Source organism: Nocardiopsis quinghaiensis (assembly GCF_008638365.1).
GTDB classification, from domain to species: domain Bacteria; phylum Actinomycetota; class Actinomycetes; order Streptosporangiales; family Streptosporangiaceae; genus Nocardiopsis; species Nocardiopsis quinghaiensis.
This window is the reverse complement of the sequence record NZ_VWVU01000015.1, coordinates 1-115343: the sequence shown is the minus strand read 5'-3', so window position 1 is coordinate 115343 and position 115343 is coordinate 1. Positions and strand designations below refer to the sequence as shown.

The 115343-nt window shown below is 71.3% G+C and carries 97 protein-coding genes, 3 tRNA genes and 2 pseudogenes (1 of these 102 running past the window's edge); 55 read left to right on the top strand and 47 right to left on the bottom strand.

Annotation, left to right across the window (positions count from 1 at the left end):
• From FYX01_RS18120 to FYX01_RS18105, 4 genes are all read left to right on the top strand, one after another.
• Positions 1 to 436, top strand: partial view of a type II toxin-antitoxin system PemK/MazF family toxin gene (locus FYX01_RS18120; RefSeq protein WP_150242933.1) — the 3' portion only. The gene continues 8 nt to the left of window position 1, outside the view; 436 of the gene's 444 nt are visible here — the last part of the coding sequence; its start codon lies off the left edge, out of view; it ends in the stop codon at positions 434 to 436.
• A gap of 256 nt (positions 437 to 692) precedes the next feature.
• The gene (locus tag FYX01_RS18115) at positions 693 to 1967 is read left to right on the top strand and encodes a glutamate-5-semialdehyde dehydrogenase (protein WP_150242931.1); all 1275 of its coding nucleotides are present in this window, start codon (positions 693 to 695) and stop codon (positions 1965 to 1967) included.
• Between the two features lie 258 nt (positions 1968 to 2225).
• Positions 2226 to 3197 (top strand): hypothetical protein, encoded by a 972-nt coding sequence (locus tag FYX01_RS18110; RefSeq protein WP_150242929.1) that lies wholly within the window; start codon positions 2226 to 2228, stop codon positions 3195 to 3197.
• Positions 3198 to 3283: 86 nt separating this feature from the next.
• Positions 3284 to 4021, top strand: coding sequence for an alpha/beta hydrolase family protein (locus tag FYX01_RS18105; protein ID WP_150242927.1), 738 nt, complete (start codon positions 3284 to 3286; stop codon positions 4019 to 4021).
• 95 nt (positions 4022 to 4116) lie between these two features.
• Here FYX01_RS18105 and FYX01_RS18100 read toward each other — a convergent pair whose 3' ends face one another.
• Complete coding sequence (locus FYX01_RS18100; RefSeq protein WP_150242925.1) at positions 4117 to 5172, bottom strand: M48 family metallopeptidase; 1056 nt, start codon at positions 5170 to 5172, stop codon at positions 4117 to 4119.
• A 228-nt stretch (positions 5173 to 5400) separates the two neighbouring features.
• Between FYX01_RS18100 and nadD the strand changes: the two genes are divergently transcribed.
• From nadD to FYX01_RS18080, 4 genes are all read left to right on the top strand, one after another.
• Positions 5401 to 6051, top strand: coding sequence for a nicotinate-nucleotide adenylyltransferase (gene nadD, locus FYX01_RS18095; protein ID WP_263363765.1), 651 nt, complete (start codon positions 5401 to 5403; stop codon positions 6049 to 6051).
• A gap of 17 nt (positions 6052 to 6068) precedes the next feature.
• Positions 6069 to 6467, top strand: a complete 399-nt coding sequence (rsfS, locus tag FYX01_RS18090) for a ribosome silencing factor (RefSeq protein WP_150242921.1) — start codon at positions 6069 to 6071, stop codon at positions 6465 to 6467.
• Positions 6468 to 6513: 46 nt separating this feature from the next.
• On the top strand, positions 6514 to 7137 hold the full coding sequence (locus tag FYX01_RS18085) for a histidine phosphatase family protein (protein WP_190394379.1): 624 nt from the start codon (positions 6514 to 6516) through the stop codon (positions 7135 to 7137).
• Positions 7138 to 7215: 78 nt separating this feature from the next.
• A tRNA-Ala gene (locus FYX01_RS18080) sits at positions 7216 to 7288 on the top strand.
• 168 nt (positions 7289 to 7456) lie between these two features.
• Here the strand turns inward: FYX01_RS18080 and FYX01_RS18075 are convergent.
• From FYX01_RS18075 to FYX01_RS18060, 4 genes and pseudogenes are all read right to left on the bottom strand, one after another.
• A complete protein-coding gene (locus tag FYX01_RS18075) occupies positions 7457 to 8107 on the bottom strand; it encodes an ArsR/SmtB family transcription factor (RefSeq protein WP_150242918.1) in 651 nt (216 codons plus the stop codon).
• On the bottom strand, positions 8100 to 8948 hold the full coding sequence (locus FYX01_RS18070) for an MBL fold metallo-hydrolase (protein WP_150242916.1): 849 nt from the start codon (positions 8946 to 8948) through the stop codon (positions 8100 to 8102). The genes FYX01_RS18075 and FYX01_RS18070 overlap by 8 nt, the downstream gene beginning before the upstream one ends.
• Positions 8949 to 9048: 100 nt before the next feature.
• Positions 9049 to 10695, bottom strand: a pseudogene (locus tag FYX01_RS18065) (glycoside hydrolase family 13 protein); the annotation flags it as partial.
• A 92-nt stretch (positions 10696 to 10787) separates the two neighbouring features.
• Entirely contained in the window at positions 10788 to 11810 is a 1023-nt protein-coding gene (locus FYX01_RS18060; protein ID WP_150242914.1) for a LacI family DNA-binding transcriptional regulator, read from the bottom strand.
• A gap of 218 nt (positions 11811 to 12028) precedes the next feature.
• On the opposite strand from FYX01_RS18060, the gene FYX01_RS18055 reads away from it, so the two are divergent.
• The 3 genes from FYX01_RS18055 to FYX01_RS18045 are packed head-to-tail and all read left to right on the top strand — an operon-like array spanning position 12029 to position 15140.
• The gene (locus FYX01_RS18055; protein WP_190394377.1) at positions 12029 to 13339 is read left to right on the top strand and encodes an ABC transporter substrate-binding protein; all 1311 of its coding nucleotides are present in this window, start codon (positions 12029 to 12031) and stop codon (positions 13337 to 13339) included.
• Between the two features lie 56 nt (positions 13340 to 13395).
• Positions 13396 to 14241 carry a carbohydrate ABC transporter permease gene (locus tag FYX01_RS18050; RefSeq protein ID WP_150242983.1) on the top strand — a complete coding sequence of 282 codons (846 nt, stop codon included), beginning with the start codon at positions 13396 to 13398 and terminating at the stop codon, positions 14239 to 14241.
• Positions 14241 to 15140, top strand: coding sequence for a carbohydrate ABC transporter permease (locus tag FYX01_RS18045; protein ID WP_150242912.1), 900 nt, complete (start codon positions 14241 to 14243; stop codon positions 15138 to 15140). Before FYX01_RS18050 ends, FYX01_RS18045 begins: the two co-directional genes overlap by 1 nt.
• Before the next feature lie 72 nt (positions 15141 to 15212).
• Here the strand turns inward: FYX01_RS18045 and FYX01_RS18040 are convergent, their stop codons facing one another.
• Positions 15213 to 15761: a TetR/AcrR family transcriptional regulator gene (locus FYX01_RS18040; protein WP_150242910.1), complete on the bottom strand. Its 549-nt coding sequence runs from the start codon at positions 15759 to 15761 to the stop codon at positions 15213 to 15215.
• Positions 15762 to 15815: 54 nt separating this feature from the next.
• On the opposite strand from FYX01_RS18040, the gene FYX01_RS18035 reads away from it, so the two are divergent.
• A complete protein-coding gene (locus FYX01_RS18035; RefSeq protein WP_150242908.1) occupies positions 15816 to 16856 on the top strand; it encodes an FAD-dependent monooxygenase in 1041 nt (346 codons plus the stop codon).
• 19 nt (positions 16857 to 16875) lie between these two features.
• Here the strand turns inward: FYX01_RS18035 and FYX01_RS18030 are convergent, their stop codons facing one another.
• Together FYX01_RS18030 and FYX01_RS18025 are read right to left on the bottom strand one after the other, a co-directional pair.
• Complete coding sequence (locus FYX01_RS18030; RefSeq protein ID WP_150242906.1) at positions 16876 to 17712, bottom strand: alpha/beta fold hydrolase; 837 nt, start codon at positions 17710 to 17712, stop codon at positions 16876 to 16878.
• Positions 17713 to 17764: 52 nt separating this feature from the next.
• On the bottom strand, positions 17765 to 18928 hold the full coding sequence (locus tag FYX01_RS18025; protein WP_150242904.1) for an alpha-hydroxy-acid oxidizing protein: 1164 nt from the start codon (positions 18926 to 18928) through the stop codon (positions 17765 to 17767).
• Between the two features lie 564 nt (positions 18929 to 19492).
• On the opposite strand from FYX01_RS18025, the gene FYX01_RS27060 reads away from it, so the two are divergent.
• Entirely contained in the window at positions 19493 to 19627 is a 135-nt protein-coding gene (locus FYX01_RS27060) for a hypothetical protein (protein ID WP_263363764.1), read from the top strand.
• A gap of 58 nt (positions 19628 to 19685) precedes the next feature.
• Here FYX01_RS27060 and FYX01_RS18010 read toward each other — a convergent pair whose 3' ends face one another.
• Complete coding sequence (locus FYX01_RS18010) at positions 19686 to 19985, bottom strand: GroES family chaperonin (RefSeq protein WP_150242982.1); 300 nt, start codon at positions 19983 to 19985, stop codon at positions 19686 to 19688.
• A 153-nt stretch (positions 19986 to 20138) separates the two neighbouring features.
• On the opposite strand from FYX01_RS18010, the gene FYX01_RS18005 reads away from it, so the two are divergent.
• The 3 genes from FYX01_RS18005 to FYX01_RS17995 all read left to right on the top strand — a co-directional run bounded on the left by FYX01_RS18005 (position 20139) and on the right by FYX01_RS17995 (position 23422).
• Positions 20139 to 20211: transfer RNA gene (locus FYX01_RS18005), tRNA-Ala, on the top strand.
• Between the two features lie 679 nt (positions 20212 to 20890).
• On the top strand, positions 20891 to 22474 hold the full coding sequence (locus FYX01_RS18000) for a pectate lyase family protein (protein ID WP_150242902.1): 1584 nt from the start codon (positions 20891 to 20893) through the stop codon (positions 22472 to 22474).
• Positions 22475 to 22987: 513 nt separating this feature from the next.
• The gene (locus tag FYX01_RS17995) at positions 22988 to 23422 is read left to right on the top strand and encodes an SRPBCC domain-containing protein (protein ID WP_150242900.1); all 435 of its coding nucleotides are present in this window, start codon (positions 22988 to 22990) and stop codon (positions 23420 to 23422) included.
• 20 nt (positions 23423 to 23442) lie between these two features.
• On the opposite strand, the gene FYX01_RS17990 is transcribed toward FYX01_RS17995, so the two are convergent.
• Positions 23443 to 23649, bottom strand: coding sequence for a hypothetical protein (locus tag FYX01_RS17990; RefSeq protein WP_150242898.1), 207 nt, complete (start codon positions 23647 to 23649; stop codon positions 23443 to 23445).
• 138 nt (positions 23650 to 23787) lie between these two features.
• On the opposite strand from FYX01_RS17990, the gene FYX01_RS17985 reads away from it, so the two are divergent.
• The 4 genes from FYX01_RS17985 (at position 23788) to FYX01_RS17970 (ending at position 27126) form a co-directional block, all read left to right on the top strand.
• Positions 23788 to 23860: transfer RNA gene (locus FYX01_RS17985), tRNA-Ala, on the top strand.
• 209 nt (positions 23861 to 24069) lie between these two features.
• Positions 24070 to 24429, top strand: coding sequence for an ArsR/SmtB family transcription factor (locus FYX01_RS17980; RefSeq protein ID WP_150242896.1), 360 nt, complete (start codon positions 24070 to 24072; stop codon positions 24427 to 24429).
• Positions 24422 to 24895: an SRPBCC family protein gene (locus FYX01_RS17975; RefSeq protein ID WP_150242894.1), complete on the top strand. Its 474-nt coding sequence runs from the start codon at positions 24422 to 24424 to the stop codon at positions 24893 to 24895. The genes FYX01_RS17980 and FYX01_RS17975 overlap by 8 nt, the downstream gene beginning before the upstream one ends.
• Positions 24896 to 24990: 95 nt before the next feature.
• The gene (locus FYX01_RS17970; RefSeq protein ID WP_150242892.1) at positions 24991 to 27126 is read left to right on the top strand and encodes an ATP-dependent DNA helicase; all 2136 of its coding nucleotides are present in this window, start codon (positions 24991 to 24993) and stop codon (positions 27124 to 27126) included.
• Between the two features lie 168 nt (positions 27127 to 27294).
• Here FYX01_RS17970 and FYX01_RS17965 read toward each other — a convergent pair whose 3' ends face one another.
• A complete protein-coding gene (locus FYX01_RS17965; RefSeq protein WP_150242890.1) occupies positions 27295 to 27822 on the bottom strand; it encodes a DUF6315 family protein in 528 nt (175 codons plus the stop codon).
• Positions 27823 to 28033: 211 nt separating this feature from the next.
• On the bottom strand, positions 28034 to 28381 hold the full coding sequence (locus FYX01_RS17960) for a hypothetical protein (protein ID WP_150242888.1): 348 nt from the start codon (positions 28379 to 28381) through the stop codon (positions 28034 to 28036).
• Positions 28382 to 28621: 240 nt separating this feature from the next.
• Between FYX01_RS17960 and FYX01_RS17955 the strand changes: the two genes are divergently transcribed.
• Positions 28622 to 30157 (top strand): hypothetical protein, encoded by a 1536-nt coding sequence (locus FYX01_RS17955; RefSeq protein ID WP_223830525.1) that lies wholly within the window; start codon positions 28622 to 28624, stop codon positions 30155 to 30157.
• Positions 30158 to 30324: 167 nt separating this feature from the next.
• Here FYX01_RS17955 and FYX01_RS26250 read toward each other — a convergent pair whose 3' ends face one another.
• Positions 30325 to 31389, bottom strand: coding sequence for a nuclear transport factor 2 family protein (locus tag FYX01_RS26250; protein WP_190394376.1), 1065 nt, complete (start codon positions 31387 to 31389; stop codon positions 30325 to 30327).
• Between the two features lie 111 nt (positions 31390 to 31500).
• Here FYX01_RS26250 and FYX01_RS17945 point away from each other — a divergent pair, with 111 nt between their 5' ends.
• From FYX01_RS17945 to FYX01_RS17935, 3 genes are all read left to right on the top strand, one after another.
• Positions 31501 to 32463 (top strand): GlxA family transcriptional regulator, encoded by a 963-nt coding sequence (locus FYX01_RS17945; protein ID WP_150242886.1) that lies wholly within the window; start codon positions 31501 to 31503, stop codon positions 32461 to 32463.
• A 58-nt stretch (positions 32464 to 32521) separates the two neighbouring features.
• Positions 32522 to 33445, top strand: a complete 924-nt coding sequence (locus FYX01_RS17940; RefSeq protein WP_150242884.1) for an AraC-like ligand-binding domain-containing protein — start codon at positions 32522 to 32524, stop codon at positions 33443 to 33445.
• Between the two features lie 175 nt (positions 33446 to 33620).
• Positions 33621 to 34616, top strand: a complete 996-nt coding sequence (locus tag FYX01_RS17935; protein ID WP_150242882.1) for a carbon-nitrogen hydrolase family protein — start codon at positions 33621 to 33623, stop codon at positions 34614 to 34616.
• A 108-nt stretch (positions 34617 to 34724) separates the two neighbouring features.
• Here FYX01_RS17935 and FYX01_RS17930 read toward each other — a convergent pair whose 3' ends face one another.
• Entirely contained in the window at positions 34725 to 35519 is a 795-nt protein-coding gene (locus tag FYX01_RS17930) for a glutamate racemase (RefSeq protein ID WP_223830524.1), read from the bottom strand.
• Positions 35520 to 35758: 239 nt separating this feature from the next.
• On the opposite strand from FYX01_RS17930, the gene FYX01_RS17925 reads away from it, so the two are divergent.
• From FYX01_RS17925 to FYX01_RS17905, 5 genes are all read left to right on the top strand, one after another.
• On the top strand, positions 35759 to 37210 hold the full coding sequence (locus FYX01_RS17925; protein WP_150242880.1) for an FAD-binding oxidoreductase: 1452 nt from the start codon (positions 35759 to 35761) through the stop codon (positions 37208 to 37210).
• Between the two features lie 64 nt (positions 37211 to 37274).
• Positions 37275 to 38561: an SAM-dependent methyltransferase gene (locus FYX01_RS17920; protein ID WP_150242878.1), complete on the top strand. Its 1287-nt coding sequence runs from the start codon at positions 37275 to 37277 to the stop codon at positions 38559 to 38561.
• Positions 38562 to 38786: 225 nt separating this feature from the next.
• On the top strand, positions 38787 to 39272 hold the full coding sequence (locus tag FYX01_RS17915; protein ID WP_150242876.1) for a hypothetical protein: 486 nt from the start codon (positions 38787 to 38789) through the stop codon (positions 39270 to 39272).
• A gap of 156 nt (positions 39273 to 39428) precedes the next feature.
• Positions 39429 to 40721 (top strand): sugar ABC transporter substrate-binding protein, encoded by a 1293-nt coding sequence (locus tag FYX01_RS17910; RefSeq protein ID WP_150242873.1) that lies wholly within the window; start codon positions 39429 to 39431, stop codon positions 40719 to 40721.
• A 118-nt stretch (positions 40722 to 40839) separates the two neighbouring features.
• Positions 40840 to 41739, top strand: a complete 900-nt coding sequence (locus FYX01_RS17905; RefSeq protein ID WP_150242871.1) for a carbohydrate ABC transporter permease — start codon at positions 40840 to 40842, stop codon at positions 41737 to 41739.
• A gap of 26 nt (positions 41740 to 41765) precedes the next feature.
• On the opposite strand, the gene FYX01_RS17900 is transcribed toward FYX01_RS17905, so the two are convergent.
• Positions 41766 to 42065, bottom strand: coding sequence for a hypothetical protein (locus tag FYX01_RS17900; protein WP_150242869.1), 300 nt, complete (start codon positions 42063 to 42065; stop codon positions 41766 to 41768).
• A gap of 336 nt (positions 42066 to 42401) precedes the next feature.
• Here FYX01_RS17900 and FYX01_RS17895 point away from each other — a divergent pair, with 336 nt between their 5' ends.
• A complete protein-coding gene (locus FYX01_RS17895) occupies positions 42402 to 43142 on the top strand; it encodes a carbohydrate ABC transporter permease (RefSeq protein ID WP_394350484.1) in 741 nt (246 codons plus the stop codon).
• Between the two features lie 65 nt (positions 43143 to 43207).
• Here the strand turns inward: FYX01_RS17895 and FYX01_RS17890 are convergent, their stop codons facing one another.
• Positions 43208 to 44767, bottom strand: a complete 1560-nt coding sequence (locus tag FYX01_RS17890) for a long-chain-fatty-acid--CoA ligase (RefSeq protein ID WP_150242865.1) — start codon at positions 44765 to 44767, stop codon at positions 43208 to 43210.
• A gap of 300 nt (positions 44768 to 45067) precedes the next feature.
• Here FYX01_RS17890 and leuS point away from each other — a divergent pair, with 300 nt between their 5' ends.
• The 3 genes from leuS to FYX01_RS17875 all read left to right on the top strand — a co-directional run bounded on the left by leuS (position 45068) and on the right by FYX01_RS17875 (position 49157).
• On the top strand, positions 45068 to 47563 hold the full coding sequence (gene leuS / locus FYX01_RS17885; protein WP_150242863.1) for a leucine--tRNA ligase: 2496 nt from the start codon (positions 45068 to 45070) through the stop codon (positions 47561 to 47563).
• 83 nt (positions 47564 to 47646) lie between these two features.
• Positions 47647 to 48237 (top strand): hypothetical protein, encoded by a 591-nt coding sequence (locus FYX01_RS17880; protein ID WP_150242861.1) that lies wholly within the window; start codon positions 47647 to 47649, stop codon positions 48235 to 48237.
• Positions 48238 to 48533: 296 nt separating this feature from the next.
• Positions 48534 to 49157: a hypothetical protein gene (locus FYX01_RS17875; protein ID WP_150242859.1), complete on the top strand. Its 624-nt coding sequence runs from the start codon at positions 48534 to 48536 to the stop codon at positions 49155 to 49157.
• Positions 49158 to 49203: 46 nt separating this feature from the next.
• Here FYX01_RS17875 and FYX01_RS17870 read toward each other — a convergent pair whose 3' ends face one another.
• Positions 49204 to 50301 (bottom strand): alpha/beta hydrolase family protein, encoded by a 1098-nt coding sequence (locus tag FYX01_RS17870; RefSeq protein WP_150242857.1) that lies wholly within the window; start codon positions 50299 to 50301, stop codon positions 49204 to 49206.
• A gap of 148 nt (positions 50302 to 50449) precedes the next feature.
• Positions 50450 to 51169, bottom strand: a complete 720-nt coding sequence (lexA, locus tag FYX01_RS17865) for a transcriptional repressor LexA (protein ID WP_150242855.1) — start codon at positions 51167 to 51169, stop codon at positions 50450 to 50452.
• A 653-nt stretch (positions 51170 to 51822) separates the two neighbouring features.
• Between lexA and nrdR the strand changes: the two genes are divergently transcribed.
• Positions 51823 to 52305: a transcriptional regulator NrdR gene (nrdR, locus tag FYX01_RS17860; protein ID WP_150242853.1), complete on the top strand. Its 483-nt coding sequence runs from the start codon at positions 51823 to 51825 to the stop codon at positions 52303 to 52305.
• Positions 52306 to 52458: 153 nt separating this feature from the next.
• Positions 52459 to 56376, top strand: a complete 3918-nt coding sequence (locus FYX01_RS17855) for a vitamin B12-dependent ribonucleotide reductase (protein WP_150242851.1) — start codon at positions 52459 to 52461, stop codon at positions 56374 to 56376.
• A gap of 142 nt (positions 56377 to 56518) precedes the next feature.
• Here the strand turns inward: FYX01_RS17855 and FYX01_RS17850 are convergent, their stop codons facing one another.
• The gene (locus FYX01_RS17850; RefSeq protein WP_150242849.1) at positions 56519 to 56824 is read right to left on the bottom strand and encodes a hypothetical protein; all 306 of its coding nucleotides are present in this window, start codon (positions 56822 to 56824) and stop codon (positions 56519 to 56521) included.
• Between the two features lie 340 nt (positions 56825 to 57164).
• Here FYX01_RS17850 and FYX01_RS17845 point away from each other — a divergent pair, with 340 nt between their 5' ends.
• Both FYX01_RS17845 and FYX01_RS17840 read left to right on the top strand, forming a co-directional pair.
• The gene (locus FYX01_RS17845; protein ID WP_150242847.1) at positions 57165 to 58991 is read left to right on the top strand and encodes an SPFH domain-containing protein; all 1827 of its coding nucleotides are present in this window, start codon (positions 57165 to 57167) and stop codon (positions 58989 to 58991) included.
• Positions 58992 to 60455: an SPFH domain-containing protein gene (locus tag FYX01_RS17840; protein WP_150242845.1), complete on the top strand. Its 1464-nt coding sequence runs from the start codon at positions 58992 to 58994 to the stop codon at positions 60453 to 60455.
• Between the two features lie 136 nt (positions 60456 to 60591).
• On the opposite strand, the gene FYX01_RS17835 is transcribed toward FYX01_RS17840, so the two are convergent.
• Both FYX01_RS17835 and FYX01_RS17830 read right to left on the bottom strand, forming a co-directional pair.
• Entirely contained in the window at positions 60592 to 60783 is a 192-nt protein-coding gene (locus tag FYX01_RS17835; RefSeq protein ID WP_077691377.1) for a hypothetical protein, read from the bottom strand.
• Positions 60784 to 60975: 192 nt separating this feature from the next.
• On the bottom strand, positions 60976 to 61632 hold the full coding sequence (locus FYX01_RS17830) for a hypothetical protein (RefSeq protein WP_150242843.1): 657 nt from the start codon (positions 61630 to 61632) through the stop codon (positions 60976 to 60978).
• Positions 61633 to 62183: 551 nt separating this feature from the next.
• Between FYX01_RS17830 and FYX01_RS17825 the strand changes: the two genes are divergently transcribed.
• The 4 genes from FYX01_RS17825 to FYX01_RS17810 all read left to right on the top strand — a co-directional run bounded on the left by FYX01_RS17825 (position 62184) and on the right by FYX01_RS17810 (position 67289).
• Positions 62184 to 62882, top strand: a complete 699-nt coding sequence (locus FYX01_RS17825; RefSeq protein WP_150242841.1) for a ribonuclease HII — start codon at positions 62184 to 62186, stop codon at positions 62880 to 62882.
• Positions 62883 to 63144: 262 nt separating this feature from the next.
• Positions 63145 to 65619 carry an AAA family ATPase gene (locus FYX01_RS17820; protein ID WP_150242839.1) on the top strand — a complete coding sequence of 825 codons (2475 nt, stop codon included), beginning with the start codon at positions 63145 to 63147 and terminating at the stop codon, positions 65617 to 65619.
• Between the two features lie 60 nt (positions 65620 to 65679).
• On the top strand, positions 65680 to 66414 hold the full coding sequence (locus FYX01_RS17815; protein ID WP_150242837.1) for a nucleotidyltransferase family protein: 735 nt from the start codon (positions 65680 to 65682) through the stop codon (positions 66412 to 66414).
• 77 nt (positions 66415 to 66491) lie between these two features.
• Positions 66492 to 67289, top strand: coding sequence for a tyrosine-protein phosphatase (locus FYX01_RS17810; RefSeq protein WP_150242835.1), 798 nt, complete (start codon positions 66492 to 66494; stop codon positions 67287 to 67289).
• Between the two features lie 70 nt (positions 67290 to 67359).
• On the opposite strand, the gene FYX01_RS17805 is transcribed toward FYX01_RS17810, so the two are convergent.
• Together FYX01_RS17805 and FYX01_RS17800 are read right to left on the bottom strand one after the other, a co-directional pair.
• Entirely contained in the window at positions 67360 to 68973 is a 1614-nt protein-coding gene (locus FYX01_RS17805) for a hypothetical protein (protein ID WP_150242978.1), read from the bottom strand.
• A 196-nt stretch (positions 68974 to 69169) separates the two neighbouring features.
• Positions 69170 to 69457, bottom strand: coding sequence for a hypothetical protein (locus tag FYX01_RS17800; RefSeq protein ID WP_150242832.1), 288 nt, complete (start codon positions 69455 to 69457; stop codon positions 69170 to 69172).
• A 596-nt stretch (positions 69458 to 70053) separates the two neighbouring features.
• Here FYX01_RS17800 and FYX01_RS17795 point away from each other — a divergent pair.
• Together FYX01_RS17795 and FYX01_RS17790 are read left to right on the top strand one after the other, a co-directional pair.
• Positions 70054 to 72129 carry a SpoIIE family protein phosphatase gene (locus tag FYX01_RS17795; RefSeq protein ID WP_150242830.1) on the top strand — a complete coding sequence of 692 codons (2076 nt, stop codon included), beginning with the start codon at positions 70054 to 70056 and terminating at the stop codon, positions 72127 to 72129.
• A 307-nt stretch (positions 72130 to 72436) separates the two neighbouring features.
• A complete protein-coding gene (locus tag FYX01_RS17790) occupies positions 72437 to 74122 on the top strand; it encodes an RNA polymerase sigma factor (RefSeq protein WP_150242828.1) in 1686 nt (561 codons plus the stop codon).
• 359 nt (positions 74123 to 74481) lie between these two features.
• Here the strand turns inward: FYX01_RS17790 and yaaA are convergent, their stop codons facing one another.
• Entirely contained in the window at positions 74482 to 75228 is a 747-nt protein-coding gene (gene yaaA, locus FYX01_RS17785; RefSeq protein WP_150242826.1) for a peroxide stress protein YaaA, read from the bottom strand.
• A gap of 132 nt (positions 75229 to 75360) precedes the next feature.
• Here yaaA and FYX01_RS17780 point away from each other — a divergent pair, with 132 nt between their 5' ends.
• Complete coding sequence (locus FYX01_RS17780) at positions 75361 to 76008, top strand: GNAT family N-acetyltransferase (RefSeq protein ID WP_190394375.1); 648 nt, start codon at positions 75361 to 75363, stop codon at positions 76006 to 76008.
• 54 nt (positions 76009 to 76062) lie between these two features.
• Here FYX01_RS17780 and FYX01_RS17775 read toward each other — a convergent pair whose 3' ends face one another.
• A complete protein-coding gene (locus FYX01_RS17775) occupies positions 76063 to 76281 on the bottom strand; it encodes a DUF7455 domain-containing protein (protein ID WP_150242824.1) in 219 nt (72 codons plus the stop codon).
• 374 nt (positions 76282 to 76655) lie between these two features.
• Between FYX01_RS17775 and FYX01_RS17770 the strand changes: the two genes are divergently transcribed.
• Complete coding sequence (locus tag FYX01_RS17770) at positions 76656 to 78761, top strand: DNA gyrase/topoisomerase IV subunit B (RefSeq protein WP_150242822.1); 2106 nt, start codon at positions 76656 to 76658, stop codon at positions 78759 to 78761.
• A 4-nt stretch (positions 78762 to 78765) separates the two neighbouring features.
• Here FYX01_RS17770 and FYX01_RS17765 read toward each other — a convergent pair whose 3' ends face one another.
• The 5 genes from FYX01_RS17765 to FYX01_RS17745 all read right to left on the bottom strand — a co-directional run bounded on the left by FYX01_RS17765 (position 78766) and on the right by FYX01_RS17745 (position 86731).
• Entirely contained in the window at positions 78766 to 79902 is a 1137-nt protein-coding gene (locus FYX01_RS17765) for an L-cysteine desulfhydrase Cds1 (RefSeq protein WP_150242820.1), read from the bottom strand.
• 114 nt (positions 79903 to 80016) lie between these two features.
• Positions 80017 to 80343: a tetratricopeptide repeat protein gene (locus FYX01_RS17760; RefSeq protein WP_150242818.1), complete on the bottom strand. Its 327-nt coding sequence runs from the start codon at positions 80341 to 80343 to the stop codon at positions 80017 to 80019.
• Between the two features lie 201 nt (positions 80344 to 80544).
• Positions 80545 to 81075 carry a beta-class carbonic anhydrase gene (locus tag FYX01_RS17755; protein ID WP_150242816.1) on the bottom strand — a complete coding sequence of 177 codons (531 nt, stop codon included), beginning with the start codon at positions 81073 to 81075 and terminating at the stop codon, positions 80545 to 80547.
• A gap of 83 nt (positions 81076 to 81158) precedes the next feature.
• The gene (locus FYX01_RS17750) at positions 81159 to 83645 is read right to left on the bottom strand and encodes a DNA gyrase/topoisomerase IV subunit A (protein WP_150242814.1); all 2487 of its coding nucleotides are present in this window, start codon (positions 83643 to 83645) and stop codon (positions 81159 to 81161) included.
• Between the two features lie 251 nt (positions 83646 to 83896).
• Positions 83897 to 86731, bottom strand: coding sequence for a glycosyl hydrolase (locus tag FYX01_RS17745; RefSeq protein ID WP_223830523.1), 2835 nt, complete (start codon positions 86729 to 86731; stop codon positions 83897 to 83899).
• A gap of 335 nt (positions 86732 to 87066) precedes the next feature.
• Between FYX01_RS17745 and FYX01_RS17740 the strand changes: the two genes are divergently transcribed.
• Complete coding sequence (locus FYX01_RS17740) at positions 87067 to 89247, top strand: RecQ family ATP-dependent DNA helicase (RefSeq protein ID WP_150242810.1); 2181 nt, start codon at positions 87067 to 87069, stop codon at positions 89245 to 89247.
• Between the two features lie 48 nt (positions 89248 to 89295).
• Here FYX01_RS17740 and FYX01_RS17735 read toward each other — a convergent pair whose 3' ends face one another.
• Positions 89296 to 90231 carry a carbohydrate kinase family protein gene (locus FYX01_RS17735; protein ID WP_150242975.1) on the bottom strand — a complete coding sequence of 312 codons (936 nt, stop codon included), beginning with the start codon at positions 90229 to 90231 and terminating at the stop codon, positions 89296 to 89298.
• A gap of 299 nt (positions 90232 to 90530) precedes the next feature.
• Between FYX01_RS17735 and FYX01_RS17730 the strand changes: the two genes are divergently transcribed.
• The 4 genes from FYX01_RS17730 to FYX01_RS17715 all read left to right on the top strand — a co-directional run bounded on the left by FYX01_RS17730 (position 90531) and on the right by FYX01_RS17715 (position 95816).
• A complete protein-coding gene (locus FYX01_RS17730) occupies positions 90531 to 93251 on the top strand; it encodes a bifunctional acetate--CoA ligase family protein/GNAT family N-acetyltransferase (protein ID WP_150242808.1) in 2721 nt (906 codons plus the stop codon).
• An 86-nt stretch (positions 93252 to 93337) separates the two neighbouring features.
• The gene (locus tag FYX01_RS17725; protein WP_150242973.1) at positions 93338 to 93916 is read left to right on the top strand and encodes a DUF5998 family protein; all 579 of its coding nucleotides are present in this window, start codon (positions 93338 to 93340) and stop codon (positions 93914 to 93916) included.
• Positions 93917 to 94228: 312 nt separating this feature from the next.
• Positions 94229 to 95050, top strand: coding sequence for an enoyl-CoA hydratase-related protein (locus tag FYX01_RS17720; protein ID WP_150242806.1), 822 nt, complete (start codon positions 94229 to 94231; stop codon positions 95048 to 95050).
• A 112-nt stretch (positions 95051 to 95162) separates the two neighbouring features.
• Positions 95163 to 95816: an MBL fold metallo-hydrolase gene (locus FYX01_RS17715; RefSeq protein ID WP_150242803.1), complete on the top strand. Its 654-nt coding sequence runs from the start codon at positions 95163 to 95165 to the stop codon at positions 95814 to 95816.
• 6 nt (positions 95817 to 95822) lie between these two features.
• On the opposite strand, the gene FYX01_RS17710 is transcribed toward FYX01_RS17715, so the two are convergent.
• The 3 genes from FYX01_RS17710 to FYX01_RS17700 form a co-directional block, all read right to left on the bottom strand.
• Positions 95823 to 97979 carry a CHAT domain-containing protein gene (locus FYX01_RS17710; RefSeq protein ID WP_150242801.1) on the bottom strand — a complete coding sequence of 719 codons (2157 nt, stop codon included), beginning with the start codon at positions 97977 to 97979 and terminating at the stop codon, positions 95823 to 95825.
• A 264-nt stretch (positions 97980 to 98243) separates the two neighbouring features.
• Positions 98244 to 98684 (bottom strand): hypothetical protein, encoded by a 441-nt coding sequence (locus FYX01_RS17705; protein ID WP_150242799.1) that lies wholly within the window; start codon positions 98682 to 98684, stop codon positions 98244 to 98246.
• A complete protein-coding gene (locus FYX01_RS17700) occupies positions 98681 to 99220 on the bottom strand; it encodes an RNA polymerase sigma factor (protein WP_223830522.1) in 540 nt (179 codons plus the stop codon). Before FYX01_RS17700 ends, FYX01_RS17705 begins: the two co-directional genes overlap by 4 nt.
• Before the next feature lie 455 nt (positions 99221 to 99675).
• On the opposite strand from FYX01_RS17700, the gene FYX01_RS17695 reads away from it, so the two are divergent.
• Positions 99676 to 100170 (top strand): DUF3145 domain-containing protein, encoded by a 495-nt coding sequence (locus FYX01_RS17695; protein ID WP_150242796.1) that lies wholly within the window; start codon positions 99676 to 99678, stop codon positions 100168 to 100170.
• 36 nt (positions 100171 to 100206) lie between these two features.
• Here FYX01_RS17695 and FYX01_RS17690 read toward each other — a convergent pair whose 3' ends face one another.
• The 4 genes from FYX01_RS17690 to FYX01_RS17675 form a co-directional block, all read right to left on the bottom strand.
• Entirely contained in the window at positions 100207 to 100755 is a 549-nt protein-coding gene (locus FYX01_RS17690; RefSeq protein WP_150242794.1) for a DUF1707 SHOCT-like domain-containing protein, read from the bottom strand.
• A 182-nt stretch (positions 100756 to 100937) separates the two neighbouring features.
• On the bottom strand, positions 100938 to 101744 hold the full coding sequence (locus tag FYX01_RS17685) for a 3'(2'),5'-bisphosphate nucleotidase CysQ family protein (protein ID WP_150242792.1): 807 nt from the start codon (positions 101742 to 101744) through the stop codon (positions 100938 to 100940).
• On the bottom strand, positions 101741 to 102787 hold the full coding sequence (locus FYX01_RS17680; RefSeq protein ID WP_150242790.1) for an ATP-grasp domain-containing protein: 1047 nt from the start codon (positions 102785 to 102787) through the stop codon (positions 101741 to 101743). Before FYX01_RS17680 ends, FYX01_RS17685 begins: the two co-directional genes overlap by 4 nt.
• 280 nt (positions 102788 to 103067) lie before the next feature.
• Positions 103068 to 103598 (bottom strand): YbhB/YbcL family Raf kinase inhibitor-like protein, encoded by a 531-nt coding sequence (locus FYX01_RS17675; protein ID WP_150242788.1) that lies wholly within the window; start codon positions 103596 to 103598, stop codon positions 103068 to 103070.
• 263 nt (positions 103599 to 103861) lie between these two features.
• Between FYX01_RS17675 and FYX01_RS17670 the strand changes: the two genes are divergently transcribed.
• A complete protein-coding gene (locus tag FYX01_RS17670) occupies positions 103862 to 104827 on the top strand; it encodes an LLM class F420-dependent oxidoreductase (RefSeq protein WP_150242786.1) in 966 nt (321 codons plus the stop codon).
• 72 nt (positions 104828 to 104899) lie between these two features.
• Here the strand turns inward: FYX01_RS17670 and FYX01_RS17665 are convergent, their stop codons facing one another.
• Positions 104900 to 106210, bottom strand: coding sequence for a PucR family transcriptional regulator (locus FYX01_RS17665; RefSeq protein WP_150242784.1), 1311 nt, complete (start codon positions 106208 to 106210; stop codon positions 104900 to 104902).
• Positions 106211 to 106466: 256 nt separating this feature from the next.
• Between FYX01_RS17665 and FYX01_RS17660 the strand changes: the two genes are divergently transcribed.
• Entirely contained in the window at positions 106467 to 106940 is a 474-nt protein-coding gene (locus FYX01_RS17660; protein WP_150242782.1) for a hypothetical protein, read from the top strand.
• A 58-nt stretch (positions 106941 to 106998) separates the two neighbouring features.
• On the opposite strand, the gene FYX01_RS26245 is transcribed toward FYX01_RS17660, so the two are convergent.
• The 3 genes from FYX01_RS26245 to FYX01_RS17650 all read right to left on the bottom strand — a co-directional run bounded on the left by FYX01_RS26245 (position 106999) and on the right by FYX01_RS17650 (position 109269).
• The gene (locus FYX01_RS26245; RefSeq protein WP_190394374.1) at positions 106999 to 107154 is read right to left on the bottom strand and encodes a hypothetical protein; all 156 of its coding nucleotides are present in this window, start codon (positions 107152 to 107154) and stop codon (positions 106999 to 107001) included.
• An 85-nt stretch (positions 107155 to 107239) separates the two neighbouring features.
• Positions 107240 to 107806: a TetR/AcrR family transcriptional regulator gene (locus FYX01_RS17655; protein ID WP_150242780.1), complete on the bottom strand. Its 567-nt coding sequence runs from the start codon at positions 107804 to 107806 to the stop codon at positions 107240 to 107242.
• Positions 107803 to 109269, bottom strand: a complete 1467-nt coding sequence (locus FYX01_RS17650; protein WP_150242778.1) for an MFS transporter — start codon at positions 109267 to 109269, stop codon at positions 107803 to 107805. The genes FYX01_RS17655 and FYX01_RS17650 overlap by 4 nt, the downstream gene beginning before the upstream one ends.
• Positions 109270 to 109661: 392 nt before the next feature.
• Between FYX01_RS17650 and FYX01_RS17645 the strand changes: the two genes are divergently transcribed.
• Complete coding sequence (locus FYX01_RS17645; RefSeq protein WP_150242776.1) at positions 109662 to 110810, top strand: DUF2267 domain-containing protein; 1149 nt, start codon at positions 109662 to 109664, stop codon at positions 110808 to 110810.
• 86 nt (positions 110811 to 110896) lie between these two features.
• Here the strand turns inward: FYX01_RS17645 and FYX01_RS17640 are convergent, their stop codons facing one another.
• The gene (locus FYX01_RS17640) at positions 110897 to 111283 is read right to left on the bottom strand and encodes an Hsp20/alpha crystallin family protein (protein ID WP_223830526.1); all 387 of its coding nucleotides are present in this window, start codon (positions 111281 to 111283) and stop codon (positions 110897 to 110899) included.
• Between FYX01_RS17640 and FYX01_RS26240 the strand changes: the two genes are divergently transcribed.
• Positions 111251 to 111388: a hypothetical protein gene (locus tag FYX01_RS26240; RefSeq protein ID WP_190394373.1), complete on the top strand. Its 138-nt coding sequence runs from the start codon at positions 111251 to 111253 to the stop codon at positions 111386 to 111388. The genes FYX01_RS17640 and FYX01_RS26240 overlap by 33 nt on opposite strands.
• Before the next feature lie 88 nt (positions 111389 to 111476).
• On the opposite strand, the gene FYX01_RS17635 is transcribed toward FYX01_RS26240, so the two are convergent.
• The 4 genes and pseudogenes from FYX01_RS17635 to FYX01_RS17620 form a co-directional block, all read right to left on the bottom strand.
• Complete coding sequence (locus tag FYX01_RS17635; RefSeq protein ID WP_150242772.1) at positions 111477 to 111665, bottom strand: DUF2795 domain-containing protein; 189 nt, start codon at positions 111663 to 111665, stop codon at positions 111477 to 111479.
• Positions 111666 to 111836: 171 nt separating this feature from the next.
• Complete coding sequence (locus FYX01_RS17630; protein ID WP_150242770.1) at positions 111837 to 112385, bottom strand: nitroreductase/quinone reductase family protein; 549 nt, start codon at positions 112383 to 112385, stop codon at positions 111837 to 111839.
• 359 nt (positions 112386 to 112744) lie between these two features.
• The gene (locus FYX01_RS17625; protein ID WP_150242768.1) at positions 112745 to 113944 is read right to left on the bottom strand and encodes a PP2C family protein-serine/threonine phosphatase; all 1200 of its coding nucleotides are present in this window, start codon (positions 113942 to 113944) and stop codon (positions 112745 to 112747) included.
• 345 nt (positions 113945 to 114289) lie between these two features.
• A pseudogene (locus tag FYX01_RS17620) lies at positions 114290 to 115182 on the bottom strand (hypothetical protein); the annotation flags it as partial.
• Positions 115183 to 115343 lie beyond the last annotated feature (161 nt).

Genomic DNA, 115343 nt, shown 5'->3' with positions numbered 1-115343 from the left:
AACGATGAGCCGAAGCGACGACCATCCCCAGCACGGCGAGGTCCGCGAGATCCCCACCGTCCGAAACGCGACCACGCTCGTCTACGCGCCCGAGCGCGACGGCCTCGCCGACGCGGGCGAGATCGTGTGGACGTGGGTGCCCTACGAGGAGGATCCGGGCCGGGGCAAGGACCGCCCGCTGCTGGTGGTCGGCCGCCGCGACGGGCTCCTGCACGGCCTGATGCTGTCCTCGCGGCGCCCCGACGGCTGGGAGGTCCAGGACTGGCTGCCGATCGGCTCGGGCCCCTGGGACCGTGAGCAGCGCGACTCCTACGTACGGGTGGACCGGCTCTTCGAGTTCGACGAGGACGGCATCCGCCGCGAGGCCGCGGTCATGGACGAGGACCTGTTCTGGAGGGTCGCGGCGGTCCTGCGCTCCCGTTACGGCTGGCGCTGACCCGGAGAGGGCTCCCGGGCCGCGCCGGCGGCCGGGGCCGGCGCGGCCCGGGAGCCCTCTCGGCCGGGGCCCGGTCCCGGTGGCGCGGACGAACACGGGCGGATACGCGAAGCGGTCGTCGCGGCCTGTGGACGACCGTGTTCCCGGACGCACGGCGCTATACGCTGGAGGTGTTCACCCCGGTGCGTATCCCTGACGTCCTCCGACGCCGCAGGGCGGGTACTCCGGGATGGCCTCCCAACAAAGAGAGAGCACCATGAGCGACATCGAGCGCGAGGTCCACGCCGTGGCGGAGCGCGCCAGGGACGCCGCGGCCGACCTCGCCCCGCTCAGCCGGGCGGTGAAGGACACGGCGCTGCTGGCGATCGCCGACGCCCTGGTCAAGCGAGCCGAGGAGATCACCGCGGCCAACGCCGAGGACGTGGAGCGGGCACGCCAGGACGGCACCGACCCGGCCATGATCGACCGGCTCACCCTCACCCCGCAGCGGATCGAGGCCATCGCCGACGCCGTACGCGAAATCGTCGAACTGCCCGACCCGGTGGGCGAGTCCGTGCGCGGCTCCGTGCTGCCCAACGGCCTGGACCTGCGCCAGATCCGGGTGCCGCTCGGTGTCATCGGCATCATCTACGAGGGCCGTCCCAACGTCACCGTGGACGCCGCCGCCCTGTGCCTCAAGAGCGGCAACGCCGCCCTGCTGCGCGGCTCCTCCTCGGCCTACGCCTCCAATACCGCCATCGTCGAGGTCCTCCGGGACGCCCTGGCGGGCACCGGCGTCCCCGTGGACGCCATCCAGATGGTGCCCGGGCGCACCCGCGAGTCCTCCACCGCGCTCATGCGTGCGCGCGGTCTGGTGGACGTGCTCATCCCGCGCGGCGGCGGCTCCCTCATCCAGGCCGTGGTCCGCGACTCCACCGTTCCGGTCATCGAGACCGGCGAGGGCCTGTGCCACGTCTACGTGGACGCCGAGGCCGACCTCGACAAGGCCGTGGCCATCGCCACCAACGCCAAGGCGCAGCGCTGCTCGGTGTGCAACTCCGCCGAGACCCTGCTGGTGCACGAGGCGGTGGCCGGGGTGTTCCTGCCGCGCGTCCTGGAGTCGCTGGCCGAGCACGGAGTGACCGTGCACGGCGACCCGCGGGTGCTGGAGGTCGCCGCCGCGCACCGGACCGGGGCCACCGTGGTGGAGGCCACCGAGGAGGACTGGGCGACCGAGTACCTGGCCATGGACCTGTCCGTGCGCGTGGTGTCCACCATCGACGAGGCACTCGCGCACATCCGCAGGTACTCCACCCAGCACACCGAGGCGATCGTCACCGACTCGCTGAAGGCCTCCCGGTACTTCGTCTCCCGGGTCGACTCCGCCGCGGTCATGGTCAACGCCTCCACGAGATTCACCGACGGCGGCGAATTCGGCTTCGGTGCCGAAATTGGTATTTCCACTCAGAAACTGCACGCCAGAGGGCCTATGGGCCTCACCGAGATGACCTCCACCAAGTACGTGGTCACCGGTGACGGCCATCTCCGGTAACGGGGTCGGAAGGGCCGTCCGCACCGACGGGCGGCCCGCGTACGCGAGGACCGGTACGAGGAAGCGGTGAGGAGGATTCGTGTTCCGGTTGGCGCCTGGAACGTTTTCCTTCCGGCAACCTGGACAAAAGCGAATCTTCGTCCCGGGAGTATTCACAAAGCGAAGTTCGGGCGATACTTTCACTGTGGTGTCTCACGGCGCTCCTGAGCCCACTCGGAGCGCCAGTCCCCACGGTCACGACGAAAGGAAATCCCCCATATGAAGCTCCGGAGCAAGGTCGCGGCCATCGCCACGACCGCCCTGGCCATCGGCGGTGCCACGATGGCGGCCTCTCCCGCCCAGGCGGACCTCGTCACCCTCTGCTCGGGCCACGGCGGTGCGATCACCCTGCCCACGGACCTCGCGGTCCCCGCCGGCGAGAGCTGCTTCCTGGACGGCACCGTCGTCCAGGGCGACGTCACCGTCCGCACGGGCGCCAACCTGCACATCGTCGGCGGCGAGGTCGAGGGCAGGGTGACCGTCCAGAAGGACGGCTACTTCGACGCCGAGGAGAGCTCCATCAGTGACCGCGTGGTCAACCGCGGTTCCTACGGCACCTACATGGAGGGCAGTTCGGCCGGTGCCGCCCTGCGCACCGTCCCGGTGGAGGGCGGCAACACCGACGGCTTCGCCTACGTGGTCGACTCCTCCGTCCGCAGCGTCAACGCCGAGGTCGGCTCCGTCTACGTCTCCGGCTCCCGCGTCAACGGCGTGTTCAAGGCCGACGGCGTCGAGTACGCCGACATCTACGACTCCGTGGTGCGCGGCGACCTGTCCGTCACCGACCCGGCCAGCGGCGGCATCCTCTGCGACAGCGAGGTCATCGGCGCGGCGGCCTACACCGGTGGTTCCGGACCGGTCGCGGTCGGCGCCGGTGAGGAGGAGGGCTTCTGCTCCTCCGTCAACTACGTCGACGGCGACCTGAGCGTCACCGGTGTCAACGGCGGCGTCTACGTCGACAACAACATCGTCGGCGGTGACCTGGTCACCTCCGGCAACACCCCGACCGCCCAGGTCGGCGACCACAACCGCGTCCGCGGCGACATTCTCACCGAGGAGATCGCCCTGCGCAGCTTCTCCGCCACCGTGGTCGAAGAGTTCGAGGCCCACGAGGACGGTCTCGTGAAGGAGGTCGAGGAGGCCCGCGCCGAGACCATCGACGACGCCATGGCCGCCGGTCCCGCCTTCTAGACCCGGTCAAGCCCGTCACCGAGGGCCGGAAGCGGGGCGACCTGTTACGGTCCGCGGACAGCGAGCCCGAGGACGAGGAGAGACACGTGCCGACCACCGTGGCCTACGGCGACCACCCCAGCCAGAACGTGCACCTGTGGGACCCGGTGGGCGGCACGGGCGGGCCCGCGCCCGTCGCGGTGCTGTTGCACGGCGGCTGGTGGCGCGACCGGTTCGACGCCGGCCTCATGGATCCGCTGGCCCGTGACCTGGCCGCCACCGGATGGGCGGTGTGGAACGTGGAGTACCGACGCACCGGCGGCGACGGCGGGGGCTGGCCACAGACCCTGGACGACGTCGGACGGGCCCTGGAGTTCCTCACCGTGGCGGCCGCTCGCGGGTCCGGGCGCTACGACCTGTCCCGTGTGGTGTCCGTCGGGCACTCCGCGGGCGGGCACCTGGCCCTGCTCAACGCGCTCGACGAGAGAACGCCCGTGACCGCCGTGGTGGCCCTCGCACCCGTCACCGACCTGGAGCGCTGTGCCGGGGCGGGCCTCGGCGAGGGCGCGGTCGGGCCGTTCCTCGGCCAGGATCCCTCCGCGGCGCTGTACTCCGACAGTTCACCGGTGCGGCGCGTGCCGCTCGGCGTGCCCCAGTTGGTCGTGCACGGCGACGCCGACCAGCGCGTCCCCGTCGAGCACAGCCGCGACTATGTGGCCGCCGCACGCGCGGCCGGGGAAGACGTGGACTACCGCGAGGTGGCCGGGGCCGACCACTTCGCGGTCATCGACCCGGCCCACGCCGCCTGGCAACGGGTTCGCGGGTACCTGTCCGAACCGCGCTGATCCCGGAGTCCGCGCACACGGCGGAAGGGGGAGGCGCTCCGCCGGTGCGGACCGCCTCCCTCGGTACCGGGCCACCGCACCGCCGCGGCGCGATGTCAGGAGGAACCGTTGGACCCCTGGCCGCCGCGGGAGGAGCCGTTGCGCCACCGGTCGGCGACGGTGTCGAAGATCCTGCCGCCCGCGTTGGCCGCGCTGCCCGCGACGTCGCGCAGGGTGCCCAGCAGCGGGTCGCCCGAGCGCTCCCACGCCTCCTTGTAGGAGTCGGCGGCCCTGCGCGCCTCCTCACCGACCTTCGCGTCGCGGTCGGAGGAACGGCGCGGGTAGTCGCCGTTGACGATGCGCTGGTAGGAGCCGTTCTCGACCCACCGGTGCAGCTCGGCCAGGCGCACCACCGCGAACGGGTGGGTCTGACCCATCAGGCTGACCATCTTGAGCAGGCTGTCGCGGGCGTCGCCCCCGGACTCGTAGTCACGGGCCTGCTCCAGGAACGCGTCGGGGTTCATCTCCACGAGTCTGGAGCCGCCCGCCAGCTTCATCAGGGCGCGCTTGCCCGCCTCGGGGTTCTGGCTGGCGAGGACTCCGGCGCGGTCGCAGGACAGCTCGGACTTGCGGTACCACTCCTCCAGCGCGGCGACGATGGCCTGGATGCCGATGAAGCCCAGCGGCACCCACGCCACGCGGGCGGCCAGGCGGATCAGGGCCAGCAGCATGGTGCGGTACACGGCGTGGCCGCTGAGGATGTGGCCGACCTCGTGACCGACGACGAAGCGCTGCTCCTCGGCGTCCAGCAGGTCGAACAGGCCCGTGGTCATCACGATGAACGGCCGCTGGCTGCCGATCGCCATGGCGTTCGGCTTGGGGTTCATCTGGATGTACAGCTCGGGCACCTCGTCCAGGTCCAGGACGTAGGCGGCGTCGCGCACGTAGTCATACACGTGCGGGAACTGGGTGGGGCCGACCCGGACGGCACTGGAGAGGAACATCAGTCGCAGGGCTCGTTCGTTGAACAGTCCCGACAGGCGCTTGAACACCTCGTCGAACCCGCGCAGCGAGCGCAGCGCCACCAGGGCACCGCGGTCGGCGGGATGCTCGTAGGCGCGGGGTGAGATCTCGGGGAGCCGGACGCGAACGCGGTCTGGTGTGTTGGCCATATCGGCATGCTATGTGCCGGGGTGGTGCTTGGCCACGGTTTCCCGAACGAGATATGACGCGATTTCCAGGCGTCGGGGACACGCCCGGGAAAGCACCTTTCGTGGTGCCCGTCGCCCCAGCGCAAGGGGCGAACGGGGAGGAAGGGGACAGTGTCGGTGTCCAGTGTCGGCTACTCTCGGTTGGCCGGTCCCGGCAACGGCAACGTCCAAGGCGAAACGGAGCGCACAGTGGCGCACGAAGCTTCCGACGCCCCCCGGAGCGGAGGGTCCCCCACGCGGGGAGGAACCGTCCCGACCAAGGTCGGCATCATGGGTGGCACCTTCGACCCCATCCACCACGGGCACCTCGTGGCGGCCAGCGAGGTCGCGCACTTCTTCGAGCTCGACGAGGTGGTGTTCGTCCCCACCGGCCAGCCCTGGCAGAAGGACCTGGCCAAGGTCACCCCCTCCGAGGACCGCTACCTGATGACGGTCATCGCGACCGCCGAGAACCCCCAGTTCCGGGTGGACCGCGTGGAGATCGACCGCTCCGGGCCCACCTACACCCTCGACACACTGCGCGAGATGCGCTCCAAGTACGGACCCGGGGTCGAGCTGTACTTCATCACCGGGGCCGACGCGCTGGGTGCCATCCTGAGCTGGCACAACGTCGACGAACTGTTCGAGCTCGCGCATTTCGTAGGCTGTAACCGTCCCGGTCACCATCTCAGTGATCCCGGGCTGCCCGAGGGCAAGGTCTCCCTGATGGAGGTCCCCGCGCTGGCCATCTCCTCGACCGAGTGCCGGGAGCGGGTCCGCAAGGGCGAGCCCATCTGGTACCTGGTGCCCGACGGCATCGTCCGCTACATCAACAAAACCGGGCTCTACCGAGAGAGCTGAAAGGCAGCAAGCACAACGTGACAGCCACCGACAGGGCGCTGGAGCTGGTCAAGGTCGCGGCAGAGGCCGCCTCCGACAAGCTCGCCCAGGAGATCATCGCCTACGACGTCAGCGAGCAGCTGGTCATCACCGAGGCCTTCGTGCTGTGTTCGGCGCCCAGCGACCGGCAGATCCGCTCGATCGTCGACGAGGTCGAGGACCAGCTCCGCATCCAGACCGGTGCCAAGCCGGTCCGCCGCGAGGGCGAGCGCGACGGGCGCTGGGTGCTGCTGGACTACGCCGACATCGTCGTGCACATCCAGCATGAGGAGGAGCGCGGGTACTACGGCCTCGAACGGCTGTGGAAGGACTGCCCCGAGATCGACCTCCCCGAGAACGCACGCGGCGCCGAGCGTACTCCTCTGGACGAGCAGTAACACCGGCACCATCTCGACGAAACTCCGAGCGGAGAGACACAACCACGTGAGTGACGCGCCTCGTGTGCTGTTCTGGCGGCACGGACGTACGGCCTGGAACGTGGAGAACCGCTTCCAGGGGCAGACCGACATCGAACTCGACCCGATCGGCCACGCCCAGGCCAGACGGGCGGGAGAGCTGCTCGCCTCCATGAACCCGGACGTCATCGTCGCCTCCGACCTGAGAAGGGCCGCCGACACGGCCGGATACCTGTCCCGCGCCTCGGGCGTGCGGGTGGAGTTCGACAAGGGGCTGCGCGAGCGCTTCGGCGGGTCCTGGCAGGGGCTGACCGGGGCGGAGCTGTCCGAGCGCTGGCCGGTCGAGCACGCCCGGATGGACATTCCCGACGGTGAGGACATCGCCGAGGTCGGTGACCGGATGCACGCCGCCATCGAGCGCGGACTGGGTAAGACCCCGTCCGGGGGACTGCTCGTGGTGGTCAGCCACGGTGCCGCCCTGCGGGTGGGGATCGCCCGGATGCTCGGGATCCCCGACGAACAGCGCGAGGTCCTGGGACCGATCAGCAACTGCTGCTGGTCGGTGGTCCAGCGGCGTCGGGACCACTGGCGGCTGATGGAGCACAACGCGGCCAGCCTGCCCGAGCCGGTGGTGCTCAGCGACGACGCGTAACCGTTTCGACGTTCGCGCCGGATTCCGCTAGGGTGCAGGGAGTCGGCAGGACCGCACAGGTCCGATCGGCTCCCTTACGGGGCTATGGCGCAGCTGGTAGCGCGCCTCCATGGCATGGAGGAGGTCTGGGGTTCGAATCCCCATAGCTCCACGTTGAGGCCCGTGTGGTCGGTGGACTTGGTCCGCCTTCCCCGCGGGCCTGTTTCTTTGGGGGGCGGCCCCCAGGCCCCCCGGTGCGCCGCTCGGCCTTCGGCCGTCGCGTCTCGCGGCGCGCTCGCGGCCGGGGTGGTCCTTCTTCCCGGCTGTGGCCGGGCGGGGGTCAGGCGGTGTCCCGCCGACGCTTCCAGTGGACGTAGCCACCCCTGAGACTGCGCGCCTGGCGTCCCGTGCCGTTGAGCATGCGGACGGCGCGGGGCGAGACCACGCAGTACGGTCCCTGGCAGTAGGCCACGATCGTCACGTCCCACGGCAGCTCGTCCAGGCGCTCCTCCAGCTGGCGCGAGGGGATCGACACAGCGCCGGGCACGTGGTCCTCCTCGTACTCCTCCGGTGAGCGCAGGTCCACCAGCACGACCTCCCCGTCGCGGAGCAGCTCCTCCAGTTCGGGCCCGGTGACCGCGCCGACCGCCTCGTCCCTGCCCAGGTGCTCCTCGATCTCCGCGCGCAGGTCGCTCGTGCGCTCCTCGGCGAACTCCTGGAACCCTCCCAGGAACCGGGAGACCTCCCGGTCGCGCAGGGAGTAGTGGATCCGGGTGCCCTCCCTCCGGGTGGCCACCAGCCCCGCCGCGCGCAGCTGCTGCAGGTGTGAGGAGGTGTTCTTCAGCGGCATCCCGCCCCGCTGGGCCAGTTCCTCGACGGTGCACTCGCCCTGGTCGAGAAGGTCGAGCAGTCGAAGCCGCACCGGGGCGGACAGCACCTTGCCCAGGCGGGCCAGGTGCTCGTAGATCGGTGCCTCGGGAAAGTCAGTCATAGTCGGGGAGGTCTCCGTTGAGGAAGCGGATGTAGCGCTCGGCGTCGCGTGCGAGGAGTTCCTTGGCCCCGGCCCCGATGCTGGGCTCCCACCACCCACCGTGGATCCGGTCGAAGTCCAGGTGGTCCACGGAGGCGACCACGCGGCGCACCAGGCGCTCGGGCAGCGGGAGGCGGTTCGGCGCGCTGTAGAGGAAGGTGAGGTGGTCCCCGCCGGGGGTGACCATGACCGTGTCGCCGGTGAACAGCACGCCGGCCCCCTCGTCCAGGTGCAGGACCGCGCTGCCGGGGAAGTGGCCGCCGGTCTGGACGATCACCGTCCCCGGCAGGGGCCGGTGCTCCCCGCTCCAGGTGCGCACCCGCCCGCTCGGCCGCTGCAGCCAGTGCGCGTCCGCCTCGGGCAGGAGGACCTCGGCTCCGAACAGGTCGGCCCACTCCACGGCGGAGCCGTACATGTGCGGATGGCTCGACGCGACGACGGCGACACCGCCGAGCCGTTCGACCTCGGCCACGGCGTCCTGGTCGAGGAAGCCGGGCGGATCCCACAGCAGGTTGCCCGCCTCGGTCCGCACCAGGACGCCCCGGTGGCCCACACCGATCCCGGGTTCGACGCCGATGCCCACGACGGACTTCTCCACCGGCCGGAGCACGGTCCGGTGGCCCTCCGCGGCCAACTCCTCGCGGGTGGCCCAGTGGTGCCCGTCCCGGGGCACCCACTGGCGGTCGTCCTCGCAGATCGGGCAGTCGGCGGGAGCGGTGCCGGAGGGCGCCCGGTTGGCGCCGCAGGTGCGGCAGACCCAGTAGTCGGTGATCCCGCCGGACGCGGTGGGTGTGGCGGCCATGGGGTTCCTCGCCTCTTCGGTGCCCTGGTTGTCCAGTATTCTAGTGATGAATAGAATAAGGGTGTGCCCGAACCCGCACAACCCCGGCGGGACGGTCTCACCGGCGCAGCCACACCGCCGCGTTCCCCGGCAGGCCGCCGCCGTCCGGCTCCGCGCTGGCCACCAGTACCTCTCCCGAGGGCAGTTCCACGGCCTCCTCTCCCGTGTTGACCAGTACCAGCACGTCCGCGCCCCGCCAGAACGCGAGCACCGGCCCCCGGTTCAGCCTGTCGTCCCAGGTCAGCACCTCGTCCGCGGCGAACCCCCGCCGGTGTGCCAGAGCCAGGCGGTACAGGCTGAGCACCGACTCCGGGTCACCGGACTCGGCCTCCACCGACCACCGGCCCCACCCCTCGGGCTGGGGCAGCCACGGGGCCCGCCCGGAACGCCCGGCCTCTCCCCGGTCTCCGCCGAATCCGTACGACGCGCCCCCCACCGTCCACGGCAGCGGCACCCGACACCCGTCCCGGCCCTTGTCGGTGTGCCCGCTGCGCAACCAGCGCGGGTCCTCCAACGCCTCCGTGGGCAGGTCCGCCACCTCCGGCAGCCCCAGCTCCTCGCCCTGGTACACGTACGCCGACCCCGGCAGTGCCAGCTCCAGCAGTGCCAGCGCCCGTGCCCGCCGCGTGCCCAGTTCCAGGTCCGGCTCAGGATCGTGGCCGCCGCTGAGCAGCCACGCGCCCTGGTCGGTCCCCGCGGGCAGCCCCAGCACCGACACCGGGCGCACCACGTCGTGGTTGCCGATCACCCACGTGGGCACCGTGCCCACCCGCGCGGCGTCGGCGATCGAGGAGTCGATCACCCCGCGGTAGGCGTCGGCCTCCCACGCCGTCCGCAGGAAGTCGAAGTTGAACGCCTGGTCCAGCTCGTCCGGACGCGTGTACAGCACCCGCCGGTCACTGGGCAGCCACACCTCGCCCACCGTGGCCCTGGGCGGATCGAACTCGGCCAGCACGCGTCGCCAGTCCCGGTACACCTCGTGCACCCCGGGGCGGTCCAGGAACGGATGGTCCGGGTTGGCCGCGATGTCCTCGAAGCGACCGCCCTCCACCAGCACCAGGTCGCGCAGCGGCTCACTCATGTCCTTGACCAGCGCGTACGCCACGTCGATCCGGAAGCCGTCCACCCCGCGCCCGCTCCAGAACCGCAGGATGCCGCGGAACTCCTCGCGCACCCGCTCGTCGTCCCAGTTCAGGTCCGGCTGCTCGGGGGCGAACAGGTGCAGGTACCACTGCCCGTCGGCCGTGCGGCTCCACGCCGGACCGCCGAACGTGGACCGCCAGTTGGTCGGCGGCAGCTCCCCGTGCTCCCCCCGCCCGTCGCGGAACACGTACAGTCCGCGCTCGGGTGACCCGGGCCCCGCCGCCAGAGCCTCCTCGAACCACGGGTGCTCCTCGGAGGTGTGGTTGGGCACGATGTCGATCATCACCCGCAGGCCCCGCGCGTGCGCGGCCTCCACCATCGCGTCGAAGTCCGCCAGGGTGCCCAGGCGTGGGTCCACGTTCCGGAAGTCGGCCACGTCGTACCCGCCGTCCGTCCACGGGGAGGTGTAGAACGGAGACAGCCAGATCCCGTCCGCGCCCAGGTCGGCCACGTGGTCCAGCCGCGAGGTGATCCCCGCGATGTCGCCGGTCCCGTCGCCGTCGGCGTCGGCGAAGCTGCGCGGATAGACCTGGTACAGGACCGCGTCGCGCCACCACTGCTGCATGATGAGTTCCCTCCCGGGAGTCGGGTGATCGGATGGTCGGGTGCCTGCGTCGGATGCCGGAGCCCCCACCCCCGGGCCCTCGCCGCCGTGGTTCACCAGGACAGGCCGCGTGTGCCCCGGGGTGCGGCGGTGGACTGCCTCAGGATGAGCTGCGTGGGCATCTCCAACTGGACGTCGTCGCGCGCGGTTCCGGTGAGGATGTCCACGGTGAGCCGGCCCGCCGCCAGTCCGGTGTCGTAGGGCGCCTGGTCGACGGTGGTCAGGTCCAGCACCGACGCGGCCTCGTGGTTGTCGAACCCCATGAGCGAGACGGAGTCGGGTACGCGCACACCGGAACGGCGCAGCGTGCGGTACGCGCCCAGCGCGATGGAGTCGAACTCGGCGAGCACGGCCGTGGGCGGGTCGTGGTCCGACAGCAGTTCTCCCATGGCGAGTCCGCCGCCCTCGTGTCCCGGGGACCTGACCACGCTCCACGGGGACAGCCCCGCGTCGGCCATGGCGGCCCCGTACCCCTCCAGCCGGTGCCGCGAACTGGTGCTGAACCACTCCTCGGTCCGCGAACCGATGTAGGCCACGCGCGTGTGCCCCAGGTTGAGCAGGTGCCGGGTGGCCCCGGCCGCGCCCGCACGGTCGTCGATGTACACACTGGCCCGCCGCGGCACGCACTGGCCGACCAGCACCATCGGCACGCCCACGTCGTCCAGGCGGCGGCACTCCTCCTCGGACAGGTCCATGGAGACGGTGACCACGGCGTCGGTGTTGCGCCGCAGCGGTAGCGAGCGCGTCCACCCCTGGCGCGCGCGCGTCTCGCCGACCTGGTAGACGAGCATGTCCAGGTCGGCCTCGCGCAGGGCGTCGCTGATCCCGGCCAGGGCCACGCCGAAGTACCACGGCTGCAGGAAGGGCACGACCACCGCGACCCGCCCGGTGCGCCCGGTGACCAGTCCGGAGGCGTTGCGCGAGACCACGTAGGAGAGTTCGTCCGCTGCCCGCTGGACGCGGTGCCGGACCTCGGGGGCGACTCCGGGGGCGCCGCGCAGCACACGGGAGACCGTCGAGAGGGAGACCCCCGCGCGATCGGCGACGTCCCGCATGCTCGCGGGTTGGCTGGACATGCTTTCCACGGTAGGAGTGCGACCCGGGTTATGGCAACGTTTTCATGGGAGTGAACCGGCGGCTCACTGTTCTTCCACCCGCGTGACGTAGCGCGAGACGCTTTCTCTGTTGACTACGTCACATGGCCGGTGGCATCGTTTGCACACCACCTCGGGGATGAACCAGGACACACTCGATGCGCGCGCCAGGGCGGTCCCCGGCGCGGAAGGAGAGAGCCATGCCAGTGCTTTCACGTCCGAAGGGATACGCGGTACGCGCCTGCGCCGCCGGTCTCGCCGCCCTGGGCCTCACCCTGGCCACAGCGTGCGGCCAGCCTCCGGGGGAGGAGACCTCGGGCGAGGGCGGCGAGCCCGCGGGTATCGCCGACGACCCGCAGTTCGTCTGGGCGGTCACGGGAGCCGACCGCGCCATCCACGAGGAGGTCGCCCGCCTGTGGAACGAGAACAACCCCGACAAGCAGGTCGAGGTCTTCTTCCTGGCCCCCACCGCCGACGAGCAGCGCCAGGCGATGTTCCAGGACCTGCAGAACCAGGCCGGGGAGTTCGACGTCCTGGGTCTCGACGTCATCTGGACCGGTGAGTTCGCCGAGTTCGGCTACGTCGAGAGCCTGGAGGACCTGCGGGGAGAGGTCGAGGGGGTCAGCCTCGAGGGCTCCCTCGACAGCGCCCAGTGGCAGCAGGAGCTCTACGCGCTGCCCTACTCCTCCAACGGCGCGTTCCTCTACTACCGCACCGACCTCGTCGAGGAGCCGCCCAGCACCTGGGACGAGCTCTACGAGACCGGTATGGCGGCCGCCGAGGAGGAGGGCATCTCCGCCTACGTCGGCCAGGGCGACCAGTACGAGGGCTTCGTCGTCAACTACCTGGAGCTGTTCTGGTCCGCGGACGGCCAGCTGTTCGACGACGCACAGGAACAGAGCACCTTCCTGGAGGGCGACGCCGCCACCACCGCCCTCGACTTCATGACCGAGGCCTACGACAGCGGCTTCTACGCCGACGGCTTCGACTCCATGGTCGAGGACGACGCGCGTGCCCTGTTCCAGGCGGGCGAGGCCGTCTACATGCGCAACTGGCCCTACGCCGTCCCGCTCCTGGCGGGTGAGGGCGACGAGGAGAGCGCGGTCGCCGACGAGTTCGCCGTCGCCCCGATGCCCACCTTCGGCGGCGAGGGCACCACCAGCGCCCTGGGCGGGCTCAACAACGCGGTCAGCACCCTGAGCGAGAACAAGGAGCTGGCCCGCGAGTTCGTCGCGTGGGCCGCCACCGACCCCGGGGCCCAGGACATCCTGGCCCAGCACAGCCTGCCGCCGACCATGCTCAGCGCCTACGAGAACGCCGAGGACCCCAACTTCGAGATGCTCGGCGAGATCCTCTCGCAGGCCCACGCCCGCCCGCCGGTGCCCGGTTACAACTCGCTGTCACTGGCCATCCAGGACAACCTGCACCCGGCCTTCCGGGGACAGGGCGAGGCCGGGCCGGCCCTCGAAGCGGTGGACCAGGCGGCCGACGACGCGCTCGAACAAGAGTAGGGGCGATGGCGACGACCCAGAGAGTCCGTGTGACCAGCGGCCTGGGTGAGCGTGCGATGGGGCGGATCTTCCTCGCCCCCTCGTTCGCCTTCATGGCCCTGATCGCGCTCTTCCCGGTGTTCTACGCGATCGTGATCAGCCTCTACGACATCAGGGGGTTCAGCCAGGAGTTCATCGGAGCCGACAACTACGTCCGGGTCATCACCGACTCCGGTTTCCTCGACGCCGTCTGGAACACGCTGGTGTTCACGGTCGCGTCGGTGTCGCTGGAGTTCCTCATCGGCATGGCGTTCGCGCTGATCATGCACCAGGTGTTCATCGGCCGCGGACTGACCCGTGCGGTCATCCTGATCCCGTGGGTCATCCCGACCGCAGTGGCCGCCCAGGTGTGGCGGTACATGTTCGACCGCAACCCGGGATTCGTGAACTCCGTCCTGGGCACGGACATCAACTGGCTGCGCGATCCGACCTGGGCGATGGTGGGCATCATCAGCGCCGACGTGTGGAAGACCGCGCCGTTCGTGGCCCTGCTGCTGTTGGCGGGCCTGCAGACCATCCCGAAGGACTACTACGAGGCCGCCAAGGTGGACGGGGCCAACGCGCTGCAGCGGTTCTGGACCATCACCCTGCCGCTGCTGCGCCCGGCGATCGTCGTGGCCCTGCTGTTCCGCACGGTGGACGCCCTGCGCATGTTCGACTTCGCGTACGTGTTCACCGGCTACTCGAACTCGCTGGCCACCCTGTCGGTCTACGCGCAGCGCTACCTGGTCCGCGATCCGGACCTGGGCTACGCCAACGCGCTGTCCACGGTCACGTTCGTCATCGTCATGGTCGTCGGCCTGCTCTTCATCAGCCGGATGGGGCGCCACATGGTCGGCGACGTGGCGCGGAAGGAGAAGTGATGGCGGCCGAGACGGTGAGGTCCGGCAGGCCGGTCCGCAGACCGCGTCGGCGGATACACCCGGCGGTGGTCGGCGCGCTCAAGCTCCTCGGCCTGGCCGTGGTGCTGCTGTGGTGCCTGTTCCCGTTCCTGTGGATGGGTATGACCAGCCTGAGGTCGGGTTCGGCGGCGATCACCGAACCGAACATCCTCCAGGGGCCGTTCGACCTCAGCAACTACCGGGAGGTCTTCGACCAGGGTTTCCAGTTCGCGCTGCGCAACTCGCTGGTCGTGGCCTCGGTGACCACGCTGATCTGCGTCCCGGTGGCCGCGCTCGCGGGCTACGCGCTGGCCAGACTGCCGCTGGCGGGCAAGTTCGCGCTCCTGGCGGCCACCCTGGTCGCGACGCTGTTCCCGCCGGTGGCCCTGGTCAACCCGATGTACCAGATGTACCTGCGGCTCAACGAGTGGACCGGGATCAACCTGCTCAACTCCTACGCGGGCATGATCATCCCCTACGTGGCACTGACCCTGCCGCTGGCCATCTTCATCCTCGCCACGTTCTTCGCGGGCATTCCCCGGGAGATCGAGGAGTCGGCGAAGGTGGACGGGGCCACCCCGTTCCAGGCCTTCCTGCGCGTGGTGGCGCCGCTGGCGGCGCCGGGCGTGGGCGCGGCGGCCATCCTGACCTTCGTGTACGCCACCAATGAGTTCCTGCTGGCCTTCTCCTTCGCACCCAACGACCTCAACGTGCAGACCGTCCCGGTCTTCGTGGGCACCTTCCAGCGGGTGGGCTACGAGAACCCGATCGGTCAGGTCATGGCCGCCTCGGTGCTGGTCTCGATCCCGTTGATCCTCTTCGCCCTGCTCCTGCAGCGCAGGATCGTGGCGGGCCTGACCTCGGGCGCCGTCAAGGGCTGAGGAGGGCCGGAAGCGGTCGGCCGGGCCCCGGTGGCGATGTGCCCCGGGGCCCGGCCCGCGTCCGGGGCCGCCTCAGCCCAGGCAGCACCGGACCACCCGGAGCACCTGCTCACGTGGCTCGGTGATCTCCGGCCGGGTGATGCCGCGCATGATGAGCCCCTCGGCGTAGGCCGTCAGGGTGCGTGAGGCCGTGTCCGGATCGGCCGCTCCCAGGTCGGCGAGTATCCGTGAGGTCCAGCCGTGGACGAGTTCGGAGCCCCGCGCCAAGGAGGCGCGCACCTCGGGGTTGTGGGCGCCCTCCATGGCCAGGGTGTAGCGGGCGACGGTCAGGGCGCGGTCGGTCGTGGTCGCCTCGGTCACGAAGCCGAGCGCGGCGTCGGCCAGGTGCTCGACGTCTCCCAGGGAGGCGTCGTAGAGGGCCGCCCAGATCTCCCTGTCCCTCTCCTCCAGCCGTTCGACCACCCCGCGCACCAGTGCCGCCCGGGTGCGGAAGTGGTTGGAGGTCGACCCCCGGGGCAGTCCCGCGGCGGTGTCCACCTTCCCGTGTGTGAGGGCGTGCAGCCCGTGGGTGCCCAGCAGGCGGAGCGCGGCGTCGAGGGCACGGATCCTGTTCTGAGACATCGGATCACTATATTCGTAGTGACGTGTAACTACGATCGTAGTAATATGTCTGGTATGCATGGAAGAGCACTGGTCGTCGGAGGGGGCATCGCCGGACTCGCGGCGGCCCGCGGACTGCTGCGCGCGGGCTGGGAGGTGGAGGTCCGTGAACGCCGGGGCTCGCCGCCCGACATCGGCGGGGCGCTGGGTCTGTGGCACGGGAGCATGGCCGCGCTCGACCGGCTCGGTCTCGGCGAGCGGATCCGCGAACGCGCTGAGCGCCCCAGCCGGGGAGTGCTCGCCGACCCCTCCGGGCGTGCCCTCGTGTCCGTCGGCCGACGGGGCACGAACGCCTGCCTCATCTCCCGCTCGTCCCTGCTGGCGGTCCTCCTCGACGGGCTCCCCGACGGCCTCGTGCGCTGGAGGACGCCCGTCACCGAGGCGGACGTCCGCGGTGCGGGGGCCTTCGACGCGGTGGTGGGCGCCGACGGCATCCACAGCCTCGTCCGACGCACCGCGTTCCCCTGGGCCGCCGTTCCCCGCCCGCTCGGCACGGTCGCCTACCGGGGCACGGCCCCCGGACCGGTGGGGGTGGCCAGCGAGACGTGGGGGAGGGGCAGGCTCTTCGGGGTCACCCCGATGGACGCACGCACCACCAACTGGTTCGCCTCCCTGCGCACGGAACTCCTCCGGGGCCGGGAGGACCGGGACCACGTGGACCTGCTGCGCGAACTGTACGGCGGCTGGCACCCCGTGGTCACGCGTGTCCTGGACGCCCTGCCCGGAACCGGGGTGGACCGGCGCGAGCTGCACGACCTTCCCGCCCTGGCGAGCTACGTCCACGGCCGCCACGTCCTCATCGGCGACGCCGCCCACGCCATGGCCCCCAACCTGGGGCGCGGCGCCTGCGAGTCACTGGTGGACGCGGCGGCGCTCGCCGACGCCCTCGGCGCCGAGCCCGCCGTCGGAGGCGCGCTGGCCCGCTACGACCGCCGACGGCACGGGCCCACCCGTCGTATCGTCGATGCCTCCCGTGCGCTCAACCGGGTGAGTACCGCTGTCCGCCTCCACGGACCGAGGAACCGCGCGATGGGCGTCCTCGGTCACCTGCTCTGAGCGGGGCCCGCGTAGCGGATCACGCCTCCGGGCCGGACAGGAAGTCCGTCAACTCCTCCAGGAACCGGTCGTGTGCCTCCAGCTGGGCCCAGTGACCGCAGTCGGGAACCAGCGCGAGCCGGGCGTCCGGCATCCGGCGCACGGCCTCGCGCGACCCCTCGGGCGGCACCAGCGGATCGTTTCGGCCGTGGAAGAACAGAGCGGGGGCGGTGATCCGCTCCACCAGCGGCAGCAGGTTGTTGCGCATGGCACGCGGGCCGATCGTGGCCTGGTTGTAGCGCAGGTATCCCAGGCCGGCCTCCGCGCGCAGCGCCTCCCGGCGGAACTCGGAGACCACCTCGTCCGGAAGCGCGGAGACATCCCTGACGACCATCCGCAGCGCGGTTCCGACGAAGCGGTTGGCCAGCCTCGTGGCGGGCAGCAGGATCCGGTCGGGCAGGGCCGGTACCAGTCCGCCCGGGGCGATCAGTACGAGGCCCCGGACCAGCCGCGGGTGGCGCAGGGCGAGGTTGAGCACGGTGTCACCGCCCATGGACACGCCCACGGCCACCACGTCGGCCAGTCCCAGCTCCGAAGCGAGCGCGGCCACGAAGTCGGCCTGGCGTTCGGGCCCGCCGACCGGATCGATGCCTGTCGTGCCGCCGAAACCCGGCAGGTCCGGAGCGACCACACGGTACTCCCGTGACAGCGGGGCGAACAGGCGGTACCAGGAGATCGCCGCGTTGTCGGAGCCTCCACCGTGCACCAGGAGCAGCGTCGGCCTCTCCGGGGACCCGCCCCGCAGGACCCGGACGCTCCCGCCGCACAGGGGAACGTGCCCGACCCTCGCGCCGGGCGGCAGCAGCGGTGCGGTCATGGCGTCTTCCTTCCGCGAGACGGCGGTCACGGCGGGGCGGCTGGGACCGGCCTCAGCGTCGTGTGACGTCGCTCCCGTCCAGGTCGGCCACGTCCTTGCCCATCAGCTCGGCGGTGATCTGCAGTTCCGCCAGCGTCGCGCGCAGCACGTGCTCCACGCCCGCGGCGCCGTCCACGGCCAGCCCGTACACCCACGGCCGCCCCAGCAGCACCGCCTGCGCCCCCAGCGCCATCGCCACGGCCACGTCCGCGCCCGAGCGCACACCCGAGTCGAACAGTACCGTGGCCCGGTCGCCGACCGCCTCCACCACCTCGGGCAGCGCGTCCAGGGCCGCCACCGCGTTGTCGACCTGTCTCCCGCCGTGGTTGCTGACCACGATCCCGTCCACGCCCGCGTCCACCAGGTCGGCGGCCTCGTCCCCGCGCACGACACCCTTGACCAGTACCGGCAGGTCCGTCCACCGGCGGACACGGGAGATGTTGTCGGTGCTCAGCGACTTGCTGGCGAACGCGCCCAGGAAGTGGAACACCGCCTCGGTGAAGACCCCGCCCGGTTCCGGGTCGGCCTTGAGCCGGGACAGGAACTCCGGATCGCTGAAGTAGTTCGCCGTGCCCTGGCTGCGCAGGAACGGCAGGTGGCCCAGCGACAGGTCGCGCGGCCGCCAGCCCAGCCGCTTGGTGTCGGAGGTGACGACGATCGCCTTGGCGCCGGCCGCCGTCGCCCGCCGCACGAACGACTCGGCCAGAGCGTCGTCGCTGGGCCAGTACAGCTGGTACCACCACGAGTCGACCGCCCCGGCGACCTCCTCCATCGGCGTGGACGCGGCCGTGGACAGCACCATCGGCACCCCCAGCGCGTTGGCGCCCTCGGCCACGGCGAGCTCCGCCTCCTCGTGCACCTGCTCCAGCACCCCGATCGGCGCGGTCAGCAGCGGGGTGGGGTAGCGCTCCCCGAACAGGGTGACCCCCAGGCCGCCGGACTCCTCGGCGCCCGGCCGCAGGGTGCGCGGGCGCAACGCGTAGCGGGCGAACGCGTCCACGTTGGCCCGGGCGGTGCGCTCCCGTCCGGCGCCGCCCTCCACGTAGCCGAACGGCCCCGGCTCCATGGCCTTCCCGGCCAGGTCGCGCAGGTCGTCGTGGTGGTAGGGCAGCCGGGGCAGCTTGCCGTTGGTCGCGTCGGCGTAGACGCCGTCCTGGTACTGGGCGAAGTCGGTCATGGGGTCCCTCACGGGCGCCGGAGCGCCGGGTACGGGCGCCGAGGGGCACGGCGCGGGAACGGAAGGCGGGCGGGGCCGCGGGCGGGGAGGAACACGTCATCCCAGCGGTCCGCGGCCGTCGAGCCGTTCGCGCCGACCGGCTCTGGCCGGATGCTACCGGGTGCTCACGTGACCGGGGTCACCCGGCTCCGCTCCGCGGGTCCGCCGCCGGGACTCCGCTCTCCGGACTCGGCGATGTGCAGTGCCGCGACAAGCTCCCGGTACAGGCCGTAGCGCTCCGTCAGCTCTCGGTGATGGCCGCCTCGGTGATCGCGTCCACCTGCGAGGTGGCCTCGTCCAACAGCAGCACGTCGGGCGAGCACAGCAGGGCACGGGGCTGGAGGCCTTCCGGCGGCTCGTTCCCGAGTACTTCGGGCTCCAGGAGGTGATCATCTGGCGTTCGGGAACGAGGAATCCTGGGACGAGTGCGGTGCGGCCGACCTCGCCCTGTACGCCCTCGTCGAGCGCGGCCACGCCGACGGCAGCATCGATCCCAGGATCACCCCGGCCTGGGTACAGCAGCTCATGTGGGCAGGGCTCCACGCCGCGTGGACCCACGTCGACTCCAGCCGCACGCCCGCCTACGAGGTCCTCAACCTGTGTGTGTACTCGCTGGTCAAGGCGGTCGTGAATCCCGACCGGAACGACGAACGCGCCTGACCCCGGGCGGCGCGTGCAAGGGCCCGCCGGGCCGATGTGCCCGACGGGACGGAAGGGACTACAGGTACAGGCCGGTACCCCGACCCTGTTCCGGGACCTCGTTGGCGATGGCGTGCACGTCGCGTTCGCGCAGGATCACGTAGCGCTCGCCGTTCAGCTCGACCTCGCCCTGCTCCTCGGGATCGAAGAGCACGCGGTCCCCGGTCTTCACCTGGCGGGCGCTCGTTCCGGCGCCGATGACCTCGCCCCATGCGAGCCTGGTCGCCAGTCTGACCGTGTCCGGGATGACCAGGCCGGCATTGCTGCGCCGCTCGCTCTTGTCGGGGGCCGTCTGCACCAGCAGACGGTCGTGGAGCATCTGGATCTCTAGCTTTGATTCGGGCACCACTCCAGGGTATTCGGCCCGAAACAGGCCATCGCACGTCCATCCACCGGCCCCGAAGTCGCAACCCACTCCCGATCTCCGGTACAGTTATTCCATCGCCGAGCGGGGGAACCGTCCGGCATACCAGGGGCTATGGCGCAGCTGGTAGCGCGCCTCCATGGCATGGAGGAGGTCTGGGGTTCGAATCCCCATAGCTCCACGTTGAGGCCCGTGTGGTCGGTGGACTTCGTCCGCCTTCCCCGCGGGCCTGTTTCTTTTGGGGGGCGACCCCCCAGGCCCCCCGGTGCGCCGCTCGGCCTTCGGCCGTCGCGTTTCGCGGCGTGCTTCTGGTCGTGGTCTGCTGCTCGGACTTCGTCCGCCCCGCCGCAGCCCGCGATTCTTTTCGGGGACGTCCCCCAGCTCCCGAGGGGCCGTTCACGAGTCAGCTCGTAGTCGGTCCATGAGATCCCGTCCGACTCTTCCTGTCGGGTGGGATCCCGTCGTCTCCGGGCTCGCCGGAAGGTCTGGGCGCCGGCCCGGGAAGCTCCCCCTCCTCCAGGGCGCGGCACCCATCGAGAACGCCTTCCCCGATCGCCCGTGACAGCACGGCCGTCCCGTCCCGCCGTGGTTTCGAGTCTCCGCTCCCCTGGCCGCGACCGGGCGCCTGTGTCCGGTCCGCCGCGTCGACGAGGCAGTCCAATCGGTTGCACGTTTTGAGGTACCCGGTCCCGAATCCGACGTCGGATGCCGGCGAAACCGCAGGACACGGGAGTGGGAGGCATCCGAGACGTCCGATCCCCTTGCAAGCGGTTGCATTAACCCCCCTTGACACGGAAAGCGCTTTCTCTACTATCGAGGAAAGCACGTCAATGCTCATGCTCAACTACGAAGGGTAAACAGTGAGACGATCAATCGAGCGTCGACTCGTGTCGGCGCTGGCCACTGCGGCCGCAGCGGCCGTGGTGGCGGCTGGTCTGGCCCTGCCGATGTCGCAGGCATCGGCGCAGGCCGACGGCGCCACGGGTTACGCGACTCAGAACGGCGGGACCACCGGCGGTGCGGGCGGACAGACGGTACGGGCCACGACCGGGACCCAGATCCACGAGGCCCTGTGCGCTCGGCCCAGCACCAGCACCCCGGTCGTCATCGAGGTGGAAGGAACCATCAACCACGGCAACACCTCCAAGGTGTCGGGCGACGGTTGCGACACCGCCGACGACGTGATCGAGCTCAAGAAGATCAGCAACGTCACGATCGTCGGCGTCGGCGGCGGAGCCGTGTTCGACCAGCTGGGCATCCACATCCGGGAGTCCCGCAACATCATCATCCAGAACGTGACCGTCCGGAACGTCAAGAAGTCCGGCTCACCCACGTCCAACGGCGGTGACGCCATCGGGATGGAGAAGGACGTCCGCAACGTCTGGGTCGACCACGTCACCCTGGAGGCGTCGGGCGGGGAGTCGGAGGGCTACGACGGCCTCTTCGACATGAAGAACAACACCCAGTACGTCACCCTCTCCTACAGCACCCTGCGCAACTCCGGCCGTGGCGGCCTGGTCGGGTCCAGCGAGAGCGACCGTTCGAACGGCTACGTCACGTATCACCACAACTTGTACGAGAACATCGACTCGCGCACGCCCCTGCTGCGCGGCGGCATCGGTCACATGTACAACAACCACTTTGTGGAGATTCAGAAGTCCGGCATCAACTCCCGGGCTGGGGCCCGCGCGAAGGTGGAGAACAACTACTTCAAGGACTCCAAGGACGTCCTGGGCACCTTCTACACCGATGAGAGGGGCTCCTGGGAGGTCAGCGGCAACATCTTCGACAACGTGACCTGGTCCAGCGAGGGCGACGATAACTACCCCGCCGGACCCAACCCGCAGTCCACCACGTCGGTGAGCATTCCGTACTCCTACGAGCTCGACGACGCCGGCTGCGTGCTGGAGGTGCTGGAGCAGACCGCGGGCGCGGGCAAGGGCAATCGGATCTCGGACGGCAACTGCGAAGCGGAGGACCCGGCCGACCCGGACCCGACCGACCCGGACCCGACTGACCCGGACCCGACCGACCCGGACCCGGACCCGACCGACCCGGACCCGACCGACCCTCCCGGCGGGACCAACCTCAGCATCGGGGCCGGTGCCGACGGCTCCAGCAAGGCCAGCGGGACCAGCTACGGGAACGTCATCGACGGCGACACGAGCACCTACTGGTCGCCGACCGGCTCGACCGGTCGCATTTCGGTCAAGTGGGGCTCCAACGCCACGGTGTCCACGATCAACATCCGTGAGGCGGCCGGAGCCGAAGGCAACATCGGCTCCTGGCAGGTCGTCGACCACGACACCGGGGCCGTCCTGACCACCGGCAGCGGAGCCGGTGTCATCACCTTCGACTCGGTGACACTGCGAAAGATCAACTTCGAGATCACCAGCTCGAACGGCACGCCGCGCGTCGCCGAGTTCGAGACCTACGCCGGTTAGCCGCCCGGAGACGATGGCGGCGATGGCGAGGTGGTGGTGAACGGCTCCACCGCGGGGCCGACCTCGTTCGCGGCCACGGGCGCACGGGAGAACCGGGTGACAGAGACGATCACGGTGCAGGCGGGCTCCGGCAGCAGTACCGTCCGGCTCGTGGCCACCGGCTCCGATGGCCCGCCCAACACCGACTACCTGGAACCCCCGTCCGGCAAGGCCTGACCGGCCGGGACCGGGACCGGAACCGAGATCCCAGATGGGAAGGGCCCTGGCGGGGCGTGCCGCCAGGGCTTCCTCATGCACGGTCCCGGACGGCGGCGGCCCGGCAGGGGCTTCGCGCCCGCGCCGATGGCCGCCGGTTGGAGCCGCACGGCCTTGGCCACGGTCGGCCGCGCGGTCCTCCCGGTTCGCCTCGTGGCGCCTCTCCGGTGCCGGGCCGCGGTCCGCTCCCCGTGTCTTGCGCCACGTCCGCCCTTCGCGCGACCCTTGGTGCGCACGTTGAGGAGAGCGGAGAGGGCGATGGGCGAGGCCCCGGACCGGATCGAGCGGCAGGTGGACGTCGCCGCGTCCGCGCGGCGGGTCTGGGACCTGGTGACACGGCCAGGATGGTTCGTCAACGACGAGGAGATCGCCGACCACCAGATCACGCCGGACGGGGACGCGGACATCGTGCACGATCCCGTCCACGGTGCCTTCCGGATCCGTGCCGAGAGACTCGAACCCCACGGCTACGCTGCCTTCCGCTGGTTCTGTGGCGATGGAGGGGGTTCCACGCTCGTGGAGTTCTGGATCGAGGAACGTGACGCGGGCGGGGTGACCCTGCGGGTGGCGGAGAGCGGCTTCACCTCGCTGGAGGCGTCGGAGGAGGATCGGCGCGTGCGTTTCGAGGGGGACGCCGTCGGTTGGGAGATGGTGCTCTCGCTCGCCGCGGCCCACGTGGAGGCGTCCCGGTAAGGCCACCGGTCGGGTCCCCGTCACTCCGGGGAGGTGTGCCGCCCGTCCACGAAGGCGAGGAGCGCCGGATCATCGGAGACCAGGCGTTCCACCTCCTCTCCTCCGTCGCACCGGCACAGGGCCACCGTCACCCCGGACGGGGTCCGTTCCACCACCCGCCACACGGCGCCGTGGTCCTCCCAACGGACCAGGACCTCGACGGGGTCCTGCTGTGGTCTGTCGCTCATGCCTTCCCTGTGCCCCGCTCCGGGGCCCGACGAACAGGGTGCCCCGCACGGGGGCGGAGTGTGGGACGTCCTACACCGCGGCCTGGTCATCCCACCCCTCCGTGTCCGATAAGATCTAACCGTTGCCGCAAGGCACGCGGGGCTATGGCGCAGCTGGTAGCGCGCCTCCATGGCATGGAGGAGGTCTGGGGTTCGAATCCCCATAGCTCCACGTTGAGGCCCGTGTGGTCGGTGGACTTGGTCCGCCTTCCCCGCGGGCCTGTTTCTTTTGGGGGGCGACCCCCAGGCCCCCGGACCCCAGGCCCCCCGGTGCGCCGCTCGGCCCGCGGGCGGATTCCCTCCCTCTCACCTCTTGAACCCGACTGTGCCGCGGGTCATAATCAACACATCAGTTGATTAACAGGAAAGTTGAATAAGCAGATGGCGAACGACCCGTTGAGTCTCACGTTCGCGGCGCTCGCGGACCCGACCCGCCGGGCACTGCTGGCGAGGCTCGCCGAGGGCGAGGCGACCGTCAACGAACTGGCGGAGCCGTTCCCCATCAGCCTTCAAGCGGTTTCCCGGCACCTGAAGGTGCTGGAGAGGGCGGGTCTGGTCACCCGGGGGCGCGACGCGCAGTGGCGCCCCTGCCGACTGGAGACCGCACCTCTGGAGGAGGCGTCGGTGTGGATCGGGCGGTACCACCAGCAGTGGGAGGACCGCTTCGACCGGCTCGACGCGGAGATCCGCAGGATCCGGCAGGGACAACGCGGTACCCAGGGAGAGAACGACCATGAGTGACCTCACAGTGATCGCCGAGCCCGGACAGCACGACATCGTCATCACGCGCAGCTTCGACGCGCCCCGCGACGTGGTGTTCAAGGCCATGACCCGACCCGAGCACCTCGCCAGGTGGTGGGGGCTCAAGGAGAGCGAGACGGTCATCGACCGCGCCGACGTGCGCCCGGGCGGCTCCTGGAGGTTCGTCGAGCGCATGCCCGACGGGCAGGAGCACGGCTTCCACGGGGTGGTCCACGACGCCGTCGCGCCGGAGCGCCTCGTGCAGACCTTCGAGTACGAGGGCATGCCCGGGCACGTGTGCATGGAGACCACCACGCTGGAGGAGAAGGACGGCCGCACCCTCTACACGGCGGTCTCGGTGTTCCAGACCGTCGAGGACCGCGACGGTATGATCCAGTCCGGTATGGAGTACGGCCTGAGGCAGTCCATGGACGCCCTGGACGAACTGCTGGCCACGATGGCCTGAGGAGGCCGCAGGGACCGGCCGGGCCCGCGGCGGTCCGGCCGATCCGGCCTGTGGACGGCGCCGGCCCTGTCCTTCGCGGCCGGTACTGTCGACCCGTGGCAGATCTTCCCGACATCCCCGTCCTGCTCGACGCGGCCGTCGCCGCCCTGGGCGGCAGCCGCCGCGAGGGCCAGGCGACCATGGCCGGTGCCGTGGCCGAGGCGGTCGACAAGCGCGAACACCTGGTGGTCCAGGCCGGTACCGGCACCGGCAAGTCCCTGGCCTACCTGATACCCGCGATCAGACACGCGATGGCCAGCAAGAAGACCGTGGTGATCTCCACCGCCACCATCGCCCTGCAGAACCAGCTCATCGAGCGCGACCTGCCACGCCTGGCCGAGGCCCTCGCGTCGCTGCTGCCCCGCGAGCCCACGTTCGCCGTGCTCAAGGGCCGCCGCAACTACCTGTGCCGCAACCGCCTGCAGACCGCGGACGGGGAGGCCGAGGACACCGAGCTGTTCGACCCGCGCCAACTCTCCTCGCTGGGCCGCCAGGTGGCCCGCCTGCACGAGTGGGCCGAGGACACCGTCACCGGTGACCGCGACGAACTCACCCCCGGCGTCAGCGACCTGGCCTGGCGCCAGGTCTCGGTGGGCGCCAACGAGTGCATGGGTGCCCGGATCTGCCCCTTCGGACAGGAGTGCTTCGCCGAGTTCGCCCGAGAGGCCACCCAGAGCGTGGACGTGGTGGTCACCAACCACGCCATGCTCTCCATCGACATGTCGCAGGGCTACCACATCCTGCCCGAGCACAGCACGATCATGATCGACGAGGCGCACGAACTCGTGGACCGCGCCACCTCCGTGGCCACCGGCGTCCTGAGCGAGCGAGCCGTCAACGCCGCCGCCAAACGCGCCGCCCGCCTGGTCGAACCCGGTGTCAGTGAGCGCCTGACCGAGTGCGCCGACGGCCTGGCCCTGATGTTCACCGAGTCCCCCGAGGGACGCCTGGACCACATCGGCGACGCCCTCGCCAACGCGGTCGCCGCCACCCGCGACGCCGCCTCGGCCTGCGTCACCGCCATCGGCCCCTCGCCAGGCGAGCTGGACCCGGACGGAGCCAGCGACCGCCGCCTGGCCCTGGCCGCACTCGGCGAGGTGCACGACACCGCCGTGCGGATCCTGGAGTCCTTCGAGCCCGCCCTGCGCGACCGCACCGAGGTCGTGTGGCTGACCAGGACACCGGGTCGCCAGCCCTCGCTCAGCGTCGCCCCGCTCGGTGTCGGGGGGCTGCTGCGGGACAAGCTCTTCGGTGACCGCACCGCGGTCCTGACCTCGGCCACCCTCACCCTGGGCGGTTCCTTCACCGCCCTGGCCAACCAGTGGGGGCTGGGACGGGAGGTCGCCCGGGAGGCGGCCGAACGCGCCGCCGCGGGCCGCACCGACCCGGATCCGGGCCACCGGGACACGGCGGGCCCCGAAGCCGCCGGCACGGACGGTTCCGACGGCGGACCGGACCCGGACGACGACGATGACGGTCCCCACCGCGCGGCGGGGGAGCCCCGCTGGCGCGCACTGGACGTCGGATCGCCCTTCGAGCACGCCCGCAGCGGCATCCTCTACGTGGCCACCCACCTGCCGCCGCCCGGTCGCGACGGGCTCGCGCCCGCCTACCTCGACGAGATCGCCGAACTCATCGAGGCCGCCGACGGCCGCGCGCTGTGCCTGTTCTCCTCCATGCGCGCCGCCCAGCAGGCCGCCGAGGAGCTCCGCGAGCGCCTGGACCATCCGATCCTGTGCCAGGGGGAGGACTCCACCGGTCAGCTGGTCCGCCGGTTCGCCGAGGACGAGCGGTCCTGCCTGTTCGGCACCCTGTCGCTGTGGCAGGGCGTGGACGTGCCCGGGCCCTCGCTGTCCCTGGTGATCGTGGACCGCATTCCCTTCCCCCGGCCCGACGACCCGCTGGCCTCGGCCCGCCAGCGCGCCGTGGCGGCGCACGGCGGCAACGGCTTCCTCTCGGTGGCCGCCACCCATGCCGCCCTCCTGCTCGCCCAGGGCACCGGGCGGCTGCTGCGCTCCACCGACGACCGGGGCGTCATCGCCGTTCTGGACCCGCGCCTGGCCACCGCCCGCTACGGCGGTTTCCTGAGGGCCTCCCTGCCGCCCTACTGGGGGACCACCGACCCGGCGGTCGCCAGGTCGGCGCTGCGCCGCCTGTCCGGCCGGGCCGAGCCCGAACCCGCCGCCGGATAGGTGCTCGGTGCCCGCAGACCCGTCGGGGCCCGGCCGCGGCGGACCACCGGCGACACGGCGGCCGGGCGCCCGCGAGAAAGGGCCCCGGCCGTGTGCCGTGGAATCGTGTGCCGTCGTGGGACCGGACGTCCCCGGCGGCTCCTGTGCTCCGTTCCGCCGCGGCCCGCCTCAGCCCCGGGTGCGGTAGCCGAACAGCCGGACCGCGTACGCGGGGGTCTCCTCGTCTTCGGCCTCCTGGATGAACCAGCGGTCGTCGTGGTCGCCGACCAGCAGCTCGTTCCACATCATGTCGATGAGTTTGAGCCGGGAGACCACGGACGACTCGGGGTCCAGCACGATCGAGTAGGCGCGGTCGGACAGCCGCTGGGTCACCATGCCCACGGACTGCCCGTCCCAGATGGCCGGGACGGGGGCGTGCCCGACCTCCACCCCGCACAGCCGTAGCTGCTCCACCTCCTCGTCGAGGGCCTCGGCGGCCAGGGCGCCGTCCAGCCGGAGGGCGTCCTCCAGCTCGTCGCGGTCCCCGTCCTCGCGCAGGTAGGCATGGTAGGTGCGGTAGCCGCAGGTACGGCACTTGCGCCACACGACACAGCGAGCCAGTCCGTAGGCGGACTGCGCCTCGCCCACACTCTGGTAGTCGCTCACCTCGCGAATCGTGCCGCAGTCGCAGCACAGGGCCGTGAGATCCTGCTTCATCAGAGTCCCCCCTCCCAGGCGAGTATGCGATGAACGGAGCCCGTTAGGGAACCCGTTCGGCGAGGAAGTCGCGGCAAGGACTCGTCATCAATGCCCAAAATGGCCCGGTGGAGGGTTTTGGACGTGACCTCGGCGGCGTGTCGGTGCGGTCGGTCCTCCACCGACCCGTCAGAACACCGCGCGCCGCTGGAGCGTGTCCGCCGCACACGTCCTAGTCGTCCATCGACAGGCCGCGCTTGTTGCGGGCGCTCCAGTCGCGCATCCGCTGCGGATAGCCGACGATCTGCACGTCGTACGCGGGAACCGCCAGTTTGCCGGCCACCTTGCGGATCACCTCGGGGGATCCGCACCTGCGGCGGATCCACTCGCCGTTCGTGGCGACCGCGACGGCCGTGGTCCGGGTGGCGAAGGTCTCCGGCTCGACGAAGAACTCCACCCCGACCTTGCTCTTGGCGAAGTCCATCAGCGCCTTGATGTCCGAATCCTCGGAGGCACGGTCAAAACGGGCCTTGCCCCTGCGGTTCGCCTTGCGGAGTCCGAAACGGTCTCGCCATCCCATCGGCGCTCATGTCCCCTCAGGTACGGATCGGGTGAGCCCCGGTGAGGCTCGGTGCGGCTGTCTGTGCCGGGGCCGGGTGGTCTCCCGTGGGGGGACCACGGTGCCCCGAGTGTATCGGGCCAAATCCACACCCATCGGATGCGTAGCCCCACGCTGCACGGTTTTTCCGCGTTCCACGGACAGTTCTGTCACCACGCTGCTACGTTCTGTTCTCACGCGGCACTTACAGGGGGAGTGATCATGCCGATGTGGACATGGGCGGGGGAGACCGCACGCCAGCTCAGGGCGGCGGGACAGACGGAACTGGCCGAGGCGGTGGCGGGCTTGCCGGTGCTCTGCGAGGCCGGGGACGCGGTGCGCGTGGAGGCCGTGGCCCGATCGGCTCTGCGTACCGCGCGTCGGCTGGTCGCCGAGACGGGGGGAACCGGTCCCGGGGTGCCGGGGCTCTTCGGACCGCCGACCCTGTTCTTCCTCGCGCACTGGCCGCTGGCCGTGCGGGTGGGGGCCCTGGCCGAGGGCGGGCGAGCGCTCGCCCAGGTCAACGCGGCCGCCGAGGACGAGCCCGACCCCCACACCGACGGTCCGCTGCCGGTCTCCCTGCTGGAGACCCTGGTGCGCTGCCACGCCAACGTCGACGCCCGGGGCACCACCGGCCTGCGCCGCGAACTGCTGTCCACCCGGCGCCTGGCCGGTTGGGAGCGTACCCCCGCCTGGCCCGCGTTCACCCTCGCCCGGGTGAACCTCCTCATCGACGAGGACCTGGCCGGCCGCGCCGAGACCGAGTTGCGGCGCTACGAGCACACCGCCACCGGCCCGGCCGTGCTCGGTGCCGACGGGGTGTTCACCCTCGCCAGGGCCCTGCGGTACCAGGACAAACACGCTGAGGCCCTGGAGGCGCTGGACCGGCTGGAGGCGGAGCTGGCCCTGGACGGGGTCAACTCCCGCCGGGCCGCCCTGTACCGCCGTATCCGCTTCGAGCGGGCACGGCTGCTGTCCTGGCTGGCCCGGCTGGGCCAGTGCCGGCCCCAGGAGGCCATCGCTCCGCTGCCCACCGTGGAGGAGGCCGAGGCTTGTCCGAGCCTGCGGCCCGCATGGGTGGAGGCGGTGGAGAACCTGGTGTGCCAGGGCGCCGTCCGCAACGACTGGCGGCTGGGCGTGCGCGTGACCACCTGGTCGCGCTACTTCGAGCGGGTGGGAGCCCCCCGGCGCGGTGCGGAGCTCGCCCTGTCCGCCGCACGCCTGGCCGCGGGCCGCGGGGCCCGCTGGGTGGCGGGATGTTCCGCTCTGCGGGCGGAGCGGCTCATCGGGGAGCTGGGGCGCACCGAGGAGATCGCGGGGGACCTGGCGGAGGTGCGCGCCATGATCGAGGGGATGCCGCCGGTACGGCCGCTGGCCCCGGCCGAGAACGTGCTGGACTTCCTCAGGGCGCAGTCCGCCGAGGAGGTCGATCCCGAGCAGCAGGCCGAGCAGGTCAACGCCGCCCTGGAGCGCGCTCCGCACGACACCCCGCTGCTGACCGCGCTCGGCCAGGTCGGCCGGACGCTGATGCTGTCTGACGCGGCGACCGAACCCCAGTGGCGGCACGTACGCGAGCGGCCGGGTGACCAGCGCGCGGCGCTGTCGCTGCTGGAGACCCTCCTCCACGACAACGACACCGTCGGGGTGCGCACCCTGGTGAGCACCCTCGCCGCGGGCGTGCTGGACAACGAGGCCGACCGGGCCGAGCCCGTGCACATGGAGGCCGTGCAGCTGGGCGCCCTCGCTCCGCATCCCTGAGGCCGCCCGGCCGCCCGGCTCCGGCCTCCGCCCTGCCCCGGCGGGGGCCGCCGTGTGCGGCCGGCACCCGCGTACCGCGTCGACCAGCGCGCACCGAACCCGCGCGGCCGGGCGGCGAAGGGGCCCACAGGTCAACACCCCCACCAGCGTTCGAGGCGCCCCTGTGCCTACCCCGCTGCCTCCGCGTGGGAGGAGAACGGGTCGTCGATCACGTAGAGCCATCTGCCGTCCGGCCGCCGACGGGCCAGTTCGGTGGTCACGGTCGTCATCGAACCCTCCCGGGAGCCCAGACCGGTCACCGTGGCGGTGTGGGACATCAGCGCCAGGCCCGCGGACTCCTCGGTCCGTCGGGGTTCGAGCCGGACCCGCGCCCCGGCCGCCACGTAGTCGCCCAGCGCCTGGCGAATCGCCTCCCGGCCCCTCACCGTCACACCCGGTTCCGGGGAGAAGGCGGCGTGCGGTTCGTACAGGTCCACCAGCCCCTCCACATCGCCGTCGGCGAGGCGGCGCGCGAAGAGCCTCCCCAGCTCCTCCGGCCCGGTCGCGACCTCGCCGACACGACCCCGGTACGCCGGACGGTCCCCCCAGCCCGCGGACTCGACCAGATCGAACCAGTTCGGCACCGACCCGTGGGGGGCGTGCAGGCTCACCAGGTGTCCGGGAAAACTCAGGGGACCCGCCTTCTCCGGGTCGTCGCCCGCCTGCTCGACGATGGCTTCGGCGAGCGTGTAGCCGATGTCGTTTCGGGGGAACGCGGCATGGACCCTGTCGGCGAACCCGGCGGGGAGGCTTCCGCGGTCACGTCCGAGTATGTCGGCGGCCACACCGAGCTGCGTCACCGCGGCCTCCGTCCCCTTCCGGTGCGCGATGCCCTCGGAGGTGTGCAGCGCGACGGCGTCCCACACGATCGCGACGCGCCTCTCGTCCACGCCGTGATCGCGCAGGAACCGCGCGGCGGTGTCGGCCCCGTCGACCTCGAACCGCTGCCGGCCGTTCCCCGCGTCCACCACCCCGGTGTCGTGGAGGATCCCGGCGACGAAGACCAGTTCGTCGTCGTAGTCCTCGTTCGGCCGCAGACCGCTTCGGGCCGCGAGCTCGCGGCCGAACAGGTAACCGCGGAGGGAGTGGTCGTACAGCCACACGGGAAGACGCCGCGCGGCGAACTCCCTCGCGCGAACGGCGAGTTCCGTCGCCGGAAGGTCGAATCCCTGTTCGCGGTCTGTCGGGTACAAAGCGTTCACCCCTTGTGGAGAAACCGAAGCCTGCGGTGCCGGTCCAACGATCCAGGCTGGGAAAGTCTCCGTGCCAGTGTCTGGAATGCCAATACTTGCTAAGATCCGGCCATGAAGACGGTCGGCGTACTCGCGTTGGACGGAGCGATCGGTTTCGAACTGGCCATCCCGGGCCAGGTGTTCGGCACCGCCAACACCGTCACCGACGTGCCGAACTACGACGTGCGCGTGTGCGCTCCGGGCGGCAGGGCCACGACCGACTCGACCTTCGGCCGGATGGAGCTGCACACCGGGTGGGGGCTCGACACGCTCGGATCAGCGGACATCGTCATCGTCCCGGGAAACACACGGTTCCTCGACGAACCACCCGCGGACGCGGTCGAGGCGGTACGGGAGGCCGCGTCGCGGGGTGCGGTGGTGGCCTCGGTCTGCGTCGGCGCGTTCACCATGGCCGCGACCGGACTACTGGACGGCCTGCGCGCGACCACCCACTGGCAGTACGCCGACGAGCTCGCGAGCCGCCATCCCCGGGTGGAGGTCGACGCCACGGTCCTGTACGTGGACAACGGTTGGATCCTGACGTCAGCGGGCATGGCGTCCGGCTTGGACCTGTGCTTCCACCTCGTCCGCAGGGACCTGGGCGCGGAGCACGCCGCGGCCACGGCCAGGAGGACCGTCATGCCCCTGGAGAGGGGCGGAGGCCAGGCCCAGTTCATCGAACACCCCGACCCGGCGGCTTCCACGCCCTCTCTGCAGCACACACTGGAGTGGATGGTCGCCAACCTCCACCGCCCCCTCACCCTGGAGGACATGGCCGACAACGCCGCCCTGAGCGTACGGAGCCTCAACAGGCACTTCCGCTCCCAGGTCGGGACCACTCCGCTGCGGTGGCTCCTCCAGGTCCGCGTCAACCGGGCGCAGCGACTCCTGGAGTCCACGAACCAGTCGATCGACCGGGTCGCCGCCGAGACGGGGTTCGGCTCGACCCCCACCTTCCGCCACCACTTCACACGGCTGACGGGGGTACCGCCCGGCGCCTACCGCAGCACCTTCGGGAAACGACGGCGGGAGTGACGGGAAACGGGACACCGCCGTTGACCAAGACGTGACCAACGTCACGCACAATCGGCCTATGGGAGTGGTCCACGCGCACGGCGCGGCCGAGTGGGAACAGGCGATCAGCGTGGGATTCGTCCCGCTCCGGCTCGGCCATGCCACCGACGCCTTCCACGGGACACTCACGCAAACCGCCCTGCTACCCGGGTTCACCCTGGCGACGGTGCGCACGCACGGGGACTCCGAGGTGCTGCGCACACCGCGGCTGACCTGTGCCGAGCCGCGCGAGGACCTTCTCTTCTCCCTCCACCTGAGCGGTAGGGGCTCCGTCCGCCAGGGGGAGCGCGAGGTGTCGCTGGAGCCGGGGTCCGGCGCGGTCTACGACGCGGCCCTTCCCTACTCGCTCCGGTTTCCCGAGTCGAGCCGGGAGATCGTGCTCCAGATGCCGCGGCGGATGCTGTCCGAACGCTTCGACCGCCTCGACGAAGCCCGCGGCCGTGCCCTGACCGCTCGGCAGCCGGCGACCCGCGTCCTGTCGACGTTCCTGCGGGAACTGGCCGGTACCGTGCCGCTCCTTGGCGCCGAGGAGCGCGCCGAGCTCGCCTGGAGCGCGGTCGACCTGCTGGCGACCGCGTTGCGCGCGGCGGCGGGGCAGGCATGGACGGTACCCACGGGCCGGCTCGCGTTGCTGGAGTCGATGCGCGCCTTCGTCCGGGATCACCACGCCGACCCGGAACTCACCCCGGCGGTGCTCGCCCGGAGGCACTCGGTCTCGGTGCGCTACGCCACCGCCCTGTTCGCCGAGTCCGGCACCTCCCCGGCCGCCTACATCCGCGATCAACGACTGCGCCGCGCGTACCGGGCCCTCACCGACCCGCGTCAGTCGCACCGCACCGTCGCGGGGATCGCCGCGCGCGTCGGATTCCGCGACCGGACCACGTTCACCCGCGCGTTCGTCCGTCGCTACGGCACCACCCCGGCCGACCTGCGCGCGGGGTAGGAACCCGGTGGCCGGGGACACGGTCCTCCTACGGCGGCGGGCGGCCCGCGCGCCGGAGCAGCGGTCCGACCGTTGCCGGAAACGCCGCACGGCCGCGCGCCAGGCGCCGCACCAGCGCCTCCTCCCCCTCCTACGGTGATGGCCTTCCACCCATCCCGTAGAGGAGAAGCCCGAGATGTCTGGTACCTACCGTGTCGCCGCGGTGCAGGCCGAGCCCGTCTGGCTCGACGTCGACGCCACCGTGGACAAGACCATCGCGTTGATCGCGGAGGCCGCCGCGCGGGGAGCGTCGCTGGTCGCCTTCCCCGAGACCTGGATCCCCGGATACCCGCTGTTCCTGTGGTTGGGCCCCGTCGCGGGACAGATGCCGTTCATCGCTCGCTACCACGCCGACTCGATGACCGTGGACGGCACCCGTCTCACCGCGATCCGCGAGGCGGCCCGCCGCCACGAGGTCTGCGTGGCCCTCGGTTACAGCGAGAAGGACCACGGCAGCCTGTACATGGCACAGAGCGTCATCGGCCCGGACGGAGGCGTACTGCTCCACCGGCGCAAGCTCAAGCCGACGCACGTCGAGCGCGGTCTGTTCGGGGAGGGCGACGGCAGCCACCTGAAGGTCGTGGACAGCCACCTGGGCAGGATCGGCGCCCTGAACTGCTGGGAGCACCTGCAGCCGCTCAGCAAGTACGCGATGTACGCCCAGCACGAGGAACTGCACATCGCCTGTTGGCCCGCCTTCGGCCTCTACAAGGGCATCGCCCACGCTTTGGGCGCCGAGGCGAACATGGCGGCCACGCAGACCTACGCCCTGGAGGGCGGCTGCTTCGTGGTGGCGCCGACGCACCTGCTCACCGCGGAGGGGGTGGAGGTCTTCGCGAGCACCGACGAACAGCGCGCCCTGCTCACACCCGGCAGCGGCTGCTCCCGGGTCTACGGGCCCGACGGCTCGATGCTGAGTACTCCGCTGGACGAACACACCGAGGGGCTCGTGCTCGCCGACATCGACCTCGCGCTCATCGACCTGGCCAAGAACGCCGCGGACCCGGCCGGGCACTACGCGCGTCCGGACGCGACCCGGCTGCTCTGGGACAACCGCCCCCGAAGCGCCGTACTCACCCCGGGGAGCACGGACGCCCCCCTCTTCCCCGAGTTGGGAGAGCCCGAGGAGTGATCCGTCGGACGGGCGGAGGCATCGTGAACGCGAGGAGGACGGCCCGACGGACAGAGGACCCACAGCCCTCGAAGGCTCGGCGCCCTCATCGTCGTGTCGGCCGTACGGCTACACGGTGGTGGCGCGCACACCGTCCGCGAGCGAGCGCCCGGCCGGGTAGGCCAGCGCGGCGGCGGGCAGCGGGGCGGGTCTGCCGCTGGCCAGTACCCGAATACGTCCGGGCCGTCCGCCGTCGGGGACCCCGCCGACTCCGCCGATCCGGCGCAGGGTCTGCGCGGAGACCGCTCCGGCGGCGGTGAACAGCACGGCCCGGCCGCCGAGGGCGGCCGAGATCCGCTCCCCGACCAGGTCGTAGTGGGTGCATCCCAGCACCACGCCGCGCACGTCGGCGGGGGTCAGTTCGGCCGCGTAGGCGACGGCGTCGCCGATCAGCCGGGGGTCGGCCGACTCCACCGCCTCGGCCAGTCCGGCGCAGGCCACCGGGGTCACCTCCACGCCGCGCGCGAAGGTCTCGACGAGTCGGCGCTGGTAGCCGCTGCGCGTGGTCGCGACGGTGGACCACACCGCGATGGGCCCTCCGGCGGCGGCCGCGGGCTTGATCGCGGGGACCGTCCCGATCACCGGGACCCCGGGCTCGAACTCGGCGCGCAACTCGGCCAGTCCGTGCACCGAGGCGGTGTTGCAGGGCACCACCACGGCGTCCAGCCCCGGTTCGTCGGCGGCCTCGCGGGCGGAGCGGGCCCCGGCCAGCGCGCGCGCGATCACCTCTTCGGAGGTGCGCGGACCCCACGGCATGTGGTCCGGGTCCATGGACAGGAACAGGTCCGCGTCCGGCCGCGCGGCGCGCAGGGCCGCCGCGGTCGAGAGCATGCCGATACCGGAGTCAACGAGAGCGATACGCACGAATCCCGATCCTACGGCCAGCCCCGTACCGCCCCGGCGAACCGGCGCGCGGCCCTCCACACCATGGTGGTGGCCCGGATACGGCCCTGGGTAGGAGGTCTGTGGGGAAGACACGTAACAAATGGGGTGGCAAAAGACCGTTACCGATAGGTAGAACTAGGTGGATCGGTCCGGCCGCGCGGCCTCGCGCGACCGGACCCGACCTACGCTGTGCGTCGCCGAGGAACGGAAGAACCGGAATGGCTCCTCAACACCAGGGAACGAGCAGCGGCACCTCCACCGGGGGGCGGACGGGCTTCGCCGAGCACATAGCGGCGGTCCAGAAGCTGCGCCGCGACTACCGCGCGCTACCGCAGGACGCGCCGGTGCGCCTGGCCAAGCCCACCTCCAACCTCTTCAGGTTCCGCGAACCCACCAGCGCGCCCGCCCTGGACGTATCCGGTTTCACCGGCGTCATCGCCATCGACCCGGTCGAACGCCTCGCCGACGTGGGCGGTATGACCACCTACGAGGACCTCGTCGCGGCCACCCTCCCGCACGGGCTCATGCCGACCGTCGTCCCGCAGCTGCGCACCATCACCCTCGGCGGCGCCGTCACCGGCATGGGCATCGAGTCCTCCTCCTTCCGCAACGGCCTGCCGCACGAGGCCGTCCAGGAGATGGAGATCCTCACCGGTGACGGCGACATCGTCACCGCCACCCGCGACAACGAGCACAGCGACCTCTTCTACGGCTTCCCCAACTCCTACGGGACCCTGGGTTACAGCCTGCGCCTGCGCATCGACCTGGAACCGGTCTCCCCCTACGTGCACCTGCGCCACCTGCGTTTCCACGACGCGGCCGAGACCATGGACGTCCTCGCCCGCGTCTGCGCCGACCGCGAGCACGACGGCCAGCCGGTCGACTTCGTGGACGGGGTGGCCTTCGCCCCCGACGAGCTGTACCTGACCCTGGCCCGTTTCACCGACCAGGCCCCCTGGACCAGCGACTACACCGGCAAGGACATCTACTACCGGTCCATCCGGCGCTACGCGGGTACGGGACCCGGCGACTACCTCACCGTCAACGACTACCTGTGGCGCTGGGACACCGACTGGTTCTGGTGTTCCCGGGCCTTCGGCACCCAGCACCCGCTGGTGCGCCCCCTGTGGCCGCGCTCCCTCAAGCGCTCCGACGTCTACCGCAGACTCGTCGCCTGGGACCGGCGCACCGACTTCTTCCGGCTCCTCACCCACTACCGGGGCAGGCGGCCCCAGGAGCCGCTCATCCAGGACATCGAGGTGGACGTCGAGCGCGGCGCGGAGTTCCTGGACTTCTACCACGCCGAGATCGGCATGACCCCCGTCTGGATGTGCCCCCTGCGCCTGCGCGAGCCCCGGCGGCCCGGGCTGGGCGCCGACGAGGACGTGTGGCCGCTCTACCCGCTGGACGGGGACCACCTCTACGTGAACTTCGGCTTCTGGGGCATGGTCGACATGAAGCCGGGCCAGCGCCGGGCCCACCACAACCGCCTGGTCGAGGAGAGGGTCGCGGAGCTGGGCGGCCACAAGTCCCTGTACTCGGACTCCTTCTACACCGAGGAGGAGTTCTGGCGCCTCTACAACGGCCGGGCCTACACCGGCCTCAAGGAGGCCTACGACCCCCGCAAGCGGTTGCTCGACCTGTACGCCAAATGTGTACGCAACCGCTGAGGCACCACATCACCGGGACGCGACCCGAGGGGATGGGCCGCATCCGATACAGGAAGGACAGAGTATGCGGCTTGCCGAGATCTTCGAGCGCGTCGTGGGATCCGACGCGCCCATCCGATTCACCGCCTACGACGGCAGCAGGGCCGGAGACCCCGACAGCGACGTGGCACTGCACGTGCGCACCCCGGTCGCCGTCAACTACCTGGTCCAGTCACCCAACACCGTCGGCCTGGCCCGCGCCTACGTCTCCGGCCACCTGGAGCTGGAGGGCGACATGTACACCGCCCTCAGACGCATCGAGGACTTCGTGCTCACCGACGGGATCGACCTCTCGGTACGCGACATCGCCGCGATCATGCGGTCCGTGGGCTGGGTCAAGCTCCTCAACCGGGTCGCTCCGCCGCCGCAGGAGGTGTCCCGCGGACGCCTCACCGGCCTGGGCTGGCGCCACTCCAAGCAGCGTGACGCCGAGGTCATCCACCACCACTACGACGTCTCCAACGCCTTCTACGAACTGGTCCTGGGCCCGTCCATGACCTACACCTGCGCCGTCTTCGACGAGGAGGACGGCTCCCCGGACCGGGTGGGGCGCTTCGACGGCGCCCTGGAGGGCGCCCAGTTCCGCAAGTACGAGCTGGTCTCGCGCAAGCTCGGCCTGGAGCCGGGCATGCGCCTGCTCGACGTGGGCTGCGGATGGGGCGGCATGGTCATGCACGCCGCCCGGGAGCACGGGGTCCGCGCACTCGGCGTCACCCTGTCCAAGGAGCAGGCCGAGTGGGCTGCCAAGAGGATCGCGCAGGAGGGGCTGTCGGAACTGGCCGAGGTCCGTTACATGGACTACCGGGACGTTCCCGACGGCAGCTACGACCGGATCAGCTCCATCGGCCTGACCGAGCACGTGGGAGCCAGGAACCTGGCCTCCTACTTCGCCTCGCTCAACACCAAGCTCGTCCCCGGGGGGCGGCTGCTCAACCACTGCATCACCCGGCCGCGCAACGACCTGCCGCCCATGAACACCAAGGGCGTCATCAACCGGTACGTGTTCCCCGACGGCGAGCTGGAGGGCCCCGGCAGGATCCAGACCGAGATGAACGACGCCGGATTCGAGATCCGCCACCAGGAGAACCTGCGTGAGCACTACGCCCTCACCCTCCGCCACTGGGGCGCCAACCTGGACCGCCACTGGGACGAGGCCGTCGCCGAGGTCGGCGAGGGCACCGCACGCGTGTGGCGCCTCTACATGGCCGGGTGCGTGCTCGGCTTCGAGCGCGACGTGGTGCAGCTGCACCAGATCCTCGGCGTGAAGCTGGACGGCACCGAGGCACACGTGCCGCTGCGCCCCTGGTTCTGAACGGAGTCCGGGCGGACCCGTCGCGGTCCGCCCGGTCCGCCGCACCCGTCCGGGCCGTGCCGTCCCGGCGGCGGAAGGTCCCCTCCTGCCCGCGGGCGGGGGCTCGCGGCCCGTCCACGGGCCCCGCACGACGGTTTGGCGGCATTATGGACCCGGGGGCGCGTTCGACGGACACACCCCGCCGCGCGAGGCCCCAGCCGCACATCCACCGGAAAGGACCCCACCGTGTCCGAGTCCTTCGACGGCAGCACCGACGGGCACACACCCGCCTCCGACGTGCCCGACCATGTCAAGCGCACCGCCGTCGACCTGATCGCCGCCTACACCGACCGCGACCGGGAGGAGCTCGACGGGCTCGTTCCGCACGCCTCCGACGACGCGGACGCCGTCATGTCCGAGCTGAAGGTCATCGCCGCCTTCCTCAGCCGCCGCGTGCAGCAGACCGGCGTGGTGTGGAAGCCCGCCGACTCGCGTGAGGCGGTCGCCCGCATGGTCGCCGAGATGCTCCCGCCCGAGCTGGAGTTCGCCGTCTCCACCGCCTGGGAGGCCCACTCGGTCGGCGAGGAGGAGGCCGCCGAGCGCCTCACCCAGGGCGATCCCATGGTCTACGTGCACATGCTCGCCGCCTTCGGCGCCGCCATCGGACTGGCGGTGTACAAGCGTGCCGAACTCCTCTCCGTCCTGCGCCAGGTCACCGGACTGGTCGAGTAGTCGGCGGTTCGCCCAGCGGCCGCGACACTCCGGGCGACTTCCCGTTCGCCTAACGGGTCAGACACGAAGGACAGTGGTTTACTTCACTCCAGGCGGTTCCTTACGTAGGTTTCCTACCAACCCCGAGGGGACCCTCGAAAGGAACGGAGGCGAGCCATGGCCCGCAGACGAACACACGGGTACGTTCCGCTCACCGCCGCGGCCGCGGCCGCGGCCCTGGCCCTGGCCGCGACGGCGTGCGGCACCGGAGGGGGTGGCGGGGGCGAGGCCTCCGACAGCCTCCTGGTCTGGATCATGCAGGGCACCAACCCCGACGAGACGGGGTTCTTCGAGGCCGCCAACACCGCGTTCACCGACGAGACCGGCATCGAGGTCGAGGTCGAGTTCGTGCCCTGGCAGGACGCCCAGAACAAGGTCTCCACCGCCATCGCGGGCGGCACCATGCCCGACGTCGCCGAACTCGGCAACACCTTCACCCCCGGCTTCGCCGACGCCGGGGCCCTGCACGACCTGGCCGGCTACGGCGTCGACACCTCCCAGTACATCCCCGGCCTGATGGAGATGGGCCGGCTCGGCGAGGGCGTCTACGGCGTCCCCTGGTACGCCTCCATCCGCTCCGTCGTCTACCGCGGCGACCTGTTCGAGGAGCACGGCCTGGAGGTCCCGCGGAACTGGGACGAGCTGCGTGAGACCGCCCTGGCCCTGTCCGAGGCGGAGGAGGACATGATCGCCTTCCCCGTCCCCGGTGACGCCCAGTACTCGGTCATGCCCTGGATCTGGGGCGGCGGGGGCGAGATCGCCGTCGAGGGCTCCGACGGCACCTGGACGTCGCAGGTCGACAGCGAGGGGTCCCGTGCCGGGATCGAGTTCTTCACCGGCCTCGCCCTGGAGGACGGCACCTCCACCACCGGCGCCGTCAACTGGAACGAGATCGCCGTCATGGAGGCCGTCGCCGAGGAGGAGGCCGCCATGGCCATCCTCGGCAGCGCCAACCCCAAGGCCATCCTGGAGGCCAACCCCGACCTGGAGGGCAGGATCGACTCCTTCACCCTGCCCGGGCAGGACGGCGGGTACATGCCCTCCTTCGCGGGCGGTTCGCTGCTGTCGGTCTTCGAGGGCACGGGCAACGAGGAGGCGGCCTGGCAGTACGTCCAGCACCTGACCGGCGACGAGTTCTCCACGCGCTGGTCCGAGGAGACCGGGTTCTTCCCCGGCGTGGCCAACGGGGTCGACGCGTTCTCCGCCTCCGCCGACCCCATCCTCGAACCCTTCGCCGTCCAGCTCAAGGAGGCCAGCCGGGGCGTGCCCGTCACCCCCGCCTGGACCCAGGTGGAGGCCGAGAAGGTCCTGGTCGGCATGCAGCAGTCCATCCTCAACGGCGAGGCCACGGTGGACGAGGCGACCGGGGAGGCGGCCGACGAGATCGAACGCATCCTCAACGGGGGGTAGACACGTGCGAACACCGGTCGGGCTGGGCCCCGGCAGCGGACCGGGGCAGGACACCCGCCGCCCGTCCGAGCCGTCCCCGAGACGGCCCGGGCCACGGCGGCGGGCGCCGCTCCTGGGCATGCGCGGACGCAGGGCGCTCCTGCCGTGGGTGCTGCTCGCCCCCGCGCTGACGGTCATCGGACTACTGCTGCTGTTCCCGCTCGGCCGGATCGTGTGGCTGTCCTTCCGCGAGTACCGGCTGCGCAACCTGGTCTCGGGCGAGTCCGACTTCATCGGGTTCGCCAACTACGCCACCCTGCTGACCGACCCGTACCTGTGGCGGATCGCCATGGTCAACACGGTGGTCTTCGCCGCGGTCGCGGTGTTCACCACCATCGTCGTGGGCACGCTGGTGGCGCTGCTGCTGGCCGCACTGCGCCCGGTGCCCCGGGTGGTCGTGGTCTCCTGCGTCATGGTCGCCTGGGCCATGCCCGCGGTCAGCGGCACCTACGTGTGGATCTGGATCTTCGACGTCGACGACGGGGTCGTCGCCCAGGCGCTGACCTCACTGGGCCTGGTCGACCCCTCCGGGTACAACTGGTTCGCCGACCGACTGTTCTTCTACGCCATCGTCACCCTCAACATCGTGCACGGCGGCTTCCCGTTCGTGGCCGTCACCGTCCTGGCCGGACTGCTCACCGTCCCCAGGGAACTGCACGAGGCGGCGCGCATCGACGGCGCGGGAGCCTGGAAGCGCTTCTGGCACGTCACGTTCCCGGTGCTGCGCCCGGTGTTCGCCGTGGTCACCGTGCTCTCCACCATCTGGGACTTCAAGGTGTTCGCGCAGATCTACCTCATGCCCGGCGGCGACGTGGGAGGGTCGCGCATGCTCAACCTGGGCGTGTGGTCCTACGTGCGCTCCTTCGGCCACAACGACTACGGCCTCGGATCGGCCATCGCCGTCCTGCTCACCCTGCTGCTGCTGGCCATCACCGTGCTCTACCTGCGTGCGCTGTTCCGGGAGGACGGGGTCGGATGAACACGGCGACGCGGGGGCGGATCCGCTCAGGAGACCGGGCCGTGGACCCCCGCGACCAGCTTGTCGCGCACCTGGCGCCAGTCCACCGAGGCCAGGGAGCGCTGGCTGAGGTCCTCGCGCACCGCGGCCATGGTGCGCAGGCCGTACTCGTCCAGCGGACGCCCGTCGTCGTTGTCCCGGTTGACCAGGTTGTCGACGTAGGCGTACAGCAACTGCCCGTTGGTGTCGTCCAGGGCGTGTCGGACCGCGCGTTCCCGGAAGCGCGCGTCATACGGGATCCAGCTGATGACGACCTCGGTGGGGGAGGATCCGGCGGAATCGTACACGGCGCTACGCCACCGCCTCCGGCGATCCTGTCGACACGGTCCTACCTTCCCCTCCGTCACCGGGGGGAGAACGCCCACCCCCGGACAGGGGAGGAGTCTAACCGCCCCGTCCGGGTCCGGAGCAACCGGAACCGGAGTCGGATTCGGACTTCCGGGCACCGCTGAGGAGGAGTATCCGTGGTCACGAGCACAGACACCACATCCGCCGACCCCGCCTGGGAGGCACGGGTCCGTGACGCCCGACGCAGGGGGGACGCCCTGCGCGCGGGCCGGTTCCTGGCCAAGGGGGCCGGGGTGGCCGTCCTGCTGGTGTTCACCCTCTTCCCCGTCTACTTCATGCTCATCAGCGCGTTCTCCGACCGGGCCACCTCGGGCGCCGGGGCGCTGCTGCCCACCGGTGTGTCCCTCGACAACTTCGTCTACGTGCTCACCGAGGCCGACTTCGGCACCTACATGCGCAACTCGCTCACGGTCGCCTGCATCACCGTGGCGGGTGCGTGCGTGCTGTCGCTGCTGGCCGCCGTGGCGGTGGCCCGCTTCCGCTTCCGGCTGCGCACCGCCGTGCTGGTCATGGTCCTCGTCGTGCAGATGGTGCCGCTGGAGGCGCTGGTCATTCCGCTCTTCCTCCAGGTGCGCGACCTGCAGCTGCTCAACACCCTGCTGGGCCTGGGCGTGGTCTACGTGGCGTTGTCCCTGCCGCTGGCGGTGTGGATGATGCGCGGGTTCGTCGCCGCCGTGCCGGTGGAGGTGGAGGAGGCCGCCTACATCGACGGAGCCTCGTGGGGGCAGATGTTCTGGAGGGTGCTCTTCCCACTGGTCGCGCCCGGGCTGGTGGCCACGGCCATCTTCTCGTTCATCGTGGCGTGGAACGAGTTCGTGCTGGCGCTGACCTTCATGACCCAGAGCGAGAAGTACACGGTGGCGGTCGGGCTGCGCCAGTTCTTCGGCCAGTACGCCAACGACTGGGGGCACGTGATGGCCGCCTCCACGCTCATCACCATCCCGGTCATGGTCTTCTTCGTCCTCGTGCAGCGCTTCCTCGTCTCCGGGCTCGTCCAGGGGGCCGTCAAGGGATAGGGACGGGAGCAGGGCCGGCCCCGGGGGAGAGGACCGGCCCCGCCGCGCGCCGGGAGGGGCGCGGGTCAGGCGCGGAGTTCGCGCTTGAGGATCTTGCCGGTGGAGGTCATCGGCAGCTCGGTGCGGAACTCCACCTCACGCGGGTACTTGTAGCCCGCCAGGCGCTCCTTGGACCACTCGATGATCTCCTCGGGACTGGTGTCGGCGCCCTCCTTGGGGATCACGAACGCCTTGACCTCCTCGCCGTGGGTGCCGTGGGGGACGCCCACGACCGCGGCCAGGCTGACCGCCTCATGGGTCATCAGGACCTCCTCGACCTCGCGCGGGTACACGTTGTAGCCACCGCGGATGATCATGTCCTTGGAGCGGTCGACGATGAAGTAGAAGCCCTCCTCGTCGCGACGGGCGATGTCGCCGGTGCGGAACCAGCCGTCCCGGAGCACCTCGGCGTTGGCCTCGGGGCGGTTGTGGTACCCCTTCATCACGCAGTGCCCGCGCACCGCGATCTCGCCCTCCTCCGACTGGTCGTTCCAGTCGTTGTCGATGAGCTTCATCTCCACGCCCCACACCGGCAGGCCGATCGAGCCGGTCTTGGCCTTGGTCTTGGGGTTGTTGAACGACACGACCGGCGAGGTCTCGGACAGGCCGTAGCCCTCCTTGATGCCCACGCCGAAGGTCTTGGTGAAGTCCTCGGAGAGCTGACCGGGCAGGGCGGAACCGCCCGAGACCGCGTCCACCACGTCGCCCGCGATCTTCTCCAGGTCGTAGGTCCCCGGCTCGGCGGACTGCACGGCTCCCAGCAGGCCCCAGTACATGGTGGGCACTCCCGCGAAGCCGGTGACACCCTCCTTCTCCATGGTCCTGAGCGCCTCGGCGCCGTCGAAGCGCGGCATGAGGACCATCGTCCCGTGGCGGTACAGGACCGAGTTGAGCATGACCGTCTGGCCGAAGATGTGGAACAGCGGCAGGACCACCAGGGCGACGTCGCGGCCGTCGGGGTGGGATTCGACCATGTTGGAGGAGACGATCGCGTTCATCAACAGGTTGTTGTGGCTCAGCTCCGCGCCCTTGGGCTTGCCGGTGGTGCCACTGGTGTAGATGATGACCGCGGTGTCGTCGGGATTGGCCTGCACCGTCTCGAACTCGCCGGGCTGGCCCTCCAGGGCCTTCCAGAAGGTCTCGGCACCGTCGATGGTGGACTCGGTGGCGCCCGGAGAGGCGGGCAGGTCCACGTAGAACTCGCAGCCGTCCACCTGGTTGAACGCCTCGAAGGAGCGCTCGCCCAGCGGCAGCTCCGGGGACCCGGTGAAGGCGAAGAGCGCCTTGGCGCCGGAGTCCTCCAGGTGGTAGGCGATCTCACGCGGGGTCAGCAGCACGTTCAGCGGTACGACCACCGCGCCCGCCTTGAGGGCGCCGAAGTACACGAAGGGGAAGTAGGGCAGGTTCGGGCTGGCCAGCGCGATCCGGTCCCCGGGCCTGACGCCCCGCGACACCAGGAGGTTCGCCACCTGGTCGGCGATCATGTTCGTGACCGCGTAGTTGAGGCGCAGGTCGCCGAAGACCAGGCACTCCTTCTCCGGAGCGGACCGGGCGCCGTCCTCCAGAAGCACGGACAGATTGAGCATGGGGGCCTCCCGCAGGCAGATGAGTCCAGGACGGAACAGGGAAGCGGAACCCGGTGTGACCGGGGTCGCGTGTGCTGCGCCACTTTTACGGCAGAGTAACAAACCGGCTGGTCGGTGTGGAGGGTCCAGGGGCGGTAATCCCGCCGATCCTCGTCCCGCCCCCGGCGGCCCCGCCCGGTACGCGGGACCGCTGCCCGGTCCGCCGGCCGCGTTCCCGCGCGGAGAATCCGTCCGCGACCGGATCCGTCAGCCGCTAACCTGAGTCGTGTACACCACGAACCGGCTAAGGAACATTCAGCGATGACAGCGGTAGACGGCGACCAGAAGACGGGCGACACCTACGACGCCCGCGCCCTCCAGGACAAATGGCAGGCGCGCTGGGCCGCGGAGCTTCCGTTCCAGGCCGACGAGGACCCCGCGGACACCCGCCCGCGCTCCTACATCGTCGACATGTTCGCCTACCCCTCCGGTGACCTGCACATGGGCCACGCCGAGGCCTACGCCATCGGCGACGTCATCAGCCGCTACCGCCTCCAGCGCGGCGACAACGTCCTGCACCCGGTGGGCTGGGACTCCTTCGGCCTGCCGGCCGAGAACGCGGCCATCAAGAACAACTCCCACCCCGCCGAGTGGACCTACGCCAACATCGAGACCCAGGCGGCCTCGTTCCGGCGCTACGGCATCAGCGTGGACTGGTCGCGCCGCCTGCACACCAGCGACCCCGAGTACTACAAGTGGAACCAGTGGCTGTTCACGCGCTTCTTCGAGCGCGGACTGGCCTACCGCAAGAACGGCCAGGTCAACTGGTGCCCCCAGGACCAGACCGTGCTGGCCAACGAACAGGTCGTGCAGGGCAGGTGCGAGCGCTGCGGCTCCGACGTCGTCCGGCGCAGCCTGAACCAGTGGTACTTCAAGATCACCGACTACGCCCAGCGCCTGCTGGACGACATGGACCAGCTGGACGGCGGCCGCTGGCCGGACGAGATCCTGGCCATGCAGCGCAACTGGATCGGCCGTTCCACCGGCGCCGACGTCCACTTCGCCGTCGAGGGCCGTGACGAGCCCGTCACCGTCTTCACCACCCGGCCCGACACCCTGTACGGCGCCACGTTCTTCGTCGTGGCCGCCGACGCGGACCTGGCCGACGAGCTGTGCGCGCCCGAACAGCGCGAGGCCTTCGACGCCTACCGCGCCGACGTCGCCAAGCTCTCCGACATCGAGCGCCAGGCCACCGAGCGCCCCAAGACCGGTGTGTTCCTGGGCCGCCACGCCGTCAACCCGGTCAACGGCGAGCGCATGCCCGTGTGGGCGGCCGACTACGTCCTGGCCGAATACGGCCACGGCGCCATCATGGCCGTGCCCGCGCACGACCAGCGCGACCTGGACTTCGCCCTGGCCTTCGACCTGCCGGTCAGGGGCGTGGTGGAGACCGGCGAGCCCGACCCGGCCGAGACCGGCGTGGCCACCGCGGGAGAGGGCACCCTGCGCGGCTCCGGCCCGCTGGACGGACTGTCCAAGACCGAGGCCATCGAGCGCATCATCGAGGTCCTGGCCGAGCGCGGCACCGGCAGCGGCACGGTCAACTACCGGCTGCGCGACTGGCTGCTGTCCCGCCAGCGCTACTGGGGCACGCCCATCCCGATCATCCACTGCCCCTCCTGCGGCGAGGTGCCCGTCCCCGACGAGCAGCTGCCGGTCACCCTGCCCGAGCTCAAGGGCGCCGAGCTGGCGCCCAAGGGCATCTCCCCGCTGGCCGCCGCCACGGACTGGGTCAACGTGGACTGCCCCTCGTGCGGCGGCCCCGCCGAGCGCGACACCGACACCATGGACACCTTCGTGGACTCGTCCTGGTACTTCCTGCGCTACTGCTCCCCGCGGCTGGACACGGCCCCCTTCGACACCGGGGCGGTCGAGAAGTGGGGGCCGGTGGACCACTACATCGGTGGCAAGGAGCACGCCACCCTGCACCTGATGTACGCGCGCTTCTTCACCAAGGTCCTGCACGACATGGGCATGGTGTCCTTCACCGAGCCCTTCCGGCGCCTGACCAACCAGGGCCAGGTCATCAACCAGGGCCGCGCGATGTCCAAGTCGCTGGGCAACGGCGTGGACCTGGGCAGGGAGATCGACGTCTACGGCGTGGACGCGGTCCGACTGACGATGCTGTTCGCCTCCCCGCCCGAGGAGGACGTGGACTGGGCCGACGTCTCGGCGGTGGCCGCGCAGAAGTTCCTCAACCGCGCCTACCGGGTGATGGTCGAGGCGGGCACGGCCAGCGAGCCGGGCACCGACCCCGCGAAGGGCGACACCGAGCTGCGCCGGGCCACCCACCGCACCGTCGACCAGATCACCGCCCTGGTCGAGTCCCGTCGGTTCAACGTGGCCATCGCCCGCGTCATGGAGCTGGTCTCGGCCGCCCGCAAGGCCATCGACTCCGGCCCCGGCGCCGCGGACCCGGCGGTCCGCGAGGCCGCCGAGTCCGTGGCCGTCTCCCTGTCCCTGTTCGCGCCCTACGTGGCCGAGGAGGGCTGGGAGAAGCTGGGCCACACCGACAGCGTCGCCGTCGGCCACTGGCCCGAGATCGATCCGGACCTGCTGGTGCAGGAGTCCGTGACCTGTGTGGTGCAGGTACAGAGCAAGGTCCGTGACAAGCTGTCCGTCGCGCCCGACATCGACCCGGCGGAGCTGGAGCGGCTGGCCCTGGCGTCGGAGAAGGCGCGGGGATTCATCGGTGACAAGCAGATCCGCAAGGTGGTCGTGCGCGCGCCGAAGCTGGTGAACATCGTCGTCGGCTGACCGGTACGGGTGACGGCGGCCGCCGGAGGCGGTCGCCGTCCGTGTGCGGTCGGCGCGGCGGCCGACAGGGAGGCGGTGGCCGGGTGGGTCCCCTCGTGCGGGTGGCCGTGGTCGGCGCGGGCGCGGCGGTACTGTCCGCGGTCGCGATCGGCGGCGGTCTGTGGCTGGCCGGGGACGACCCGGACGTGCCCGAGGGCGGTGACGTCCACACCGCCGCTCCCGGGTGCGGGGTGGTCTCCGACGGGCTCCTCACGGGACTGGTGCCCGGAGCCGTCCTGGAGACCTCCGAGCACGGCCCCCTGTCGGGCGGCGACAGTTCGGTGTGCTCGTGGTCCTCCGCGGGGCTGTCCGACGGCCCGCAGGGGGTACTGCGCTTGAGCCTGTCCGCCCGCTTCACCGACGACACGGGGGAGGATCCGGTCAGCGGCGACCAGCGGGCACGGGAGGCCTACGCCGCCCTGGTGCCCGTACGCGGCGACACGGTGGAACTGCCCTCCGGGGAGGGCCGGGTGTGGCACGGCCAGGCGCCCGGAACCGCGGAGCTGGCCTTCACCACCGACAACCTGCTCGTGCGGGTGACCTACGCCGGGACCTCCGGCACCGAACCGGTCGGCTTCGAGGACGCCCGGAACCTGACCGTGGAGTTCGCCGAGCAGCTCGGAGAGGCCTTGTGAGCGACCAACACCCCGATCCCCGGTATCAGGGACAGGAACACGGCCAGGACCAAGGGCAGCAACCGCCGCACCAACAACCGCCGCACCAGGAACCTCAGCCTTCCCCACAGCCTCCAGGGCAGCAGGGCCCCCAGCCGTCGGCACCGGGGCAGCAACCGCAGTACCCACAGCAACCGCAGTACCCACAGCAACCGCAGTACCCACAGCAGGCGATGCAGCCCCAAGGGCGGTACCCGCGACAGCAGCAACCGCGGAATCCCCCGCCGTACGGGCCGCGACCACCCGCCCCCGAGACGGTGCCGTCCGCCCAGCCGCAGAGCCGGGGATGCGCCACCGCCGCCGTGGTCGCCGCCGCACTGGTCCTGGTCGTGCTCGCGGCGGGAGCGGTCTGGTACGTGGCGAACCGGAACGATCCCGAGACGGGCGACTTCGCGTCCGCGCCCGAGTGCGCCGTCGCCGAGACGGAGGCCCTGGACGCGCTGGTGCCCGACCACGCACTGGAGGTCGAGGAGCCGGTCGGCGGCGAGCAGGACCCCTTCGGTTCGGGCTGGCAGTGCCGGTGGGCGACCCCGGGCGGGCCGGGCGAGGTGGTTCCGGGTACCGCGACCCTGGTGATCGTGGCCGCCCCGAACCCGGGCGGCGTCACGACGGCCGTCGACAACCTGCGCACCACCACCTCCCAGCACGAGACCCGGAAGCTGGAGGGGGTCGGCGACGAGGCGGTGACCTGGGTCCAGGGCGAGCCGTACACGGTCTCCTGCGTGGGCGCCCGGGTGTCCAACCTGTACCTGGAGACCTGTTACAGCGTGGCGGGCGGCTACGACGCGGTGGAGCCGGCTGAGGAGGAGCGGATCGTCGCGGGAGCCGAGGAACTCGCGGTGTCCGTGGTGGAGGCGCTGCCGGAGTCCGTGCCGGAGTAACCGCCGGGTGCGGGCGGCGGTGCCAGGCCGCGGACGTCGACGCGGACTACCAGGCAGTGTCCAGGAACTCCGCCAGCGCCGGGGAGACCTCCTCGGCGAAGGGGCGCTGGGAGTCCAGGACGGTGGCGCCGGGCTGGTCCTCGTAGCGGCGGAGGATGTGGTCGGTGCCGGGGATGTCGACGCGCTCGGCGTCCTCCAGGCCGGTCATCAGCCGGTCCACGTCCTCGCGGGGGACCTGGGTGTCCTCCTCGCCCCACAGCACCAGCACGGGTGTGCCCTCGGGCAGGTCCTCGCCCAGTTCCACGGGGTCGAAGGAGTCCATGTAGGCCAGGAAGTCCTCGTTCATCGGGGAGTAGACGCCCTGGACGCCCACCGTGCCGATGTCCGTCGACCGGAGGGAACGGCCCGCCCTGACCGCGGCCCGTGCGGTGCGCGCGTCGGAGAGTATCTCGACGGCCTCTCCCCCCTCGACCTGTTCCAGGGCCTCGGCCACGCGCACCTGTTCGGTGAGCTGCCGGTCGATCAGGTCCAGGTAGCGGGTGCCGGGAGGGGCGGCCAGCACCAGGGCGGGGGAGGGGCGGTCCCCGTCGATGAGCTCGTGGGCGCGCAGCGCGTAGAGGGCGCCCTCGCTGTGCCCGACGACGACCACCCGCCCGGGGTCCACCTCCGGCTGGGAGACGAGTTCGTCGTAGGCCGCCGCCACCTGTTCGTCGAAGAGCCGCGGATCCACGGACCGGACCTCGCCTCCGGACTCCGGGGACTCGAAGTCGGGTCCGCTGCCGTACTTGTCGTAGCGCAGCGAGGCGACCCCGGCGTCGGCGAGCACCCGGGACAGGTTCCAGTTGGTGTTGGCGTCGGGGCGCATGCTGCTGTTGCCGTCGCGGTCGGTGGGGCCGCTGCCGGAGATGATGAGTGCGCCCGGGACGGTGCCGGAGGTGCCCTCCGGCACACGGAAACTCGCGGACACCTCGTGCCCGCCGCCCTCGAAGGCCAGCTCCCGCTCGGTGCCGCCGACCCCGGGTGCCTCGACGGCGCCGTCGTCCTCCGACGCGGGCGCGCAGGCGGTGGCCAACAGGACGGCGGCGGCCCCGCCGACCAGCGCGGCGCGCCAGCGGGCGGCGGGGGAGGAGGCAGGTGTGAACACCTTCTCAGCCTAGCGGTTCGGGTCGGCGGCCCCGCTGTCGCCGCAGGCGTGACTCCTCCACCGCGCCGTCCACGGACGGGACCTCTCCCACGGACGCGGGAGGCCCCCGGTCCCTCCGGGGGGGGGGACGGACCGGGAGCGCGAGGAGTCAGACGCGGCGCATGACCGTGACGACCTTGCCGAGGATGGTGGCGGCGTCACCGTTGATGGGCTCGTAGGCCTCGTTGCGGGGCATCAGCCACACGTGGCCGTCCTCCTCCCGGCGCAGCACCTTGACGGTCGCCTCCTCGTCCAGCAGCGCCGCCACGATGTCGCCGCTCTCGGCGTCCGGCTGCTGGCGGACCACCACCATGTCGCCGTCGGTGATCGCGGCGTCGGTCATCGAGTCACCGACGACGGTGAGCATGAACAGGTGCCCCTCGCCGACCAGCTGGCGGGGCAGCGCGAGCACGTCCTCCACCGACTCCTGGGCCAGGATCGGGCCACCGGCGGCGATCCGGCCGACCAGCGGCACGGCCGCCGCGCGCGAGGGGTCGATGTCCCTGGGGGTCACGGCCTGCCCGTTGGTACGGCCGGGGGTGCGTAGTTCCACGGCACGCGGACGGTTCTGGTCGCGGTGCAGGTAGCCCTTGCGCTGGAGCACCTTGAGCTGGTGGGCCACGCTGGACGGGCTGGACAGGCCGACCACCTCCCCGATTTCCCTTATGGACGGGGGGAAGCCCTTCTCACGCACATAGCGCTGGATGCAGTTCAGCACGCTCTGCTGGCGCGCGGTGAGTTTGGGGGCTTCGGACGTGGACCCGCCCGCGTTCTCCACTGGCGCAAGAACGGTGGCGGTGTCCGCGGTCCCGGGATTCTCCTCCGGCACGGCCGGGCCTCCTCGGCATTCGGTTCGGTCAGGGCCTGCTTGTGTGACTGGCCACCGCCGGCCCGCGACCGCGCCGACCTGGGTGTCTGCGTGATGGCGAAACCAGCGTGAAATCACCGCCAACTTTAGTCGTTGCGCACGGTGATATCAAACAAGCGTTCGAGGCCGGGGTAATTGCTCCCGTGTCTTTTCGCGGTCAATTTCCGGCCCGTGCTTATGTGTGTACACGCGTTCACGCCGCGTTGTCCCACGAATGCGCGAACACGTGTCCGCGGAGCTCGTTTCGGTGTGATACGGAAGACACCTTCTCCTCTGCCGGTTCGGCCGAAAACCCGGTGACGTGGTGCTTCCGGGTGTGGCGGGCCGTCGCGGTTCGCGGCCCGGGCGGCCTTCCGCGCTATCGTGGACCGCGGTGCCGTGCGCCTCCCAGGGGTCGGCAGGCGCCGAGTCCCCGCCCCTCCGCCGCCGTCCGCCCCGTGTCCGCGCGATCGTTCGCCGTGTCGGGACACGCCCCCGCCAGAGTTGCGTCACACGGCACAGGCCCTTAGGTTCGACCACAACATCTGGTGTTTCGAAAAGAGGCGATCACCCAGAAGTTGTAGCTTAGTGGTATCCAAGGGTTGTCGTTCGGTGAGAGAAGCAGGTGAACCAGGGTGCACTGTCCGTTCTGCCGTCATCCGGACACCAGGGTGATCGACAGCAGGTCCACCGACGACGGCGCGGCCGTCCGGCGCCGCCGGTCCTGCCCCGTCTGCGAGCGCAGGTTCACCACCCAGGAGACCGTCCTGCTGATGGTCGCCAAGCGTTCCGGTGTCACCGAGCCCTTCAGCCGGGCCAAGATCATCGCCGGGGTGCGCCGGGCCTGCCAGGGCCGCCCGGTCTCCGAGGACGCCCTCGCCAAACTCGGCCAGCAGGTCGAGGAGGAGATCCGCGGTCGCGGCCTGGCCGAGGTCCCGGCCCACGAGATCGGCCTGGCCATCCTCGGCCCGATGCGCGAGCTCGACGAGGTCGCCTACCTGCACTTCGCCAGCGTCTACCGCGGCTTCGAGAGCCTCGCCGACTTCGAGGCCGAGATCGCCAGTCTGCGGCGGGACCGCGAGTCCGCGCCCGACACCCAGACCAGTACTACCGGGTAGCGCCCTCCCGCGGCCGGGAGGCGACCGCTAGCGGGGCGCCGCCCCGGGGCGGGCACGGAGGAAGAGCACGTCCGGTCCCGCGCCACCCCACGACAAGACGCCGCGCACGGCCGGTAGCCGTGCCCACGAGGTAGAGGCAGGGGAGAGTCCGCGATGACGGAAACCGCCAGCGGTCCGACAGGACGCAAGGGCAAGGGGAACCGCAAGGGGATGAAGATGAGGCGCGTCTTCACCTCCCCGGGTACGCACCCCTACGACTCCCTGGAATGGGAGCGCCGCGACGTCGTCATGACCAACTGGCGTGACGGCACGGTCAACTTCGAGCAGCGCGGTGTGGAGTTCCCCACCTCCTGGTCGATGAACGCCACCCAGATCGTGGCGAGCAAGTACTTCCGCGGCGCCCTCGGCACCCCCGAGCGCGAGTGGAGCCTCAAACAGCTCATCAACCGCGTCGTCGGCGTCTACACCACCACCGGCCGCGAGCACGGCTACTTCGCCTCCGACGAGGACGCCGAGGCCTTCGACCACGAGCTCAAGTACGCCCTCGCCCACCAGCTGTTCAGCTTCAACTCCCCGGTGTGGTTCAACGTCGGCACCACCTCCGCCCAGCAGGTCTCGGCGTGCCAGCCCTACGACGCGATGGTCAGCACTCCGGCTGGGCTCGTGCCCATCGGTGAACTGGTGGAGAAGGACGCCGTCGGCACCAAGGTCTACGACGCGCATGGCCTGACCCGTGTCGTGGCGACCAAGGCGAACGGCGTCAAGGATGTTCTGCGTCTCCATACCAAGGCCGGTTACACCCTTGACGCCACGTCAGACCACCTGGTGTGGAAGGCGACGGGGGACGCGCTCGACCATGGACGCTTCCTTCCGGCGGGGGAGCTCCATCCTGGCGACAAGGTGCAGTGGCACCGGCGTGAGGCCTTCGGTGAGTCCGAGATCCGTTCGCTGGACGTCGCGGAGGCCGCACTCGCGGGGTGGCTCCAGGCAGACGGATTCGTTGGGCAGTACGAGGGCACGAACGAGTCCTTGACCATCGAAGCGACAACCGTCACGCCAGCGGAACTGGAGTGGGTCGCCTCCGCCTTGGACAACGCCCTTCCCGGAGTGCATCGCGAGGAGAGCCACGTCAGGACCCAGGACGACACCCTGGACTGCCGACGAACCAGGCTCCACGGGAACTGCCTCAATGACTTCGTCGAGCGCTGGGGACTGCGTGCGCGCGGCACGGATATGGAGGTCCCGGAGCTCCTGTTCACCGCCCCGCTGCCGGTTGTTCGCGCATACCTGCGCAGCCTCTTCCAGTCGGAGGGCTATGTCTCCGATCGGGAGAGTTCCACCCTCCTCGGACTGGACATGAGCTCCGAGAAGCTGGTCAGGGGAGTCCAGCGGCTGCTTCTCCGGTTCGGAATCTTCTCCCGGGTGTGCCGGAAGGTAGAGCCCGGGGAGAACCGCCACGGTCTTTGGGCGTTGGGAATCCAGCCCCTGGGTGAACGGGAGCGGTTCCACACCGAAATCGGTTTCGTGGACGAACGCAAGGCACTCAAGTTGGAGCGGAGCTTGGAGAGGCCCGGACGTGCGGCCAAGCAGACCAAGCTTCTGGAGATCGCCCGTGTCGAGAACCTCGGCGCTATGGAGGTCTACGACATCCAGACCGAGAGCGGTGAGTACCTCTCGGGGAACCTTCGCGTGCACAACTGTTTCATCCTGTCCGTGGACGACACCATGGAGTCGATCCTGGACTGGTACAAGGAGGAGGGGATCATCTTCAAGGGCGGGTCCGGCGCGGGTGTGAACCTGTCGCGCATCCGCTCCAGCAAGGAGCTGCTCTCCTCCGGCGGCACCGCCTCGGGCCCCGTCTCCTTCATGCGCGGCGCCGACGCCTCGGCCGGAACCATCAAGTCCGGCGGCGCCACCCGCCGGGCGGCCAAGATGGTCGTGCTGGACGTCGACCACCCCGACATCCAGGACTTCGTCGAGACCAAGGCCCGCGAGGAGCACAAGATCCGTGCCCTGCGCGACGCCGGCTTCGACGTCGACCTGGGCGGCGACGACATGTTCAGCGTCCAGTACCAGAACGCCAACAACTCCGTCCGGGTCTCCGACGCGTTCATGCGCGCCGTGGAGACCGGCTCCGACTTCGGCCTGACCTCCCGCACCACCGGCGAGGTCGTCGCCACCGTCGACGCCAAGGACCTGTTCCACCGCATGGCCAAGGCCGCGTGGGAGTGCGCCGACCCGGGCGTCCAGTACGACGGCACGATCCAGGACTGGCACACCACGCCCGAAAGCGGACGTATCAGTGCCAGTAATCCGTGCAGTGAATACATGTCCCTGGACGACTCGTCCTGCAACCTGGCCTCGATCAACCTGCTGAAGTTCCTGCGCGAGGACGACACCTTCGACGTGGAGCGCTTCACCAGGCTCACCGAGCTGGTCATCACGGCGATGGACATCTCCATCACCTTCGCCGACTTCCCGACCGAGAAGATCGGCGAGACCACCCGAGCCTTCCGCCAGCTCGGCATCGGCTACGCCAACCTGGGCGCCCTGCTGATGGCGACCGGCCACGCCTACGACTCCGACGGCGGACGCGCCGTCGCCGCCGCCGTCACTTCGCTGATGACCGGCACCGCCTACCGGCGCAGCGCCGAACTGGCCGGGGTGGTCGGCCCCTACGACGGTTACAAGCGCAACGAGCAGCCTCACAAGCGGGTCATGCGCAAGCACGCCGCCGCCAACGACGACCTGCGCACCGTGGGATCCCTGGAGGAGCCGATCCACGCCGCGGCCACCCGCGAGTGGGCCGAGTGCCTCAAGGTCGGCGAGCGCAACGGCTGGCGCAACGCCCAGGCGAGCCTGATCGCGCCCACCGGAACCATCGGATTCATGCTCGACTGCGACACGACGGGCATCGAGCCGGACTTCTCTCTGGTCAAGTTCAAGAAGCTGGTCGGCGGCGGCTCCATGCAGATCGTCAACCAGGCCATCCCGCGCGCGCTCAGGAACCTGGGCTACCAGGACGAGCAGGTGGAGGCGATCGTCGAGTACGTGTCCGAGAACGGCCACGTCGTGAACGCGCCGGGCCTGCGCCCCGAGCACTACGAGGTGTTCGACTGCGCGATGGGCCGCCGCTACATCCAGCCCATGGGCCACGTGCGGATGATGGCCTCGGCGCAGCCGTTCCTGTCCGGAGCGATCTCCAAGACGGTGAACGTGCCGGAGGAGGCCTCGGTCGAGGACTTCGAGCACATCTACTTCCAGGGCTGGAAGCTGGGTCTGAAGGCGCTCGCGGTCTACCGGGACAACTGCAAGGTCGGCCAGCCGCTGTCCACCGGCAGGACGGAGGAGAAGAAGGCCGAGCCCGAGGCGGCGACCGCCGAGGGGGCCCGCCCGGTCCGGCGCCGCCTGCCCAAGAAGCGCCCGAGCGAGACCACGTCGTTCTCCGTGGGAGGGGCCGAGGGCTACATCACCGCGGGCTCCTACCCCGACGACGGTCTGGGCGAGGTGTTCATGAAGCTCGGCAAGCAGGGGTCGACCCTGGCCGGGGTGATGGACGCCTTCTCCATCGCGATCTCCATCGCCCTGCAGTACGGGGTGCCCCTGGAGACCTACGTGGAGAAGTTCACGAACATGCGGTTCGACCCGGCGGGCATGACCGATGACCCGGACATCCGCATGGCCCAGTCGGTGGTGGACTACATCTTCCGCCGCCTGGCCCTGGACCACCTGCCCTACGAGGAGCGCGCCGCTCTGGGGGTGCTGTCGGCCGCCGAGCGCCAGGCGCAGCTGGCGGGCGAGGACCCGGCACAGCTCGCCGCGCAGGTGGAGTCCTACGCCCAGTCCGCGGCCACCCGCGGGGCGGAGGCCGCCGAGGCCCCGGCCGCGTCCCGGGAGGAGGAGCCCGAGGCGGCGGAGAGGCCCACCGCGGCGCACTCCACCACGGAGCTGATGGAGGGCAAGGGCTTCGTCGCGGACGCGCCGCTGTGCGTCACCTGCGGTACCAAGATGCGCCCGTCGGGCAGCTGCTACGCCTGCGAGGGCTGCGGCGCCACCAGCGGCTGCAGCTGATCCGCTGAGGCCGGACCACCGGTGGGGGAGGGGCACGGCGCCCGGCGCCGTACCCCTCCCGGTACTGCGCCGGCGGTGCCCGGGCGAACCGGAGGAGGAGCGGGACCGTACGCCGTCTCCACCGGGGCCGGACGGGGCCGCCTCAGTCGCGGCCACGGTCCTCCGAGGCGGTCGCGACCGCGGCGACCGCCGCGGTCACACCCAGCACGGCGGGCCAGGGACCGACCTTCCTGGCCAGCGGGTGGGCCAGTCCGAACGCGCCCACGTACACGCCGGTGAGCGCGACCGCGGCGCCCACTCCCGAGCGGCGCCGCCACGTCCCGAAGGCCGCTGCGCCGAACGCCGCCGGCACGACCCCGCCCAGCGGGCGGTTGCCGGTCGTGCGGGCCACGGTGTAGCCGCCGAGCAGGCCTGCGCTGGTGAGGACGGCACTGGGTACTGCGGGCATCGTCGGTTCCCCCTCTGCTTCCGGCCGGGACCGGTGCGGTGCATGCGGCAACGACGTTATCCCGGTCGGAGGAGGCCGGCACGCGGGGCCTTCCACACGTGTCCGGCCAGGGGCCGTGCCCAACCCGCCAACCCGCCAACCCGCCAACCCGCCAACCCGCCGGGAAGTCTTCCCGTCCTGCTCCCGACACGGCCCCTGGGTTTCGGACGTCTCCCGTGCCAAGGTTGATGCTGTCCACTATGGTTCGCCCGGCCGCGCGATCGGTCCCCGTCCGGAACCGGACCGCGGTACGCGACGTCGAAGCCGATAGTTCCCCACCTCCGAAAAGGAGTTCATGCCTATGTCGTTCGCGCAGACCGTGCGCGGCGCGGCTGGCGCCGTCGCCCAGGGCGGCGACCCGCGCCAGGCGGTGTCCGACGCAGTGCAACAGGCCACCGAGGACGGTGGGCTCGACCCACGGGACTTCGTCGCCGCCCGTGAGCAGGGCGACTCCGTCGGAACCCGCATCGAGCAGGAGAGCACCTCCCTCAACAACGCGGGAGAGGCGCTCAACCGCAGCTACTACGAGCGCGGCGACACCGGCCCGGTCCACGTCATCTGCCCCATGGTGATTCCCCGCGGCCGTACCTTCCTGACGATGCTTCCGGCCATCGCGCTGGTCGTCCTCGGCGTGGTCGGCGCCTTCGTCGTCCTGACCCCGCAGGCCCTGGCCGGTGGAAACCCTCTGCTCAACCCGTTCTTCGGCATCCACTACTGGCTCATCACCCTCGCGATCGCCGTGTTCATGTGGTGGCGCCAGGGCATGGTGATGGTGCCCGAGGGCTGCGAGGCGATCGTCACCCGCTTCGGGAAGATGGAGAACATCTACCAGCCCGGCCGGGTCACGCTCTTCAACCCCTGGAAGCGTGTCTCCTACATCGTCAACACCACCCGCGAGTACCCGTTCAACGCCCCGATCCGCTCGGCGCCCACCAAGAGCGGCGTGCAGGCCTCCATAGACCTGTTCGTGCAGTTCAGGATCATCAACTCCACCGACTTCGTCTACACGCTGGGCGGTGTGAACGGCTTCCAGGAGAAGCTCAACAACGCGATCAGCGAGACCACCCGGAGCCTCATCTACGAGCAGGAGGCCTCGGCGATCTACGACATGGTCGGTGACAACACCCAGAGCCTGGTGGAGCAGCTCAACCGCCAGTTCAGCGGGATCGTCGAGCTGACCAGCGCAAACATCACCCACGCCGAGCCCTCCAACCAGGAGTACCGGATGGACCTGGCGGCGCCGGAGATGGTGCGCGTGGCCAAGGACGCCTACACCTTCGAGTACGAGCTCCAGCTGCGCAAGGAGCAGAACGAGGGTGACCTGAACAAGGAACTGGCGACCCTCAACGAGACCCTGTCCGCGATCCAGGCCGACATCGCCCAGTACCAGGCGCAGATGGACACCGCCCTGGAGCGCGAGACCAACCGGGCCCGCTCCCTGGCGCACCAGCGCTTCGTCGAGGCCGAGTCCGAGGCCAACGCGAACGCCGCCCTCCTGCAGGCCCAGGCCCTGGACATCCGCGCGGTCAGTGCCGCCGAGGCGCCCGAGATCCTCAACTACCGCTTCCGCGGGAACCTCCTCGACAAGCTGGAGGCGGTCGCCGACAGCCTGCCGCGGGTTCTGCGGATCGGGTCGGGCGACTCCGCCAGCGTCGACTACCTGCGCATCGCCCAGGAGATCATCGGCCAGGCCGACACCGCCCTGTTCTCCCAGGAGGACATGGAGGGCCTCCGCTCCCGGCTGGACGACATCCGGGGCCGTATCACCGAGCGCGAGCAGGAGATCAACGCGCTGATCCGGGACGCCGAGAGCCCCCAGGCCGCGCCGGAGAGCGGCGAGGACCCGGGAGAGGACCGGGTGGAGCAGATCCGCCAGTCCGTCTCCGATCAGTCCATCGACGAGCGCCTGGCCGACACCCCGCAGGAGTCCGACGAGTCTCCCGAGGCGTACGGGCGGCACGAGGCTCCGGGGGAGGCCGGGTCGTCCGCCCGCGTGCAGCCGCCGGCCGACGCGCCGCCGCCCTCGGGCGCCCCCCGCCAGTCCTCCGAGGACCCGCCACCGCCGCCGTGGTCACAGCACGGCCCCCAGGGCCCCCAGGGTCCCGGCCAGAACCAGGGAGGTCAGTAAATGAGCCAGCCCGTGAACGCCGGCAGCGGCTCCAGCATCAAGGAGTCCCTCGCCTCCTGGGGTGACCTGGCCGGTCTGCTGCGCGGCGGCGACCAGGGCGCGATCGTCCCCGTGGTCATCCCGCGCGACAACCGCGGCCTGCGGTGGATGGTCCTGGTCTGGTTCGGCCTGTTCGCCCTGTGCTCGGCGCTGATGATGGCCCTCAACGCCGTGGCGGGCGGGATCTTCGCCGGGATCGGCTACACCGTCCTGGCCGTCCCGACCCTGATCGTGGGTGTGCTCAGCATCATCGCGGCGGGCCTGTGGTGGTGGCGCGGCTCGATCATCGAGATCGAGGAGGGCACGCACGGCATCCTCACCAAGTACGGCGCGATCGTGAAGCCGATCGGCCCGGGCCGCCACTACCTGTGGCACCCGTGGTCGCGGGTGGACTTCGTGGTGGACACCCGCACGGAGATCCCCTACACGGCGCCGGTCCTGGCCTGCCCCACGCGTGAGAACGTGCCGCTGAAGTCGATCGAGTTCTTCCTCAAGTTCCAGATCACCGACCCCATCCGGTTCGTGACGATCATCGGCGCCAGCAACTTCGACCTGGTGCTGTCCAGCGCGGTACAGGACGCCATCCGCCAGCGCAGCCGCCAGGTCAACACCGAGTCCGCCTACGACCTGCGCGGTTCCAACGTGGAGGACATGCGCCGCCTGCTCAACGGGCAGCTGGAGAAGTACGGGGTCCGGATCACCGGCTGCAACATCCCCGACGTGCAGCTGCCCAACCAGTACCAGCAGCACCTGTCCACGCGGGAGCGGGTCGCCAAGGAGCTGGTGGCCTACGAGCAGGAGTGGGAGCTGACGCGCAAGCGCCGCATCGACACCCTGCTGATGGACATCGAGCGCTCCAAGAAGACCCGTGACGCGAAGATCGTCGAGGTCAACGCCTCCCTCAACAAGGCGCGCAAGGACGTCGCGCAGATGCTGGAGGAGCAGGTGACCGAGGCGCAGCGGGTGCGCTACGAGATCGAGACGCGCGGCCGGGCCGACCTGGTGGCCGCCGAGAACGAGGCGAAGGCGCAGCAGCGCCTGGCCACCGCCTACCGGGACAACCGGGCGGTGCTGGAGTACGAGCTGGCCCGCCGACGCCTGGACGTGGGCGCCACGCTGGCCGGGCGTGCCCCGCGTCCGGTGGTGGTGCAGACCGAGGCCGGGTCCGGGGACAGCTCGACGCTGTCGACGCTGCTGACCGCACAGCTGTTGCCGCAGATGATGAACGAGGGGTCCGCTCGGGCGTCCTTGGACACCTCGGCGAACGACGCGCGGGGGGCGGTGGACTCCGCGCAGGGCGCGGTCGCCGCCGCGGCCGAGCGCCAGCAGCAGATGGCGGAGGAGTACCGAAGCCGGCAGGACGCCGCGATGCGCCAGCAGTCCGAACGCGGTGAGGGCCACGGCGAGCAGGGACGCCGCCAGTAGCCGGTCCGCCCGACCCGCGGCCCGTGGCCGGACCGTGCGGCGGGGAGCGAGAAGGTGAGGGGTCCGCGGCCGGGAACGGTCGCGGACCCCTCACGCTGTTCCGGGGCATGCGGGGCCGCGGGCTCCCCGGGCGGGATCAGCCGACGGGGGAGAGGGCGGTGTAACCCGCTTCGATGTCGATCCCGTGTCGGGCCGCGATCTCCACCAGGTCCTCCACCTCTCCTGCCTGGGCGCTGGCCAGGTCGTCGTCACCGCGTGCGTGGGCGCGGCGCAACGCGGTGATCGAGTCGTGGAGCCGCAGGTGAAGGGTGAGCACGAACTCGCGCATGGAGCCTCTCCTCAGGGTTGGCGGCGCTGCCGGAAGGGGGAGGCCGTGGGGCCTCTCCCGGGGGGCGCGTCCATCTGTACCGGCCCAAGGTGAGAGGAGCGTTGGAGCAGTACAGCCACCGGCAAGGAGAAAGTAAGGACTGCGGTCGAAGACCGTCCGTCGAGGGTGGTGTGGAGGACGACGGGTGAGGTGCTAGTGGTCCACCCAGACGTACCAGTCGCCCGACACGTGCTCGTAGATCTTCGAGCCCTGCCCGGGGACGAACACTCCCTCGGGGACCTCCTCGGTGCTGTAGGCCAGCCCGGAGGGGGCGAACAGCCCGGAGCCCTCGACGGCGTAGTGCGTGATGTCCCCCGACACGGAGATACTGCGCAGCGAGTACATCCCCGTCCGCTGGCCGTTGAGCGGGATGGTGGTGAGGTCGCCGGTGTCCTCGCGCAGGGTCATCAGATCGTCGGCGGAGGCCTGTACCCGCGTCTGGAGGGGAACGTCGGCCACGGCCAGCCCGAGCGCCACGGCGGCGATCACCGGTGCGGACACCCAGCGCAGCCAGTAGTAGCGGATCATCGGACGGGCCACGGCCAGGGCGATCCCCAGGCGCAGGGCGCCCATCCCCGCCAGGAGCAGGCCGCCCACCAGGCCGAGGGCGAACGTGGGCAGGTGCCCGCCGGGCACGCTGTCCTCGAAGAGCAGCACCAGCCCCACCACGCCGCACGCGGGGATGTAGAGCCGCCCCGGGGGGCGTGAGGCCCAGCTGATCAGGCGTTGGCCGAAGGTCGGCTTCTCCGCGATCTCGATCAGTTTGGCCACGGACCCGTCAGGGTTCGGACCAGAAGCTGCGGCGGACATGGTGTTCCCCCCACCGAATCCGTGTCATGGAGACGCCGGCCCGAAGACAGGTGTGGCAGAGGGGCCACAGGGCCGCGTCACAGTCGATACGGCCGTCGTAGTGCGGCCTGTTCCACAGGATAGAGCAGTGGAGGGACGTGTTCGGGGAAGCGAGGCGAAACAGCGGGATCTTTCTCCTCCGCTCCGAGTGGTCCGCGTACCTGTTGCCGGCGCCGCCCGGCCCCTTTCGGGGACAGCACGAGGCGGCCCCCGGGCCACCGTCCGCCGTCCACGGCCGTCGACACGCACAACGCCGTGACCAGTGCCGCAACCGTCAACGAGGAGGGCGGCGCCACGTCCGGGGCGTCCGTCGTGAGGGCGCCGAGCACGGCTCCGGCGCCGGACGGGGCCCGGCCGGCCGTGTGAGCAGACCCACTGGGAGGACGAGCGGGAACGACGCGCGCGGGGCGGGGCCCGCGATGCCGTCGCCGTCACGGGCCGCGGCGCTGCGCCTGTCCCGGTCTTCGGCGGAACCGGCCCGGCCGGTGGCCCCGCCGTTCTAGGGTGGGAGTGTGCCGACCACTCCCACACCAGCCGCGCAGCCCGCCGCCCCCACCTACGAACTGGAGGACGAACTCCGTTCCTCCGGAGCGCGGGTGGTCGCCGGGGTGGACGAGGTGGGACGCGGGGCCTGGGCCGGACCCCTGCTGGTCTGCGCCGCCGTCCCCGGCGAGGGCGGCCCGCCCGCCGGACTGACCGACTCCAAGCGCCTGACCCCCAAACGCCGCCGCGAGCTCGCCGACCAGCTCCGCCCCTGGGTGGCCGACCACGCCTTCGGCTGGTCCTCTCCCGAGGAGATCGACGAGGTCGGCATGACCGAGGCCCTGCACCGTGCCTCCCGCCGCGCCCTGGACGCGCTCGCCCCGCGTCCCGACGCCGTCGTCCTCGACGGCGGGCACGACTTCATCGGCCGCCCCTGGCGTGTCCGCACCCAGGTCAAAGGCGACCTGGTGTGCGTCAGCGTCGCCGCCGCCGCCATCCTGGCCAAGGTCCACCGCGACGCGTTCATGGCCGAGCTGGCCGCCGACCACCCCGGCTACGGGTTCGAGCGGGCGGCCGGATACCCCTCGCCCGTGCACCGGGCGACCCTCGCCGAGTCCGGTCCGACTCCGCACCACCGCATGAGCTGGGCCTACCTCGACGCCCTCCCCCGATGGAAGCACCTGCGCAAGGTCCGCCCCGGCTCCGGCGGACAGATCCCCCTCCTCTGACCTCTGACCCACCGGATCCGCCGTTCGGACACCCGCCGCCCGGGGCCGCGGGCGGGAGACCGGGGCGATCCCTGGACCGACGTCGGCCCACACCCGGCAACCGGGCCGCCGGGGGCACGACACGCCGCCCCGCACTGGACATCGGCCCCACTTGGGACAAGGCTTTGGCTGTGGACGTCGGCCCCCCGGCGCCCATCCACCCCGACCCCCGCCGGTCAGGAGAACCGACCGCCCACGGACCCCCACGCAGGAAGGGGCACGGATGACGCGTGAGACGCGCTCCACCACCGCCGCGGAGCCCGAACGCGCCTCGGGACTCGACCGCCTGCGCGCCCTCTACCACCGGATCCCCCTCGGCAGACGGCTCGTGTCCGCCCTGGTACTGCTCACCGTGGTCGCCGTCGTCGCCTTCGTCACGGGCCTCCCCGTCCTGGGCGCGGTCACCGGGACCCTCGTCCTGCTGATGGTCCTCACCGCCCTCATGCGCTCGACCGACGCCTTCGTCACGGTGATGGTGTGCGTGCTCTGGCTCGCCGTGGCCGTCCCCCTGTTCCAGATCCCCCTCACCGGCGACCCCGTCACACTGCTGATCCCGCCGCTGCCCCTGCTCGTGGTCCTGGCTGCCAGCCGGGCACGCGAGTTCCCCGTCTGGCACACCGCCGCGCTCTCCCTCACCGCCGGACTCATCGCCGGATTCTCCCTGGCCCTGGTCGGACTGGTCGTCGAGTCCTTCCCCGCCTCCTGGGGAATCGCCCTGCTCTACGCCGCCGCGGGCGCCTGCCTGCTGTGGCGGCTGTCCGCCTCCCGCCAGATCCTCAGGGACAGCGAGGCCAACCGGCGCGAGACCGCCGGGGCCATGCCCGTCTCCCGCCGCACCGGACGCGGCGACCGCTCCGACGGACCGGACGCCGAGGGACGCGCCCAACCGCTGCGCGGCCGCTCCGACACCGGCCCCCGCCCCGTGCGCTCCGCCGCGGGAGAGGTCCACGGCGAGGAGCCCGTCCCCGTGGACCGGGCCCTGGCCGAACTGGAGGACATGATCGGGCTCGACCCGGTCAAACAGCAGGTACGCGGAATCGCCGCCTCCATCGAGGCCGCCCGGCTGCGCGCCGACGCGGGGTTCCCCGTCGAGCGCCCCCTGCGCCACCTGGTCTTCTCCGGCCCGCCCGGTACCGGTAAGACCAGCGTCGCGCGCACGCTGGCCACGATCTTCCACTCCTTCGGCCTGCTGCCCACCTCCCGCGTGGTCGAGGCCCAGCGCGCCGACCTCGTGGGGGAGTACCTGGGCGCCACCGCCATCAAGACCAACGAGCTCGTGGACCGCGCCCTGGGTGGTGTGCTGTTCGTCGACGAGGCCTACTCGCTGGTCAACGAGGGCGACGGGCAGTCGGACCGGTTCGGCAACGAGGCCGTGCAGACCCTCCTCAAACGCGCCGAGGACGACCGCGACCAGCTCGTCATCGTCCTGGCCGGATACGAGAAGGAGATGGACGCCTTCCTGGCCTCCAACCCCGGCCTGGCCTCCCGCTTCGCCACCCGCATCAGTTTTCCCAGCTACTCGGCCGACGAGCTGTTCCGCATCGCCGAGTCCCTCGTCCACCAGCGCGGCGACACGCTGGAGGCCGGGGCCGCACAGGCGCTCCGGCGAAGATTCGACCAGGTGGTCCAACGCGAGGTGGTCGACGAGCTCGGCAACGGCCGCTTCGCCCGCTCGGTGGTCGAGAAGGCCGCCCAGGCCCGCGACGTGCGCGTGGTCACCGCCGGAGTGGACGGCGACGCGCCCGCGCCCCGCCCCGAGGCCGAGGACTTGATCACGGTCCGAGCCGCCGACGTCGAGACCGCCCACCGGGAGCTGACCTCCCGCCTGCCCGGTTTCGGCGAGGCTCCGGGCATCGAGGAGGCGCTGGCCGAACTGGACGCCATGATCGGCCTGGAACCGGTCAAGGAGCAGGTCCGCTCCATCGTCGCCCAGCTGCGTGTGGCCAAGCTCCGCGAGGAGCAGGGCCTGCTCAACCAGGCGCCCATGAGGCACTTCGTGTTCTCCGGCCCGCCCGGCACCGGCAAGACCACCGTCGCGCGTGTGCTCGGCCGGGTCTTCGCCGCCCTCGGCCTGCTCGGCCGTGCCGACGTGGTCGAGGCCCAGCGCGCCGACCTGGTCGGCGAGCACCTGGGGGCCACCGCGGTCAAGACCAACCGGCTCGTGGACCGCGCCCTGGGCGGTGTGCTGTTCGTCGACGAGGCGTACTCCCTGGTCAATCCCGGCTACAGCGGCGGGGACGCGTTCGGCGCCGAGGCGATCCAGACCCTGCTCAAGCGGGCCGAGGACGACCGGTCCCGGCTCGTGGTCGTGCTCGCCGGGTATCCGGCCGAGATGGAGCGCTTCCTGCTCTCCAACGCCGGGCTGTCCTCACGGTTCAACGTGCGCGTGCGCTTCCCCTCCTACAGCCCCGCCGAACTCACCGAGATCGCCGAGGCCGTGGCCGCGCGCACCGGTGACGCCTTCGACGACACCGCGCGAGAGGACCTGCGCAGCATCTTCGCGCACGTGTGCGAGGCCGGGTGGATCGACGAGCTCGGCAACGGCCGCTTCGCCCGTTCCCTGTTCGAGAAGGCGTGCTCCCACCGCGACCTGCGGGTGTCCCAGGAGGTGGGTGAGGCCGCGACCGCGGCCGAGCTCACCGTGGTGACCAGCGCGGACGTGCGCAAGGCCTATGCCGAGGCCACCCAGCAGGCATAGGGATTGTTCGGCGCACAGGCCTGAGGAACCGCCCTCCGACCGGCTGCTAGTGTCCGACGCATGACCGCTTCTCCCACTTCCTCCTCCGTGTCCCCCGTCACCCAGGCGCTCATCCTCGCCGGCGGCCAGGCCACCCGGCTGCGGCCCTACACCGACACCCGCCCCAAGGCGATGGTGGAGGTGGCCGGACGTCCGATCATCGACTACCAGCTGGAGTGGCTCACCGGCCACGGCGTCGAACAGGTCGTCGTCTCCTGCGGCTACAAGGCCGAGGTGCTGCGCGAGTACCTGGATGCCCGCGAGGACGGGCCGGAGATCACGTTGCTGGTCGAGGACGAGCCGCTCGGGCGCGGTGGCGCCCTGCGTTACGCCTCCACCGGCCTGCGCGACTCGGGCGCCCCCTACTTCGCGCTCAACGGTGACGTGCTCACCTGGTTCCCCCTGGACGAGATGGCAGCCCACCACCGGGAGCGGGGCGGACTGGCGACCCTGGCCCTGTCCCAGTTCCGCACGACCTGGGGCATCGTGGACGTGGACGACGAGGACCGGGTCGAGGGCTTCACCCAGAGCCCGCTGCTTCCGGTGTGGATCAACGCCGGGGTGTACCTGTTCGAGCCGGGCCTCACCCCGCTGCTGCCCACCAAGGGCGACCACGAGTCCTCCACCTTCCCCGACCTGGCCAAGGAGGGGCGGCTGACCGCCTACCGCATCGACGGGTTCTGGCGCGGCGTGGACACCGCCAAGGACGTCAAGGAGGCGGGGGAGCAGATCACCGCCATGCGGAGGGGCGACTGACCGCCGCGGTGGCGGGGCGGGTGCTCACCCGCCGTTTCCCGCAAGGTCGGACGTCGGCTGACGGAGCCCTGAACCGGATGGGTATCGTCGCGGATGTGACGAACGACGGTTTCATCCTCTCCAGCGCCCCCAACTTCCGTGACCTCGGCGGTCACCGCACGGCCTCGGGCCGCACCGTCCGGCACGGCCTCGTGTACCGCTCCGACGCCCTGCACACCATCGCGGCGGACGAGTTGCCGGTCTACAACGGCCTGGGCATCCGGCAGCTCGTCGACCTGCGTACCCCGCACGAGCGTGAGACCCTGCCCGACGTCGCCCCGGAGGGCGCCGAGTACGCGGCCGTGGCCGTGCAGGACCCCGAGGCGGCCGGGGCCAACTTCTCCCTGTCCCTCGCCGATCCCGAGAAGGCCCGGAGCATGTTCGCCGACGGCGCCGCCGAGCGTTTCATGCACGGGGTCTACCGCGAGCTGGTCACCGACGCCGAGGCGCTCACCGGGTACCGCGACCTGGTCGAGCGCGTCGCCAAGGGCCCGACCGCGCTGGTCTTCCACTGCAGCGCGGGCAAGGACCGCACCGGTTGGGGCGCCGCCCTGCTCCTCGGCCTGCTGGGCGTGGACCGCGGGACCGTCGTCTCCGACTACCTGGCCAGCAACGAGCGCCAGGCCAACACCGACAAGTGGATGCGCGCGCTGGCCGCGAACAGCGGCCTGGACTGGGAGGAGGTCGCTCCGATGACGCGGGTGCGCGCCGAGTACCTGCAGACGTCCTTCGACCACATCGACGAGGTCTACGGCTCCTTCGACAACTACGTCGCGGACGGGCTCAAGCTCTCCGGGGCCGTCGTGGAGCGGTTGTGCGAGCGCATGCTGGACTGACTTCCGGCCCAGGACGGGCCGGGCGGCTTCCTCTGGTCCGGGGGACGGCCGGGGCGGGGCTCCCGGCCCCCTACAGCGCGTCCAGGCGGCGGCGCAGATCGCTCTCGCCGGTGGCGGAGTCGAGCACCCCGCCCAGTGCGGCCAGCACCGTGGGCCGGTCCACGCCCCGGTCCAGCATCCGGCGCGCCGCCGCCCACAGGTTCGCGGGCCGCCCGTGCCACAGCCGTCGGGCCAGCCGCTCGTGCCGGTCCAGCTCCCGCTCGCGCTCCGGGTCGTCCCCGGTCACCGGCCGGTACCAGTGGTCCTGGCCGGTGGAGTGCCGACCGTTGTGCGGTGTGGCCGCCTCGTACTCGCCGTAGTGGTCCAGCCGCAGCAGCGCCCGCCGGCCCTTGGGCGTGTCCGGGTCGAACTCCTCGGGCGCCCACGTCACCAGTTCGCTCGCCAGCAGCGGGAACGCGAACATCCGCCGCGCCAACGACGCGAAGTCGCCGTCCGGCAGCAGCCGCCGCACCGCCTCCTGGCGCAGGCCCAGCGGGCGCGCCGGATCATGGTAGGTGCGGACGAACTCGGTGGTGGACTCCCAGACGGCGTCCAGCGTCGCACCCACCGCCACCTCCGGCAGGCCGCCGCGCGCGCCCGCCCAGCGCACCCACGCCGCCAGCACGTGCGGCATGGCCTCCTGCTCCTCGGACAGCAGCACCACCCGGCCGGGCAGCCAGTGCAGCAGGAAGGACTCCACCTTGCGCGGGCTGACGCGCATCGGCCGACCACTGTCCACGTCGCAGCCGTGCGAGATGATGTGGTCGACGCAGCGGCTGGCCGCGTAGGAGTCGGAGAGCTCGGCGGCCTCGTCCGAGGCCAGGAAGCGGGCCGCCAGCACCGCCCGCCGGTCGCGCCGCCACACCGGCGTGGGGGAGACCTCCACCCCCTCCGGGGGAACGGGCAGTGTCCGTACCCGGGCGTTGGCCAGCGCGAAGTGCGTGGCCAGGGAACCCCCGGTCAGGTCCGAGGCCTGCAGCCCCACCAGCTCCACGGTCGGCCCCGAGGCCGGGTCGCCCGAGGCGGCCACCACCTGCTCGGTACGCTCCAGCGCACGGGACAGCAGCGCGCGGGCCTCGGTCAGCTCGATCCGTGTGAACCGGGCGAACTCGTCCGCCTCGGCCCTCTTCCGGCACTGCTCCAGCAGTTGTTCGACCTTGGTGGTCACCCAGGCGTCGCGCAGCACGCCGCCGCCGTTGTGGTCCAGGACCAGGATCAGCGCGTGCTCGGGCGGCAGCGCCCCCGGGGCCCCGGGCCGGTCGCGGTCGCGGCTGAACACGCACACCACGTCGTCGGTGTCGCCGAACTGGTCGCTGCTGACGTAGGCGGACACCGGGGTGACCACGCCGAGCTGGGAGGCCCACTCGGGCACCTGCAGGCCGCGCTCCCTGAGCGCGATCATCCCCTGTTCGGCCAGGCTCCGCTGCGTGGACGAGGTGCCCAGCACGGTGATCGCCGCGAGCACACCGAGCCCGGCGGACTTGCCGGAGGCGGTGGCGTGCGCGATCAGCCCCTCGCCGAGCAGTCGTTCGACGTCCACGCCGGGGACCCGCTCGCCCCACCAGGCGCCGAGCATCTCGCTGAAGGCCAGTTCGGCGTCGAGGGGGTGGCGCATGGCCAGCAGTGCTCGGGCGGCGCGCAGCATCTCGTCGAAGACGGCGTCGGGCACCGGTTCGGGACCTGTGGGTGGAGGTATCGGGGAGGGCACCACCCGAGCGTATGCCAGCCCCGGGCATGGGACTCGCCTCCGGAGGACTCCCTGACGGCTCCGTGCCGGCCGACACACCGCGGGGCGCGGTCCCTCCCGGCGGGGCGGCCGCCCCCTCCCGGCGTCCGGTGGCTCAGCGTGGCCCGGGAACGGGGCGATGGCTGGTGAACAGGGACGTTCCCGACCTTCGTGGTGCCTTCCTGACGGTCTGTGAGGGCGGTACGGAGTTCACCATCGCCTCCAGGTGCTCGCGGGCGACCCGCTCGACCAGATGCGGTGTGACCGCGATGCCCAGGTGTTCGACGCAGTGCCAGGTGTCGCTGACGCAGCGCTCGACGCAGCGACGGGACAGGGCGCTGAACTCGTCGTGGAGCCGCGCCGATATCTGCCTGAGATCCTGGACCGGGAAGGTCTGGAGCATTCTTGCTCACACCCCTAGCTGACTGAAGATGGCCTGGACGGTGACCTCCACCCATTCCACTTGTTCTGGACGGAGTGTCAACCCCTCTCCTGGCACGCTGTTGACAAAACCTCTGGGAAGCATTATTTACTCGAACACCACCATCACCCCAGGTCAACGAGATGAAAAGGGCATTCTGGGCATATAACGTTCCTACCGTGAAGGAGAGAGTGCAAGTCATCATGAGCATCCACAGCCCGGAATTAGCCGAAAACACGCCGGAGAAACCTTCGGTCCACCTCGACACGGTCGGCCGGTGGCCTATTATTTACCTTCCGCGTCCGTGAGCGGTGTCCCTCCGCCGAGGGCGGTGCCCCGGCACGACGGCCGTTGCGTGCGGACGGGTGTGTCTTATGCTTGAGCCGTGACAGCGGCCGAGAGGAGTCATCGAGCGTGACTCCCGAGAGCCGCGGAGCCCCCAGATCACCTTCGGCGCCGCTTACTTTTCGGCTTTCACGCCGTGGACGGTCCGTACGGTCGACAGGGGCCGCGCGGTTCAGGCAGCAGCCCCAACGAAACACGGATGGGGAATCGACGGTTCCGGAGGTGTCGAGCAGTTGAGCGCCGAGACGTCCATTCCGCCGCCCAGGATCAGCGGGGCGCAACTCCCCGACGCGGTGCAGTCCCTTCTCACCGACTCCCCGGTCGGATTCGCGCTACTCGACTCCGACGACGCCTTCGGCACGATCAACCAGCGGCTGGCCGCCGTTCTGGGACGCACCCCCGCCGAATGCCTCGGCAGGACCCCCGGCGACCTGCTGGAGGAGAGCGGTGAGCGGACCGCGGCCGCCAGCCACCGCACCTGCCTGGCCAGCGTGCGCGAGGACGGGCACGCCGTGCGCGACCGCTACCGCACCCGCGCCGGCGAACTGTGGGACCTCACCTGGTTCCCCGTCACCGAACCGGACACGGGTGACTCCTACGTCGCCCTCATCGCCGTCCACGACGTCGGCCGGGGAACCGGGCTCGACGGCGCCGACGCCCACCGCGACGAGCAGCGGCTGCGCGCCCTGCTGCACGCCGGCAACCAGATCGTCTGGACCGCCGGACCCGGCGGCGACGTCCACGAGGACTGCCCCCAGTGGCGGGCCATCACCGGCCAGGACCTGGACCGCTACCTGGGCCGGGGCTGGCTGGACGCCCTCCACCCCGACGACCGCGCCCGCGTCGAGCGCGCATGGGACGACGCCGTCCTCGACGTCACCCCCTTCGACGCCATGTTCCGCGTGCGCACCTGCTCGGGCGGCTACGGCCACTACCGGGCCCGCGCCCACCCGATCATGGACGGCTCCCGGACCACCGAGTGGGTCGGGACCCTCGTCGACATCACCAACGAGCGCGAGGCCGACGAACTCCGCCAGCGCCTGAACCAGCAGCTCAGCGAGGCGGCCATGCGCACCGCCCGCCTGCAGAAGGCCACCTCCGACCTGGCCGAGGCGCTCACCGCCGACGAGGTGGTCAACGCCATGTCCGAGATCGGCCGCTCCGGCGTGGGCGCCGACCACACGTGCGTGGTCCTGCTGGACCGCGCACGCCTCCGGCTGCGCACCATCGCCGCGGAACACGCCCACCAGCTGCCCAGGTCCGCCTTCCCGACCGACCACCCGGACATCGCGGCCAGGGCGATCGCCGACCGGCTGCCCCGCCTGGCCGCCAACCCGGCCGAGCTGGCCGAGCTGCTCGACGACGCCCCCGAGGTCGCCGAACTCGTCCGGTCCACGCCGGAGAGGGCCTGGGTCGCGCTGCCGATGATGGCCGCGGGGCACCCCATCGGCGCGCTGCGCTTCGCCTTCTCCTCCCCGCGGAAGGTCACCGACGAGGAGCGCGTGTTCCTGGAGGCCCTGGCCGGGCAGTGCGCTCTGGCCATCGGCCGCGCCATCCTCTACGAGCAGGAGCACAGCACCGCCGTGGAGCTCCAGCGCAGCCTGCTGCCCGAGGAGCTGCCGGAGGTGCGCGGTGTGCGCCTGGCCGCCTACTACCGGTCCGGATCGCAGAACGTGCAGGTCGGCGGCGACTGGTACGACGCCTTCCCGCTGCCCGACGGCCGCGTCGCCGGGGTGCTGGGCGACGTCATGGGCAAGGGAATCCAGGCCGCGGCCGGGATGAGCCGCATCCGCAACGCGCTGCGCGCCCTGGCGTTCTCCATGCCCGAGCCAGCCGACGTCCTCACCGGACTGGACCGCATGTTCTCGGCGACGGAGGGCATGGACCAGGTGACCACCCTGGTCTACTTCGTGCTGGACCCGGTCACCGGCCAGCTCGACCTCAGCAACGCGGGGCACCTCCCGCCGCTGGTCGTGGCGGGCAACGCCGGTCCGTCCCTGCTCGAAACCGATCCCGACACACCGCTCGGGGTCAGCTCCACACGAGGCCACCACAAATTCTTCGTGCAACCCGGTAACACCGTCGTCCTGTATTCCGATGGACTGGTTGAGAACCGCAAGCGGTCCGTCGACTCCGGACTCGACGAGCTCGTCGATGTGGCGTCGTCGGCTCCTCCGGAGGTGGTGGGCGATTCACAGCAGATGCTGGAGTACCTTGTTGAGAGCATGCTCGATGGGTATGAGCAGGACGATGACGTCACTCTGCTCGCCGTTCAGCTTCCGGTGATCGATTCCGTGTCGGAGCGGTAGCACCGGTTCGCGGCGGAGCGGTGGACCGGCGGCAGACCGTACGAACAAGTCCATTGCCTTGCTTACAGTGAAGAAGCCGTTTCGCCCCGCGATACGGGGGTGATCCTCTGCGGGGATGACCCCCCGGAGCGCATACGCTTGAGGGGGCCGACCCCCTGGGGAGCGCATACGCTTGAAAGACCAACGGCTTCCCCGTTCCAGTGGGGACGATCCCAGGCCGCAGGTGGGAGAGGGCGCGGTGCCCGGTCCCGGCCAGGCGGACCACCGGGTCCGACAATCTCGCCACACGTCCGTTCGAGAGGTGTTTGTGTCATCTGCCAGTTCGACTCGCTCGAAGCAGTCCGAGTCACTGCAAGAGCCCGTCATTCAGCAGCTGATCGAGCGTGGGCGGTCCCAGGGCTTTCTTGAGCCCGAGGACGTGCGCCGTGCCTTCGAAGAGGCCGAAATCCCGATGTCGCAGGCGCAGTCCGTGCTCCGTAGCCTCGCGAAGGAAGGCGTGACCGTACTCGTCCCCGAGTCGGCCTCCTCCCGGCGCAAGGCGCCGCGGCGCAAGTCGGCGACCACGCGGTCCACCAAGGCCGCGGCCACCGGCGGGGCCGCCAAGCCCGCGCGCGCGGCGGCGGCCAACGAGCAGCCCGAGACGGTCACCGCGGTGGTCGACTCCGTCGCCGAGGCCGTCGAGGAGGTCGAGGGCCCCGCGAGGAAGACGGCCAGGAAGGCCGCCACCAAGAAGACCACCGCCGCCAGGAAGGCCGCGCCGAAGAAGGCCGCGGCCAAGAAGACCGCTGCCAAGGGCCCGGCGGCCAAGGGCGCGGGAGCCAAGAAGACGGCGGGCAAGAAGGACCTCGCACTCGCGGCGGACGGTGAGTACTCGGAGACCGAGGAAGGCCTGGACGACCTCGAGCACACCGGTGCCGAACTGGAGCTGGTCGAGGACACCCCGGACCCGGCGGACAAGGACGCCAAGCCCGCCAAGCCCGAGGCCGTGGGCGCTCCCGCCAAGCCCGCCAACGAGGACGAGTCGTTCGTCCTCTACGACGATGACGACGACGCCCCGGCGGCGCAGGTCGTCGCGGCGGGCGCGACGGCGGACCCGGTCAAGGACTACCTCAAGCAGATCGGCAAGGTTCCGCTGCTCAACGCCGAGCAGGAGGTCGAGCTCGCCAAGCGTATCGAGGCCGGCCTCTTCGCCGAGGAGAAGCTGTCCGAGGAGTCCGAGCTCCTCACCTTCGAGCTGCGCGACGAGCTGGAGTGGATCGCCGAGGACGGCGGTCGCGCCAAGAAGCACCTGCTGGAGGCCAACCTCCGCCTGGTGGTGTCGCTGGCCAAGCGCTACACCGGCCGCGGCATGCTGTTCCTGGACCTGATCCAGGAGGGCAACCTCGGTCTGATCCGCGCGGTGGAGAAGTTCGACTACACCAAGGGCTTCAAGTTCTCGACCTACGCGACGTGGTGGATCCGCCAGGCGATCACCCGCGCCATGGCCGACCAGGCGCGCACCATCCGCATCCCGGTGCACATGGTCGAGGTCATCAACAAGCTGGCCCGCGTGCAGCGCCAGATGCTCCAGGACCTGGGCCGCGAGCCCACCCCGGAGGAGCTGGCCAAGGAACTCGACATGACCCCCGAGAAGGTCGTCGAGGTCCAGAAGTACGGGCGTGAGCCGATCTCCCTGCACACCCCGCTGGGCGAGGACGGCGACAGCGAGTTCGGCGACCTGATCGAGGACTCCGAGGCCATCCAGCCGGGCGAGGCGGTCAGCTTCACGCTGCTGCAGGAGCAGCTGCACTCGGTGCTGGACACGCTGTCCGAGCGGGAGGCGGGCGTGGTGTCCATGCGCTTCGGGCTCACCGACGGCCAGCCGAAGACTTTAGACGAGATCGGCAAGGTCTACGGAGTCACCCGGGAACGCATCCGGCAGATCGAGAGCAAGACGATGTCGAAGCTCCGTCACCCGTCGCGTTCACAGGTACTCCGCGACTACCTGGACTAGTCCTTCCAGGTGGTGGCCGGCCCGCTCCGCGCCTGACGGCGTCGGTAGGGGCCGGGGGCCGACGAGGACCGACCCGTTCCCGGTGTGCCGCCTCGCCCTGTGGGCGGGGCGGCACACCGGGTTCCGGTGCCCCCATGGTCCGCGCGGGTGTGGCGACTCCCGCGTGTCCCGGAGCATCCCCCGTGGTGCTCCGGAACATCTACCGCGTTCCGAGGCGTCGCCGCGCCTACCCGGAACGCCGTGTTCGTCCATCCGACGGTGACCATGTTGCCGCACGTGCTGTAGGTGCGGCATAAAGCCGCGATATCGAGTCGTTATATTACGGGGAGTGGCGGGCGGCCGCTCCCTGTCGCGCGTCCTCAGCCGCGGACGATGACGTGTAGAACGCGCGGTTCGGGCAACTCCACGGTGTGCCCCAGATCGCGCAGGGCGGCCACCAGCTCCTCGGGGGTGGAGGCGTCCACACCCTCCACGAGCAGGGAGCGGGCGATGTCGCCCCGGGTGGCCTTGGCCATGTGGCTGACCACCGAGCGCTTGACGGTCCCGTCCACGACGCGTTCGCGCAGCACCTTGACGGCGACGCCGTTCGAGGGGGCGAACGCGGCGGCGTAGACCGCCGAACGGCAGTCGACCAGGAGCCGGTCCCCGGTCAGCTCGCCCAGGGGCGCGGACAGCTCACGGCGCCAGTAGGCGCCCAGACCGCCCAGGGGCGGCAGCTTCACACCCATGGACAGGCGGTACGGGGGAAGCCGGTCGGTGGGGCCGACCACGCCCCACAGGCCGGAGAAGACGAGGACCCGCCCGGCCGCGTCCGGGAGGTCGGGCAGGCCGAGCCGGTCGTAGAGCACACCCGTGTACAGGTCGGCGGCACGCAGCGTCGGCGCGGTGGCCAGGTCCATGTTGCGCTTGAGCGCGTCGGCCTGGCCGGGGCCGATCCCCAGGACGTCCATGGCGGTGTCCGCGGGTCCCGCGCACAGCTCCGTCAGCGCGCCCACCACCCTCTCGCGGGCCCCGGCCAGCTCCGGGAGGGTCAGCTCTCCCGGGTCCAGGCGCGGCCCCTCCCCTGAGGTGGCCTTGCCCTCGGACGGCGGCAGCAGGACGATCATGGTGCGGACTCCCAGGTGGACGCGGGTTTCGTGTGCCCGCCCATGTTAGGGCGACCGCGTGCGGGCCGGGGCGGCCCCTCCTCCCGCGGAGGCCGGCGGATAGCATCGGCCGCTTCGGGCGAAGGGAGCGGAATGCACGAGTGGGCACGGCGGGTGACGAGGGACTGGCCGCCCTTCGAGGTCGAGGAGCGCGACGGCTGGCGGTTCGGGTTCGCCGAGGGGATCACCAAACGGGCCAACTGCGCGCTGGTGACGGATCCCGGAGCGGACGTGGCCGAGGTCACCGCCTACTACGCCGGGCGCGGGGTGCGGCCCTGCGTGCAGGTGTGGCCGGGGGAGGAGGAGGTCGACCGGCGCCTGGCCGGGCACGGGTACACGGTGGTGGAGCCCACGCTGGTCCTGGCCCGCGACCTCGACGAGCCCCCGGAGGCCTCCGGCACGTCCTCGGTCTCGACCACGCCCGGAGCAGCCTGGGCGGACCTGGACCTCACACGCATCCTCGGCCGGGTCGACGCGGCCTACGCCACCGCTGGGAGCGGCAGGGGCGCCGCGGTGCTGGACGGGGAGTCGGTGGGCGTCTGCGCCATGTTCACCGAGCCCGGGGCACGCGGCAGGGGCGTGGCCACCGGGCTCCTGGCCGACCTGCTGCGCTGGTCACACGACAAGGGCGCGCGCAGGGCCTACCTGTGCGTGGTCGCGGACAACGCCCCGGCCCTGCGCCTGTACGAGCGGGCGGGGTTCACCAGGGTGTCCGGCTACCACAACCGGGTCCTGGGCTGAACATGACGAGGGCGGCGGTTCGATGAACCGCCGCCCTCGCTCCCGTTCGTGTGGCTAACGCTCGTCCGTCTTGCTCTCGTGGAGCTTCTCGGTCTCGTCCTGGATGTCCGAGGCGATCTTGCGGAGAGAGTCGTCATGCTTGCGCATGTGGTGCGCGCAGAACAGTAGTTCACCGCCGGAGTTCAGCAGCACCCGGACATAAGCCTGTGCACCACAGCGGTCGCAACGGTCAGCAGCCGTCAGCGGCTGGGTGGGGGCAAGGGTTCCAGTCACTTCGCCATCCTCAATACTCGGCGTTAGTCACCTCTGACAACATCTAACCCGACCAAGACGTTCCCAACCCGACCCCATGTACGCCGACAGCGGAATCTGTCTGATAGGTGCCTTGCTGGGAGGCTTTCGGGCTCGACGTCGTTTCTAGTACTGGTTGTACCCGTAGGGAGGGGGTGCATCCCCGGAAACAGGGCGCATCCAGGCCGCATCCACCAGAGGTGGTAGTCTCGCGCGGGGCAGGATCCCGTCCTCCCGCCGCGTCCCGGTGGTAGCAAGCGACAGGCACGCCGCCCCCTATCGTCAGTGCGGCGCGGTACAAAGGGCACGCACCGCATCAGCGCCCTGATGGCCCTCAATACGCAGGAGATGTCCGAGTGACCGCCTTGACCGCAGCCGTCCACGACCCCGAGGATTACTCCGCCCGGCACCTGTCGGTCCTCGAAGGTCTTGAGGCGGTGCGCAAACGGCCGGGCATGTACATCGGGTCCACCGACAGCCGCGGCCTCACCCACTGCATGTGGGAGATCATCGACAACTCCGTGGACGAGGCCCTGGGAGGCTTCTGCGGACGGATCGACGTCACCCTGCACGCCGACGGATCGGTGTCGGTGAGCGATGACGGCCGCGGCATCCCCGTGGACGCCGAGCCCAAGTCCGGCCTGTCCGGTGTGGAGCTGGTCATGACCAAGCTGCACGCGGGCGGCAAGTTCGGTTCTGGTTCCTACACCGCCTCCGGAGGCCTGCACGGCGTCGGCGCCTCAGTGGTCAACGCCCTGTCGGCGCGAGTGGACGTGGAGGTCGACCGCCAGGGCCGCACCCACGCGCTCAGCTTCCGCCGGGGAATCCCCGGCCGTTTCGCCGGACCCGGACCCGACGCCGAGTTCACCCCCGCCTCAGGCCTGGAACAGACCCGCAAGGTGGCCCAGAAGGTCACCGGCACCCGCATCCGGTTCTGGCCGGACCTGCAGATCTTCCTCAAGGAAGCCGAGATCGCCCGCGAGTCGCTCCTGGACCGGGCCCGCCAGACCGCCTTCCTCGTACCGGGGCTGACCATCGCCGTGCGCGACGAGCGCGCGGAGGGCGAGCCCGCCTACGAGGAGGAGTTCCGCTTCGACGGCGGCATCAGCGAGTTCTGTACCTTCCTGGCCCCCGACGACCCGATCAGCGACGTGCTGCGCATCCAGGGCAGCGGCAACTTCACCGAGACCGTCCCCGTACTGGACGACGCCGGGCACATGGTGCCCGCCGACGTCGATCGCCGCCTGGACGTGGACGTGGCCCTGCGCTGGGGCACCGGCTACGACACCACCGTGCGCAGCTTCGTCAACGTCATCGCCACGCCCAAGGGCGGCACCCACATCAACGGCTTCGAGCGTGCCCTGGTGCGGGTGGTCAACGACCAGTTGCGCGCCACCAAGCTGCTCAAGAACAGCGACGACCCCGTCACCAAGGACGACACCCAGGAGGGCCTCACCGCGGTCGTCACGGTCCGCCTGCCCGAACCGCAGTTCGAGGGCCAGACCAAGGAGATCCTCGGGACCTCCGCGGCGGCCAGGATCGTCTCCCAGGTGATCGGCAAGGAGCTGCGCGAGTTCCTGACCTCCACCAGGAAGGTGGACAAGGCCAAGGCCCGCATGGTCCTGGAGAAGGTCGTCGGCGCGGCCAAGGCCCGCCTGGCCGCGCGCCAGCAGCGTGAGACCCAGCGGCGCAAGAACGCCCTGGAGAGCTCGGCGCTGCCCGCCAAGCTGGTGGACTGCCGCAGCGAGGGCCTGGAGCGCAGCGAGCTGTTCATCGTCGAGGGCGACTCGGCCCTGGGCACCGCCAAGCTGGCCCGCGACTCCGAGTTCCAGGCGCTGTTGCCGATCCGGGGCAAGATCCTCAACGTGCAGAAGTCCTCGGTCGCCGACATGCTCAAGAACGCCGAGTGCGCGGCCATCCTGCAGGTGGTCGGCGCCGGGTCGGGGCGGACATTCGACATCGACGCCGCCCGTTACGGCCGGATCATCCTCATGGCCGACGCCGACGTGGACGGCGCGCACATCCGCTGCCTGCTGCTCACGCTCATCTACCGGTACATGCGTCCGATGCTGGAGGCGGGGAGGGTCTACGCGGCCGTTCCGCCGCTGCACCGCATCGAGCTGACCAACATCCGGCGCAAGCGCGGAGCCAAGCCCGAGGACCGCTACATCTACACCTACTCCGACGCCGAGCTCTCCCGCACGCTGCTGGACCTGGAGAAGCGCAAGATCTCCTGGAAGGAGCCGGTGCAGCGGTACAAGGGCCTGGGTGAGATGGACGCCGACCAGCTGGCCGAGACCACCATGGACCCGCGCCACCGCACGCTGCGCCGGATCCGCGTGGAGCAGGCCGAGGAGGCCGCCTCGGTCTTCAACCTGCTGATGGGCAACGAGGTCGCCCCGCGCCGCCGCTTCATCCAGCAGGGCGCCCAGGAGCTGGACGTGGCCCGCATCGACGCCTGAGCCGTCAGGGGGTCTGCGGCGGCGCCCAGACCCCCTCGGCGAGGAACCGGTCGATGGTCGCGCGGTAGGGGAGGGGGTCCAGGCCCCTCTCCGCCACCCAGGCGTCGTTGTAGTAGCTGTGCTGGTAGCGTTCGCCGCCGTCGCAGATCAGGGTGACCACGCTGCCCCTGCGGCCCTCACGGAGCATCCTGGCGACCAGGTGCCACACTCCCCACAGGTTCGTGCCCGTGGAGCCTCCGGCGCTCAGCCCGGTGACGTCGTGCAGGTGCCGCATCGCGGCGATGCTCGCGGCGTCGGGCACCGGCATCATCACATCGATCACCGAGGGCACGAAACTCGGCTCCATGCGGGGGCGGCCGATCCCCTCGATCCGTGAGGGCATGCCCGTGGTGTAGTCGGCCGCTCCGGTCACCCAGCCGGGGAAGAACGCCGAGTTCTCCGGATCCACCACCGCCAGGCGGGTGCTCAGCCGCCGGTAGCGCAGGTAGCGGCCGATGGTGGCGGAGGTGCCGCCGGTGCCCGCGCCCACCACGATCCAGTCGGGGCAGGGGTGGCGCTCCAGGCCGAGCTGCTCGAAGATCGACTCGGCGATGTTGTTGTTGCCGCGCCAGTCGGTGGCCCGCTCGGCGTAGGTGAACTGGTCCATGTAGTGGCCGCCCGTCTCGGCGGCCAGCCGTTCGGCCTCGGAGTACATCGCGGGCGGGGCGTCCACGAAGTGGCACTTCCCGCCGTAGCGCTCGATGAGGGCGATCTTCTCCGGGCTGGTCCTGCGGGGGATGACGGTGACGAAGTCCAGGCCGACCAACTGGGCGAAGTAGGCCTCCGAGACCGCCGTGGAGCCCGAGCTGGCCTCCACGATCGTGGTGCCCTCCCGGATCCACCCGTTGGCCAGCCCGTACAGGAACAGCGAGCGCGCCAGCCGGTGCTTGAGGCTGCCGGTGGGGTGCACCGACTCGTCCTTCAGGTAGAGGTCGATGCCCCATTCCGGGGGCAGCGGGAACACGTGCAGGTGGGTGTCGGCCGAGCGGTTGGCGTCGGCCACGACCCGGCGCACCGCCTCGTCCGCCCAGGAGCGGGCGCTGTCGTCACACCGGTCCACCCAGGGGGTGTCGTCGCCCGGTTCGTTCGGTGAGGGTGCCATGTCCAGCAGAGTAGTCCGCACGCGCGCGGGAGAAGCCGGGACCCGGAGGTCCCGGCCTCCTCACCTGGACGTCGCCTTCCGGCGGGCGAAGCCGAACTCCGGAACGGGCACTGCCTAGTCCAGCGAACCGCCGGACATCACCGAGTACATACGGCGGTAGGTGGACGCCTCCTCGTGGCGGCTCTGGCGTTCCAGCGTGCGCGCGAGCGCGATGTGCGCCCAGTTGTCCACCGGGTCCAGCTCGATGATCCTGCGGAAGGTCCGCTCGGCCTTGTTGAGCTGTGCGGAGTGGAAGTAGGCGCGGCCCAGCAGCTCCAACAGGGAGCGGCTCTCGGGTTCGTGTTCGAGGATCGGTTCGAGGGTCCGGGCGGCGTAGATGGGGTCACCCAGTTCCATGAACATGCGGGCACGGTTGAAGGTGTCGTAGGTGTTCTCTTCCACGGTGCTCCTTCCGACGACGCGGGGTCGTCCCGGGTCACAACGGCCGGGGCGGCGACCGCATTCCCTGGTGGGGAGGGTGGGGCGGGTGCCCGGTGCGGTCCGACGCGGCCGCACCCGGCCTCCGCTCCCACTGAAGAGATCCCCGGACATGTGCGTCGCGACACACCCGGCCGACGCGTCCCTCCCGGAGCGGGGAGAACCTCAGGGGTCGACGGGGGTGACCCGTCCGGTGTCCACGTCGTAGACCGCGCCCGTCACCGGCAGGCCCTCGGGCAGCAGCGGATGGTGGCGGATGCGCTCCAGGTCGTGTCGGAGCGCCCCCAGCTGGTCGTTGTCGGTGTGGAACTCCAGGCTGCGGGTGTCCACCCCGTACTTCTCCTGGATGAGGTCGTGGACGGCGTCGTCGCTCTCCACGGAGGCCATCTTGCAGCGGGTGTGCGGCAGGACCAGGACCCGGTCGACGCCGAGCAGGTACACCGCCAGGACCAGGGTGCGCAGGGTGTCGTCGGTCACCCTGGCGCCCGCGTTGCGGAGGATCTTGGCGTCCCCCGGCTTCAGTCCCAGCGTGTCCAGGGGCTCGATCCTGGAGTCCATGCAGGTGACCAGGGCCAGACCGCGTGCGGCGACCGGTTCGAGGCCGTTCAGGGAGAAGGACTCGGTATAGGCGTCGTTGGCGGCGAAGAGGTCGTCGAAGGCACCCGTGGAGGGGGTGGCACCGTTGTTGTCACTCACGTGGAGTCGCTCCCTTGTTCCGTGGTCACATGCGCCGCGCGCACCGGATCCGGTCCGGTGCGCGCGGCGTTCGGGCGAAGAACTCAGGCGTCGGCCCCGGGAGGGGCGATCCCGGAGTCGGTCTGCCCACTACCTACGGTAACGATCGCTCGGGGAAGGGTCTCACCCGACCCGTCCCGGCGGTCGGTCAGGTCGGGCAGGCGCACCGGCTTGCCGTCGGCGCGCGCGGCGCGGGCGGGGGAGCGGCCGATCCAGCCGAACAGCAGCGTGTCCTCGCCCTTGAGGTAGCGGTGGCAGCGGACACCGCCGGTGGCGCGGCCCTTGGAGGGGTAGGACTCGAAGGGCGTGACCTTGGCCGAGCCGGCCTGTGTGCCCTCCAGGGCGTTGGAGGAGCCCGAGACGGTGACCACCACGGAGTCCTCCGGGAGGGGCACGGCGCCGAACCACAGCACCCGCGCCTCCTCCGACAGGCGGACACCCGTCACGCCGCTCGCGGGACGGCCCTGGGGCCGCACGGTGCTCGCGGAGAAGCGCAGCAGCTGCGCCTCGGAGGTGATGAAGGCCAGGTCCTCCTCACCCGTGGACAGCTGGGTGACGCCCATGACGCGGTCCTCGTCCTTGAGCGCGATGACCTCGAAGTCGTCCTTGTTGGGCGGGTAGTCGGGGGAGACCCGCTTGACCACGCCGCCGCGCGTGCCCACGGCGAAGCCGGGTCCGGAGGCGTCCATCGACACCACCGACACCACCCGTTCGCCCTCGTCGAGCTGGACGAACTCGGTCACGTCCAGTCCCGAGGCCAGTGGCGGCCCCTCCCCGCCCTCGTCGGGCAGTTCGGGCAGCTCCACCACCGGAACGCGGATCATCCGGCCCAGGTCGGTGACCAGGCCGACGTCCGAGCGCGAGGTGGTGGGGACGGACACGTGGACGGCGTCGTGCCGGGTACGCAGGCCCTCGTACACGCGCGGCACGGTGGCGCCCTTGCTCCGGCCGATCGTGCCGTGCACGCCCATCAGCACGTGGCAGGGCTTGTCGGCCATCTCCAGCGGGATCACCGCGCTGCGCGACGCGCCGTCGCTCTCGCGCAGCTGGGTGCGGCGCGGGGTGGCGAACTGCTTGGAGACCTCGCCCAGCTCCTTGGAGACCAGGCGGCGCAGCTTCTTGTCCGACTCCAGGATCTCGGTGAGGGCCTCGACCTCCTTGTTGAGCTTGTCCCGCTCGGTCTCCAGCTCCAGCCGGTCGAAGCGGGTCAGGCGGCGCAGGGGGGTGTCCAGGATGTAGCGGGCCTGGACCTCGGACATGTCGTAGGCGCCCATGAGGGCCTCGCGGGCGGCGGCGGTGTCGTCGGCCTCGCGGATCAGGGAGATGACCCGGTCGATGTCCAGCAGGGCCACGATCAGGCCGTCCACCAGGTGCAGGCGCTCCTGGCGCTTGGTGCGGCGGAACTCGCTGCGGCGGCGCACCACGTCGAGGCGGTGGTTGACGTAGACCTCTAGGAGCTCGCGCAGGCCCAGGGTCTGGGGCTGGCCGTCCACGAGGGCGACGTTGTTGATGCCGAAGGACTCCTCCATCGGCGTCAGGCGGTACAGCTCCTCCAGGACGGCCTCGGGGTTGAAGCCGTTCTTGAGCTCGATGACCAGGCGCAGGCCCTGGGTGCGGTCGGTGAGGTCCTTCAGGTCGGAGATGCCCTGGAGCTTCTTGGCCTGGACCAGCTCCTTGATCCGGCTGACGATCTTCTCCGGGCCCACGCTGTAGGGCAGCTCGGTGACCACCAGGCCGGTGCGGCGCGCGGAGACCTTCTCGATGGAGACGGTGGCACGCGTCTTGAAGGAGCCGCGGCCGGTCCGGTAGGCGTCGCGGATGCCGTCCAGGCCGAGGATGGTGCCGCCGGTGGGCAGGTCCGGCCCCGGCACGAACTCGGTGAGCTCCTCCAGGGTGGCGTCGGGGTGGGCGATCAGGTGGCGGGCGGCCGCGACGACCTCGCCCAGGTTGTGCGGGGCCATGTTGGTGGCCATGCCCACCGCGATCCCGGAGGCGCCGTTGACCAGCAGGTTCGGGAAGGCCGCGGGCAGGACCTCCGGTTCGGTCTCCTGACCGTCGTAGTTGGGCTGGAAGTCGACGACGTTCTCGTCGATGGAGGAGACCAGCAGCTCGGCGGCGTTGTCCAGGCGGGCTTCGGTGTAGCGCATGGCGGCGGGAGCGTCGTCGCCGCCCAGGGAGCCGAAGTTGCCGTGGCCGTCGACCAGCGGCACGCGCATGGCGAAGGACTGGCTCAGGCGAACGAGTGCGTCGTAGATGGCGCTGTCACCGTGGGGGTGCAGCCGCCCCATCACCTCCCCGACGACGCGGGCGCACTTGACGTGGCCGCGGTCGTGCCGGAGCCCCATCTCGTTCATCTGGTAGAGGATGCGCCGCTGCACCGGTTTCATACCGTCGCGCGCGTCAGGTAGCGCGCGTTGGTAGATGACCGAGTAGGCGTACTCCAGGAAGCTGCCGCGCATCTCCTCGGAGACGTCGATGTCGATGATCTTCTCGGCGAGATCCTCGGGGGGACGGGTAGTAGTACGGGCCATGTCCGTAATTCTGGCCTGTGCCAGAGACTGAAACGTACATGGGCGCGTGGTTGGGGGAGTGTGAGCCGTGCGACGCCTGGTTTTCGCCCCTTTCGGGGAGGGTTTTCGCCCCGGGGGCGGGCCGGGGCGGGAACCACCGTCGACGGCAGGGGCGGGAGGCGGTCCGGCCGCTGGTCACGGCCGGTTCCCGGGACCCGCGGGGACGCCGGAGAGCAGGCGTCCCCGCGGTGCTTCCGCGACCGCAGTCGTCGTCAGCCGGTGAAGGGAATCGTGATCGAGGCGCCATCGTCGGGGCCGAGCAGAACCTTCGAGGACTGACTGCCCAGGGCGCTCCACAACTCGACGCGGACGGAACCGCCGTCCAGGTCGCCGAGGGTTCCCTCATCGCTCGCCAGGCCCTGGTCCTGCGTGTACTCCTCCCATCCGTCCAGATCGTCGGTGGCGAGGTAGCGGTAGGTCTCCGTCCGGTCGTCGGTGCCGTCGCCGTCCAGGTCGTAGACCACGCGGACCTGGACCGCGTTGGCGGTCGCGTTCCCGGAGTCCACCGGAAGGGAGAACGCCGTGGAGCCGCCGGTGTGGGAGCCGGTCAGGCCGTCGGCGCGCAGGACCACCCGGTCGTTCGGCGGCAGGCCGTCCTGGTTTCCTCCTCCGGCGGAGGCCACGGTGATCTCGTCGACGGAGCCGTGCGGGGTACCGGAGAGCGCGGAGGGGGTCAGGTGGAGCCGGCCGTCGCCGACACCGCCCTCGCCCGGGTCGCCCGGGTCGCCCGGGTCTCCGGGGTCTCCTGGGTCGCCCGGGTCTCCGGGGTCGCCTCCGCCGCCCTCACCCGTGGTGGAGGCCAGGGAGCGCGGTTCCACGCGCAGTTCGACGCCGTCGGAGAAGGAGACGGTGACCGGTTCCGGGCCCGGGTTGAACGCGGTGTGGGTGCGGCCGCCGTCGCCGTCGAAGACCGCGTAGTGCGCGGTGTCGGCGGTGACGGAGGTGTCGACGGTGCCCACCTCGGCGAGCGTGGAGACCCACTGGTAGGTGTGCGGCCTGGAACTGCCCGCCTCCGGCTCGTAGGTGTCCCACTGCTCCTCGAACATGCGCAGGGCGTCGTCGCCGTCGGAGAGGGCCCGGTGCGCCCAGTGGATGTCGCGCCAGATCTGCGGCTCGCCGCCGAGGCGGTCCACCAGGGACTCGTACATGGCACCGGCGTGCTCGGGGTCGTACCCCAGGTACAGCGAACCCGCGGTGATGGGCAGGTAGTTGATGCCGTAGTGCTCCTCCTCACCGCCGTCCCACCAGATGCGGTAGTCGCCGCCGTCGCCCCAGACCATGCCCACGACGTCGTGCTCGAAGTCGTCGGGGAACGTGTCGCCGCCGTGGTCCTGCCAGTAGCGGGTGATGGCGGAGGCCTGGGTGGTGTGCAGGTACACGCCCAGGTCGCGCAGCTCCTCGTCGCCGGTCAGCGAGCCGAACAGGGCGGTGGCGGCGGCGAAGTGCATGCCCTCGGAGGAGGACTCCTGGTTGTTGCCCGCGGCGAACCCGGCGTGCCCGGAGGCCCAGCCGTGTCCCGCGTAGGGGGAGAAGGAGCGCAGGCGCGGGAACATGCCGCTGTCGGGGTCGGGCTCGGCCACGTCCCGGATCAGCAGGCGGACCATGCCGCCCCAGGCGTCCTCGTCGGCCCACGCGCTGTCGTAGCGGGCGACGACGGCCGCCGCCGAGACGAAGTAGCCGTAGTGGAAGTCGTGGTCGTTGAGCTCCTCGGCGGCGCCGAAGCTGTCGGGGTAGCCGAGCATGGCGCCCCACTCGGCGTTGTGGTGGAACTGGCGGGTGCCCCCGGCGGTCAGCCAGTCCTCCAGGCGGCCCCTGACCAGGTCGAGGAGCTCGTCGCGGGCCTCGGTGTATCCGATGGAGTCGGCGATGGGCACGAGCTGGGCCAGGCGGCCCATGGCCTTGCCGTCCCAGTAGGTGTCGCCGGGTTCGGGGAAGGGCTCGGGGTCGGCGAGGACCTCGTCGATGAGCTGGCGCATCCGGTCGTGGTCGGTGCCGTCCACGGTCGGCAGGCTGGGCAGGATGCCCTGGGTGGTCAGCTCGGTCGTGAAGCTGGTGCCCTCGACCACCCGCATCTCGCCGCGCGGTGAGGTGTAGGCGAGGTCGGTGGTCCCGGTGGTGGCGTTGTCCCACTGGTGGGGGTAGAGCGCCATCAGCGTGCCGGTCTCCCCGCCCTCACGCGCCTCGGTCTCCAGCCGGTAGGTGCTGGTCAGGGTGGCGGCGGCCTCGTCGTAGTCGTACTCGACGACGGAGCCGGTGACGAAGGAGTGGGCGTAGGGGGCGAAGTCGCCCAGGTCCTCGGGGGAGGGGAGCGCCGCCACGGAGTAGTGCCCGTCGGCTCCGGTGGGGGCGGTGAAGGTGTTTCCGGACCGGGTCCAGGCGGCGCCGGAGGGGGCGAAGAGGGCGTAGTGGCGGCCGTCGACGCTCGCGCCGAGCACCGGTCCGTCCTCGTGCCAGACCTCGGGCGGGCTGGAGAAGGCCACCTCGGCGTCGCCGCCGCCGGTCTCGGCGTAGGCGAAGGGCATGCCCTGGCCGATGGTGGCGCGCAGGGAGGATCCGCCGCCCTCCCAGTGCGCGGTGACCGTCCAGTCGCCGCTGTCGGCCACACGGGTGTCGGGGGAGTCCAGCCCGGTCGTGCCCAGGGACAGGTCGGCGACGTGGGGGTACTCGTACTTGAGGCCGTCGCCGACGAGTCGGTGGTCCTCCGGGTAGCCCATCTCCAGTCCGCCCGCGTGGGGGCGGAAGCTGGCGGGGTGGGCGAAGAGGTTCTCGCCGTACGGGTTGTCGGGATAGCGCTGGAAGATGAGGGAGGACCACCACTCGTTGGTGGGGGCGGGACCCTGGTAGTCGTCGGTGACCTTGGGCGAGACCGGGACGCCGTTGAGGTCGGAGGGGACGGAGGCCCCCGCGGGGAGGGCGTCGGTGTAGCTTCCCGCGCCCACCGGGACCTGTGCCGTCGACGCGGACGCGGTGTCGGCGCCGTCGAGGGTGAGGGCCGGGGCGGACGCCCCGACGACGGCGAGTACCGCCGTGGCCGCCAGCGCCCCCAACCGCGTGCTCCGCCGGGACGGGTCCCGGAAATGCGGACGCCTGGGTCCGGATCGACTCCATGGATGCTGCATGGTGCGCCTTTCGCTCGTTTTCGCGGGAGGTCACTCCCCGTATGTGCGGGAGCGCTCCCAGACATGAGCCCTGGCGATGAGTGTTCAGCTGAACACGGAGAAGCGCAATGCCGGTAAAGTGGAAAGTTTCCTTACTGTTACAAGAGTGGCCCTGTGCGCTTTTCGGGAACCCGGTCTCGATATGTCTGCCTGGACGCGTCTCCGGGAGGTCGGGCCTGTGGACACCGCTTCGCCGGTCCCCGGGCTCTGGTACCAAAGGACGTATGGCCACACCCACCCCTGAGGACACCGCCCCCACCGCTCCCACGGACGCCTCCGGCGGCGCGCTGCGCGAACGCGCCGAGGTGCACCTGCGCGCCCTGGCCGGGGACTCCGCCCGGCTGCGCGAGGACCAGTGGACCGCCATCCACGCCCTGGTCGCCGAGCGTCGCAGAGCCCTCGTCGTCCAGCGCACCGGCTGGGGCAAGTCGGCGGTGTACTTCGTGGCCACCGCGCTCAGGCGCGCCGAGGGGGCGGGCCCCACCGTCATCGTCTCCCCGCTGCTGGCGCTGATGCGCAACCAGATCGCCGCCGCCGAGCGCGCGGGTATCCACGCGCGCACCATCAACAGCTCCAACACCACCGACTGGGAGACCGCCTACGTCGACGTGGCGGCGGGCAGGGTCGACGTGCTGCTGGTCAGTCCCGAACGCCTCAACAACCCCGAGTTCCGTGACCGGGTCCTGCCCGAGCTGGCCGCCGGGGCGGGCCTGGTCGTCATCGACGAGGCCCACTGCGTCTCCGACTGGGGCCACGACTTCCGCCCCGACTACCGGCGGATCCGCTCCCTGCTGCACGACCTGCCCGACGGCGTCCCGGTGCTGGCCACCACCGCCACAGCCAACGAGCGCGTCACCCACGACGTCGCCGAGCAGCTCCGGGCGGGCGGTGAGCGCGAGGACACCCTGGTCCTGCGCGGCCCCCTGGAGCGTGAGAGCCTGCGCCTGGCCGTCGCACGGCTGCCCGACTCCACGGCCCGGCTCAGCTGGCTGGCCGAGCACCTGCCCAAGATCCAGGGCTCGGGCATCGTCTACACGCTCACCGTCAGCGCGGCCCAGGAGACCGCCCGCTTCCTGACCGAGCAGGGCATGGACGTGCGCGCCTACACCGGACAGACCGACCCCGACGAGCGCCGCGAGGCCGAGGACGACCTGCTCGCCAACCGGGTCAAGGCCCTGGTCGCCACCAGTGCGTTGGGCATGGGCTTCGACAAGCCGGACCTGGGCTTCGTCGTCCACCTGGGCGCCCCGCAGTCCCCGATCTCCTACTACCAGCAGGTCGGCCGCGCCGGCCGCGGCGTACAGCGGGCCGAGGTGGTGCTGCTCCCCGGCCGTGAGGACACCCAGATCTGGGAGTACTTCGCCGGGCTGTCCTTCCCGCCCGAGCAGACCGTGCGCCAGACCCTGGACGTGCTCGCCGCCGCCGACCGGCCGCTGTCGCCCGCCCACCTGGAGACGCGGGTGGACCTGCGCCGCACCCGCCTGGAACAGATGCTCAAGGTGCTGGACGTGGACGGCGCCGTCCGCCGGGTCCGGGGCGGCTGGGTGGCCACGGGACAGCCGTGGACCTACGACGCCGAACGCTACGAGGCCGTCAGCCGGGCACGCGAGCGCGAGCAGCGCGCCATGCTCGACTACCTCGACCTCGGCACCTGCCGGATGGAGTTCCTGCGCCGCCAGCTGGACGACCCGGAGGCCGTCCCCTGCGGACGCTGCGACGTGTGCACGGGGGAGTACTGGCCCACCGACGTCGACTCCACCCGGCGCGAGGCCGCCGCCGAGCACCTGGACCGGCCAGGCACTCCGATCGCGCCGCGCCGACAGTGGCCGACCGGGATGAGCACCCTGGGCGTGGACCTGTCCGGCAAGATCAGGGAGGAGCTGCGGGCCGGGGAGGGGCGCGCCCTGGGCCGCCTCACCGACATCGGCTGGGGCAACGAGCTGCGCCGCGTCCTGGCCCCCGACGCCCCCGACGCGCCGGTGGACGAGCGCGTGATCCAGGGCGTGGTGCGGGTCCTGGCCTCCTGGGGATGGGAGCGCCGCCCCGTCGGGGTGGTGGCGATGCCCTCGCTCACCCGCCCCGGAATGATCACCGACCTGGCCTCGCGACTGGCCCGGCTCGGGCGGCTCGCACCCGTGGGAGCGCTGGAGTACCGCGCCGAGCACGGACCGGGGCCCCGAAGGCACAACAGCGCGATGCGCCTGGAACAGGTGTACTCGGCCCTGGCCGCGGGGGACGGGCTGAACGCGCGGATGGCCGAGCTCCAGGAGCGAACACCGGGGCCGGTGCTGCTGGTCGACGACCTCGTCGACACCGGCTGGAGCCTCACCGTGGGTGCCGCACTGCTCCGCCGGGCTGGGGCGCCCGAGGTCCTGCCGCTCACCCTGGCCACCACCGGGGGCTGATCCGGCCGCGTCCGTGCGGCGGCGGGGCCGGCGGCCTGTGTCACCGCACTAGCGGATGCGCTGGCCGCGCGGGGCACCGCGGCGGACCGGCTGCTCCTCGCCCAGGTCCGGGCGGGCACCCGGCTGGTGCAGGGCGCGTGCCGCCAGGTGGTGCGCCCGGCCCAGCGCCTCCTTGGGATGGCGTCCGGCCAGCCACGCGGGCAGGAAACCGGCGACGAACGCGTCACCGGCGCCCACCGAACCCGGGGACGGCTCCACCGGCTCGGCGGGCGCCGTCACGCAGTCGTCGCGGGTCTTGGACGCCCACAGGCCGCCCTTGTCACCGAGCTTGAGCACCACGTTCGGGAACCAGGCGGTCAGTACCTTCGCGGCGGCCTCGGGTTCGTCCCGTCCGGTGAGCACCCGGGCCTGGTCGGCGTTGGCGAACAGCAGGCGCGCGCCCTGGGTCCAGTCCAGGAAGTTCTCCGCGCCCGCACGCTCCAGCGGCGCGTGCGAGCCGGCGTCCACCGAGATCGACATCCCGCTCTCACGGGCCATGCGCAGCGCCACCCGGGCGGCGCGCCGGGAGTCGGGGTTGATCAGCGTGTACCCCGACACGTGCAGGTGCCCGTCCGGGCCGAACACGTCGCGGGGCAGGTCCTCGGGCTGCAGGCGGGCGTTGGCGCCCGGGTCGCTCAGCATCGTCCGGTCGCCCCGGTGCGTGATCATCACCACGCAGGTGCCGGTGGGGCGCTCGGGGTCCATCACCATGCGTGAGTCCAGGCCGTAGCCCATGAGTTCCATCTCACGGGTGCGTCCGGTGATGTCGGAGCCCCGGCGACCGACGAAGGTGGTCTCGATGCCCTCCACGGCCAGCCACGAGGCGATGTTCGCCCCGGAGCCGCCGCCGTACATGACCACGGACGCCGGGGTATCGCTGCCGCGAGCCAACGCGTGGAACGCGCGCGCGACGGCGTCGGTCATCAGGTCACCGATCACGACCACTCGTGTCATTTCGCCAGCCACCGCCGAGGATTATGAGATTCCGTGCTCGCACGACGTTAACAGGTGAACTGTCAGCGGCGTGTAACGAAGTGACAGCACCCCGGCCACACCGGATCCGATTCCCTCCCGGAGGCTCGCATCCCCGCGGTACGGGCGAACCCGGGCCCGCGTCCGGGCCCGGACCGGGGCCGCGAGACCGGCCCGTGGGGACGCGCCGGGCAGGGGCTCCGAGCGGGGTTTTCACGGCACCCGCACGTACTTTCCCCGGATTCGGCCGTTTGTCGTTTAGTCTCACAGTCGTGCAGTCCTACCCGAACCACTGGGAAGCCGACGTCGTCCTCACCGACGGAGGCACCGCGCACCTGCGCCCCATCACCGCCGAAGACACCGACCTGCTCCGCGAGTTCCACGCCAGGCTCTCACCGGAGACCATCTACTACCGGTTCTTCGCGCCCTATCCCAAGCTCTCCGACCGCGACGTCAGACGCTTCACCAACGTCGACTACGAGGACCGCGTGGCACTGGTCGCCACCATCTCCGACTCCCTCGTCGCCGTGGTGCGCTACGACAAGGTGGCTCCGGAGGAGGCCGAGGTCGCCTTCGTCGTCGAGGACACCCACCAGGGCCGCGGCCTGGCCTCGGTGCTGTTGGAGCACATCGGCGCGGCCGCCCGCGAACGCGGTGTGCGCCGTTTCATCGCCGACGTGCTGCCCGAGAACCGGCGGATGATCAACGTCTTCCGCGAGGCCGGCTACACGGCCCAGCAGACCTTCGACGAGGGCGTCATCCGGCTCACCCTGGACCTTCAGCCCACCGACGACTCCACCGAGGTCATGCGGGCCCGTGAACAGCGCGCCGAGTCGCGCTCCATCGCCCGCCTGCTCTTTCCGAACTCGGTCGCGGTCATCGGCGCCAGCCGCACCGCGCACACCATCGGCCAGACCGCCCTGCGCAACCTGCTCGGCGGCGAGTTCCAGGGTCCCGTCTACCCCGTCCACCCCGAGGCCAGGGCGGTCGTGGGCGTACGCGCCTACCCCTCGGTCCTGGACATCCCCGACCAGGTCGACCTCGCCGTCGTTGCGGTACGCGCCGACATGGTGGTCGACGTGGTCGAGCAGTGCGCCGAGAAGGGCGTGCACGGACTCATCGTGGTCAGCTCCGGGTTCGGCGAGATCGGCCCCGAGGGCCGTGCCCGCCAGGACGAGCTGGTGCGCACCGCGCGCGCCGCCGGGATGCGCGTGATCGGCCCCAACTGCCTGGGCATCGCCAACACCGACCCCGCCGTCTCGCTCAACGCCACCCTGTCACCGGACCTGCCGCCCACCGGCACCATCGGGTTCTTCTCCCAGTCCGGCGCCCTGGGCCGCGCCATCCTCCAACGCGTCGCCGAGCGCGGGATGGGCCTGTCCACCTTCGTCTCGGCGGGCAACCGCGCCGACGTGTCCGGCAACGACCTCATGCAGTACTGGCAGGAGGACCCCGCCACCGAGGTGGTGCTGCAGTACCTGGAGTCGCTGGGCAACCCGCGCAAGTTCACCCGTCTGGCCCGCCGCCTGGCCAAGCAGAAGCCGGTCGTGGCGGTGCGCAGCGGCGGCTCGGCGCGGACCACGCCCACCGGCCACGCCGCGGGCGGGCTCTCCCTGCCCGACTACGCGGTCACCTCCCTGTTCCAGCAGGCCGGCGTGGTGCGGGTGGACGACATCACGCAGATGTTCGACGCCGCCCAGGTGTTCGCCTACCAGCCGCTGCCCGAGGGGCCCCGCGTGGGCGTCATCGGCAACTCCGACTCCCTGGAACTGCTGGTCAAGGACGCGGCCGTGCGCCAGGGGCTCAAGCCGCACGACCCGGTCAACCTGGGTCCCCAGGCCACGGCCGAGGACTTCGACCGAGCGCTGGAGACGGCGCTGGCCGCCGAGGACGTGCACTCGGTGGTGGTGGTGTTCGTCCCCGCGCTGCACCCCATCTCCGACGACGTGGCCAGTGTGCTGCGGGCCCGCTCCCTGAACTCGGCCAAGCCCATCGTCACCACCTACCTGGCCCGCCAGGGGATCCCCGACGAGCTGCGCCAGGTCGGCGAGCGGGGCGAGACCCTGCGCGGATCGGTGCCCTCCTACCCCTCCCCGGAGGACGCGGTGCGCGCCCTGGCCTACGCCACGCGCTACGCCCAGTGGCGCAACCGCAAACCCGGACGCCATCCCGAACTGCCCGACATCGACCGGGCCCGCGCCCGCGCCACCATCGCCCGCGCGCTCAAGAACACCACGCCCCGGGTGGAGGACGTCGCCTGGTTCGGCGGGGAGCGCCGCTACGACGAGGAGACGGCGATCTCCGGCGAGGACGCCCGCGACCTGCTGTCCTGCTACGGCATCACCGCCTACCCCGACATCCCGGTCTCCTCGGGCGAGGAGGCCGTGGTGGCCGCCGGGGAGCTGGGCTACCCGGCGGTGGTCAAGGCCGACTCACCGGACCTGCGCCTGCGAGCGGGCGGCGCGTTCGTGCGCGCCGACCTGCGCACCCCCGAGGACGTACGCAGCGCCTTCGTCTCCCTGCACGACCGCTTCGGCGAGGAGGCCTCGCTCGTCGTGCAGCGCATGGTCGCCCCCGGCGTGCCCACGGTCATCCGGGCGGGGGACAACCAGTCCTTCGGGTCGGTGGTCTCCTTCGGCCTGGCGGACGTGACCGCCGAGCTGCTCGACGACCGGGCCTTCCGGCTGGCACCGCTCACCGACATGGACACCTCCGACCTCATCCACGCCGTGCGCGCCGCCCCGCTGCTGTTCGGGCTGCCCGCCGGTGCGACCTCGCTCGCCGAGCAGCCCAACGTGGAAGCCCTGGAGGAGCTCCTCATACGGGTGTCGCGCCTGGTGGAGGCCTTTCCCGAGATCGGCTACGTCGACCTGGACCCGGTCCTGGTCAACGCCACCGGCGCCCACGTGCTGGGCGCGCGCATGTGGCTGCGCGAGGCACCCGAGGTACGCCCGGACGCCGGTCCCCGGCGGCTGCGCGGGGTGACGTTCTGATCATGAGGTGGGCGTCCCGGTTCACGTCCCGGTCGCGAAGTGTCACGGGAAGGGGGCAGGATAGGAGTATGAGGAAAACACGTGCCGTGTCCACGGACTGGCGGCTGGAGATCGAGCGCAGCGGGTACTACCCCGCGCTGGTGATCGACGCCGTCGACGATGTCCTCGGTGACGAGAGCGCCGAGGCGTTCATCGTGCACCACGAGGCGACCTTCGACCCGGCCATGGAGATGCGGCGGCACATCACCGTGATGCTGCTGACCGCGACCCGGCTCGTGGTGTGCCACACCGACGAGCACCCGCCCACCGAACCCGGCGGCACCTCGCACGCCTCCACCACGACCGACAGCATCCAGTTGGGCAACATCCAGTCGGTGGCCCTGACCCGGGTGGTGCCCAACCCCGCCGAGTACACGCCGGGCAGCCTGCCCAGCGAGCTGGTGTTGAGCGTCAACCTCTCCGTGAACTGGGGCGCGATCGCCCACATCGACCTCGAACCGGCCTCCTGCGCGGACGAGACGTGTGAGCTCGACCACGGTTACACCGGTGCGATCACCGCCGAGCCCCTCACCCTGCGGGTGAGCGAGGCCGCGGACGGCGCCTCGGCCGTTTCGGCGATGATGCACTTCGCCGACGCCCTGTCCGCGGCGAGCACCGGCCGCTGAGGACGCCGGGGCCGGAGGAGCCCTCTGGCGGCCCGCGGGTCCCGGCGGCCTGGGGGAGGGGAGCCTTGGGAGGCGAGAGGCGAGCCCCGCCGTGTCGCGTAACACGGGGACCATCGCCCGTCACCGGGAATTGACGAACGCCGTGGTGCCCTGACGATCCGGCCGTCTAGGGTTGGACCGGATTCGTGCACAACGTACGAGTGAGACGCGTCCGGTCACGAGCCGGACGCGTGACGCGTGCGGCGACGGGCCCGCGCGCTCCCACCCCTCCCCGCACACGCGAGGACGCACCCGGAGAAAGGTCAGCTCGCGATGACGCAGCACCCCTCCCCGACACCCTCAGGCGACACGCCCCTGGTACGCCTGACCGTCGACCGGGCCATCGCCACGGTCACCCTCGACTCCCCCCGCAACCGCAACGCGCTGTCCGCGCGGCTGCGCTCGGAACTGTCCGGGGCCCTCGCCGACGCGGTGGCCGACGACGAGGTGCGCGGTGTCGTGCTCACCGGCACGGGCTCCGTGTTCTGCGCGGGAGCCGACCTCAAGGAGGTCGGCGCGGCGCTCCGGGGCACCCCGGTCGAACCGGCGCCCGAGCTCCCCGAGATCTTCGAGCAGATCATGGGTGCCCCCAAGCCGGTGGTCGCCGTCCTCAACGGTGCCGCCCGAGCCGGGGGCATAGGGCTGGTGGCCGCCGCCGACATCGCGCTGGCGCCCAGGAGCGCCACGTTCGCCTTCACCGAGGTGCGCATCGGCGTGGTCCCCGCGGTCATCTCCGTCCCGGTGTCCGCACGGATGCACTCGCGCCAGCTCAGCCGCTACTTCCTCACCGGAGAGCTGTTCGACGCCTCCGAAGCCGCCAGGGCGGGCCTCGTCACCCAGGCCGTCCCCGACCGCGACATGGAACACGCGGTGGACGCGGTCCTGCAGGGGCTGCGGGGATCGGCGCCGCGCGCGCTGTCGCGCACCAAGGAACTCCTGGGCGAACTGGGTTCGGGCGCGCTGGCCACGGCCGGCCGGCGGGCCGAGTCCTTCGCGCGGATGGGTGAGCTGTCCGCCGAGTTCTTCGGGAGTGAGGACGCGGCCGAGGGCCGTGCCGCCTTCTTCGAGAAGCGCCCGCCGCGCTGGGCCCGGTAACCGGGGCCCGAGGCGCCCTCCGGCGCGTCCTGGGGTCGGACGTCCTGCCACCGGGTGTCCGGCCCGGGCGACCCGGGTGCGTCCGCCCCCGAGGACAGGTCACAATGGTCGGGTGAGTTACTCCGGAGATATCAGGGTCGGTGGCCCCGCCGACCTGCGACGACTAACGCATCTGACGATCACCAAACTGGCCGTCGGGCCAATGGACAACAACACCTACCTGCTGCGTTGCCGTGCCACCGACGAGGCCGTGCTCATCGACGCGGCGGCCGAAGCCGACCGCATCCTGGAACTGATCGGCGAGAACGGCCTGACGAGGGTGATCACCACCCACCGCCATCAGGACCACTGGCAGGCCCTGGCCGAGGTCGTCGGCCAGACCGGTGCCCGAACGGTCGCCCACCCCGACGACAGCGGGGAACTCCCGGTCTCCGTGGACGAGCCCGTCGTGCACGGGACGCGCGTCCCCGTGGGGGAGAGCTTCCTGACCGTCATCCACCTGCGCGGGCACACACCCGGATCGATCGCCCTGCGCTACGACGACCCCGAGGGCCGGACCCACCTGTTCACCGGTGACAGCCTCTTCCCGGGCGGTGTCGGCCGCACCTGGTCCGACGAGGACTTCCGCGTTCTGCTCGGGGACGTGGAGGAGCGCCTGTTCGGCTCGATGGCCGACGACACCTGGGTCTATCCCGGGCACGGACGCGACACCACCCTGGGAGTCGAGCGCCCGCACCTGGACGAGTGGCGCGAGCGCGGCTGGTAGGGGTTCTCAGGCGCCGAAGCAGCAGAAGCTGATCCGCCCGAGGTGAGCGGCCACCGCCTCGGGCAGGGGCGCTCCCCGCGCGAACGCGCGGTGGAAGCGGCGCATCGCCACGTCGGCCCTGGAGTCCCCGACGGGAACGGGGCTGGCCACCACCGCGCGGACTCCGGCGGCGAGCAGCGCACCGACGAACCCCAGTGGAGCCCCGGTACGGCCCGCGAAGCCCCGGCCGCTCCAGCAGGTGGACAGGACCACCACGTCCGGCACCCGGGACAGTGCGGTCAGGTCGCAGGCCAACAGGGGACCGTCGTCCAGCGTGACCGAGGCGAGCATGGGCGAACGGTGGGGAACGCGCCCGTGCCCGGCCAGGTGGACCAGGTCGGCCTCCCCGAAGGCGGCCAGCACGTCGGAGCGCCCGGTCCGGTCGGCGGTGAGCACGCGTGCTCCCGGGTAGAGGCCGGCCAGCCCGGCCACCTCGCGCCCGGCCCCGGCGGGTCCGGGCGCTGCCACCAGCAGTACCCGTCCCGGCGCGGTGGGAGCGGCGGTGCCGGAGGGGGCGTGGTCCAGCCAGAACCGGGCGGTGGGCACCAGGTGCGTCGGGCGTCCCCGCAACGGGGGGAGCATGCCCCACGGCGGATCGCCCAGGTAGGGATCGCCCGCCACCACCAGCGGGCGGTCCCCGAACAGCGGCAGCAGTGGACCGAGCAGGGCGTCGGCGGCGGTGTCGGCCGCCTCCCGGACGTCGGTCCCGAACGAGGGCCCGGGGAGCAGCAGCGGGTGCACGAACCGGCCGAGTACCCGTGCCACATGGCGGATCGGTCCCAGTACCCGGGCGTGGACCCGCCCGGCCACGGCCACGAGCGCCACGGCCTCCCCTCCGGTCCGCGTGTACCGGACGAACGCCCGGTCGCCGAGCCGCTCCAGCAGCGCGTCGGCCACGGGGCCGGGGCGGGGATCCCCCCGTGTGCCGTCCGCGTGCTCCCGCACAGGTGCGGAGGGCGGTGGGGGACCGGCCGACCGCGCGGACCGGGTCTCGTGGTGTGCCTGCCAGCGGGCGGACTCCAGGCGTCGGGCGACGGTGTTGGGGTCGCGGCCGTGGACCAGGGCGTCCCGGTAGTGCTCGGCCAGCGAAACCGTCGCCGGTGTACGCACCCCGGGGCCGGGGACGTGGGGGACCGCCCAGGTCCGGGCCAGTTCCGCCCACTCCAGGGCGGCCGCCGCTTCCCCGGCCTCCAGTGCGTTCTCCAACCCCGCCTGGACCACGTGCGGGTCGTTTCCCGCCTCCGCGAGCCAGGGCCCGGGCAGGCGGGACGCGGCGCGGTCGAGCGTGTCCAGTGCCCGGTGCGCGGCGACCCGTCCGTGCGGTTCCGGTACCGCCCACGGACTCCGAACGGCCAGGGCGTTCCGTGCCCGGGACACGGGACGGGACCGGTCGCCGCGCACCGCGATCCGTTCCAGGCGCGCGGCCAGCCGGTACCACAGGGAACCGGTGCCGAACGTGTGCCGGACCCGGCGGGTGAGCTCGACGGTGCGGAGGCGGTCGCCCCGCAGCAGCCACAACTTGGCCTCCACCAGCATGGTGTTGGCCGAGGCGGGTGCGCCGTCGGCCCAGGGGCCGTCCGCCAGGGCCGTCGCCGCGTCCTCCACCAGTCCCTCGGCCAGCAGGGCCTCGGCCAGGTCCACGTGCAGTGCCTCCCGCCGCTCCGGGGGAAGGCGGTCGGTCAGGCCGTGGAAGGTGGCGATGGCCCCGGAGGCGTCGCCCCGGTAGAGGCTCAGGCACCCCAGGTTCTGGCGGACCACCATGTCCATCAGCGGCAGACGGCGCTCCCTCGCCAGGGAACGGGCCTCGCACAGGTGGTCCTCGGCCTGTGCGAAGCGCCCGCACAGTGTCTGTGCGAGTCCCAGGTTGAGCAGGACCCCCGGCATCACCGTCACGGACTCGGCCACCGGGTGGCCGCGGAGCCGCCGGTGGGTGTCGGTCAGCAGCGCCGCGGTCTGTTCGAACATGCCGCCCTCCTGCGCCAGCAGGACTCCGCGGGTGACCCGGGCGAGCAGCGATCTGCCGGAGCGCAGCACGGTGTGGTCGAACTCGCCCTGCCCGCCTGGGAGGGGGAGGGCCGAGGGGGAGTCCGGGGACGGGGGAGCCGACTGGGCGCGCAGGGACACGTACGGGTGCCTTTCACCGAAGGGGCGATCCGACCCCAGGAATAGCAGCGGTGCAGGGCCGAGGGGAGTGGTCGGAGCCGATCGGGGGCCATCCGGCGTGCGCGAACCCGGACGAAGCCGGATGAAGGAACACGATCGGGCGCGTGTTCCCGTTGTCCTCCAACCCGGGTTCGGAGCGTCCCGTACTGTGACGGCTGGGACACCGCGGCAGCGGGGCACCGGTTCGGTGCCGGGGCGGACCGAGGACGCGGTTCGGCCGCCCGGTCAGATGGTGAACCAGTCGGTGACCACCGGCGGGTGGCCCATTCTGCGCAGGGACAGGCTGATCGGACCACGGGCCAGGCCGGACAGGGTGAACCTGCCGTCCTCGCCGATCCGCAGGCTGTCGGTGGATCCGGGACGGCGCACGTGGAGGACCGCGTGTTCGCACTCCTCGGTGGCCAGCCCGGACAGGGCGCGCAGCCTCCCCTCCGAGTGGACCTGGAGGTCCATGGTGAGGTCTCCGTGTTCGAAGCGCAGGACGGCCACCGCCACGCCGTCCGCCCCGCCCCCGGCGGAGCGGAAGACCTCGGTGGTGGGTGCCGCCTCCCCGGTCAGCCGTGCCACGTGGGCGTCGTCGTCACCGCGGCCGAAGGCGGCCAGGGCGGCCGGCCGTCCCTCCAGGGCCCACGGCGGGAGGGGGCCGGTCCCGGGCTGGTTCCTCACGTCGGTTCCTCCAGGAGGCGGCGGAGTCTGCGGAGCATGCGGCGCCGCTGGTTCGTGGTGGTCCCCGGGCCCTCCCGGTCGTCGGCGGACCGGGGGCCATCGGGATCGCAGGACCCGTCCGTGGCCCCGTCGAGGTAGAGCAGGGCGGCACGCCGCTCTCCGGGGTCGGTCAGCCGCCGGATCGCGCGGCGCAGCTCGTCGTGCTCCTCCTTGTGCAGGTACGCGGACTCGGGGCTCGGATCCCCGGCGGAGACGTCCTGGAGGAGACTCTGGGGATCGACTGGCCGGAGGCGTGCGCTCTGTCGGCGCTGGCGGCCGCAGACGTCGCGGGTGACCCGGCGCAGCCAGGCGCGGAGCAGCTCGGGGGAGCGCAGGCGGGGCAGGTGCTGGTTCAGGGTCAGCCACACCGTCTGCACGGCGTCCTCCCGGTCCGGGGCGGACAGGTGGTAGGAGCGGGCGACCGCGTTCACGACGGGCAGGTGCCGGTCCACGATGGCCTCCCAGGCCCTGTGCTCGCCCCGGCAGGCCCGCCGCACGAGTTCCGCGTCACCGGTGGCGGGGCCGGGGGCGGTGGCGGGAGGGGGCGCCGGGGACGGGTCGCCGTCCTGTCCGCCCGCGTCCTGTGTCGTCCCGTCTGTTCCGGGGCCGGCCGTGTCGCGGCCGGTTGTGGCCGAACCCGGAGAAAGCGAGGGTACTTCCTCCCCGTAAAAGGTTGAAAGTACGGTTCGAGGAGATGCGTGGGTGCCGTGGATGCCCTCGTGCGACTGGTCTGGCAAACCTGCCCCCACTATGATCGGACTCCCGCTCGCCAGGTCTCACGCTAGTCCCTGGGACTTTCGGGCGCGGCGGGAACGCTGGAAAAGACCAGTGTGAGCGCTGGTTCTCAGTGTGCCCTTGGGGCACAATGGGGCAAAAGAATTCAGGCGGGTATGCAACCTTCTCGTGGTACGAGGGCGTCGGGGAAGCGCACTCGTTCGTATCAGGAGGTTCGGTGTCCGCACGTGGCGTCTTGTACGTCCACTCCGCGCCCGCGGCGCTGTGCCCACACGTCGAGTGGGCGGTCGCGGGCGTCGTTGGAGTACCCGTGAAACTCGACTGGGTCGCCCAGCCCGCGGCACCCGGCAACCACCGAGCCGAGCTCAACTGGCAGGGGAAGCCGGGAACCGCGGGCGCGGTGGCCTCAGCGCTGAACACGTGGCAGCGTCTGCGTTTCGAGGTGACCGAGGAGGGGTCGCCCGGTTGCGACGGCGTGCGCTACAGCTACACGCCCTCCCTCGGCATGTTCACCGCCCTCACCAGCGCCGCGGGGGAGGTCCTCGTGCCGGAGGGCCGCCTGCGCCTCGCCGTGGAGCGGTCCGCCGCCGACGGCGTCGAGCTGGCCGCCGAGATCGACCGTCTCACCGGCCGGGCCTGGGACGAGGAGCTGGAGCCCTTCCGCTACGCGGGCGACGGCGCTCCGGTGCGCTGGCTCCACGCGGTGGGATGAGCGCCCGGGAGGGGCGGGTGCGCGGCGCCCGGACGGTCAGGGCGGCTCCCCCTCACTGGGCCAGATGGCGGAGGCGAGCAGGACGGCGGCCCATATGCCCAGCGGCACCAGAGGCCAGTAGGGCACGAGTTCGCCGTCCATCAGGCTGACCACGCCCCAGACACCGGTCAGGAACACCGCGACGCCCATCCACCAGCGCCACTCGTCGCCCCATTCCCGCCAGGGAACGGAGAGGACGGACAGGTCGCCTCCGGCCGGGGGCCCGTGCCGGAACCCCGGGTCGGTGTGCGCCGTCCCCGGCCAGGGTTCGCGCCGGGGGTCCTGCCGGGGCGGTGGGCCGGACCAGGCGGGTCCGGGACCGAGGAACGGGGATCCGTGTGCGGAGAGGCCGGGAACCGGAAGGTCGGCGGTCAGCGGGCGCAGCTCACCGAGTAGCACGGCGCCCAGTGCCAGACCGACCCGGTGGTCGTACTCCTCGTGGTCCAGGCGGCCTTCGACGAACGCTGTGGTGAGGTGCTCCACCGTGAGGTCGCGTTCGGCGTCCGAGGCGCGCATCTGGTTCAGCGGCAGGCGTTCGTCCTCCACTTCCCACCCCCAAAGGCGCGAGCTGGTGACCACACGATACGCGTCGCACCCGGCGTGGGAAAGGGATACACGGAAAGTGAGCCAGCGCCTCCCATGAGAGGCCCAGGAGCTGCGAGGACGCCGTGCGCGACCCAACCGGCACCGTCCCCGGGGAAGCCGGGGGAAGGGGTCCCGGACGCGCTTCAGGAGGCCAGCCAGCGGACGACGGCCCGGCAGGTCGCCGGATCGGCGCCACCGACCAGACCCGTGTGCTCGTAGGTCCCCCCGTAGCCGAACGGAGCGCCGTCCAGGCGGGTGACCAGGCCACCCGCCTCCTCCAGGACGAGGGCGGGCGCGGCCACGTCCCAGTCACGGACCGGTACGTCCTTGACGAACAGGTGCGCGGAACCGTCGGCGACCAGGCACAGTTTCAGCGCGATGCTGCCGCTCTCCAGATAGGCGCCGTAGCCGAAGTGCTCATGGACCCGGCGGGCGATCCCCGCCGGCTCGGGGGTGTTGTCGGTGAGCACGCCCCAGCCGGGCGGGGCCGCCCCGCGGGACGGCAGCGGGCGCCCGTCGCGCCGTGCGCCCCGACCGCGCACGGCCGTGTAGAGGGTCCCGGTCTCGGGGGCGAACACCCCGGCGACCTCGGGCCGCCCCCCGGTCACCAGCGCCGCCTGCGTCACGTACCCGGGGAACCCGTGGACGTAGCTGGCGGTTCCGTCGATGGGGTCGATCAGCCAGTAGCGGGGCGGACGCTCCCCGAGCAGTGACTCCGGATCCTCCTCGCTGATCACCGGGATCCGCCCGTCGATCCTCCCCAGCCTTTCCGACAGGGCCTGGTGCGCCATGGCGTCGGCCCGGGCCTTGAACTGGTCGCCCTCCCACACCCCGCTGCGTGCGGAGGCGTCGGGCCGCCATGCGCGGAGCAGGCCGCCGACCTCCACGACCGCCGCGGCCACCGCCTCCGACAGCGGGTGCGTACCGGCCACCTCGTGCGCGGCGGTCATCGGGCACGCACCGGCACAGCGGGAGCCTGGCCGCCCGCCGAAAGCCGTCGGGGCAGCGCGGGAGCGCCCATGGGCGCGGGGGTGATGCCCTGCGCGGTGAACTCGGACTCGCTGAGGAAGTCGTCCGTCCACCGCCGGACCATCGCCACCCCCTCGCGCCAGTCATCGGCCAGGCGGGGACCGTCGGCGACGGCCTGCCTCAGCAGGCCGGCGATCTCGTCGACCCCGGCGGCCGCGGTCAGCGACGCGGTGGAGGAGAACCGGGGGTTGATCTCGAACACCCTCGGCCTGCCCTCCCCGTCCAGGCACAGCTGCACGTTGAACGGTCCGTCGGCGCGCAGCGCGGTCTGCACCGCCCTGCAGGTGCGGACCACCTCCTCGTGGCGCCGGGTCACCGCGTACCTGGTCACCCCCTGTTTGAGGACGACCTCCTTGGGCACCACGGCCTGCACGACGCCGTCCCGCCACACCACCACCGACACCGTGTACTCGGGCCCGGTGATCCTCTCCTGCACGATCAGCTCGTCCGCCGCGTAACCGCTCTCGGACACCACCTGGACCATGTCGCGGACCGAGTCGATGACCACCACCCCGCGGCTGCCCCGCCCGGTGCGCGGTTTGGCGATGAGGCCCCCGGGCACCGAGCCCGCGGCGTCGCTGGGCCACTCCGAGGCCAGCCAGGTACGCGGCACCCCGATCCCGGCGTCCTCCAACTCCCGCATCAGCACGTACTTGTCCAGGCAGGTGGTGACGAAGTCCAGCCGGGGGAGCAGTATCGCCACCCCGTCCTTGGCCAGTTCGCCCACGTGGACCAGTTCCTCGTCCACCAGGGGGACGACCGCGACGGCGCCCTCGTCCGCGCACAGTGCCCGCATCCGGGGCAGGAACGCGTCGCTGTCACCCGGCGGCACCAGGTGGCCGCGATCGGCCAGGTACAGGCCGGGCGCGGCGGGGTCGACATCGGTCGCCACCACACGGAAACCGTGTTCACGCAGGTGGAGAATGGTGTCGGGGGTGGGGGCCGACCCCGCTGTGGTCACCACGACGGTTGGCTTCCCCGCAGGCTGCTGTGGCACCTTCAGAACCCTTCCAAGCGCGGTCGGTGAGTGTGGAGGATGGTTACCGAGCCTAGACCGCGGGCTACCGGATGGCCCGTGGTTGGCCGGATCCGGCTGCCGGCGAACCGGACGGTCCCCTCGCGCGTGTACTCGTCGGCCCTCCGCAGGAGGGGACGGGTGCGCGACGCCGCCGCGCACCCGCCCCCGACGTGCCCGGTGGGCCTGCTCCGTCGAGTCCGCCCCGGGACCGCCGCCTCCTCGGCGCCTACTTCTGCTCGTAGACCGGGGTGGTCATCGCGCGGCCCACGGCGTGCGAGAACAGGTTGAAGCCGAGGAAGGCCGGGCTCGCCGACTCGTCCACGTCCAGACGGGGGACGTCCACCGCGTGCACCACGAAGAAGTACCGGTGCGGACCGTGCCCGGGGGGCGGAGCGGCGCCGATGTAGCGGTGCGCCCCAGCGTCGCTGCGCAGGGTCACGGCCGATTCCGGCAGGCCGGAGCCGTCGCCGGCGCCCGTCGCCAGCTCGGTGACCCCGACGGGGATGTTCGCCACCGCCCAGTGCCAGAAGCCGCTGGCGGTGGGCGCGTCCGGGTCGAAGCAGGTGACGGCGAAGCTCCGCGTCCCCTCGGGGAAGCCGCTCCAGGACAGGTGCGGTGAGACGTCCTCGCCTCCGGCGCCCATGATCCCGCTGACCTGGGCCTTGGGCAGGGTCTGCCCGTCGGCCACGTCGTCACTGGTGACGGTGAACGACGCGACCTGGGGCAGGAAGTCGTAGGGGGAGGGTGGCATGGCCACGAAGGGGCCTCCTTCGTTCGTCTGGGTGAGCTCCTGCGGCCCGGTCGGGGCCCCGACGGAAGGCGGGTCCCCGGTCCCGGACCCTACGAACATACGCCTCACCGGGAGCGCGCGTCTCGGGACGGGACGCCGTGTCGGAAGACGGGTCCCACACCTGGTTGCGCGCGAACGGGGAGGCGCTCCGAGAGGACAGACCGACCGGGCGGTACGGTCTTGTCGACAAGAATCGGATTCGGTCCTTCGTACACCGACAGGGAGTCGCCATGACCACTCGTTGGGGCATCACCATCCCGCTGGAGGGAGTCCCGCTCCCCGAGCAGCGGTCCGTCATCGAGCAGATGCCCGACCTGGGCTACACCGACGCCTGGTCGGCCGAGGCCAACGGCACCGACGCCTTCACCCCGCTCGCCCTGGCCAGCGTGTGGGCTCCCCGGCTGCGCCTGGGCACCGCGATCGTGCCCGCGTACACGCGCGGTCCCGCCACCCTGGCGATGAGCGCCGCCACCATGGCCGCCGCCGCGCCGGGCCGGTTCTCGCTGGGCATCGGCACCTCCTCCAACGTGATCGTGGAGCGGTGGAACTCCATCCCCTTCGAGGAGCCGTACAAGAAGGTGCGCGACACGGTGCGCTTCCTGCGGACCGCGCTCACCGGGCAGAAGGTCAAGGCCGACTACGACACCTTCAGCGTCAAGGGCTTCACGCTCGGGGCGGTCCCCGAGCAGGCCCCGCCACTGCTGGTGGCGGCTCTGCGCCCGGGCATGCTCAAACTCGCCGGACGCGAGGGCGACGGCGCCATCATCAACTGGCTGTCGGCGGAGGACGTGCGCCAGGTGACCCCCTACGTGCGGCAGTCCGGTGAGGACAAGGAGGTCGTCGCGCGCGTCTTCGCCATTCCCGACACCGACGCGGACACCGCCCGTGAGATCGGCCGGTGGGCCATCTCCGCCTACCTCAACGTTCCCGTCTACCGGGCGTTCCACGAGTGGCTGGGCCGTGAGGAGCTGAACCCGATGTGGAAGGCGTGGGACGAGGGCGACCGCAAGGGCGCGCTGGCCGCGATCCCGGACTCGGTGGTGGACGATCTGATCGTGCACGGCCCCGCGGAGTACTGCCGTGAGCGCATCCGGGCGTACATGTCCAACGGCGTGACCACCCCGGTGATCGCGCCGATCGGTCCGCCGAGCCAGGACCCGGCCGCCGTCGTGCGGGCCCTCGCCTCGGGGGACTGACGGGACTCCTCCGGGGAGAGCCGGCGGAAGGGCCCGGCGGAACCTCCCGTGCCCGGGTCTCCGCCGGGCTCCTCAGCGGGGCCGCCACTCCGCCCCGCTCTCCTCCACGGGACCCAGGAGGCGGCGAGCCCGCAGCACCAGTTCCAGTTCGAAGCGCTCACCGGGGTCGTGCAGCCGAGCGCCGAACAACTCCTCCAGCCGGCGCATCCGGTATCGCACGGTCTGCGGGTGGATGCTCAGCCGCTCCGCCGCCTCGTTGGCGTTCAACCCCGACTCCAACCAGGACAGCAGCGTGTCGGCCATCCGCTCCCGCTGCGGCGGGCGCAGCCGTGTCAGCGGGGCCAGACGCGACCGCGCCATCTCCGCGACCAGACCGGTGTCCCGGGTCAGCAGCAGCGCGGGCAGGTGGTCGCTCCACCGCACCACGCCCCCACCCGGCACCGCGCCCGTCCGCACCAGCTCCGCCAGGTCGCGGGCGCGCGCCAGCGACGCCGGCGCCCGGTCCAGGGGCACGCTCGGACCCAGCACCGCGCACGCGCCGCGCAGTGAGCGCTCCAGCGACCGCAGCCGTCCCGGCCCCTCGGGATCGGGTACCAGCGCGCACGGTTCCAGCCGGTCCTGGTCCACCAGCACGTCCGACGGCAGCGCGGGTACCGCGGGGAGCGCACCCGTCGGTGACGGCGCGTCCGCGGCCACCGTGCCCGTGTCCCCGCGCGCCGCCCCGTCCACCGCCGTGCCGGGTGTCTCCCGGTACAGCAGCGCCACCGCCACCCGGTCGGGCATCCGCCACCGGGCGGCCCGGGCCAGTGCCGGTACCGTCCGCGACTCCTGCTCCGTGCCCGCCTCGGCCAGCAGCACCTCCAGCAGCCGCGCCCGGCGGCGGCGCAGCGCGTCCGCGCCCGCGCCGCGCACCCGCGCGTGCCCCTCTCTGGCGGCGGTCGAGACCTCCTCCTGGAACGCGAAGACCGCCTCCCCCAGCACCGCCATGTGGTCGCGGGTGAGCGCGTCAGCGTCGGCCAGCCGCCGCCACGCCACGGCCGCCGCCGTGCGCATCCCCGTGTGCAGGCACTCCAGGGTGCGCCCGTGCCGGGCCTCGCCGGCGCCGAACGCCCGGAACTCGGCGGCCAGGGCGTCCACGTGCCCGGGGGAGCGGCCGCCGCTCTCCACCCGGTCCAGGAACGCGTGCACCCCCGCGTCGATCACCCGGCGCAGCCCCTCGGCGTCGGCGGGCTCCAGGGGCGTGGCGTGGCCCTGCGACCGGCGCCGGATGCCCTCCAGGGCCTCTTCCACCAGCGGCGGCACCAACGGGCGCAGCCGGGCACCCAGTTCCGGGGGGATCCGCGCGAACGGGTCCGTCCGAGGGCTCTCCCGCGGATACGTCATGTCACCTCCGGCGCGGACGCACGGCGGAGCCGCCCGTGGCACGCCCGCGCGTGCTCTGTGCGCCAGAAAGCTCGGTCGCCCCCGGGGGAGGGGAACCGCGTTCCCATACCATCAGAGCCCGGCTTCCGGAACAAGCCCGGCCTTTCCCGCGCGCACGAACGCATCCGGACACCGCTGGTCACGGAGCGGGTGGATACGGTAACAATGGTGCGGACACGAAGTCCTTCCCCCGAGGACTCCTTCGAAAGGTGCTCCGATGAGACGGTCCCCGCTGTTCACACTGCCCCTGGCCCTGCTGTTGGCCGTCACGGCCTGCTCCGGGGAGGAACCCCGGGACGAGGAGGCGGCCCAGGAGGCCGCGCAGGGGGACGGGGACGCCTCGGCCGCGGCGCTGCGCGCCGCCGAGGGGTTCGTGGCCTCCCTGCAGGCGGCCGACGGCGAGGCGGGCTGCGCGCTGATGGACGAGGCCGCCCGAGGGGCCCTGGTGGACACGCACGGGACCGATGACTGTGCGGCGGCCTTCCCCCTCTACGCCGAGTCCCTCCAGAACGGGGAGGGCATCGAGACCGGCGAGGCCGCCATCGGTACCGATCTGGAGGGCGACGCCTCCATCGCCACGGTCACCCTGGTCTATCCCGACGAGGACCACGGCCCCCTGGAGCTGCGCCAGGACTCCGACGACCAGTGGGTCGCCACCCGTCTGCCCGGCGTCTCCCTGGGCGGTGCCTGACGACCGGACTCCGCGGCCGGGCCCAGGGCTCCGTGAACCTCACGGTGGGAGGCCCCGTTCAGGTGAAGAGGGCGTAGCCGAGGGCCATGCCGCCGATCACGACCACCACGGCGATGACCGGCCAGATCCACTGGTCGGTCGGTCCCGGGGACGGGGCCGCGGGGTTCAACGGCTCGGCGCCGTTCTGGTCCTGGGGTTTCTTCCGGCTGTTCACCCCATCTGGCTTACCAGACACGGCGGGGAAGCGGGATTCCGGTCGGGCGGCGGCCCGGTGGCCGCGAGCCCGGGGAGAACGCGTTTCAGCGCGCGTTCGGGCAGGCCCGCGCACAGGCGTCGACCTGCTGCTGGACGATCGGGGCGTACAGCTCCAGCAGCTCGTCACGGGGGACCTCGTCGTCGGGGAACATGCCCAGGACGCGGACACCCTCGGCGAGGCCGAGCATCTGGCAGCAGATGGCGCTGGCGTAGCGGCGTTCGGGGGTGGTGTCCCCGATCAGGGCGGAGACGCCGTCCAGGAGCTTCCCGCGCGTCTCCTCGCGGGAGCGGTCGGGTTCGGGGGAGTCGCGGACATGGGAGGCGGCGACCAGCCAGCCGTCGGGGACACCGTGCTCCCGCCTGGTCAGGACCTTCTGCACCAGGGCGCGGCCCATGCCGGAGCGGGGCAGGTCCAGCTCGGCGAGCGGGACCTCGTGCGGCCCCATCTCGTTGAAGAGCTCGGCCTTGCCGCGGTAGTGCTTGATCACCAGGGCGGGGGAGACCCCCGCGGCGGCGGCGATGTCGCGGATGGTCACCCCCTTGTAGCCGTGCTCGGAGAAGAGCTCTCGCGCCGCGGCGATGATGGTGCTGCGGCTGTCGGGTCTGGTCACGGTTCCACCCCTACGGACTCCTTGGCGCTCCCGGGCCCGGACGCCGTCACGATGGTCTCGTACTCCTCGTCCCTTCCGTGCTCCCGGGTCGGAATGAGCGCCCCCACCAGCACACTGGCCAGGGCCACCGCGACACCCAGCCAGTGGAGCAGCGTCATGGCCTCGCCGGAGGGGAACACCGCCCCGCCCACGTTCACGGTCAGGGACGCGAAGACCAGCGCGACCACCGCGCTGCCGCTGGAGGTGCCCAGAGAGCGGACCAGGGTGTTGAGCCCGTTCGCCGAGGCGGTCTCACCGCGGGGCACGACCGCCATGACGAGGGCGGGCATGGCGGCGAAGGCGATGGCGGTGCCGATGCTGACGAACATGTTGCCCAGCACCACGTTCAGGACGGTGTCGGAGTTGAACACCCGCCACAGGTAGGTCAGGCCCATGACGGTCGAGCCGATCAGCAGGGTCGGCTTCCCGCCCCACCGGTCGAGCATGCGGCTGGAGACCGGCGAGAAGCACAGCATCATCAGGCCGCTCGGCACCATCGCCAGCCCGGCGGTGACCACGGGCAGGGCCAGCCCGTATCCGGTGTCCGCGGGGACCTGGAGCTCCTGGGTGGTGACCAGGCCGTTCAGGAACATCGCGAACCCGGCGAAGTACGAGGACACGTTGGTCAGCAGCATCGAGGGCCGGAAGGCCGTGCGCAGGTTCACCATGGGCTCGCGCGTCCGCAGCTGGAGGGGGACCCAGACCACGAGCACGACCGCGGAGAGCGCGGTCAGTCCGATGACCTGTCCGCTGGCCCAGCCCCACGAGGAGCCCTTGGACAGCGCGAGGAGGAAGCCGACGAGGACGACCGAGAGCATGATCGCGCCGACGATGTCGAAGCGGCCGGAGGAGCGCTGTGGGGACTCGTTGATCAGCAGGCGGATGGCGACGATGAGGACCGCACCCACGAACGCGGTGGACCAGAACAGGGAGGTCCACCCGAACGCGCTGTAGAGCACACCGGAGAGCGGCAGTCCCAGTGCGGAGCCGATACCGAGGGTGGCGCTCATCAGGGCGATCCCCCCGGAGAGCTTCTCCCTGGGCAGCTCGTCACGCATGATGCTGATCCCCACGGGGATCAGGGAGGCGCCGAACCCCTGCATGGCGCGGCCGGCGATCAGGAGCAGGAAGCCGCTGCCGAGCGCCGCGATGAGCGAGCCCACGGTCATGACCGAGAGGGAGACGACCAGCATCCTGCGCTTGCCGTACATGTCGGCCATACGGGAGACGATCGGCGTGGCCACGGCACCGGTCAGAAGGGTGGCGGTGACCAGCCAGGACGCGTCGTCGGCGGACACGCCGAGGATCTGCGGCATGTCCGGCATCAGGGGGATGACGAGTGTCTGCTGTAGCGAGACGATCAGGCCGCAGAGGGTGAGGATTCCCGTGGTGGCCCAGGCGGGCACGCGTAGGACGGACGTCATTCGGCCTCCGGGGACGATGCGCACGAGTGCGGTGCGGGAGTGTTCGGGCACCCGATCCGGACACACTCGTCCGAGCTGGCCGGATGGGTGCGGGAAAGGGGGAAGAAAGGGGTGAACGACCGTTCACCCTCATTGAGTAAACACTGTTACACCCCGGTGGTCAAAGCCTCGGCCGGGATTGGGACCCTTGTCACCCGCGGACGCCGGCGCCGGTCCCCGTCGGTGTCAACGGGGAGGTACTGGGTAGCCGCCGGTCCGGGAGCGTCGGTGTCCGCTCCGGGCCGCGGCGGTGCGGGGGAGGAGTCGGCCTGCGGGGGCGCGCCCGCGCGTGGGGTACCGTCCGGCGGGCCCGACGCGACGTGAAGGACCCGGGGGAACAGGACGTGGTAGCGGTGCCGAAGGACGACGTATCCGAGGGCGGCCGGAGCATCCGCATCGGCTTCCTCGCCGATCCCGGCCTGCCCAGCAAGATGGCGGAGCGGATGGCCGACAAGCTGGCCGACGTGTTGTCCGAGAAGGTCGACGACACGGTGCTGTGGCGGGTGAGCGTACGCTCCGAGCCGCTCGTCCTCGACGGCCACGACGACATCCCCCTCAACTCGATCGCCCGCACCGCCTCGGCGGAGGAGGACTGGGAGTACGTGGTCGCCCTGACGGATCTGCCCCGGCGCGTGGGGAACCGGCCGCTGCTCTTCAGCCTCAGCAAGGCGCACAGGCTGGCGATGCTCTCCCTTCCCGCCACGGGCTGGATACGGATGCGCGCCCATGTGTGGCAGGCGGTCGTGCACCTCGTCGACCGGATGACCGCCGAGGACCCGAGCCGCGGACGCGCGAGCAGGCCGGCGTCGGAACACGCGGGGCACCGCCTCGTCACGTTCGCCTCCCCGGTCCGCAGCGTCGGGCACGAGTACGACATGGACGAGTACCTGGTGCTGGTCGGACTGCGCGGACGGATACGTCTGCTGCTGGGTATGGTGCGCAGCAACCGGCCGTGGCGGCTCGTGCCCAGTCTCTCCAGCGCGTTCGCCGCGGCCGCCGCCACGGGCTCCTTCGGTGTGTTCTACAACTCGATGTGGGTCATCGCCGACGCCCTCAGCCCGCTGCGTCTGGCACTGATCAGCGTGTTCGCGCTGGCGGCCATGACGGTCTGGCTCATCGTCTACAACGGGCTGTGGGAGCACCCGACGAAGCGGCACGAACGGGAGGCGGCGGCGCTGTACAACGTCTCCACCGTCTGCACCGTGGGGCTCGGCGTGGCGTGCGTGTACGTCCTGCTGCTCGGGGTGACGCTCACGGAGGCCCTGGTGGTCATCGACGACAGCGTCATGGAGTCCTCGCTCGGCCACGCGAGGTTGGACAGCTATGTCTCCATCGCCTGGCTGGCCAGCTCCCTGGGAACCATGGCGGGTGCCCTCGGCTCCAGCTTCGAGGACCAGGCGGCCGTCCGCGAGGCCGCCTACAGCGCACGGGAGCGGGAGCGCCGTGAGAGGTTCGACGAGGAGTCCAAGGAGGAGGGAGTCCGGAGGGACGCGTCCGGATGAGGCCGTGACGGGCGGGGCGCGCAGGGGCCGCCGCACAGGAAACGGGGCCGGGAAGCGATCCCCCGGCCCCTCGCCGGAGGGCTGGTTCAGGCGTCGATCCGGCGGGCCTGCCCCTCGCCCTCGCTGATGCTGATCTTGCGCGGCCTGGCCTGCTCGGCCACCGGCACGCGCAGCGTGAGGACACCGTCGGTGTGGTCCGCGGTGACGTTGTCGAGGTCCAGCGCCTCATCCAGGAAGAGCTGACGGGAGAACGTGCCCGAAGGCCGTTCGGCCACGACCGTCTCCCGGTCCTCCACGGCCGCGCCGGTGCGTTCGGCCCTGACGGTGAGCCCGTTCCGCTCGATCTCCAGGTCGATGGAGTCGGCCCTTACACCGGGCAGGTCGAAGTGGACCACGAGGGAGTCGTCGTCGCGGTAGGCGTCCATCGGCATCGCGGCCGGGTGGACGGAACCGTCGAGGAGGCGCTGGGCGATCCGGTCAGCCTCACCTGCGTCGCCCGCATCATCGAGCTCCAGGAGGAGAACACCCGCCTGCACGACACCGGCCCCGAGCGGTTCCTTCCGGGGCCGGGCCCGTGAACGGTGTGCCCGGCTCCGGACGCAGGAACCGGGGACGGGCAGCAGTGCGGTCCGGCGGCCGCCCTCAGGCTTTCGCGGTCAGTCCCTGTCAGCCGAACACGGCTTTCTGCACGTCGTCCGGACCGTCGAACCGGTCCGTCTTGACGTTCGAGATCCTTTCGACCAGACCACTGTCCGCGCCGTTGTCCTTCGCCAGCGACGCCAGGTCGTCGCGGCTGGCGGGATAGTCGGCTCCCTTGAGCGCCTTCTGCAGGTCGATGGGGTTGACGCTGGCCATGGCGGCCTCCTGTTCTGTGTTGGTACAGACGGCCCCCGTCGCCTACCCGACCCCCGTGGCACCAATCTCGCCGGAAGGCAAAACGATGTCCGGCCCGGTGACGCATCGACCGATACGCGGATGAACGCCTCACGCGCGGTGGACCGCTGCCCGGCGGCATGTGTATGTCGATCAGGCCGTACCGGCCTTCGGTGCCGTCCCCGGCCAGCAGAACGGTGTGGTTGTCACCCACGGCGCCGTAGTGCGGCAGGGCGGGATCGCTGCCCGGGGTGGCGTACGACGCTCGCCCGGGTCGGATCGTCCGGACCGATCCCGGCGGGTGAAGCGGATCACCGGCAACAGTCGGGGCGCCTTGGCCTGGTACGTCCCGAAAGCGGGCGCCGCCTGCAGGAACCGCGCGAACGCGGCTTCCCGCTCCTCGCCGGTGAGTTCGAGGGCCCGCACCGGTACGGTGACGCCGTCGCCGTCGATGACGGCCTCGATCCCGACGTCGGGGTGCGCCCGCAGGTTGACCACCCAGGCCGGGTCGCGCGGCGCTCCCATCGCCGAACCGACGACCAGCCAGTCGTCGCCGTCGCGCAACGACATCGCCGGGTTGATCCGCTCGGTCCCGCTCCGGACGCCGCGATGGTGGATGAGGACGAGGTTGGTACCCCACGCTCCGACTCGGCCGGCGTGTGCCCGAAACTCCGCGATGACGCGGTCGTTGAACTCGGTCATGGTTCTCCCTCCGTGGCCGGGCCGTGCTCCGGGTTCCTGGGCGCGGTCCGGACGAATCGGTTCACGAACATGCCGCCGCCTCTTTCCTTGTCCGGCCATCTGATTAGTTGTCCGGACAAGGAAGTTGTCGGCCTCATCCCCGGCGAGTCCGGACGCGGGCTTCGGGCGAGAACCGATGGCCCCTCGACTACCCGGGCAACACCCGTGGAGGCGGTTCGGTTCGCCCGCTATGGCGGTCCCAGCACCGGCAGGGGAGTGCGTAGGTATGGACGCGACGCCAACGGACGGAGAGGCGCACGAGCGGATCGCGGCGGCCGGGCCCGGGTTCGACGGCCGGGCCGCACGGGGCGCGGCGGTACCTACCTGCCGGGTCCGTCTTGAACCTGGCTGCCTTCGAAGCGGGGGCCGTACCAGTCCAGGCACACGACGGTGGCGTCGTCGGCCAGGTGCCCGTCGCAGGCGTCGGTGACCGCGGCGGCCAGAGCCCGTACGACCTGCCGGGGGTGTTCGCCGGCGGTGTCACGGATCAGGCGGGGCAGGTCGACGGTTTCCGCCTGGCGTTCCTGCATACCGTCGGTGTAGAGGACGAGGCGGTCGCCGGGGCGCAGGTCGAGGTCCTGTACGTGGTAGGTGGTGGGGGCGGGGACGCCGAAGGGCAGGTTGACGTCCAGGCGCACCTCGTTCACCGTGCCCTCGCGCAGGAGCAGTGGCCAGGGGTGTCCGGCGTTGACGAGTTGTGCGCCGGTTCCGTCCAGGGCGACGCGCACCAGCTGGCCGGTGGCGAGGCTGTGGCCGCCGTGGTCGAGAAGGGCCTGGTGGGTCTGGCGGGCCTGCTCGACCAGGTCGGTGCCGGCGCGGCGGGCGCGGCGGGAGGCGTTGACCAGGAGGGTGGCCATGAGGGAGGCGTTGACGTCGTGGCCCATGGCGTCGGTGATGGACAGGTGCAGGGTGTCGTGGTCGAGGGTGTAGTCGTAGGTGTCCCCGGCGACGGAGTCGGAGGGCACCAGGGCCGAGGCGAGGGCGAACTGCGCGGCTTCGCAGGAGGGTGCGCCGGGCAGGAGCTGCCGCTGGACCTCGGCGGCCAGGGTGATCGGGGTGGTACGCCGGCCCCAGTGGTAGAGGTCGGTGAAACGGCGGTCGGTGACGATGATGTACGCCAGCGCGTGCGCGGCCTCGTGGATCTCGTCCAGGATCTCCTCGGTGACGTGCGGCAGGGTGAGCTCCAGGACGCCGATGGTGTCACCACGGTTGGTCACCGGGGCGAGCACCCGCTGTCCGTGTCCGCCGCCGGGGGCCCGCACCAGTTTCTGGGCGCGCAGTACCTGTTCGTAGACGCTGCCGGCCAGCGGGATCTGATCGGTGTGGTGGTCGGCCTGCGTGGTGGTCGCTTCGTTGACCTGTACCATCTGCTGACCGACGTTGTCGACGAACAGGAACGACACCGCGTGCGCGTCGAACCGGTCGCGTAGATTGCGTGCCACCACATCGAGCGACGCCACCGGCTCCGCGTCCTCCGCCGCGGCGAGCACCTCCGCCAGCCCGATCCGGTCACCTGCCATCGTCGCTCCCACCGTCTTCGTGCACATGCCTCGATCTGACTACAGGCATCATTTCCTCTGTCCACACCGGTGCACCTTGAGCAACAGGTAGGCACGCTCAGCCACGCGCGGAAGTCCTCCCGAAATCCGCATGACGCGCGAGGGACCCGGTGTCGCCGTCCCCGCCGACCGGCAGCCGGGGCCGGTCCTGGGGACGCGGAGCCCACGCTCACGGTGGTCCCGGCACCGTCCACCGAGCGGGCCGTACGCATCGGGTACGCCCGTACCTCGGCCGTCAGCCAGGAACCGTCCCGGGGCCTCGGCCGTCGAGTCGTTTCGCGGCCGAGTGACGCGTGTGAGGTTACCTCACCCCGGGGAACCTTCCAGGGCCTCCGGAAGAGGGGCGGTGTGGATGATGTGCAGGTGGCTGACCGCTCGGGTGAGGACCACGTAGAGGCGGTGGAGGCCGCGGGGCTCTGCTGAGACGATGTGAGCGGGTTCGGCGACGATGACGGTGTCGAACTCCAGCCCTTTGGCGAGGGCCGCTGGTACACACACCAGCCGGCCGGCCTCCACCGCGTCCTCGGTCTCCCCGATGAGCGCGGTCCGTATCCCCTCCGCTGACAGACCCTCACGGATGGCGGGGATATCGGTGTCGGCGGCGATGATTCCCACCGAAACCTCCTCCTTGAGCGCTTCCCGGCAGGCCAGCGCGAGAACCTCCGACCAGTCGGCCGGGTCCGCGGCGGTGATCCGAAGGGATCCGGGGACGTCGCGCACCCCGGTGGGCACGCCCAGGCCGGGGGCGATCTCCGGCAGCAGGCGGGCGTCCGGCTGGCCCAGGTGTTCCAGCAGCTGCGTCCAGTCGTCGACCGCCCACGGGCTGGTGCTCTGGGCGATGTCACCGAGCACGGTGAGCGATCCGCGGGTGCAGCGCCGGGCGACCGCCCGAGCCTGCATGGGGCTGGGGTCCTGGGCCTCGCCGACGACGATGTGGCCCAGGGTGCCCGGCCGCTCGATCAGGGAGGCGGCCTCGTCGATCAGGGCCAGAGACGTGCTCCGATCTCGCCCGGTGCGGGCAGCACGTTGCGGATGTAGGACAGGAAGGAGCGGTTGGGTCCGATGACGGCCACCCCGCCGTCCCGGCGCAGCCGGTCGCGTTCGGTGAAGAGCAGGTAGGCGATGCGGTGCAGGCCCACGGCGGTCTTGCCGGTTCCCGGTGCTCCCTGCACGCAGAGGGCGGGACGAAGCGGTGCACGCGAGCGGAACGGCGTGCGCTAGTAGGCGTCTTCCTCGACGCCTCCGGCGAGGAGTGGTTCCATGAACAACTCCGGATGGTCGCGCTCGATGACACGCAACCGCCACTTGTTGTGCACCAGCACCAACAGCTCACCGTCGTTACGACGCCTGAGCACCTCCG

What these genes read in the sequence shown, in the direction of transcription:
- FYX01_RS18115 (WP_150242931.1), top strand. Translation starts at nt 693, where the DNA reads ATGAGCGACATCGAGCGCGAGGTCCACGCCGTGGCGGAGCGCGCCAGG.
- FYX01_RS18110 (WP_150242929.1), top strand. Translation starts at nt 2,226, where the DNA reads ATGAAGCTCCGGAGCAAGGTCGCGGCCATCGCCACGACCGCCCTGGCC.
- FYX01_RS18100 (WP_150242925.1), bottom strand. Translation starts at nt 5,172, where the DNA reads ATGGCCAACACACCAGACCGCGTTCGCGTCCGGCTCCCCGAGATCTCA.
- FYX01_RS18075 (WP_150242918.1), bottom strand. Translation starts at nt 8,107, where the DNA reads ATGACTGACTTTCCCGAGGCACCGATCTACGAGCACCTGGCCCGCCTG.
- FYX01_RS18070 (WP_150242916.1), bottom strand. Translation starts at nt 8,948, where the DNA reads ATGGCCGCCACACCCACCGCGTCCGGCGGGATCACCGACTACTGGGTC.
- FYX01_RS18060 (WP_150242914.1), bottom strand. Translation starts at nt 11,810, where the DNA reads ATGTCCAGCCAACCCGCGAGCATGCGGGACGTCGCCGATCGCGCGGGG.
- FYX01_RS18055 (WP_190394377.1), top strand. Translation starts at nt 12,029, where the DNA reads ATGCCAGTGCTTTCACGTCCGAAGGGATACGCGGTACGCGCCTGCGCC.
- FYX01_RS18050 (WP_150242983.1), top strand. Translation starts at nt 13,396, where the DNA reads ATGGGGCGGATCTTCCTCGCCCCCTCGTTCGCCTTCATGGCCCTGATC.
- FYX01_RS18045 (WP_150242912.1), top strand. Translation starts at nt 14,241, where the DNA reads ATGGCGGCCGAGACGGTGAGGTCCGGCAGGCCGGTCCGCAGACCGCGT.
- FYX01_RS18040 (WP_150242910.1), bottom strand. Translation starts at nt 15,761, where the DNA reads ATGTCTCAGAACAGGATCCGTGCCCTCGACGCCGCGCTCCGCCTGCTG.
- FYX01_RS18035 (WP_150242908.1), top strand. Translation starts at nt 15,816, where the DNA reads ATGCATGGAAGAGCACTGGTCGTCGGAGGGGGCATCGCCGGACTCGCG.
- FYX01_RS18030 (WP_150242906.1), bottom strand. Translation starts at nt 17,712, where the DNA reads ATGACCGCACCGCTGCTGCCGCCCGGCGCGAGGGTCGGGCACGTTCCC.
- FYX01_RS18025 (WP_150242904.1), bottom strand. Translation starts at nt 18,928, where the DNA reads ATGACCGACTTCGCCCAGTACCAGGACGGCGTCTACGCCGACGCGACC.
- FYX01_RS27060 (WP_263363764.1), top strand. Translation starts at nt 19,493, where the DNA reads ATGTGGGCAGGGCTCCACGCCGCGTGGACCCACGTCGACTCCAGCCGC.
- FYX01_RS18010 (WP_150242982.1), bottom strand. Translation starts at nt 19,985, where the DNA reads ATGCTCCACGACCGTCTGCTGGTGCAGACGGCCCCCGACAAGAGCGAG.
- FYX01_RS17995 (WP_150242900.1), top strand. Translation starts at nt 22,988, where the DNA reads ATGGGCGAGGCCCCGGACCGGATCGAGCGGCAGGTGGACGTCGCCGCG.
- FYX01_RS17990 (WP_150242898.1), bottom strand. Translation starts at nt 23,649, where the DNA reads ATGAGCGACAGACCACAGCAGGACCCCGTCGAGGTCCTGGTCCGTTGG.
- FYX01_RS17980 (WP_150242896.1), top strand. Translation starts at nt 24,070, where the DNA reads ATGGCGAACGACCCGTTGAGTCTCACGTTCGCGGCGCTCGCGGACCCG.
- FYX01_RS17975 (WP_150242894.1), top strand. Translation starts at nt 24,422, where the DNA reads ATGAGTGACCTCACAGTGATCGCCGAGCCCGGACAGCACGACATCGTC.
- FYX01_RS17965 (WP_150242890.1), bottom strand. Translation starts at nt 27,822, where the DNA reads ATGAAGCAGGATCTCACGGCCCTGTGCTGCGACTGCGGCACGATTCGC.
- FYX01_RS17960 (WP_150242888.1), bottom strand. Translation starts at nt 28,381, where the DNA reads ATGGGATGGCGAGACCGTTTCGGACTCCGCAAGGCGAACCGCAGGGGC.
- FYX01_RS17955 (WP_223830525.1), top strand. Translation starts at nt 28,622, where the DNA reads ATGCCGATGTGGACATGGGCGGGGGAGACCGCACGCCAGCTCAGGGCG.
- FYX01_RS17945 (WP_150242886.1), top strand. Translation starts at nt 31,501, where the DNA reads ATGAAGACGGTCGGCGTACTCGCGTTGGACGGAGCGATCGGTTTCGAA.
- FYX01_RS17940 (WP_150242884.1), top strand. Translation starts at nt 32,522, where the DNA reads ATGGGAGTGGTCCACGCGCACGGCGCGGCCGAGTGGGAACAGGCGATC.
- FYX01_RS17935 (WP_150242882.1), top strand. Translation starts at nt 33,621, where the DNA reads ATGTCTGGTACCTACCGTGTCGCCGCGGTGCAGGCCGAGCCCGTCTGG.
- FYX01_RS17925 (WP_150242880.1), top strand. Translation starts at nt 35,759, where the DNA reads ATGGCTCCTCAACACCAGGGAACGAGCAGCGGCACCTCCACCGGGGGG.
- FYX01_RS17920 (WP_150242878.1), top strand. Translation starts at nt 37,275, where the DNA reads ATGCGGCTTGCCGAGATCTTCGAGCGCGTCGTGGGATCCGACGCGCCC.
- FYX01_RS17910 (WP_150242873.1), top strand. Translation starts at nt 39,429, where the DNA reads ATGGCCCGCAGACGAACACACGGGTACGTTCCGCTCACCGCCGCGGCC.
- FYX01_RS17905 (WP_150242871.1), top strand. Translation starts at nt 40,840, where the DNA reads ATGCGCGGACGCAGGGCGCTCCTGCCGTGGGTGCTGCTCGCCCCCGCG.
- FYX01_RS17895 (WP_394350484.1), top strand. Translation starts at nt 42,402, where the DNA reads ATGCTCATCAGCGCGTTCTCCGACCGGGCCACCTCGGGCGCCGGGGCG.
- FYX01_RS17890 (WP_150242865.1), bottom strand. Translation starts at nt 44,767, where the DNA reads ATGCTCAATCTGTCCGTGCTTCTGGAGGACGGCGCCCGGTCCGCTCCG.
- leuS (WP_150242863.1), top strand. Translation starts at nt 45,068, where the DNA reads ATGACAGCGGTAGACGGCGACCAGAAGACGGGCGACACCTACGACGCC.
- FYX01_RS17855 (WP_150242851.1), top strand. Translation starts at nt 52,459, where the DNA reads ATGACGGAAACCGCCAGCGGTCCGACAGGACGCAAGGGCAAGGGGAAC.
- FYX01_RS17850 (WP_150242849.1), bottom strand. Translation starts at nt 56,824, where the DNA reads ATGCCCGCAGTACCCAGTGCCGTCCTCACCAGCGCAGGCCTGCTCGGC.
- FYX01_RS17845 (WP_150242847.1), top strand. Translation starts at nt 57,165, where the DNA reads ATGTCGTTCGCGCAGACCGTGCGCGGCGCGGCTGGCGCCGTCGCCCAG.
- FYX01_RS17840 (WP_150242845.1), top strand. Translation starts at nt 58,992, where the DNA reads ATGAGCCAGCCCGTGAACGCCGGCAGCGGCTCCAGCATCAAGGAGTCC.
- FYX01_RS17835 (WP_077691377.1), bottom strand. Translation starts at nt 60,783, where the DNA reads ATGCGCGAGTTCGTGCTCACCCTTCACCTGCGGCTCCACGACTCGATC.
- FYX01_RS17830 (WP_150242843.1), bottom strand. Translation starts at nt 61,632, where the DNA reads ATGTCCGCCGCAGCTTCTGGTCCGAACCCTGACGGGTCCGTGGCCAAA.
- FYX01_RS17820 (WP_150242839.1), top strand. Translation starts at nt 63,145, where the DNA reads ATGACGCGTGAGACGCGCTCCACCACCGCCGCGGAGCCCGAACGCGCC.
- FYX01_RS17815 (WP_150242837.1), top strand. Translation starts at nt 65,680, where the DNA reads ATGACCGCTTCTCCCACTTCCTCCTCCGTGTCCCCCGTCACCCAGGCG.
- FYX01_RS17810 (WP_150242835.1), top strand. Translation starts at nt 66,492, where the DNA reads ATGGGTATCGTCGCGGATGTGACGAACGACGGTTTCATCCTCTCCAGC.
- FYX01_RS17805 (WP_150242978.1), bottom strand. Translation starts at nt 68,973, where the DNA reads ATGCTGCGCGCCGCCCGAGCACTGCTGGCCATGCGCCACCCCCTCGAC.
- FYX01_RS17800 (WP_150242832.1), bottom strand. Translation starts at nt 69,457, where the DNA reads ATGCTCCAGACCTTCCCGGTCCAGGATCTCAGGCAGATATCGGCGCGG.
- yaaA (WP_150242826.1), bottom strand. Translation starts at nt 75,228, where the DNA reads ATGATCGTCCTGCTGCCGCCGTCCGAGGGCAAGGCCACCTCAGGGGAG.
- FYX01_RS17780 (WP_190394375.1), top strand. Translation starts at nt 75,361, where the DNA reads ATGCACGAGTGGGCACGGCGGGTGACGAGGGACTGGCCGCCCTTCGAG.
- FYX01_RS17765 (WP_150242820.1), bottom strand. Translation starts at nt 79,902, where the DNA reads ATGGCACCCTCACCGAACGAACCGGGCGACGACACCCCCTGGGTGGAC.
- FYX01_RS17750 (WP_150242814.1), bottom strand. Translation starts at nt 83,645, where the DNA reads ATGGCCCGTACTACTACCCGTCCCCCCGAGGATCTCGCCGAGAAGATC.
- FYX01_RS17740 (WP_150242810.1), top strand. Translation starts at nt 87,067, where the DNA reads ATGGCCACACCCACCCCTGAGGACACCGCCCCCACCGCTCCCACGGAC.
- FYX01_RS17720 (WP_150242806.1), top strand. Translation starts at nt 94,229, where the DNA reads ATGACGCAGCACCCCTCCCCGACACCCTCAGGCGACACGCCCCTGGTA.
- FYX01_RS17685 (WP_150242792.1), bottom strand. Translation starts at nt 101,744, where the DNA reads ATGACCGCCGCGCACGAGGTGGCCGGTACGCACCCGCTGTCGGAGGCG.
- FYX01_RS17670 (WP_150242786.1), top strand. Translation starts at nt 103,862, where the DNA reads ATGACCACTCGTTGGGGCATCACCATCCCGCTGGAGGGAGTCCCGCTC.
- FYX01_RS17665 (WP_150242784.1), bottom strand. Translation starts at nt 106,210, where the DNA reads ATGACGTATCCGCGGGAGAGCCCTCGGACGGACCCGTTCGCGCGGATC.
- FYX01_RS17660 (WP_150242782.1), top strand. Translation starts at nt 106,467, where the DNA reads ATGAGACGGTCCCCGCTGTTCACACTGCCCCTGGCCCTGCTGTTGGCC.
- FYX01_RS17650 (WP_150242778.1), bottom strand. Translation starts at nt 109,269, where the DNA reads ATGACGTCCGTCCTACGCGTGCCCGCCTGGGCCACCACGGGAATCCTC.
- FYX01_RS17635 (WP_150242772.1), bottom strand. Translation starts at nt 111,665, where the DNA reads ATGGCCAGCGTCAACCCCATCGACCTGCAGAAGGCGCTCAAGGGAGCC.
- FYX01_RS17630 (WP_150242770.1), bottom strand. Translation starts at nt 112,385, where the DNA reads ATGACCGAGTTCAACGACCGCGTCATCGCGGAGTTTCGGGCACACGCC.
- FYX01_RS17625 (WP_150242768.1), bottom strand. Translation starts at nt 113,944, where the DNA reads ATGGCAGGTGACCGGATCGGGCTGGCGGAGGTGCTCGCCGCGGCGGAG.